At 73.4% G+C, this 115,343-nt stretch carries 94 protein-coding genes, 1 pseudogene and 1 riboswitch (2 of these 96 cut by a window edge); of the genes and pseudogenes, 58 read left to right on the forward strand and 37 right to left on the reverse strand.

Annotated elements, in window-relative coordinates; all coding sequences use genetic code 11:
• Positions 1-720, forward strand: partial view of an MDR family MFS transporter gene (locus DYI95_RS02390; protein ID WP_116900991.1) — the 3' end only. The gene continues 972 nt to the left of window position 1, outside the view; only the last 720 of its 1,692 coding nucleotides appear in the window; its start codon lies off the left edge, out of view; its stop codon occupies positions 718-720.
• Positions 721-814: 94 nt separating this feature from the next.
• On the opposite strand, the gene safA is transcribed toward DYI95_RS02390, so the two are convergent.
• Positions 815-1,849: a SafA/ExsA family spore coat assembly protein gene (gene safA, locus DYI95_RS02395; RefSeq protein WP_116900986.1), complete on the reverse strand. Its 1,035-nt coding sequence runs from the start codon at positions 1,847-1,849 to the stop codon at positions 815-817.
• 693 nt (positions 1,850-2,542) lie between these two features.
• Between safA and pdxS the strand changes: the two genes are divergently transcribed.
• A complete protein-coding gene (pdxS, locus tag DYI95_RS02400) occupies positions 2,543-3,526 on the forward strand; it encodes a pyridoxal 5'-phosphate synthase lyase subunit PdxS (RefSeq protein ID WP_116900985.1) in 984 nt (327 codons plus the stop codon).
• 36 nt (positions 3,527-3,562) lie between these two features.
• Complete coding sequence (gene pdxT / locus DYI95_RS02405) at positions 3,563-4,198, forward strand: pyridoxal 5'-phosphate synthase glutaminase subunit PdxT (protein ID WP_116900984.1); 636 nt, start codon at positions 3,563-3,565, stop codon at positions 4,196-4,198.
• Positions 4,199-4,328: 130 nt separating this feature from the next.
• Here the strand turns inward: pdxT and DYI95_RS02410 are convergent, their stop codons facing one another.
• Positions 4,329-5,144 carry a biotin transporter BioY gene (locus DYI95_RS02410; RefSeq protein ID WP_116900983.1) on the reverse strand — a complete coding sequence of 272 codons (816 nt, stop codon included), beginning with the start codon at positions 5,142-5,144 and terminating at the stop codon, positions 4,329-4,331.
• Positions 5,145-5,735: 591 nt separating this feature from the next.
• On the opposite strand from DYI95_RS02410, the gene argC reads away from it, so the two are divergent.
• The 9 genes from argC (at position 5,736) to DYI95_RS02455 (ending at position 17,108) form a co-directional block, all read left to right on the forward strand.
• A complete protein-coding gene (gene argC, locus DYI95_RS02415; protein ID WP_116900982.1) occupies positions 5,736-6,917 on the forward strand; it encodes an N-acetyl-gamma-glutamyl-phosphate reductase in 1,182 nt (393 codons plus the stop codon).
• A gap of 106 nt (positions 6,918-7,023) precedes the next feature.
• Positions 7,024-8,325, forward strand: coding sequence for a bifunctional glutamate N-acetyltransferase/amino-acid acetyltransferase ArgJ (argJ, locus tag DYI95_RS02420; protein ID WP_203530683.1), 1,302 nt, complete (start codon positions 7,024-7,026; stop codon positions 8,323-8,325).
• Positions 8,326-8,359: 34 nt separating this feature from the next.
• On the forward strand, positions 8,360-9,505 hold the full coding sequence (gene argB, locus DYI95_RS02425; protein WP_116900981.1) for an acetylglutamate kinase: 1,146 nt from the start codon (positions 8,360-8,362) through the stop codon (positions 9,503-9,505).
• Positions 9,502-10,905 carry an aspartate aminotransferase family protein gene (locus DYI95_RS02430; RefSeq protein WP_243149809.1) on the forward strand — a complete coding sequence of 468 codons (1,404 nt, stop codon included), beginning with the start codon at positions 9,502-9,504 and terminating at the stop codon, positions 10,903-10,905. Before argB ends, DYI95_RS02430 begins: the two co-directional genes overlap by 4 nt.
• A 48-nt stretch (positions 10,906-10,953) precedes the next feature.
• Positions 10,954-11,955: an ornithine carbamoyltransferase gene (argF, locus tag DYI95_RS02435; protein ID WP_243149810.1), complete on the forward strand. Its 1,002-nt coding sequence runs from the start codon at positions 10,954-10,956 to the stop codon at positions 11,953-11,955.
• Between the two features lie 25 nt (positions 11,956-11,980).
• On the forward strand, positions 11,981-13,285 hold the full coding sequence (locus DYI95_RS02440) for an argininosuccinate synthase (RefSeq protein ID WP_243149811.1): 1,305 nt from the start codon (positions 11,981-11,983) through the stop codon (positions 13,283-13,285).
• 28 nt (positions 13,286-13,313) lie between these two features.
• Positions 13,314-13,835, forward strand: a complete 522-nt coding sequence (locus tag DYI95_RS02445) for an MOSC domain-containing protein (RefSeq protein ID WP_116900980.1) — start codon at positions 13,314-13,316, stop codon at positions 13,833-13,835.
• 180 nt (positions 13,836-14,015) lie between these two features.
• A complete protein-coding gene (gene argH, locus DYI95_RS02450) occupies positions 14,016-15,560 on the forward strand; it encodes an argininosuccinate lyase (RefSeq protein ID WP_116900979.1) in 1,545 nt (514 codons plus the stop codon).
• Between the two features lie 189 nt (positions 15,561-15,749).
• The gene (locus DYI95_RS02455) at positions 15,750-17,108 is read left to right on the forward strand and encodes an MFS transporter (protein ID WP_147308127.1); all 1,359 of its coding nucleotides are present in this window, start codon (positions 15,750-15,752) and stop codon (positions 17,106-17,108) included.
• Here DYI95_RS02455 and DYI95_RS02460 read toward each other — a convergent pair.
• On the reverse strand, positions 17,105-18,259 hold the full coding sequence (locus DYI95_RS02460; RefSeq protein ID WP_116900977.1) for a P1 family peptidase: 1,155 nt from the start codon (positions 18,257-18,259) through the stop codon (positions 17,105-17,107). The two genes, DYI95_RS02455 and DYI95_RS02460, sit on opposite strands and share 4 nt — an antisense overlap.
• Positions 18,256-19,200, reverse strand: a complete 945-nt coding sequence (locus tag DYI95_RS02465; protein ID WP_203530685.1) for a uracil-DNA glycosylase — start codon at positions 19,198-19,200, stop codon at positions 18,256-18,258. Before DYI95_RS02465 ends, DYI95_RS02460 begins: the two co-directional genes overlap by 4 nt.
• Before the next feature lie 478 nt (positions 19,201-19,678).
• On the opposite strand from DYI95_RS02465, the gene DYI95_RS02470 reads away from it, so the two are divergent.
• From DYI95_RS02470 to DYI95_RS02480, 3 genes are read left to right on the forward strand one after another with little or no spacing between them, the layout of a single operon-like run.
• Positions 19,679-20,200 carry a (2Fe-2S)-binding protein gene (locus DYI95_RS02470; protein ID WP_116900976.1) on the forward strand — a complete coding sequence of 174 codons (522 nt, stop codon included), beginning with the start codon at positions 19,679-19,681 and terminating at the stop codon, positions 20,198-20,200.
• A 27-nt stretch (positions 20,201-20,227) separates the two neighbouring features.
• On the forward strand, positions 20,228-22,618 hold the full coding sequence (locus DYI95_RS02475) for a xanthine dehydrogenase family protein molybdopterin-binding subunit (RefSeq protein WP_116900975.1): 2,391 nt from the start codon (positions 20,228-20,230) through the stop codon (positions 22,616-22,618).
• Positions 22,615-23,526, forward strand: a complete 912-nt coding sequence (locus tag DYI95_RS02480; protein WP_116900974.1) for a xanthine dehydrogenase family protein subunit M — start codon at positions 22,615-22,617, stop codon at positions 23,524-23,526. Before DYI95_RS02475 ends, DYI95_RS02480 begins: the two co-directional genes overlap by 4 nt.
• A gap of 200 nt (positions 23,527-23,726) precedes the next feature.
• Here the strand turns inward: DYI95_RS02480 and DYI95_RS02485 are convergent, their stop codons facing one another.
• The 8 genes from DYI95_RS02485 to DYI95_RS02520 form a co-directional block, all read right to left on the reverse strand.
• Positions 23,727-24,281 carry a DUF6230 family protein gene (locus DYI95_RS02485; protein ID WP_116900965.1) on the reverse strand — a complete coding sequence of 185 codons (555 nt, stop codon included), beginning with the start codon at positions 24,279-24,281 and terminating at the stop codon, positions 23,727-23,729.
• A 104-nt stretch (positions 24,282-24,385) separates the two neighbouring features.
• Positions 24,386-26,023, reverse strand: coding sequence for a hypothetical protein (locus tag DYI95_RS02490; RefSeq protein ID WP_158556072.1), 1,638 nt, complete (start codon positions 26,021-26,023; stop codon positions 24,386-24,388).
• 523 nt (positions 26,024-26,546) lie between these two features.
• Positions 26,547-27,500 (reverse strand): FAD-dependent oxidoreductase, encoded by a 954-nt coding sequence (locus DYI95_RS02495; protein WP_243149812.1) that lies wholly within the window; start codon positions 27,498-27,500, stop codon positions 26,547-26,549.
• A 515-nt stretch (positions 27,501-28,015) separates the two neighbouring features.
• Entirely contained in the window at positions 28,016-29,449 is a 1,434-nt protein-coding gene (locus DYI95_RS02500) for a trehalose-6-phosphate synthase (protein ID WP_243149813.1), read from the reverse strand.
• Between the two features lie 40 nt (positions 29,450-29,489).
• Complete coding sequence (locus DYI95_RS02505) at positions 29,490-30,821, reverse strand: DUF4236 domain-containing protein (protein WP_116900963.1); 1,332 nt, start codon at positions 30,819-30,821, stop codon at positions 29,490-29,492.
• Positions 30,822-31,091: 270 nt separating this feature from the next.
• Complete coding sequence (locus DYI95_RS02510) at positions 31,092-31,949, reverse strand: proline/glycine betaine ABC transporter permease (protein ID WP_116900962.1); 858 nt, start codon at positions 31,947-31,949, stop codon at positions 31,092-31,094.
• Positions 31,939-33,189, reverse strand: coding sequence for a glycine betaine/L-proline ABC transporter ATP-binding protein (locus DYI95_RS02515; RefSeq protein WP_116900961.1), 1,251 nt, complete (start codon positions 33,187-33,189; stop codon positions 31,939-31,941). Before DYI95_RS02515 ends, DYI95_RS02510 begins: the two co-directional genes overlap by 11 nt.
• Position 33,190: 1 nt before the next feature.
• Positions 33,191-34,309, reverse strand: coding sequence for an ABC transporter substrate-binding protein (locus DYI95_RS02520; protein WP_116900960.1), 1,119 nt, complete (start codon positions 34,307-34,309; stop codon positions 33,191-33,193).
• 811 nt (positions 34,310-35,120) lie between these two features.
• Here DYI95_RS02520 and DYI95_RS02525 point away from each other — a divergent pair.
• On the forward strand, positions 35,121-35,834 hold the full coding sequence (locus tag DYI95_RS02525) for a hypothetical protein (RefSeq protein WP_158556071.1): 714 nt from the start codon (positions 35,121-35,123) through the stop codon (positions 35,832-35,834).
• Entirely contained in the window at positions 35,762-37,354 is a 1,593-nt protein-coding gene (locus tag DYI95_RS02530) for a S8 family serine peptidase (RefSeq protein ID WP_158556070.1), read from the forward strand. The genes DYI95_RS02525 and DYI95_RS02530 overlap by 73 nt, the downstream gene beginning before the upstream one ends.
• Positions 37,355-37,627: 273 nt before the next feature.
• Here the strand turns inward: DYI95_RS02530 and bshB2 are convergent, their stop codons facing one another.
• The 4 genes from bshB2 to DYI95_RS02545 form a co-directional block, all read right to left on the reverse strand.
• Complete coding sequence (gene bshB2 / locus DYI95_RS02535; RefSeq protein WP_116900958.1) at positions 37,628-38,872, reverse strand: bacillithiol biosynthesis deacetylase BshB2; 1,245 nt, start codon at positions 38,870-38,872, stop codon at positions 37,628-37,630.
• 112 nt (positions 38,873-38,984) lie between these two features.
• Positions 38,985-39,470: an EamA family transporter gene (locus tag DYI95_RS12170; protein ID WP_243149814.1), complete on the reverse strand. Its 486-nt coding sequence runs from the start codon at positions 39,468-39,470 to the stop codon at positions 38,985-38,987.
• Entirely contained in the window at positions 39,431-40,171 is a 741-nt protein-coding gene (locus DYI95_RS12175; RefSeq protein ID WP_243149815.1) for an EamA family transporter, read from the reverse strand. The genes DYI95_RS12170 and DYI95_RS12175 overlap by 40 nt, the downstream gene beginning before the upstream one ends.
• Before the next feature lie 150 nt (positions 40,172-40,321).
• Positions 40,322-41,629 (reverse strand): helix-turn-helix domain-containing protein, encoded by a 1,308-nt coding sequence (locus DYI95_RS02545; RefSeq protein WP_116900957.1) that lies wholly within the window; start codon positions 41,627-41,629, stop codon positions 40,322-40,324.
• Positions 41,630-41,779: 150 nt separating this feature from the next.
• Here DYI95_RS02545 and DYI95_RS02550 point away from each other — a divergent pair, with 150 nt between their 5' ends.
• Positions 41,780-42,034, forward strand: a complete 255-nt coding sequence (locus tag DYI95_RS02550; protein WP_116900956.1) for a hypothetical protein — start codon at positions 41,780-41,782, stop codon at positions 42,032-42,034.
• Positions 42,035-42,151: 117 nt separating this feature from the next.
• Positions 42,152-42,493, forward strand: coding sequence for a hypothetical protein (locus DYI95_RS02555; RefSeq protein ID WP_147308126.1), 342 nt, complete (start codon positions 42,152-42,154; stop codon positions 42,491-42,493).
• A gap of 249 nt (positions 42,494-42,742) precedes the next feature.
• On the opposite strand, the gene DYI95_RS02560 is transcribed toward DYI95_RS02555, so the two are convergent.
• Entirely contained in the window at positions 42,743-43,174 is a 432-nt protein-coding gene (locus DYI95_RS02560) for a Fur family transcriptional regulator (protein ID WP_006904281.1), read from the reverse strand.
• 572 nt (positions 43,175-43,746) lie between these two features.
• On the opposite strand from DYI95_RS02560, the gene DYI95_RS02565 reads away from it, so the two are divergent.
• From DYI95_RS02565 to DYI95_RS02580, 4 genes are all read left to right on the forward strand, one after another.
• Complete coding sequence (locus tag DYI95_RS02565) at positions 43,747-44,496, forward strand: metal ABC transporter ATP-binding protein (protein ID WP_243149816.1); 750 nt, start codon at positions 43,747-43,749, stop codon at positions 44,494-44,496.
• A 156-nt stretch (positions 44,497-44,652) separates the two neighbouring features.
• Positions 44,653-45,510 carry a metal ABC transporter permease gene (locus tag DYI95_RS02570; RefSeq protein ID WP_116900953.1) on the forward strand — a complete coding sequence of 286 codons (858 nt, stop codon included), beginning with the start codon at positions 44,653-44,655 and terminating at the stop codon, positions 45,508-45,510.
• 205 nt (positions 45,511-45,715) lie between these two features.
• Positions 45,716-46,879 (forward strand): metal ABC transporter solute-binding protein, Zn/Mn family, encoded by a 1,164-nt coding sequence (locus tag DYI95_RS02575; RefSeq protein ID WP_243149817.1) that lies wholly within the window; start codon positions 45,716-45,718, stop codon positions 46,877-46,879.
• A 206-nt stretch (positions 46,880-47,085) separates the two neighbouring features.
• Positions 47,086-48,384 carry an MFS transporter gene (locus DYI95_RS02580; RefSeq protein WP_116900951.1) on the forward strand — a complete coding sequence of 433 codons (1,299 nt, stop codon included), beginning with the start codon at positions 47,086-47,088 and terminating at the stop codon, positions 48,382-48,384.
• A 187-nt stretch (positions 48,385-48,571) separates the two neighbouring features.
• Here DYI95_RS02580 and DYI95_RS02585 read toward each other — a convergent pair whose 3' ends face one another.
• Positions 48,572-48,790 (reverse strand): hypothetical protein, encoded by a 219-nt coding sequence (locus DYI95_RS02585; RefSeq protein WP_116900950.1) that lies wholly within the window; start codon positions 48,788-48,790, stop codon positions 48,572-48,574.
• 271 nt (positions 48,791-49,061) lie between these two features.
• Between DYI95_RS02585 and DYI95_RS02590 the strand changes: the two genes are divergently transcribed.
• Together DYI95_RS02590 and DYI95_RS02595 are read left to right on the forward strand one after the other, a co-directional pair.
• Complete coding sequence (locus tag DYI95_RS02590; RefSeq protein WP_158556069.1) at positions 49,062-49,745, forward strand: SCO family protein; 684 nt, start codon at positions 49,062-49,064, stop codon at positions 49,743-49,745.
• An 83-nt stretch (positions 49,746-49,828) separates the two neighbouring features.
• Entirely contained in the window at positions 49,829-50,383 is a 555-nt protein-coding gene (locus DYI95_RS02595; protein ID WP_116900948.1) for a copper chaperone PCu(A)C, read from the forward strand.
• 320 nt (positions 50,384-50,703) lie between these two features.
• Here DYI95_RS02595 and DYI95_RS02600 read toward each other — a convergent pair whose 3' ends face one another.
• Both DYI95_RS02600 and DYI95_RS02605 read right to left on the reverse strand, forming a co-directional pair.
• Positions 50,704-51,165, reverse strand: a complete 462-nt coding sequence (locus DYI95_RS02600; RefSeq protein ID WP_243149915.1) for an Hsp20/alpha crystallin family protein — start codon at positions 51,163-51,165, stop codon at positions 50,704-50,706.
• 48 nt (positions 51,166-51,213) lie between these two features.
• The gene (locus tag DYI95_RS02605) at positions 51,214-52,983 is read right to left on the reverse strand and encodes an ABC-ATPase domain-containing protein (protein WP_116900946.1); all 1,770 of its coding nucleotides are present in this window, start codon (positions 52,981-52,983) and stop codon (positions 51,214-51,216) included.
• Between the two features lie 441 nt (positions 52,984-53,424).
• On the opposite strand from DYI95_RS02605, the gene fmdA reads away from it, so the two are divergent.
• The 4 genes from fmdA (at position 53,425) to DYI95_RS02625 (ending at position 59,476) form a co-directional block, all read left to right on the forward strand.
• Complete coding sequence (gene fmdA, locus DYI95_RS02610; protein WP_116900972.1) at positions 53,425-54,654, forward strand: formamidase; 1,230 nt, start codon at positions 53,425-53,427, stop codon at positions 54,652-54,654.
• Between the two features lie 263 nt (positions 54,655-54,917).
• Positions 54,918-57,539, forward strand: a complete 2,622-nt coding sequence (locus DYI95_RS02615) for a S9 family peptidase (RefSeq protein ID WP_116900945.1) — start codon at positions 54,918-54,920, stop codon at positions 57,537-57,539.
• A gap of 169 nt (positions 57,540-57,708) precedes the next feature.
• The gene (locus DYI95_RS02620) at positions 57,709-58,527 is read left to right on the forward strand and encodes a histidinol-phosphatase (protein WP_116900944.1); all 819 of its coding nucleotides are present in this window, start codon (positions 57,709-57,711) and stop codon (positions 58,525-58,527) included.
• Between the two features lie 16 nt (positions 58,528-58,543).
• Positions 58,544-59,476 carry a lytic transglycosylase domain-containing protein gene (locus DYI95_RS02625; protein ID WP_243149818.1) on the forward strand — a complete coding sequence of 311 codons (933 nt, stop codon included), beginning with the start codon at positions 58,544-58,546 and terminating at the stop codon, positions 59,474-59,476.
• A 326-nt stretch (positions 59,477-59,802) separates the two neighbouring features.
• On the opposite strand, the gene DYI95_RS02630 is transcribed toward DYI95_RS02625, so the two are convergent.
• The 4 genes from DYI95_RS02630 to asnB all read right to left on the reverse strand — a co-directional run bounded on the left by DYI95_RS02630 (position 59,803) and on the right by asnB (position 64,755).
• Complete coding sequence (locus DYI95_RS02630) at positions 59,803-60,729, reverse strand: MetQ/NlpA family ABC transporter substrate-binding protein (RefSeq protein ID WP_116900943.1); 927 nt, start codon at positions 60,727-60,729, stop codon at positions 59,803-59,805.
• Positions 60,730-61,078: 349 nt separating this feature from the next.
• Positions 61,079-61,753 (reverse strand): methionine ABC transporter permease, encoded by a 675-nt coding sequence (locus DYI95_RS02635; RefSeq protein WP_116900942.1) that lies wholly within the window; start codon positions 61,751-61,753, stop codon positions 61,079-61,081.
• 6 nt (positions 61,754-61,759) lie between these two features.
• A complete protein-coding gene (locus DYI95_RS02640; RefSeq protein ID WP_243149819.1) occupies positions 61,760-62,788 on the reverse strand; it encodes a methionine ABC transporter ATP-binding protein in 1,029 nt (342 codons plus the stop codon).
• Between the two features lie 90 nt (positions 62,789-62,878).
• A riboswitch (SAM riboswitch) is annotated at positions 62,879-63,067 on the reverse strand.
• A 122-nt stretch (positions 63,068-63,189) separates the two neighbouring features.
• The gene (gene asnB, locus DYI95_RS02645; protein WP_116900940.1) at positions 63,190-64,755 is read right to left on the reverse strand and encodes an asparagine synthase B; all 1,566 of its coding nucleotides are present in this window, start codon (positions 64,753-64,755) and stop codon (positions 63,190-63,192) included.
• Between the two features lie 512 nt (positions 64,756-65,267).
• On the opposite strand from asnB, the gene DYI95_RS02650 reads away from it, so the two are divergent.
• The 5 genes from DYI95_RS02650 to DYI95_RS02670 all read left to right on the forward strand — a co-directional run bounded on the left by DYI95_RS02650 (position 65,268) and on the right by DYI95_RS02670 (position 70,220).
• Positions 65,268-66,464, forward strand: a complete 1,197-nt coding sequence (locus tag DYI95_RS02650) for a branched-chain amino acid ABC transporter substrate-binding protein (protein WP_116900939.1) — start codon at positions 65,268-65,270, stop codon at positions 66,462-66,464.
• A 175-nt stretch (positions 66,465-66,639) separates the two neighbouring features.
• Positions 66,640-67,539, forward strand: coding sequence for a branched-chain amino acid ABC transporter permease (locus tag DYI95_RS02655; RefSeq protein WP_116900938.1), 900 nt, complete (start codon positions 66,640-66,642; stop codon positions 67,537-67,539).
• Positions 67,540-67,600: 61 nt separating this feature from the next.
• On the forward strand, positions 67,601-68,710 hold the full coding sequence (locus tag DYI95_RS02660) for a branched-chain amino acid ABC transporter permease (protein WP_116900937.1): 1,110 nt from the start codon (positions 67,601-67,603) through the stop codon (positions 68,708-68,710).
• A gap of 5 nt (positions 68,711-68,715) precedes the next feature.
• Positions 68,716-69,486, forward strand: a complete 771-nt coding sequence (locus DYI95_RS02665; RefSeq protein ID WP_116900936.1) for an ABC transporter ATP-binding protein — start codon at positions 68,716-68,718, stop codon at positions 69,484-69,486.
• A complete protein-coding gene (locus DYI95_RS02670) occupies positions 69,486-70,220 on the forward strand; it encodes an ABC transporter ATP-binding protein (RefSeq protein ID WP_116900935.1) in 735 nt (244 codons plus the stop codon). Before DYI95_RS02665 ends, DYI95_RS02670 begins: the two co-directional genes overlap by 1 nt.
• A gap of 241 nt (positions 70,221-70,461) precedes the next feature.
• Here the strand turns inward: DYI95_RS02670 and DYI95_RS02675 are convergent, their stop codons facing one another.
• Entirely contained in the window at positions 70,462-71,073 is a 612-nt protein-coding gene (locus tag DYI95_RS02675; RefSeq protein WP_116900934.1) for a hypothetical protein, read from the reverse strand.
• A gap of 387 nt (positions 71,074-71,460) precedes the next feature.
• Here DYI95_RS02675 and DYI95_RS02680 point away from each other — a divergent pair, with 387 nt between their 5' ends.
• From DYI95_RS02680 to DYI95_RS02730, 11 genes are all read left to right on the forward strand, one after another.
• A complete protein-coding gene (locus tag DYI95_RS02680) occupies positions 71,461-72,417 on the forward strand; it encodes a DMT family transporter (protein ID WP_116900933.1) in 957 nt (318 codons plus the stop codon).
• 364 nt (positions 72,418-72,781) lie between these two features.
• A complete protein-coding gene (locus DYI95_RS02685; protein WP_147308125.1) occupies positions 72,782-74,371 on the forward strand; it encodes a hypothetical protein in 1,590 nt (529 codons plus the stop codon).
• A 164-nt stretch (positions 74,372-74,535) separates the two neighbouring features.
• On the forward strand, positions 74,536-76,299 hold the full coding sequence (locus DYI95_RS02690) for a glycoside hydrolase family 3 protein (RefSeq protein WP_243149820.1): 1,764 nt from the start codon (positions 74,536-74,538) through the stop codon (positions 76,297-76,299).
• A gap of 15 nt (positions 76,300-76,314) precedes the next feature.
• Positions 76,315-77,634: an exo-beta-N-acetylmuramidase NamZ domain-containing protein gene (locus DYI95_RS02695; RefSeq protein ID WP_243149821.1), complete on the forward strand. Its 1,320-nt coding sequence runs from the start codon at positions 76,315-76,317 to the stop codon at positions 77,632-77,634.
• Between the two features lie 198 nt (positions 77,635-77,832).
• Entirely contained in the window at positions 77,833-79,245 is a 1,413-nt protein-coding gene (locus tag DYI95_RS02700) for a PTS transporter subunit EIIC (RefSeq protein WP_116900929.1), read from the forward strand.
• Positions 79,246-79,545: 300 nt separating this feature from the next.
• Positions 79,546-80,520 carry an N-acetylmuramic acid 6-phosphate etherase gene (murQ, locus tag DYI95_RS02705; protein ID WP_243149823.1) on the forward strand — a complete coding sequence of 325 codons (975 nt, stop codon included), beginning with the start codon at positions 79,546-79,548 and terminating at the stop codon, positions 80,518-80,520.
• Positions 80,521-80,540: 20 nt separating this feature from the next.
• Complete coding sequence (locus DYI95_RS02710) at positions 80,541-81,344, forward strand: GntR family transcriptional regulator (protein ID WP_116900968.1); 804 nt, start codon at positions 80,541-80,543, stop codon at positions 81,342-81,344.
• A gap of 38 nt (positions 81,345-81,382) precedes the next feature.
• The gene (gene nagA / locus DYI95_RS02715) at positions 81,383-82,816 is read left to right on the forward strand and encodes an N-acetylglucosamine-6-phosphate deacetylase (protein WP_116900928.1); all 1,434 of its coding nucleotides are present in this window, start codon (positions 81,383-81,385) and stop codon (positions 82,814-82,816) included.
• 129 nt (positions 82,817-82,945) lie between these two features.
• Positions 82,946-83,767 carry a glucosamine-6-phosphate deaminase gene (locus DYI95_RS02720; protein ID WP_116900927.1) on the forward strand — a complete coding sequence of 274 codons (822 nt, stop codon included), beginning with the start codon at positions 82,946-82,948 and terminating at the stop codon, positions 83,765-83,767.
• Positions 83,760-84,848 carry an HAD-IIB family hydrolase gene (locus DYI95_RS02725; RefSeq protein ID WP_116900926.1) on the forward strand — a complete coding sequence of 363 codons (1,089 nt, stop codon included), beginning with the start codon at positions 83,760-83,762 and terminating at the stop codon, positions 84,846-84,848. Before DYI95_RS02720 ends, DYI95_RS02725 begins: the two co-directional genes overlap by 8 nt.
• 176 nt (positions 84,849-85,024) lie before the next feature.
• Complete coding sequence (locus DYI95_RS02730; RefSeq protein WP_116900925.1) at positions 85,025-85,954, forward strand: proline dehydrogenase family protein; 930 nt, start codon at positions 85,025-85,027, stop codon at positions 85,952-85,954.
• A 273-nt stretch (positions 85,955-86,227) separates the two neighbouring features.
• Here DYI95_RS02730 and hisIE read toward each other — a convergent pair whose 3' ends face one another.
• The 8 genes from hisIE to DYI95_RS02770 all read right to left on the reverse strand — a co-directional run bounded on the left by hisIE (position 86,228) and on the right by DYI95_RS02770 (position 96,093).
• Positions 86,228-87,058: a bifunctional phosphoribosyl-AMP cyclohydrolase/phosphoribosyl-ATP diphosphatase HisIE gene (gene hisIE, locus DYI95_RS02735; RefSeq protein ID WP_243149824.1), complete on the reverse strand. Its 831-nt coding sequence runs from the start codon at positions 87,056-87,058 to the stop codon at positions 86,228-86,230.
• Between the two features lie 42 nt (positions 87,059-87,100).
• Positions 87,101-87,898 (reverse strand): imidazole glycerol phosphate synthase subunit HisF, encoded by a 798-nt coding sequence (hisF, locus tag DYI95_RS02740; RefSeq protein WP_116900923.1) that lies wholly within the window; start codon positions 87,896-87,898, stop codon positions 87,101-87,103.
• Positions 87,892-88,845, reverse strand: a complete 954-nt coding sequence (gene hisA, locus DYI95_RS02745; protein ID WP_116900922.1) for a 1-(5-phosphoribosyl)-5-[(5-phosphoribosylamino)methylideneamino]imidazole-4-carboxamide isomerase — start codon at positions 88,843-88,845, stop codon at positions 87,892-87,894. The genes hisF and hisA overlap by 7 nt, the downstream gene beginning before the upstream one ends.
• Positions 88,823-89,761 (reverse strand): imidazole glycerol phosphate synthase subunit HisH, encoded by a 939-nt coding sequence (locus tag DYI95_RS02750; RefSeq protein WP_116900921.1) that lies wholly within the window; start codon positions 89,759-89,761, stop codon positions 88,823-88,825. The genes hisA and DYI95_RS02750 overlap by 23 nt, the downstream gene beginning before the upstream one ends.
• A gap of 183 nt (positions 89,762-89,944) precedes the next feature.
• Positions 89,945-90,541, reverse strand: coding sequence for an imidazoleglycerol-phosphate dehydratase (locus DYI95_RS02755; RefSeq protein WP_116900967.1), 597 nt, complete (start codon positions 90,539-90,541; stop codon positions 89,945-89,947).
• Positions 90,542-90,867: 326 nt separating this feature from the next.
• Positions 90,868-93,870: a histidinol dehydrogenase gene (hisD, locus tag DYI95_RS02760; RefSeq protein WP_116900920.1), complete on the reverse strand. Its 3,003-nt coding sequence runs from the start codon at positions 93,868-93,870 to the stop codon at positions 90,868-90,870.
• On the reverse strand, positions 93,858-94,631 hold the full coding sequence (gene hisG / locus DYI95_RS02765; protein ID WP_116900919.1) for an ATP phosphoribosyltransferase: 774 nt from the start codon (positions 94,629-94,631) through the stop codon (positions 93,858-93,860). Before hisG ends, hisD begins: the two co-directional genes overlap by 13 nt.
• A 49-nt stretch (positions 94,632-94,680) precedes the next feature.
• Positions 94,681-96,093, reverse strand: coding sequence for an ATP phosphoribosyltransferase regulatory subunit (locus tag DYI95_RS02770; RefSeq protein WP_116900918.1), 1,413 nt, complete (start codon positions 96,091-96,093; stop codon positions 94,681-94,683).
• Positions 96,094-96,428: 335 nt separating this feature from the next.
• Between DYI95_RS02770 and solA the strand changes: the two genes are divergently transcribed.
• From solA to DYI95_RS02790, 4 genes are all read left to right on the forward strand, one after another.
• Positions 96,429-97,562: an N-methyl-L-tryptophan oxidase gene (gene solA / locus DYI95_RS02775; RefSeq protein ID WP_116900917.1), complete on the forward strand. Its 1,134-nt coding sequence runs from the start codon at positions 96,429-96,431 to the stop codon at positions 97,560-97,562.
• Between the two features lie 4 nt (positions 97,563-97,566).
• Positions 97,567-98,541, forward strand: a complete 975-nt coding sequence (locus DYI95_RS02780) for a DMT family transporter (protein WP_116900916.1) — start codon at positions 97,567-97,569, stop codon at positions 98,539-98,541.
• On the forward strand, positions 98,523-99,512 hold the full coding sequence (locus DYI95_RS02785) for an ornithine cyclodeaminase family protein (RefSeq protein WP_116900915.1): 990 nt from the start codon (positions 98,523-98,525) through the stop codon (positions 99,510-99,512). Before DYI95_RS02780 ends, DYI95_RS02785 begins: the two co-directional genes overlap by 19 nt.
• Positions 99,513-99,600: 88 nt before the next feature.
• Positions 99,601-100,590, forward strand: coding sequence for a DMT family transporter (locus DYI95_RS02790; RefSeq protein ID WP_256366255.1), 990 nt, complete (start codon positions 99,601-99,603; stop codon positions 100,588-100,590).
• A 211-nt stretch (positions 100,591-100,801) separates the two neighbouring features.
• On the opposite strand, the gene DYI95_RS02795 is transcribed toward DYI95_RS02790, so the two are convergent.
• From DYI95_RS02795 to DYI95_RS02810, 4 genes are all read right to left on the reverse strand, one after another.
• The gene (locus DYI95_RS02795) at positions 100,802-101,227 is read right to left on the reverse strand and encodes a YerC/YecD family TrpR-related protein (RefSeq protein WP_116900913.1); all 426 of its coding nucleotides are present in this window, start codon (positions 101,225-101,227) and stop codon (positions 100,802-100,804) included.
• Positions 101,228-101,262: 35 nt separating this feature from the next.
• Positions 101,263-101,808 (reverse strand): Fur family transcriptional regulator, encoded by a 546-nt coding sequence (locus DYI95_RS02800; RefSeq protein ID WP_116900912.1) that lies wholly within the window; start codon positions 101,806-101,808, stop codon positions 101,263-101,265.
• A 152-nt stretch (positions 101,809-101,960) separates the two neighbouring features.
• A complete protein-coding gene (locus DYI95_RS02805) occupies positions 101,961-104,168 on the reverse strand; it encodes a heavy metal translocating P-type ATPase (RefSeq protein WP_116900911.1) in 2,208 nt (735 codons plus the stop codon).
• A gap of 470 nt (positions 104,169-104,638) precedes the next feature.
• Positions 104,639-104,950, reverse strand: a complete 312-nt coding sequence (locus tag DYI95_RS02810) for a hypothetical protein (RefSeq protein ID WP_116900910.1) — start codon at positions 104,948-104,950, stop codon at positions 104,639-104,641.
• Positions 104,951-105,124: 174 nt separating this feature from the next.
• Here DYI95_RS02810 and DYI95_RS02815 point away from each other — a divergent pair, with 174 nt between their 5' ends.
• The 9 genes and pseudogenes from DYI95_RS02815 to DYI95_RS02850 all read left to right on the forward strand — a co-directional run.
• Positions 105,125-106,033: a DUF554 domain-containing protein gene (locus DYI95_RS02815; protein ID WP_116900909.1), complete on the forward strand. Its 909-nt coding sequence runs from the start codon at positions 105,125-105,127 to the stop codon at positions 106,031-106,033.
• 111 nt (positions 106,034-106,144) lie between these two features.
• Positions 106,145-106,987, forward strand: a complete 843-nt coding sequence (locus DYI95_RS12930; protein WP_116900908.1) for a LysM peptidoglycan-binding domain-containing protein — start codon at positions 106,145-106,147, stop codon at positions 106,985-106,987.
• A 243-nt stretch (positions 106,988-107,230) separates the two neighbouring features.
• Positions 107,231-108,835, forward strand: a complete 1,605-nt coding sequence (locus tag DYI95_RS02825; RefSeq protein WP_116900907.1) for a hypothetical protein — start codon at positions 107,231-107,233, stop codon at positions 108,833-108,835.
• Between the two features lie 229 nt (positions 108,836-109,064).
• Positions 109,065-109,982 carry a hypothetical protein gene (locus DYI95_RS02830; RefSeq protein WP_158556067.1) on the forward strand — a complete coding sequence of 306 codons (918 nt, stop codon included), beginning with the start codon at positions 109,065-109,067 and terminating at the stop codon, positions 109,980-109,982.
• Between the two features lie 69 nt (positions 109,983-110,051).
• Positions 110,052-110,312 (forward strand): annotated as a pseudogene (locus DYI95_RS13165) (response regulator); the annotation flags it as partial.
• Positions 110,313-110,788: 476 nt separating this feature from the next.
• Entirely contained in the window at positions 110,789-110,944 is a 156-nt protein-coding gene (locus DYI95_RS13170; RefSeq protein WP_243149826.1) for a helix-turn-helix domain-containing protein, read from the forward strand.
• A 283-nt stretch (positions 110,945-111,227) separates the two neighbouring features.
• Positions 111,228-113,297 carry a sensor histidine kinase gene (locus tag DYI95_RS02840; protein WP_116900906.1) on the forward strand — a complete coding sequence of 690 codons (2,070 nt, stop codon included), beginning with the start codon at positions 111,228-111,230 and terminating at the stop codon, positions 113,295-113,297.
• A gap of 342 nt (positions 113,298-113,639) precedes the next feature.
• A complete protein-coding gene (locus DYI95_RS02845) occupies positions 113,640-114,119 on the forward strand; it encodes a phosphoribosyltransferase (RefSeq protein WP_242823376.1) in 480 nt (159 codons plus the stop codon).
• A gap of 87 nt (positions 114,120-114,206) precedes the next feature.
• A protein-coding gene (locus tag DYI95_RS02850; RefSeq protein ID WP_116900905.1) for a GerMN domain-containing protein crosses the window boundary here: on the forward strand, positions 114,207-115,343 show its 5' portion. It continues 369 nt past the right edge of the window; 1,137 of the gene's 1,506 nt are visible here — the first part of the coding sequence; its start codon is at positions 114,207-114,209; its stop codon lies off the right edge, out of view.

Below are 115,343 nucleotides of genomic sequence, written 5' to 3' on the forward strand. Positions count from 1 at the left end.
GCGGGGAACCTGGGCGGGCTGGTGGGCGGGATCATCCTGGTGGGGCTTTCGTCCACCGTTCCCACCTTCGTGCAGGGGGTCCTGGGGCGCTCGCCCGTGGTGGCGGGCTTTGCCGTGGCCACCCTGTCCATCGGCTGGCCCCTGGCGAGCACCATGTCCGGCCGGCTGATGATGCGCTGGGGCTTCCGCGCCACCGCCGTGACGGGATCCCTGTTCGGCATCGCCGGTATGCTGGTGCTGTGGCTGACCGGCCCCGATGGGTCGCCACTGCAGGTGGCCGCCGGCTGTTTCCTGGTGGGCGTCAGCATGGGGCTGGCCATGACGACCTACATCGTTTCGATCCAGGAGTCGGTGCCCCGCCATGAGCGGGGCGTGGCCACGGGATCCCAGGCCTTCGCCCGCATGCTGGGCAGTGCCGTGGGCGCCGCCCTGCTGGGCGGGGTGATCAACACCCGGCTGGAAGGCGCCCTGCTGGCCGCAGGCCAACCCGGCCTGGCCCGGCTGGGGGCCGATGCCGGCAACTGGCTGCTGGATCCCCAGCGGCGGGCCGCCCTGGATCCCGCTGCCCTGGAGGCGCTGCGCCAGGCCCTGGCCGGCGCCTTCCGGGCGGCCATGACGGTGGTGCTGGGCCTGGCGGTGCTGGTCCTGCCCATCACCCGCACCCTGCCCCGGGGGGTCGAACCGGCCGCGGCCGGCCGCTCCCCGGCGGGCGACCGGTGACGGCGGTGGCCGCCGCTGAAGGGCCAGGGGGCCGGGACACCCGGGTGTCCCGGCCCCCTGGCCCTTGAAGGGGCGCCCTCTGGCGCGGAGGTCCTCAACCGCAGCATCCCGAGCCGCCCGAGCCGCCCTGGCCTCCGCCCCCGCCGGCGGCCGGCCCGGAGTTGCCTCCCAAGAGGAGCTGGGGCTGGCACTGGGCGAACAGGCCGATCAGCACGATCCGGTTGAGGCTGGGCTGCATCACGTCGGCGCTGAGCTCGGCGGTGACGATGAGGTCGTTGAAGGGCGCCAGCTGCTGGCCCGGCGGCACCGCCAGGGAGCCGGCCCAGACCCGCGGCGTCAGCAGCGGGTTCGTCCTCACCAGGGGGACCTTGACGGTGCGGCCGTTGGGCGCCACCCCCCGCAGCCAGGCCACGAAGGTGTTGCCGCCGAAGGTGGTCGGCGCCGGCAGGTCGATGGTGCCGATCAGCACGTTGGCGCCCGCCGCGGCCGACTGGAAGATGCGGGCCACCCCGCCGGCCTCCGGTCCCCGGGGCACGTTGGCCGTGCGGAAGAGCAGCATGCAGCACTCCACCGTGGGCACCTGGGGCGGGCCGCCCACCGGCACGCAGATCTGCTGGCCGGGGAAGATCAGGTTGGGGTTGGTGATCTGCGGGTTGGCCGCGATCAGCGCCTGCAGGCTCACCCCGAACCGCTGGGCGATGAGGAACAGGGTGTCGCCGGGCTGCACCGTGTAGATGAACCCGTTGGGACACGGCGGCGGCGGCGGGAACACCCCGGTGGGCACGCAGATCTGCTGGCCGGGGAAGATCAGGCTGGGGTCGGGGATCTGCGGGTTGGCCGCGATCAGCGCCTGCAGCGTCACCCCGAACCGCTGGGCGATGAAGAACAGGGTGTCCCCCGGCTGCACCGTGTAGATGAACCCGTTGGGGCACGCGGGCGGAGGCGGCAGCTGCGGGGCCATGGGGCCGCCGGCCGCCCCGGCGGCCACTTCCTCGCTGGCCGCCGCCTGCTCCGTCACGCCGGCCGGTTCACCGGGGCCGCCGGCGGCAATCTGCACCGGGCGGGTTTCTTCCGGGGTGTCCGGTTCGACCCCGGCACGGCCCGTGGGCCGAGCATCGTCATGGGCCATCGGTGTTCCACCTCCCACGGCGATGTATGCCGGCCGCGGGGGGCAGGTCCCGGGCGGGGACCGAGCTTGGGCCTTCGCACAGGCAATCGGGCGCGGAACCCATGGCGCGGGCGCGGCCGGGACCGGGTGCCGCCCTTCCGGCCCGGGGGGCCGTTGACAGATTGCGCCGGCGGCGTCATGGTAGGGATAACAAACGCTGCATCGTCGCGTGGTGTGCCTTTCCTTTGGGGCAGGGTGAGGTGCCGGCCCTGGTGCCGGCACCAATTCCCGACCGGCAGTGATGGGGCGGCCCGGGTGCGGGCCAGCCCACGAGCCTGCCAGCCTCGGCGGTTGATCCGGTGAGAATCCGGAGCCGACGGTATAGTCCGAACGGGCAGAGGTGGCGCACCCGGGCGTTGCGGGCGCGGGACGGCTGGTTCCCAGGTTGCCGCCCAGCGGCGAAAGACCGGCCAGCCGCCGGCGGCCCGCGGAGTCTCCGGCCGGCCGCGGCGGCCCGCCAGGTCCCCGGTCGCCGGCGGGCCGCTGGCCGGGATCCGCCCGCCGGCCCCCCGCCCGGCACCGCCCGTCCAGGCAAGGGTGCCCCCGCACCCTTGCGGGCAACCTCTGCCCGGCGCCCATCCTCCCGATGGCGCCGGGTTCTTTTTTCAGGACGGCCCCGCGGGCGATGCCGGCGGCATGTGGGAGGTGAAGCCGGTGGCCAGCGACAAGCTGGTGGGAGAGGCCCGGGAACCCGTCCCGGCCCGGGCGGGGCAGGAGCCGGTCCCGGCGGGGGAACCCGGCCGGGAAGCCGCCCGGCCCCTGCGGGGCACCTGGGCCCTCAAGACGGGCCTGGCCCGGATGCTCAAGGGCGGCGTGATCATGGACGTCACCACCCCCGAGCAGGCTCGCATCGCCGAGGAGGCCGGGGCGGTGGCGGTGATGGCCTTGGAGCGCGTGCCGGCCGACATCCGGGCGGCGGGCGGGGTGGCCCGCATGGCCGACCCGGACCGGATCCGGGCCATCATGGAGGCCGTGACCATTCCCGTCATGGCCAAGTGCCGCATCGGGCATTTCGTCGAGGCGCAGATCCTGGAGGCCCTGGGGGTCGACTTCATCGACGAGAGCGAGGTGCTGACCCCCGCCGACGACCGCTTCCATATCGACAAGCATGCCTTCACCGTGCCCTTCGTCTGCGGGGCCCGCGATCTGGGTGAGGCGCTGCGCCGTATCGCCGAGGGGGCGGCCATGATCCGCACCAAGGGCGAGCCCGGCACGGGCGACGTGGCCGAGGCCGTACGCCACATGCGGCGCATGAACGAGCAGATCCGCCAGGCCTGCGCCGCGGGGGAGGAGGAACTGGTCGCCCTGGCCCGGGATCTGGGGGCGCCGGTGGAGCTTTTGCAGGAAGTGCGGCGCCTTGGGCGCTTGCCGGTGGTGAACTTCGCGGCGGGCGGCATCGCCACCCCGGCCGACGCCGCCCTGATGATGCAGCTGGGCGCCGACGGGGTGTTCGTCGGGTCGGGGATCTTCAAGTCGGAGAACCCCGCCGCCCGGGCCCGGGCCATCGTGGAGGCGGTGGCCCATTACGACGATCCCGCCTGGCTGGCCCGGATCTCGGGCGGCCTGGGGGAGGCCATGGCCGGGGTGGCGGCTTCCAGCCTGGCGGCAGACCAGCGGATGCAGCAGCGCAGCGCCTGACGGCGGTGCGGGAGCGGCGGAAAGGAGAGGGGCGAGGTGACGTTCGGGACAAGCGGCGGTGGCGCCGGCGGCCGGGGGCACGGTGCCGGGGAGGACCGGCCCCGCGTCGGTGTCCTGGCCCTGCAGGGCGATGTCAGCGAGCACATGGACTACTTCCGGCGGGCCGACGCCGCGGTGCGGCCCGTGCGGGTGCCCAGGGACCTGGAGGGGCTCGAGGGGCTGGTTCTTCCGGGAGGGGAGAGCACGGCCATCGGCCGGCTGATGGAGCGGGCCGGGCTGCTGGCTGCCGTGGCGGAACGCAGCCGGCGCGGCGACCTGGCCCTGTTCGGCACCTGCGCAGGCCTGATCCTTCTGGCCCGGCAGGTGGAGGGGGGCCAGCCGCCCCGGCTCGGTCTGCTGGACCTGGCCGTGGTGCGCAACGCCTACGGCCGCCAGGTGGACAGCTTCGAGGCGGACCTGGAGGTGCCCGCCCTGGGCGATGCCCCCGTGCGGGCCCTGTTCATCCGGGCGCCGGTGGTGGAGTCCGCCGGCGCCGGGGTGGAGGTCCTGGCCCGCTTTCAGGGCCGGCCCGTGCTGGTGCGGCAGGGGCGCTGCATGGCCAGCACCTTCCACCCTGAGCTGAGCGGGGATCTGCGGGTGGCCCGGCTGTTCCTCTCGCTGCTGGCGGCATGAGCGGCGGCGGGACGAGGCCGGAGTTGACGAGCGAGCAAAAAGAGGTAGAAGCGGCCGGCGGGCCTGCCTGGGATCGGGCAGGCCCGCCGGGTTTCCCGCGGCGCCTGGCGGTAGCGGGGATGCCGCATTTTCAGATGCCCGGAGCGAGCCGGCCGCCCAGGGCCCGCAGCACCCGCGGCGCCAGCCAGGCGGCCACCAGCGCCTTGGCCAGGTCCCCCGGGACGAAGGGCAGCACGGCGGCGGTCGCCACCCCCGGCCAGGGGGTGCCCGTCACCACCGCCAGCCAGGGTGCACCGATGGCATACACCAGCAGGATGCCGCCCGCCACGCTGGCCAGGAAGGCCCGGCCCATGCCGGGGACCGGGGCGGGATAGGCGGCTCCGGCCGGTGGCCAGGCCCTTTCGCCGCCACGGGCGCCTTGGCCGCCACTGGCCGGCCCGGGGCGGCGGGCGGCGCCGGGCCGGGAGAGAAGGCCGGTCAGCCCGGCAGCCAGGGGATAGCTCATGAGGAACCCGCCGGTGGGGCCGAGCACTACGGCGAGCCCCGCCGCGCCCCCGGCGAAGACGGGTACGCCCGCGACGCCCAGCAAGAGGTACGCCAGCTGGGCGGCGAAGCCCCAGCGCGGGCCCAGGAGCAGTCCGGAAAGCATGACGCCCAGGGTCTGCCCCGTGATGGGCACGGGGGTGAAGGGGAGCGGGATCCGCAGGTAGCTGAGGACGGCGGTCAGGCCGGCCATCAGGCCGGCCAGGACCAGCGGGCGCAGGGTGGCCGCGGTACTGCCCGAAGCTGCTGCCAGATCGCCGGTGCGGCTCCCCCCCGCTGCCAGGCGGGTGGGGTGGGCCGGCCCGGCCAGGGGCGCAGGCCCCGCCGCCTCTCCGGCCGGCGATCCGGCCGGGGCGGCCCGGGCCCCCCGGTCCGGGGCATCCAGCGGGGGCTGGGATGGCATGGTCCGTCCCTCCTCGGCAGGCCGGCAAGGCCCGGCGGGTCAGGCCGGGGGGCCGGCCTGCTCCGGGCACCGGCTGGTAACGGTACCAGCCTATCCCGGGTCCGGCCAATTGTCAACCTTCAATGTTTTTAGGTTGACAATACAACCACGAGGAACGAACTAGAGGCCCACCTCCTGTGGCACCCATCCCTTGCAACCGTGAGGAAGCCTCCGCAACGGATTGCATTAATATACATACGGACGTATACTCATACACAAGTGCCGGACCGGTTCGCCCGGGGGACCCGGCTGGCGTCGCGACCGGGGCACCCGCGGGCACCCGCCTGGTCCCGGCAGGGGCCTGCCGGCCCGGGCGCCCCGGCGGAGGGGAGGCCGGTAGCGGACTGGCGGGCCGTAGGGGGACCCGCCGGCCCGGCCCCCCGGGCAGGGGCAGGCCGGTCAAGGGCCGCCGGGCCCGGACGGGTGCCGGCGCGGTAGTCGCCAGCCCGGACCGGCAGTGGCACGCGGGGCGAGCTGGCGGGCCCGTCGCGGGGATGGCCCCGCCCGGCGGGAGTGCCGGCGGCGGGGAACGCGGGGAAGGAGAGGCCAGCGGTGGCGGCAAGGGTTGCGGTGCTGGGGGCAAGCGGGTACGCGGGTGGGGAGCTGGTGCGGCTGCTGGCGCGCCACCCTCGGGTAGAGCTGGTGGCGGTGGCCGGTTCGTCCCGGGCGGGTGAGCCCATGGAGGCGGTGTTCCCCCACCTGCGGGGCGTGGTGTCCCTGGACCTGGCCGATGCCGCCCGCCCCGACCTCTGGGACCGGCTGGAGGCCGACTTTGTCTTCCTGGCCCTGCCCAGCGGGCAGGCGGCTGCGCTGCTGCCGCAGGTCTTCCCGGCCGCCCGGGAGCGGGGGGTGCGGGTGATCGACCTCAGCGGGGACCTGCGCCTGCCCCGCCAGCCCTACGAAGCCTGGTACGGGCGGCCCGCCGCCGATCCTGCCCTGCAGGCGGAGGCGGTGTACGGCCTGAGCGAGCTGTTTCCCGACCGGATCCGCACGGCCCGGCTGGTGGCCAACCCCGGCTGCTACCCCACGGCCGTCCTCCTGGCCCTGGCGCCCCTGGCGGTGGCGGGAGCGCTGGCCGGGGGCCAGGTGGTGGTGGACGCCAAGAGCGGCGTCTCCGGCGCCGGGCGGAGCGCCTCCCTGGCCACGGCCTTCGCCGAGGTGAACGAAAACTTCGCGCCCTACAAGGTGGGGCGGCACCAGCACACGCCCGAGGTGGAACAGGTGCTGGGCTGGCTGGCCGGCCGGGACGTGACGGTGCTGCTGACCACCCACCTCCTGCCGGTCACCCGCGGCATCCTGGCCACCTGCTACGTGCGGCCGCCTGCGGGCTGGCAGCCCCGGTCCGGCCCTGACCGGACCGGGGGCCAGGGGACCCGGCCGCCGGGGCAGGAACGGGGCTTCCCGGGCGGCGAGGCGGCGGCGGGCCAGGAACCGCTAGCGGGGGCGGCCGGCGACCCGGGCGAGGCCCTCTACGGCCTGTACCGGTCCTTCTACGCCGGCAAGCCCTTCGTGCGGGTTCTTTCGCCGGGGCAGGTGCCGGCCATCAAGCACGTGCAGGGTTCGAACCTGTGCGACATCGGCTTGCACTACGACCCGCGCACCGGCTGGATCACCGTGTTCGCCGCCATTGACAACCTGGTCAAGGGTGCGGCCGGCCAGGCGGTACAGAACCTCAACCTCATGGCCGGCTGGGATGAGACCACGGGCCTCGACCTGGTGCCCCTCTTCCCCTGAGGGCGCGGCGCCGGGCCGTGCCGGGCCCGCACGGGCCGCAGGGCGCAGGGCGTCCCCGGGGCGGGCTGGGCGGGTGCCGGGTGAAGGGCCGGGAAGGAGTTCGGGGATGAACCAGCAGGATGGGGTGGCCACATCCACGGCCATGCCGGCGGCCGGGCCGGGTCCGGTCCCCGCTCCGGCGGCGGGCGGGTATGCCCTGCACCCGGGCTGGGGTGTCACGGCGCCCGCCGGCTTTCGGGCCGGCGGCCTGCACTGCGGCATCAAGAAGCGCAAGTCCGACCTGGGCTGGATCGTGGCCGATGCGCCCTGCGCGGCGGCGGCCGTCTACACCCGGAACCGGGTCCACGCCCCCTGCCTGGACGTGACCCGGGATGCCCTGGCGGCGTCGGGCGGGCACCTGCAGGCGGTGGTGTGCAACAGCGGCAACGCCAACGTCTGCACGCCCCGGGCGGCCGCCGACGCGGTGGAGATCCAGGCGCTGGCGGCATCGGTGCTGGGCGTGGCGCCCGAGCTGGTGGCGGTGGCCCAGACGGGGGTCATCGGCGAGCCCATGCCCATGGCGGCCGTGCGCCAGGGGCTGGCGGCCCTGCCGGCGGTGACGGGGCCGGCGGGCGGCGATGCCTTTGCCGAGGCGATCCTCACCACCGACACCCGCACCAAGCAGTGGGGCGCCCTCTGCCACCTGCCGGGGCCCGGGGAGGGACGGTTCGCCCGCATCGGCGGGGCCGCCAAGGGGTCGGGGATGATCCACCCCCAGATGGCCACCATGCTGGCCTTCATCACCACCGACGCGGCGGTGGAGCCGGAAGCGCTGCAGGCCTGGCTTCGCCAGGCGGCCGAGCGCACCTTCAACTGCATCACCGTGGACGGCGACACCAGCACCAACGACATGGTGGTGGTGCTGGCCAGCGGCCGGGCCGGCGGGCCGCCCCTGGCGCCGGGCATTCCGGGGTGGGAGGCTTGGGCCGCGGCGGCCGAGGCCGTCTGCGACCGGCTGGCCCGGGAGATCGCCGCCGACGGCGAAGGGGCGACCCGCCTGATCACCGTGGAGGTGGAAGGCGCCCCCGACGACGCCGCGGCCCGGCAGGTGGCCCGCACGGTGGCCTCCTCACCGCTGGTCAAGTCGGCGGTGCACGGGGCCGATGCCAACTGGGGCCGGATTCTCGCCGCGGCCGGCCGCTCGGGGGTTGACCTCGACCCCTCCCGGGTGGACATCGACCTGGGTCCCGTGCCGGTTTGCCGCGGAGGCCTGGGGGTGCCCTTCGACGAGGCGGCCGCTGCGGACTACCTGCGGTCGGCCGAGGTGCTGATCCGGCTGCGGCTGGGTGCCGGGCCGGGCCGGGGCCGGGCCTACGGTTGCGACCTGAGTCCGGATTACGTGCACATCAACGCCAGCTACCGCACCTAGGCGGTCGAGCGGCGGGGGAGGGAGGAACCCAGCCGTGGCCCTGGAGGCCCTTCGGGAAGGGACGGTGGAGCAGGCGGGCGGCGGCGGCCAGGCCGGCCTGGCTGCCCCCGGCCTGCCGGCGGAGGTCAAGGCGGCCGTCCTGACCGACGTGCTGCCCTGGGTGCAGCGCTTTGCCGGCCGGATTGTCGTCGTCAAGCACGGGGGCTCCACCCTTGGTCTCGCCCCGGGCCGGGCGCCGGTCCCCGGGCGCGGTCCTGCCCCGGGGCCGGGAGCTGCCGGCCCGGCCCCGGCACCGGGGAGCCCTTCCTCCTGGGAGCAGGCCCCGGGCGGGCGGGGGTTCGGGGGGCCGGGTCGGGCGCCAGCGCCCGAGGGGGCCGCGGCCATCCCCGCCGCCCCCATCTGCGGAGGCGACGCCGTCCTCCAGGACATCGCCATGCTGCGGGCCCTGGGGGTCCGGCCGGTGGTGGTCCACGGCGGGGGCAAGGCCATCACCGCGTGGCTCGACCGGCTCGACCTGCCCGCCCGGTTCGTCGACGGCCTGCGCGTGACCGATACCGCCACCCTGGCGGTGGTGGAGATGGTCCTGGCCGGGCAGGTGAACAAGGCGCTGGTGACGGGGCTCAACCAGGCCGCCGGCCGGCCGCTGGCCGTCGGCCTGTCCGGCTGCGACGCCGGGCTCCTCCAGGCCCGTCCCAAGCGTCCCGGCGGCCGGGACATCGGCTTCGTCGGCGAGATCGTCGCGGTGAACACGGCCTTCCTGGAACAGCTGCTGGGGGCCGGGTTCGTCCCGGTGATCGCGCCCCTGGCGGTGGGGGAGGGAGGCGTGCGGTACAACGTCAACGCCGACGACGCCGCCGCGGCGGTGGCGGGAGCCCTGGGCGCGGAAAAGCTGGTCTTCCTGACCGACGTGCCGGGGGTGATGGCCGACCGGGACGGGGACGGCCGGCCGGAAACCCTCTCCAGCCTAGACGCCGCCACCGCCCGGGAGCTCATCGCCCGCGGGGAGATCCGCGGCGGCATGGTGCCCAAGGTGCAGGCAGGGCTGCGGGCCCTGGCGGCGGGTGCGGGCAGCGTGCACATCATCGACGGCCGGCGGCCCCACGCCCTGCTGGTGGAGCTCTTCACCAGCGAGGGGGTCGGGACCATGGTGGTGGCCCAGGGGGAGGAGCGGGGAGCATGACGGTGGAGGAAGCGGGCGCGGCGGGCGCGGAGCGGGCCGCGGGGGCGGCACCAGGGGCAGCCGCCGGAGCGGCAGCGACAGCTGCGGGGGCGGCACCGGGGGCGCTGCCGGCGACCCCGGCGGCGGTGCCACCGGAGGCGGTACCGGCGGGATCCGAGCCGGGGTCGCATCTCTTCCCCAACTACCGGCGGCTGCCCGTGGCCTTCGCCCGCGGCCAGGGAGCGTGGCTCTATGACCAGGAGGACCGGGCCTGGCTCGACTGCACCAGCGGCATCGGCGTCACCGTGCTGGGGCACGCCCACCCCGCGGTGACCGAGGCCATCCGGCACCAGGCCGGGCAGCTCTTGCACTGCTCCAACCTGTACCGGATTCCCCAGCAGGAAGAACTGGCCCGGCGCCTGGCCCGGCTCACGGGCCTGGATTGCGCCTTCTTCGCCAACAGCGGGGCCGAGGCCAACGAGGCGGCCATCAAGCTGGCCCGGAGGTACGGGTGGTTACGCCGGGGCGGCGGCCGGGGCGGTGCCCCCGCCGCGGCTTCGGGAGCGGGACCCGCCGCGGCGGGCGAGGGCGGCGAAGGCCCGGAGATCATCGCCTTCAGCGGCAGCTTCCACGGCCGTACCCTGGGCGCCCTGGCGGCCACCGGCCAGCCCCACTACCACGAGGGGTTCGGCCCCCTGCCCGGCGGCTTTCGCCACGTTCCCTTCAACGACCTGGAGGCGGTGGCGGCCGCCATCACGCCCCGAACCTGCGCCATCCTGGTGGAACCCATCCAGGGGGAGGGCGGCGTGGTGCCCCCGGCTCCCGGGTTTTTGGCGGGGCTGCGGGAGCTGTGCGACCGCCACGGGCTGCTCCTGATCGCCGACGAGGTCCAGACGGGCTGCGGCCGCACGGGCACCTTCCTGGCCATGCAGGGGGAGGGGGTCCGGCCCGACGTGGTCACCCTGGCCAAGGCGCTGGCCAACGGCGTGCCCATCGGGGCCATGCTGGCCAGCGGGCGGCTGGCCGAGCTTCTGGGACCGGGGACCCATGCGTCGACCTTCGGGGGTAACCCCCTGGCGGCCACCGCCGCCCTGGCCACCCTGGACGTGCTGGAGCGGGAGAACCTGCCGGCCCGGGCTGCAGGCCTGGGGGAGTACCTCCGCACCCGCCTGGCCCAGCTGGCGCGGCGCTACCCCGGCTGCCGCGAGGTCAGGGGCCGGGGCCTGATGCTGGGCCTGGTGCTGGACGGCCCGGCAGCCCCGGTGGTGGAGGCCTGCTTCGCCGAGGGCCTGCTGGTGACCGTGGCAGGCGGCCGGGTGGTCCGGTTCCTCCCGCCCCTGACCATCACGGTGGATGAGCTGGACCAGGCGGTGGAGCGACTGGAGCGGGCCCTGGCCCGGGTGACCCGGGCGACGGCCTGAGGAGGGGCCCCATGGGCCCAGGTCTGGACGGAGACGGGAGGGAGCGCGGTGAACCCGTGGACGAAGGCAGGAGGAGCCGGACCGCTGGCCATGCCGGCGCCGGGCACGCCCCAGCCTTTGCCCGCCCTGGCCGGGCGGGACTTCCTGACGCTGGGTGATTTCACCCCCGACGAGCTGGTGGGCCTCTTGGACCTGGCGGCCGCCCTCAAGCAGGACTGGCAGGCGGGCCGGGGCGGTGAACCCCTCTACGGCAAGACCCTGGCCATGATCTTCGAAAAGCCCTCCACCCGCACCCGGGTCTCCTTCGAGGTGGGAATGCAGCAGCTGGGCGGCCGCGTGCTCAACCTGAGCCCGCGGGAACTCCAGCTGAGCCGCGGCGAGACCCTGGCCGACACCGCCCGGGTGCTGTCCCGCTATGTCGATGCCCTGATGGTGCGGGCCTACTCCCACGCCACCGTGGAGGAACTGGCCGCGGCGGCCACCATCCCCGTGATCAACGGCCTGACGGACCTCTACCACCCCTGCCAGGTCATGGCCGACCTGCTCACCATCCGCGAGCACAAGGGCCGGCTGCGGGGGATCCGGGTGGCGTACGTCGGCGACAGCAACAACGTGGCCCACACCTGGCTGCTGGGCGCGGCCCTGCTGGGCCTGCACCTGCGGCTGGCCTGCCCGCCGGGGTACGAGCCCCACCCGGAGATCCTGGCCCTGGCCGCCAGCCTGGCCCGGGGCACGGGCGCCACGGTGGAGGTGGGCCACGACCCGGTGGCCGCCGTCCAGGGCGCCGACGTGGTGTACACCGACGTCTGGACCAGCATGGGGCAGGAAGGCGAGGAGGAGGATCGCCGCCGGGCGTTCGCCCCGTACCAGGTGAACGCCCAGCTGGTGGCCCACGCGGCCCCGGATTTCATCTTCATGCACTGCCTGCCGGCCCACCGGGGGGAGGAAGTGACTTCCGGCGTGCTGGACGGCCCCCATTCGGTGGTGTGGGACCAGGCGGAAAACCGGCTGCACGCGCAGAAGGCCATTCTGCTGGCTCTTCTGGCCTGACGGGACGGGATGGAGGGACGCCGCCGTGGCGGAGAAGATCGTGCTGGCCTACTCGGGGGGCCTGGACACCTCCGTGGCCATTCCCTGGCTCAAGGAAACCTACGGCTATGACGTGATCGCCCTCTCGGCCGACGTGGGCGAGGGCAAGGACCTGGACTTCATCCGGCAGAAGGCGCTGCAGGTGGGGGCCGTGGAGGCGGTGGTGGTCGACGCCCGGGAACGCTTCGCCCGGGACTTCGTGCTGCCGGCCCTCCAGGCCAATGCCCTCTACCAGGGGCGGTACCCCTTGTCGGCCGCCCTCTCGCGGCCCCTGATCGCCCAGCTGCTGGTGGAGACCGCCCGGCAGTACGGCGCCACCGCCGTGGCCCACGGCTGCACCGGCAAGGGCAACGACCAGGTGCGCTTCGACGTCTCCGTGGCGGCCCTGGCGCCCGACCTGAAGGTGGTGGCCCCGGTGCGGGAGTGGGCCTGGTCCCGGGACGAGGAGATCGCCTACGCCCGCCGGCACGGCATCCCCATCCCGGTGACCGAGGAGAACCCCTTCTCCATCGACGCCAACCTGTGGGGCCGCAGCTGCGAGGCGGGGGTCCTGGAAGACCCCTGGGCCGAGCCGCCCGAAGAGGCCTACGCCATGACCGTGGCGCCGGAGCAGGCGCCGGCCGAGCCCGAGTACGTCACCCTGACCTTCGAGGCCGGCGTCCCCGTGGCCCTGAACGGCGAGCCCCTGGGGCTGGTCCAGCTCATCGAGCGGCTGAACCAGGTGGCGGGCCGGCACGGCGTGGGCCGGATCGACATGATCGAGGACCGGCTGGTGGGCATCAAGTCCCGGGAGGTGTACGAGGCCCCGGCGGCGGTGGTGCTGGTGGAGGCCCACCGGGCCCTGGAGGCCATGTGCCTGCCCCGGGAGGTGCTCCACTTCAAGCCGGTGATAGAGCAGCAGGTGGCCCAGGTGATCTACAACGGCCTGTGGTTCTCGCCCTTCAAGCAGGCGCTCGACGCCTTCGTGGCCGAGACCCAGAAGCACGTGACGGGCGAGGTCCGGGTCAAGCTCTACCGCGGCACGGCGACGGTGGTGGGACGGCGGTCGCCGGTCTCCCTCTACCGCCACGAGCTGGCCACCTACTCGCCCGGCGACCGGTTCGACCACCAGGCGGCGGTGGGGTTCATCCAGCTCTGGGGGCTGCCCACCCGGGTGCATGCCGCGGTCCATGCCGGCGCCGGCCCGGCGGCGGGCGAACCGGTCGACGCGGCCGGGCCGACCGGAACCACCGGGGAGGCCGCACCGGCAGGCAGGGAGGCCTCTGCGGCGGTCGAATCCCGTGCCGGTTAAGGTGTCCCGGAAGGGAGTGGGAAGGCGGATGTGGCGGGGGAGCGTCGCCTACCTGTGCATCGCCCCCGCGGCGGGGGCGCCGGTGGTCACGGTGCCCGAGGTGCGGGCGGTGCCGGGGCGAGGCCTGGAGGGCGACCGGTACTACCTGGGGAGCGGGACCTTCTGGAAGCCGGGTCCCGACTACGAGCTCACCTTGATCGAGCTGGAGTCCATCGAGGCCCTGGAGCGGGAGGCGGGGATCCGGATCCACCCGGCCGCGGCCCGGCGCAACGTGGTGACCCGCGGCGTGCCCCTCAACCACCTGGTGGGAAAGGAGTTCTTGGTCGGTGAGGTGCGGGTGCAGGGCATCCGGTTGTGTGAGCCCTGCGGCTACCTGGAAAGGCTCACCCAGCCCGGGGTGCGGGAGGCCTTGGTGCACCGCGGCGGCCTGCGTGCCCGCATCCTCACCGGGGGCGTCATCCGTACCGGGGACGCGGTGGTGCCGGCAGCGGCAGGGGACGCGGGCGGCGCCGCCGGCGCGTCGCTGGCCACCGGCGCGCGTCCGTCCTGACCGGGTCGGCGCCCCGCCGGGCCCGTGAGGACTTCTGCTGCCCCGCCGCCAGCGTGAGCCGGGTCGCGGGAGTCGCCTCTCGTTGCCGGAGTTCCCTGTCGTTGGTCGACGGCGTGTTGGAGGTTCCTCACAGAATCCTGAGGCTGGACCAACGGCCTGTTCCGGAGGAGGAAGCGCAGGGTGCCGAGTCCGGACGAACCGGCGCGCAACCTTCATCCCAACGCCAAGCCCTGGGGCGGGCGGTTCACCGCTTCCACCCACCGGGCGGTGGAGGCCTTCACGGCCTCCATCGACGTGGACGCACGGCTCGTGGACGTGGACATCCGCGCCAGCCAGGCCCACGCCCGCATGCTCGGTGCGTGCGGCGTGCTGGCGCGCGACGAGGCCCGGACCCTGGTGGAGGGCCTGGAGGAGGTGCGCCGCCGCCTGGCCAGCGGGGAGTTCCGGCTGGACCCGGCCCTGGAGGACGTCCACATGAACGTGGAGCACCTGCTTGGGCGGGTGGTCGGCCCGCTGGCCGGCAAGCTCCACACGGGCCGCAGCCGCAACGACCAGGTGGCCACCGACATGCACCTGTACATGAAGGAGGCCATCGAGCGGCTGATCGCCGCGGTGCGGGAACTGCAGCAGGCGCTGGTGGAGAAGGCCGAGGCGCACCTGGACGTGATCATGCCCGGCTACACCCACCTGCAGCGGGCCCAGCCGGTGCTCTTCAGCCACCACCTCCTGGCCTATTTCTGGATGCTGGAGCGGGACGCGGGGCGGCTGGCCGATGCCCGCCGGCGGGCGGACTGGTGCCCCCTGGGGGCCGCCGCCCTGGCGGGCACGGGCTTCCCCCTGGACCGGGAGCAGGTGGCCCGGGAGCTGGGGTTCGGCCGGGTCTACCCCAACAGCATCGACGCCGTCAGCGACCGCGACTACCTGCTGGAGTTCCTGGCGGCGGCCAGCATCCTGATGATGCACCTCTCCCGGCTGTGCGAGGAGCTGGTGCTGTGGTCGTCGGAGGAGTTCGGCTTCATCGAGCTGGACGACGCCTACTGCACCGGCTCCAGCATCATGCCCCAGAAGAAGAACCCCGACGTGGCCGAGCTGATCCGCGGCAAGACCGGCCGGGTCTACGGCGCCCTGGTGGGCCTGCTGACGGTGCTCAAGGGCCTGCCCCTGAGCTACAACCGGGACCTGCAGGAAGACAAGGCCGGAGTCTTCGATGCCCTGGATACCCTGGAGGCCGCCCTGCCCCTCTGCGCCGGGATGATCCGCACCATGAGGGTGAGGGCAGACCGCATGGCAGCCGCCCTGGAGCGGGACTTCTCCGCCGCCACCGACCTGGCGGACCACCTGGTCGAACGCGGCGTCCCCTTCCGCGAGGCCCACCGCATCGTGGGCGAGCTGGTGCTGCACTGCATCCGGGCCGGCCGGCGGCTGCAGGAACTAACCCTGGACGACCTGCGGGCCCACAGCCCCCTGTTCGGCCCTGAGGCCCTGGGGCGGCTTTCACCGCGGGCGGTGGTGGAAGCCCGGAAGCTGTACGGCGGCACGGCCCGCCAGGCGGTGGAGCGGCAGCTGGCGGAAGCCCGGGCCATCCTGGCCGCTGCGGCAGAGCAGGCGGCACGGGACGGGTTCGCAGGACCGGGGAGCCCAGGACAGGGCCTGGCCGTTGGAGGCGGCGCGGGAGAAGGGGGCCCGGGCGCGGTTGCAGGCGGGGAGGTCTCCCCGGCCCCGTGACGTCGGCCCGATGCCCCTCTATGATGGGGGCACTGGCATTGCGGGGCGCCGGCGGGGCGGCGCGGGCCGCTCCTCCCTGGGGACCGGCCCGGAAGGTCCCACCCGGCGCCGGACCGGGGTGGGCCCATGGAATGGTGGCGGCGTGATCGCCGGCCTCCCCTCCCGTCCGTGGGGGGCGATCCGGCATCGGTGTACGTGGCGTATCGCTTCGGCATGGCCTTCCTTCTCACCACGGCCCACACCGTGGCCGCCCTCTATCGCATCCAGCAGGCCGGTCTGGGGCCCCTGGAACTGGCACTGGTGGGCACCGTCCTGGAGATCACCGTCACCCTCTGCGAGGTGCCCACGGGCGTGGTCGCCGACCTCTACGGGCGCCGAGCCTCGGTCCTCCTGGGCCTGGCCACCATCGGGGCCGGCCTGCTGGTGGAAGGGGCGGTGCCCGCCCTGCCGGCCATCATGCTGGGCCAGGTACTCTGGGGACTGGGCTACACCTTCACGAGCGGCGCCGACGCCGCCTGGATCGCCGACGAGGTGGGGGAGGAACGAGCCCGCTACCTGTACGTGCGCGGTGCCCAGGCCGCCCAGGCGGCCACGCTGCTGGGCATTGGTGCCAGCGTGGCACGGGGCAGCCTGCGGCTGAACCTGCCCCTGCGGGTGGCTGGGGCCGGCATGTGGGTGCTGGCCCTGGTGCTGGCTCTGGTGATGTTCGAACGGGGGTACCGGCCCCGGTGGCGACCGGGCGACTCCCTCTGGCAGGGGGTGGGGGGGACCTGGCGGCACGGGTGGCGGGCTGTGCAGGGCCGGCCCGGCCTGCGGCTGCTACTGGCCATCGGGATCTTCTACGGGCTGGCCAGCGAGGGATTCGACCGTCTCTGGCAACTGCACCTATTGACCCGCTTCCCCCAGCTGGGGGGCGCGGCGGGCGGGGCGGCGGGCCCGGCGGGCACCGGGGCGGTGGTTTGGATCGGCTTGCTGACCGCCGGGGCCATGCTGCTGAGCATGGCTGCTGCGGAGGTCGTCCGCCGGCGGGGGGTGGGCGACCCTGCCAGGGTGGGGCGGATGCTTCTGGCCATCAGCATGCTGCTGGTGCCCAGTGTGGCCGGCTTCGGCCTGGCCGGGTCCCTGGCCGCGGCCACCGGCTTTTACTGGCTCACCGCCCTGCTGCGCGAAACCTACGATCCCCTGCAGGTGGCCTGGGTCAACCAGGGCCTCGATCCCCGGGCCCGGGCCACCGTGCTGTCGATGGTGGAGCAGTTTCACTCCTTCGGCGAGATCATCGGCGGTCCCGTCCTGGGCGGCATCGCGGCAGCCATCGCCGTGGAAGCCGGCCTGGTGGCCAGCGCCGCCTTCCTGTTGCCGGTGGTGGGGATGTACGCGGTGCTGGTGCGGCGGATGGCCGGGGCGGGGGCCCGGCCGGGGGCGGCGGCGGCCCCAGCGGCCCCCCCGGACGGCACCACCGCGGCCGCTGGAGGGGCCGGAGAGAAGGCGACCGTGCCGCCGGGGGCGGCGGATTGGTCTGGAGGCGGGCCGGCGGTGGGATGCCCCTAGGCACCCTCCGGCTCGGGGCCGTAGTCCCAGGCGATGCCGCGTTCTTCCAGAAGGCGGCGCACCTGGTCGACGTGCAGGGCCGGTACCCGGTGGCCGTCGCGTCCCGTGACCGGCCGGGCCGCCACCAGGGCCCGGATCACCGCCTCCTCCGTGACGGCGGCGGCGGCCTCAAAGAAGGGGTTGAGGTAAGCGCCCTCGTCGGGCAGGTAGGGCGGGTAGCGGCGGGCCGTGCTGAAGGCCAGCACGAAATCGCCGCTGCCGTGCCAGTAGACGGTGCCCGTCCGGGCCAGGCCCGCGGCGGCCCGCCGGGCGATGCGGCCCAGCTGGCGCGAGCTCAAGGGCGCGTCGGTGGCCAGGATCACCACCACCGAGCCCCCCTCGCCGGCCTCAGGCCCAGGTCGCCCGGCGGGCTCCGGCCGGGCAGCCTGGCCGCCCGGCTGGGGCCGGGCAGCCGGTTCGTCTGGGCCGGCCAGCAGGCGGCCCACGGGGACCCCGGCGATGGTGAGATCGCGGCGGCGGCCGAAGTTGGCCAGCACCAGACCGCCGAGGGTGACCGTCACCTCACCGGCATCGGGCAGGGCGGCCTGCCACGTCCGGGAGGCGCTGCCGATTCCTCCCTTGAAGCCGTAACAGACCATGCCCGTCCCCGCGCCCACGCTGCCTTCCGCCACTGGGCCGCCGGCAGCCGCCGCCAGCGCCGCGGCCACCTCCGCCGGCCCCACATGGCGGCCGCGGATGTCGTTCAGCCAGCCGTCATTGCACTCGCCCGCCACCACGTTGACCGTGGGGGCCGTGATGCCGATGGCAGGGTGGGCCGCCAGGATGTGATCCAGCAGGGCGTCGGCAGCCCGCCAGATGGAAAGGGTGCCGGTCAGGAGAATGGGTGTCTCCAGCCGGCCCAGCTCGGTGACCTGGGCTAGGCCCAGGGCCTTGCCGAAGCCGTTGATCACGTGGGCGGCGGCCGTGAACTTGCCGTCGTAGATGGAGCGCAGGTCGCCGGGCGGCAGGATCACGGTGACGCCCGTGCGCACCGGCCCCTGGCCCGCCCGCAAGGGGCCCTCGCCGCGGATCACCGTGGCGTGGCCCACCCGGACGCCGGCCACGTCGGTGATGGCGTTGAACGGGCCGCGCTGCATGGTCCCGGGCGTCATGCGCCTTCCCTCCGGCTTTCGCCCGGCCCGGCCGGGGCGGGGGCGGCCGGGAGGGACCCGCCGTCCACCAGCTCCCGGGCCCGGCGGAAGATGGCATCGAACATGGCTTCCGTCAACCGGCCGGTCTGGGTGTTCTGGCGGCTGGGGTGGTAGCTGGCCAGGAGCACGGGCAGGGGGAGCGGGGAACGCTCCCCAGGGGTCGCTGGGTCCCCGGCAGCCGGGACCCGGGAAGGCGCCGGCCAGCGGTACTCGCCCCCGTGCCGGAAGCGGGGCCGCACCGGCCGGGGCCGGTTCGTCCCGGCCAGGGCACCGGCTCCGGGTGGAACCTCCACAGGCCAGTCCAGGCCGCGTTCCCGGACCTGCCGCAGCACGGCATCGAAGGCGATCTGTCCCAGGCACACGATGACCCGGACCCCGGGCCAGAGAACGTCCAGCTCCCTGCGGAGGAAGGCGCTGCAGGCGGCCAGCTCCTCCCGGGAAGGCTTGTTGTCCGGGGGAGCGCAGCGGCAGGCCGCGGTGATATAGGCGCCGTGGAGCCGCAGGCCGTCGTCCCGGTGGGTGGCAGTGGGCTGGCTGGCAAAGCCGGCCCGGTACAGGGCGCGGTAGAGCCAGTCGCCCGACGAATCGCCAGTGAACATGCGGCCGGTGCGGTTGGCGCCGTGGGCGGCCGGGGCCAGGCCCACCACCAGCAGCCGGGCCTGGGGGTCGCCGAAGCCGGGCACAGGCCGGCCCCAGTAGTCCCAGTCCCGGTAGGCCCGGCGCCGGGTCCGGGCCACCTGGGCCGTGTAGGCCACCAGACGGGGGCAGCGCCGGCAAGCGACGATGTCCTGGTTGATGCGGGCGATGGCGGCGGCCGCGTCCCCCGCCGCCGCGACGGGATCGCAGGGGGGTACGGCGGCTGCCGCGGACGCCGTCACGGGTTGCGGCTGGGAACCGTTCATACCGCCATTGTACCAGCCCGCCTGACGACCCCACCCTTTCCCGCGCGCAGGCGACGGCGACCCATGACCGCCCGCCCCCGTCACCGGCTGCCCGCGCTTCCGCAAGGGGGCTGACCCGGGGGGAGCGCCCCGGGGCCCCCTCGGGGTCCGGCAGGAGTTGGAACCTGTCCGCCGTATTCCATTGCCTAACGGGGGATGCATCGCGGTTCCAGCCACTCGCCAGCACCCATCGCGCCACTTTTCGCCCTTCCGCCGGTCTCCTGCCGCGGTGGCCGGCGGGGCCAGGCACGGCAGGGGGCCGGTTCGTCCCCGCACCGGCCCGCCCCCAAGCCGGGCGGCACGCACCGGCTACCCCGAGAGCCGCAGGTGCCGTGGTACGGCACCCATCCCCCAGCTTCGGTCCCGGTTCCCCGTGCCGGTGCCGGGAGCCGGAATGCCATAGCGGGCGCGGGCCCGTGAAAGGAGGTCGGGCGGCGTCATGGCAGCGACCGGCCAGGAAGCGGCCGGCCAGCGGGTGACGGTCACCGTGACGGTCAACGGCCGCACCTACACGCGGGAGGTGGAACCCCGCACCCTCCTGGTCCACTTCCTGCGGGAGGAACTGGGCCTGACCGGCACCCACGTCGGCTGCGACACGTCGAACTGCGGGGCCTGTACGGTCCACCTGAACGGCCAGGCGGTCAAGTCCTGCACCGTGCTGGCGGTGCAGGCCGACGGCGCCGAGGTGGTGACCATCGAAGGCCTGGCTCGGGACGGCCGGCTCCACCCCGTCCAGGAGGGGTTCTGGGAGCAGCACGGCTTGCAGTGCGGCTTCTGCACGCCCGGCATGATCATGGCCGCGGCGCACCTGTTGGAGGTGAACCCCAACCCTACGGAGGAGGAGATCCGTCGCGGGCTCGAGGGCGTCCTCTGCCGCTGCACGGGCTACCAGAACATCGTCCGGGCGGTGCAGTACGCCGCCCGCCGGTTGCAGGAACAGCGCAGCGCGGCCGCCGACTGATCCCGGCCGCCGGCGAGGGGGGTGAAGATGGTGCCGGTTGCAGGCATTGGCGCGCGGCTCAAGCGCAAGGAAGACCCCCGCTTGATCACGGGCTCGGGCACCTACACCGACGACATCAAGCTGCCCGGTATGGTCCACGTGGCCGTGGTGCGCAGCCCCCATGCCCATGCCCGGATCCGGGGGATCCACACCGCCGCGGCCCGCTCGGCACCGGGTGTGGTGGCGGTGCTGACGGGCGAGGAGCTGAAGCAGGGCTTGCAGGCGCCCCTGCCCTGCGCGTGGCTGTACGAGGGGCTGAAGAACCCGCCCCACTGGCCCCTGGCCGTCGACGTGGTGCGCCACGTGGGCGAGGGGGTGGCCGTGGTGGTGGCGGAGACCCGGGCGGCGGCCCGGGACGCCGCGGCCCTGGTGGAGGTCGACTATGAGCCGCTGCCGGCCGTGGTCGACCCCGAGAAGGCCATGGATCCGGGCGCCCCCCGGGTCCACGAGCAGTTCGACAGCAACGTGGCCTATACCTGGGAGGCGGCCGGCGGCGACGTGGAGGCCGCGTTCCGGGAGGCCGACGTGGTGATCCGCCAGCGGCACCTGCAGCAGCGGCTGGTGCCCATGGCCCTGGAGCCCCGGGCTGTGGTGGCCGACTGCCACCCGGCCACGGGAGAGCTCACCGTCTGGAGCACCACCCAGATCCCGCACCTGCTCAAGATCAACCTCTGCGGAATCCTGGGCGTCCCCGAGCATCAGATGCGGGTGATCGCCCCGGAGGTCGGGGGCGGCTTCGGGGCCAAGCTCAACGTCTACCCGGAGGAGGTCATCGTCCCCTTCCTGGCCCGCCGGCTGCGGCGCCCCGTGAAGTGGGTGGAGGACCGGCGGGAGAACTTCGTCACCACCATCCACGGCCGCGAGGGCATCATCGACGTGGAGGTGGCCGCCCGGCGCGACGGCGAGATCCTGGGCATGCGGATCCACTGGATCTGCGACCTGGGGGCCTACAACCAGCTGAACACGCCCTACATCCCCATCCTGGGGCTCATCGTCTCGCCCGGACCCTACCGCCACAAGCACCACGCCATCAAGATCACCGGGGTCTTCACCAACAAGACGCCCACCGACGCCTACCGGGGCGCCGGCCGGCCCGAGGCCACCCACTTCCTGGAGCGGACCATCGACCGCCTGGCGGACGAACTCGGCCTGGATCCGGCCGAGGTGCGGCGCAAGAACTTCGTGCGCAAGGACGAGTTCCCGTACACCAACCCGGTGGGCATCACCTACGACTCCGGCGACTATCACGCCGCCCTGGACAAGGCGCTGCAGGCCGTAGGGTACGAGGAGCTCAAGCGGGAGCAGGCCGAGCGGCGCCGGCGGGGCGACCGGCTGCAGCTGGGAATCGGGATCTCCAGCTACATCGAGGCCTGCGGCCTGGCGCCGTCGGCGGCCCTGGCGGGGACCTTCTACGGGGGCAACCTGTTCGAGTCGGCCCAGGTGCGGGTCCACCACACCGGCAAGGTGACGGTCTACACGGGCTCGTCGGCCCACGGCCAGGGGCACGAGACCGCCTGGTCCCAGATCGTCGCTAGCGAGCTGGGCATCCCGCCGGAAGACGTGGAGGTGCTCCACGGCGACACGGGCCGCGGCCCCATCGGCCTGGGGACCTACGGCAGCCGCTCGGCGGCGGTGGGCGGCATCGCCCTCTACCACGCCCTGCAGAAGGTGAAGAAGAAGGCCGCCCTGATCGCGGCGCACCAGCTGGAGTGCAGTCCCGAGGACCTGGAGTTCGTGGACGGCGAGTTCCGGGTCAAGGGGGCGCCCCAGCGGGCTCTGAAGTTCACGCAGATCGCCGCCGCCGCCAACCTGGCGTCCCACATCAACTTCCCGCCGGGCCTGGAGCCGGGGCTTGAGGAGACGGCCTTCTGGCAGCCGGAGAACTTCACCTTCCCCTTCGGCACTCACGTGTGCGTGGTGGAGGTGGACACCGAGGACGGCCGCACCCGGATCCTGCGGTACGTCTGCGTGGACGACTGCGGCAACGTGATCAACCCGCTGCTGGCCGAGGGCCAGGTCCACGGCGGCATTGCCCAGGGCATCGCCCAGGCGCTGTTCGAGGAGCTGGTCTACGACGAGAACGGCCAGCCCGTCAACGCCTCGCTGATGGAGTACGCCGTGCCGACGGCGGCGGAGCTCCCGTCCTTCGAGTCGCACTTCACCTGCACGCCGTCGCCGGTCAACCCGCTGGGCGTCAAGGGCATCGGGGAGGCGGGCACCATCGCCGCCACGCCGGCGGTGGTCAACGCCATCGTCGACGCCGTCTCGCACCTCGGCGTGCGGCACATCGACATGCCCTGCAAGCCCGAGCGGGTGTGGCGGGCCATTCAGCAGGCCCAGGAAGCGGCGGCCGCCGCGGAAGGGGGGGAGGGGCGGTGATCCCCAGCGCCTTCGCCTATCACCGGCCGGAAAGCCTGGATGAGGTGTTCCAGCTGCTGGCCCGGTACGGTGACGGGGCCAAGCTGCTGGCGGGCGGGCACAGCCTGCTGCCCGCCATGAAGCTGCGCCTGGCCCAGCCCCAGGTCCTGATCGACCTGGGCCGGGTCCGGGAACTGGCGGGGGTGGCGGTGGAACCCGATGGGACCCTGCGCCTGGGGGCCCTGACGACCCACCACCAGGTGATGACCGACGCCGCCATCCGCCGGCATGCACCCCTGCTGTCCGAGGTGGCCGGGGTGATCGGTGACATGCAGGTGCGCTACCGAGGCACCCTGGGCGGCAGCATCGCCCACGCCGACCCTGCGGCCGACTACCCGGCCGCCCTGCTGGCGCTGGAGGCCGAGATCGAGGTCGCCGGCCCCGGCGGCGCCCGCCGGACCGTGCTGGCCGGCGAGTTCTTCCTCGGTCCCTTCGTCACCGCCCTGCAGCCCGACGAGCTGGTGACGGCGGTCCGCATCCCTGCCGCCGCGGGCGGTGACCAGGGCTGGAGCTGGGGCTACCGCTACCTGAAGATGGCCCGCCGGGCTTCCGACTTTGCCCTGGTGGGAGTCGCGGCCGCCGTGGCCCGGGATCCCGAAGGGGCGGCGGCTGCGGTCCGGGTGGCCCTGAACGGGGTCACGGGAGCGGCTTACCGGGCCTCGGCGGTGGAGGAGCACCTCACAGGCCGGGTCCCCACGGCGGAGCTTCTGGCGGAGGCCGCCCAGCGGGCGGTGGAAGGCGTGGACGTGGACGGGGACGCCCTGACCTCCGCCGAGTACCGGGCGCATCTGGCCCGGGTCTACACCCGCCGGGCGCTGGCTGAGGCCTGGCAGCGGGCTGGCGGGGAGGGGGCCATGGCCGCCGACTGAAAATGGGCGGCCGGGCCTGGCACCGGCCCCTCGGGTGGGGGCAGGGGGCGGCGGGTGCCGGCGGACGGCGGCGCCCGCCGCTGTCCGGGGAGGGCGCAAGGGTGCGGGCCGGGGCATGGTGCCCCGGCCCGCACCCTTGCAGGGGGTTGAGGGGCGGCTCCACCGGTGGCCCGCCTGGATGGCCGATGGTGGCTCGCCGGTCAGTCGATCACCTTGACCTCCAGCTTCATCCCGGGCAGCTTGGCCTTGTTCTGGAACAGGTAGTGGGCGACGATCCTGGCGTCCTCGATCACCACACCGGGCGCCGTCATGGACAGCGGGCTGTTGCCGCGTTGCTCGTCGACCGTCTGCTGGTTGAAGGAGATGGAGCCGGCTTGCTGGTAGGTCATGTCCTGCACCAGCCCGCTGATCTCCACCGGCGAGGCGGTGATGGAGACCCGCACCGTCTTGCCGCCCACGTTGAGGTCCTTGTACAGGTGCAGGTTGGTGATCACCAGATGGTCGATCTTGGCCCGGGCCATGGGCACGCCCGCCGCCTTGTCGGTGTCGTTGGTGACGGGCAGCAGTTGAAAGCCCGTGCCTTCCAGCCGGTCAAACTCCAGCATGACCCCGCCGATTCCCGCCAGCGGGGCGGCCAGGGCGATGCCCTGGGACATCATGACAAACAGCATGGCACCCAGCACGGCCATGGAGATGCCGAAGGTGACCCAGAAACGGCGCCGGGAGAAGGTCCCGGTGGTCACGGCGTACGGCATGGGTCTTCCCCTCCCTGATGCCACGTATTGATCCGCTCGTCCTGCCGTCCAGGCTTCTTGTCGGGGCGGGGAGCCAGCAGGGATGGCTCCCCCCGCCTGGCGCCTCACGGTCCCTTACGCAGCAGTCCACCCAGCCCCGCCGAACCCAGAAGGCCTCCCAGCAGCGGCAGCAGGCCGCCCTGGCCGTCGCCGGCAGTGGTTCCTGAACCGGTACCGCTGGTATCGGCGGTCCCATCCTGCCCCGCTGCCTCCGGGCCGGGTGAGCCGGTTCCTCCCGGCAGGCTGGTGGCCAGGCGATCCAGGTCAGGCCAGTAGCGGCCGCAATCCCGGGCCAACTGCAGGGTGACCAAACTCAGCTCCTCCGGTTCCACCAGGTGGTGCTCGACCAGGCCGCCCAGCAGCTGCGCCGCCGCCAGGGACGGATCACCGGCCAGGGGCTGGAGGGCACCGGCCGAGAGGTCCAGGGACTGGGCCACACAGGCCAGGGCCGGCGTGAGGCCGGGAAGCTGGGGCTGCACCGGCAGCGGAAGGGCCGGCATGGAACCCTGCCGGGTCGTGCCCGAATCCGGCGCCTCCGGCGAGCCGGCCTCTGGGGCCGGGGCCGGTTCCTCCCCAAGGCAACCCACCACGGCCTGGGGATCCAGGCCGCGCAGGGGCTCGAGGGCAGCCTCCAGATCCCCCTGCTGCAGCGCCCCCAGGTCCAGGAGGGACAGCGGATCCCGGTCCAGCGCCTCTTCCAGGCACTGCACCAGATTCCGGGCCTCAGGCGGCAGCGGCACGCCGGGCACATCGGGGGTGGGAATCCGCGGCCTGGGCAGCGGCAGGTCCGGAAGGGGCGCCGGCGGGATCCCAGGGCCGGGCCGCTGGGGCAAGGGCAGGTCCGGCAAAGGCAGCGGCAGGGCGGGCCCCGCGCCGGCCTGTTGCCGCTGCCGATCGCGGCGCAGGTCGTACAGGTCCCGGTGCGTGCCGTGCAACGCCGCGGCCTGCCGCTCCACCCGCTGGATGCGGTCCCGCTGGGCCAGTTCGGCCGGGTCCGTGACGAAGCGCAGGACCGATCCCGGCAGCACGGCGGTGCCGGTGTGCATCCAGGTGGCCCGCATGCCCATGTCGCGCACGCGCAGGGTGACCTGCCCGCCGCTTTCCAAGAGGTCCAGCACGAACCGGACGGGGTCGGCGGACCGGGCAGCCCCGGGGATGGTGCCGATCAGGGACAGGAGGTCGGTGCGCATGGCGGTGCCGGTCACCCGGGCCACTCCCTGGCTGGTGATCTGCAGGTACAGGGGCGAGCCCTGGCTGAGATCCTGGGTCAGGGCCAGGTTGCGGATCTCCGCCGACTCGAACCGCACGATGACCTCAAAGGGCCCGGCGCCGGGTTCCGTCACGGGCATGACGCTGGCCCCCCGCCCGACCATCTCGTCGGCGGTCACGATGAAGTAGCGATCGGGAACGAGCAGGTCTTCCAGGCTGGCGGGCCCGGGGCTGGCGGCACCGGCAGGTCCCGCGGCCACCAGCGCAAGGATCACCAGCAGGAGCGCCAGGGCGGGGAGGGCCGGCTGCCACCGGCGGCGCCACCGGTACCGGGGAACCTGGCGGCCGGGCACCGTGCCGGGTGAAAGGCCGCCGGCGGTGCCGGCAGCCGGCGACCGGCCGGGAACGCAGGCGGCGCCGGTACCGCCCGGGGCGCCGGGGCTGGGCGGGACGGCGGGCCGGTGGCCGCGGCCGGCGATGCGGGCGTTGTCCACGCTGTCACCCTCCTTTCTCCCGCAGGATGGGCCGCTTCTGGGGGAAAGAACGGGCGGCGAGGGGGGCCGCGTCCCGGCCGTGCCCTTGCCCTCCCGCCGGTTTCGCCCCGAGGGATGTCCGCGGCGGCCCGGCCGGAGGGAGCGGCCGGTCGTTCGGGTGCGCCGGCCCCCGGCCCGGGAGGGGTGCAGCCACCCGGCCGGCCGGTTCGACCGACCGGCCGGTCGGGGCGGGTGCCCACCGTTGGGTGCGGAGGTGGTTGTGGTGGCGGTGGGTGGTTGACGCCGTTCCCCCAGAACGGTTCACTAAGCGGATTCGGCGGGGTGACCGGCCTTATGAGGGTCGGGCGGGCGGCGGTTGTGATGCCGGGCAGGCGGTGGCTGGGAGACCCAAGGGCAGGTGGGCGAGGGCGGGCGGGAGAGGGGGTGGGGTGCGGGGCCGGCGGTGGACGCCCGGGGGGCGATGGGTGCGGGTGCCTCCGGCCCAAATGGAGGGGAGACCGGGCTCTGACTGCCCCTGCTGCCCTTACCGCATGGGGGATGGGGCCAGGCCGGTGTAGGCGGCTACCGCGGCGGCGACCTGGCGGGCGGCGCCCAGGGCCAGGGACAGGCCCTCCAGCCCCAGCCCGGCAAGGACGAAGAGCCCCTCGGCCCCGCCCAGGGGGGCCACGGGGCCGGCAAAGGGCAGGCCGCCGGGACCCCGCAGGTCGATCAGGGTCCGGGTGCGGTCCAGTTCCGCCTCGCCGGGCAGGTCGAAGCGGGTCACCAGATCGTCCACCAGGGCCACCAGCTGGTCGAAGGAGGGGGGCGCCCAGTCGCCTTCCAGGCGGGCAGCGGCCAGGAGGGTGCGGGGCTCGGGACCCAGGGCGAACTGCCAGATGAGGGAGCGCCGGGTGTACACGGCGGGCTCGGCCCGGCTGCCCTCCGGCAGCCGGAAGGGGATCACCACGTCTTTCACCCGGACGAACCGGCTGGCGAACCCGCCAGGCAGGCCGTCCATGGCCAGGCTGTCCGGCCGCGGGCCGGGCGCCAGCACCAGGGCGGCGGCTGGGATGGCTTCCCAGGGGCCGCCGGGCCGTTGGATCCGCACCCCCACCACCCGGTCGCCCCGGAGGACCGGTTCCACCACCCGGGTGCGGGTGAGCAGCTGCAGGCCGCTGCGCCGGGCCAGCAGCAGCATGGCGTCGAGGAACAGGAGGTGGTCCAGGAAGGCGGCGCGATCCGGCCGCCCGTCCAGGGCGGCGAAGGTCAGGCGGATGGGGGAGCGGGGGTGGTGGTGCTGGGCCAGGGCGAAATCCCAGGTGGCGCGGGCCCACCCGTCCAGCAGGGGATGACCCGCCACTGCCTTCAGTACCCCCACGGCCGTGCGGGTTTCGCCCAGGCCCGGGAACTCGCCGTCGTCGACCAGCAGCACGGGCCCATGGGGCTGCAGGGCGAAGGCCACTGCCGTCCCGGCGATGCCGCCGCCGGCCACCACCACGGGTGCGCGCCCGCCCGCCGGCCGGCGGTTCGTGTCCGGCTCCTGGGGTGATGGGATCGTCGCTTCCTGGGCAGGGGCCGGTGGCGTCCCCGGCGGGATCCGAAGCGGCCCTGTGACCGGCCGTGGGACCGGCTCTGGAACCGGACCTGTAACCGGCCCAGCCACGGGCTCTGTAGTCGGTTCTGTCACCGGCTCTGTAGCCGGCTCTGTCACGGGCTCTAAGGCCGGCGCCGGGGCTGCCGGCCGGTGGAACGGGGCGTCCTGGTCCGGAGTCCTGGCCAAAGGAAACGGCTCCTTTCTAGAACGTCGCCTCCCGCCGTGAGAGGCGGTTCTGCAGCAAGGAGGGGCGCCCCCGCGGCGGGGCACGTTGGCTAACGGGGAGGGACGCCCCTGCGCGGGGGACGGCCGCCCTGGGCTGGGGGGCCGCCCTCCCTCAGGAGGGGCGAGCCCGTCATCCGGAGCCGCCCGGGGAGCCGCAGCCGCCCTGGGGGCCCTTGAGGGCCGCCGTCGCTGCCTCAGGGGCCGCCGCACTCAGCCGGGGGCGGGCCCGCGGGCACCGCCGGCGCCTGTTCCAGGGAGGCGAGGAACCGCGCCGCCCAGCCGTGCACGTCCAGGGCGGCCACCCGCTCCTTCAACGCGGCCCGCCGCGCCTCCCAGGCCCGCCGGCCACGCCCCTCCGCCAGCGACGCCAGGATGCCGTGCAGGGTCTCGGCCAGCCCGTCGACGTCATAGGGATTGACCCGAAGGGCCTCGGGCAATACCGCCGCCGCCCCGGCCAGGTTCGACAGCACCAGTACCCCATTCTCCGTCACCCAGGCGTACTCCTGGGCCACCAGGTTCATGCCGTCCCGCAGGGGCGTGACCAGGGCGGCGTCGGCGGCCAGGTAGAAGGCAGCCAGCTCCTGGGGCGGGAAGGCCCGGTAGAGGTAGCGGACGGGAAGCCACCCGTCCTGCATGAAGGCCCCGTTGATCCGGCCCACCTGCTCGTCGACCCGCCGCTTCAGCTGGCGGTAGGACTCCAGGCGCGTCCGACTAGGCACGGCGATCTGGTACAGGGTGGCCTGGCCTCGCCACTGGGGGTGCTGCTCCAGCAGCCGCTCCCAGGCCGCCAGGCGTTCCGGAATGCCCTTGGTGTAATCCAGCCGGTCGACCCCCAACAGGACGAACCGGCCGCCGGCGGCACGGCGCAGGCGGGCGGCCCGCTCGCGGATGCGGGGCTCGGCGGCCCACCGGCGGAACCGGGCGGTGTCGATGCCGATGGGGTGGGCTTCCACCCGTACGGCCCGCCCCTGCCAGAGCACCCGCTGGCCCCGCACCACGGCACCGGGCAGCAGGCGGCACGTGGCGAGGAAGTTGTCCACGTATTCCGCGGTGTGAAGGCCGACCAGGTCGGCGCCCAGCACGCCGGCCAGCAGCTCCTCCAGCCAGGGCAAGACCTGCCAGACCTCGGGCGGCGGCCAGGGGATGTGCCAGAAGAAGCCGATGCGGCCCTGGGGCCGGGCAGCCCGCAGCAGGGCGGGGACCAGCATCAGGTGGTAGTCCTGCACCCAGACGGGGACATGGGGATCGTCCCACAGGGAGAGCACGGCCTCGGCGAAACGGCGGTTGGTCGACCGGTAGGCGCTGAGGAAGTCGCGGCGGATCTCTACCCGGTCCAGCAGGTAGTGGGCCAGGGGCCACAGGGTGCGGTTGGCCATGCCGTGGTACGAGCCGGCCACGTCCCGCGGCGGCAGGAAGAGCCGGTGCACGGCGAAGCGGGGTGCCGCGGGAGGATAGTAGAGAAGGGGCAGGGAGCCGGCGTCCTTCTCACCCCAGGCGACCCAGGCCCCGCCCCGCCGCTCCAGGACGGGGAGGAGGGCCGTGGCCAGGCCCCCTACGGCCGGGACCCAGCTATTGCCCTCCCGCCGGAGGGGCTCGCGGTTCGCCACCACCACCAGGGACACCGCCACCACCTCCTCGGGATTCCGGGCCGGCTGCCCTCTGGCGGGTTCAGCTGCCCCGGGACGCGGGCTCGTCCTGGCCTGCGCCCGGTACTTGCCGGCCTGGGACCCGGGCCGGGGCGGGCCGCCCTCCCTGGCCGCCTCCTCCCGCCCTGGGATCCCGGCCGCCCCCGGCGGGCCCGCCCCATTGTTCGAGCAGCTGCCGGGCGTCCCGGTAGCCGATGTCTTCGGTGACGATTCGGGCCAGCTGTTCCCGCGCGCGGCGCAGATCGCCCAGGTCGCGGTAGGCCAGGGCCAGCTGGTAGCGGATCGCCTTCAGTGCCTCAGGGTCGCGCCGGAAGCGCGTCGCGGTCCGCAGGGTGGCCACCGCCAGGTCAGGGTGGCCGGCTTCCCGGAAGGCCTGGCCCATGATCGCCACCGCCCATAGATAGAGGGCATCGTCCCGGGGGATGTCCTGCAAGAGGGCCACGGCCTGGTGCAGGGTGTCGCTGGCCCCGGCGCCGGGGGACGAACCGGCCGAGCCGCTACCGGCGGCCCCGCGCCCCCGGTGCCCTTCCACCAGGATCAGGGCCTTGAGCAGCCGGGCGGCATGATACCCCGGGTTCAGGGCCAGGGCGCCCTCCAGCTGGGCCACGGCTTCCCCATGCCGGCCGGTGTGTGCCAGCAGGTACGCCTGCAACAGGTCGACGCCCGGTGCCGACGGCAGCTCCACCCGCAAGGGCCAGGGCCGGAACTCCACCTCCCAGGCGGTGCGGGTGCGCCCGGCCAGCCGGCCCAGGGTATCGGGGCAGGTATCGATCCGCAGCAGGGCGCCGGCGGCCTCGGCCTCCTGCCCGGCCTGCCAGAGGCTGAGCCCCCAGAGCAGCCACAGGTCGGCCTCCTCGGGATGCCGGGACAGCAGGGGTTCCAACAGCCGCCGGCCTTCTTCCCAGCGCCCGGCCTGGCAGGCTGCGGCGGCCTGCTGCCAGGTGCGCACCAGCTGCCTATCCCTCCAGGACAAGAACAGCGCAGCAGCCAGGGTGCCAAGGGCCAGCGGCCAGAGCCACGGCACGCCGGTGGCCACCAGGAGCAGCACCAGGCCAAGGCAGCCCAGGGCGCCGGCGGCCGGCCCGCCGTCCAGCCGGCCGTCGGGGAACGACCGCACGGCCGTGGCGGGAGCGGCCTGTTCCTCCTCCCGGTGGCGGCGGCCCCGGCGCCGGGCCGGGGGAACCAGGGTCTTGCGGTAATAGATCCCGCCGGTGCCGGCGTGGAGGTAAGCTCCTCGGGGGCCGACGCCGATGCGGGCGCCCCGGGTGCCCACCGACAGCCCCAGGCCGGAGCGGGACAGGTTGAGCCGCACTCCGGGGGCCAGGCGGAAGCTCTTGCGCAGGTACCAGCCCATGACCCAGGCCGCGCTCCTTCCTCACGGGAGCCTCACGGGAGGCTGCTCCCGTCACCCTCATCCCCTTCGCCCCGGGGTCCGAGGGCTCCTGGTTCTCCGGCCCGGGCCCCGGCGGTCCCCGGGCCGGGCGCCTGCGGGCCCGCCTTCCCGCCGCGCCTGCTGGGCCGCCGGTCTGCGCCGCCGGGTGAAGCCGGGCCCCGGCCGTCCGGTTGCCCGCCCGCCGCGTTGCGTGCCGGGGTTCCGGTGCCTGCCAGTCGCGCGTCGCCCGTTTCAGCCGGTGCGGGGCACCTGCCAGCGCCGGGCCAGTCCCTGGGACAGCCGGTCCATCACGATGGCCAGGGCCACGATGGTGAAGCCCGATTCGAACCCCGCGCCGGGGTCGACCCGCTGGATGGCCCGCATCACGGCCTCGCCCACGCCCCCTGCGCCGACCATGCTGGCGATCACCACCATGGCCAGGGCCATCATGGTGGTCTGGTTGATCCCGGCCATGATGCTGGGCAGGGCCAGGGGCAGCCGGACCTGGGCCAGCAGCTGCCAGCGGGTGGCGCCGAAGGCCCGGGCCGCTTCCTGCACGTCGGCGGGTACCTGCCGGATACCCAGGTCGACCAGCCGCGCCACGGGCGGCAGGGCGTAGACCACCGTGGCCAGCGTCCCGGGGACCGGTCCCAGGGCTTGAAACAGCATCATCACCGGGATCAGGTACACGAAGCTGGGCATGGTCTGCATGGCGTCCAGGACGGGAATCACCAGGGCGTGGACCCGGCGCGACTCGGCCATGGCGATGCCCAGGGGCAGGCCGATGGCCACCGCCAGCACCACGGCCACGATCACCATGGCCAGGGTCTCGATGGCCGCCTCCCAGTAGCCGAAGGCGCCGATGGCCAGCATCAGGGCCGCCAGGGTGAGGGCGGTCAGGGGCCGCCGGGTGATGGCCCAGCCGGCCAGCAGCACCCCGCCGATCCATACCCACCAGGGCACGGCCAGAAGGCCGGCTTCGATGGTGTTCAGCGAGCGGGTGATGGCCACGGAGATGCCGTGGAAGAACCCGCCACCGCGGTCCACCAGCCAGGCCAGGCCGTGCTGGATCCACGGCGCCACGTGGAATTCCAGCGCTTCAGGGAACAAGGTCCGATCCCCCCCGGCCCGGACCCCAGCCGGCCTTTCCTGCCTCCAGGGTGGGCGAGAGAAGGGTCTCCGTCAGGGGTTCCGCCAGCCCGCCCGCGGCCGGTTCGGCTGCCACGGCCCGGAAGGATTCCCCGGCGGCCCACCGCGGCTCGCCGGCGGTCGCGGGAAGGGTATCCGGCACGGCGGCCCGCAGGGGTCCCGCCGCCAGGGCGGCCGCCTCCCGCACGTCCCGGACGAACCGGCGGACGTAGTCGTCGGCAGGATCCTGGATGATCTCTCGCGGCCTCCCGACCTGGACGATGCGCCCCGCCCGCATGATGGCCAGCCGGTCGCCCAGGCGCAGGGCTTCCTGCAGGTCGTGGGTGATGAAGACGATGGTCTTGTGAAGCTCCTCCTGCAGGCGCAGCAGCTCGTCCTGCAGCTCCCGCCGGATCAGGGGGTCCAGGCCGCTGAACGGTTCGTCCATCAGAAGCAGGTCGGCGTCCCGGGCCAGGGCGCGGGCGATGCCCACCCGCTGGCGCATGCCGCCCGACAGGGCTGCCGGGTAGCGGCCGGCCCACTTCTCCAGGCCCACCCGGGCCAGGGCTTCCCGGGCCCGCTCCACCTGCACCGGCCGGGGCTCGCCCCGCAGGCGCAGGCCGAAGGCCACGTTCTCCAGCACCGTACGGTGGGGGAGCAGGCCGTAGTGCTGGAAGACCATGGCCACCCGGGTGCGGCGGAAGGCCGTAAGCTGGCGGGCGTCCATGGCGGTGACGTCCTCGCCGTCGAAGAGGATGCGGCCCGCCGTGGGCTCGACCAGGCGGAGCAGGCAGCGGACCAGGGTCGACTTCCCGCTGCCGGAGAGACCCATCACCACGAAGATCTCGCCGCGCCGGACGCGAAAGCTGGCTTCCCGCACGGCCACCACCGCGCCCCGCGCCTCCGCCCGGGCCACGGCCTCGGGATCATGGACATCGATGCCCTTGTCCCGGCGGGTGAAGATCTTCCAGAGGTCCTGGACGGCCAGCAGCACGGGGCCCGGGGTGGCGGCTTCATCCCGGCCCGGGCGGCCGCGGCCCCGGTGGCCGGTGCTGGCGTCGGGGCGGGCCGGTCCGGGCCCCCGGCCTCCCAGCGCGGCGTCGGAGCGGGAGGGCTCCGGTTCGCGGCTGCCGGACCCGCCGCCCGGGCGGGATGGGGCCGGCCCCCGGCCGCCGGGCCCGCCGCCCGCCCGGCCCGTTCCTCCGGTCGGAGATGCCGTCACGTCAGTTCACCTCCTCCAGGGCCTGCTTCACCCGCTGGCGCACCTCCGCGGGCACCCACTGTTCCCAGTCGTGATAGGTCTTGAGGAACCAGTGGGCCGCGCCGGCGGGGTCGCCGCCCTGTTCTTCCAAGTAGGCCAGGGCCGCCGCCGTCTGGTCCAGGGTGGTCTCGTACTTCTTGAGGAACTCGACGACGTCCGGCGCCATGTCCTGCAGGCGGCTGTTGGCCGCCACCAGGACCTGGCTGGGCGGGTAGGCACAGGCCTTGCCGGAGTCCCAGCACTCCTCGCTGTAGGCCGGTTCTTCCAGCCGGATCAGCTCGTACTTGCCGGTGATCCAGGTGGGCTCCCAGTAGTAGCCCACCCACGGCTTGCCCTGCCGGTAGGCGGTGGTGATGGACGTGTTGAGACCCGCTTCCGAACCGGGGTTGAAGGCGGTGAAGTGGTCGTCCAGGCCGTAGCCCTTGAGCTTCTGGGCGTTGATGTCCGAGCAGACCCAGCCCGTCGGGCAGTTGTAGAACCGGCCCTTGCCGGGCTCGGAGGGATCCTCGAAGAGCTGCCAGTAGCGCTCCAGCTCCTGCACCGAGCGCAGATCCGGGGCCATGGGCTCGATGCCGCGCTCGGGGTCGCCTTTGATGACATACGCGGGCACGTACCAGCCCTGGGGGGACTCGGGGTAGTTCTGGCCCAGGTCCAGCACCTTGCCCGAATCCAGGGCCTTCTGCCAGGCTTCCCGGATGTTGTCCGGCCACATCTCCATGGTGATGTGGACGCTGCCGTCCTGCAGGCCCTGGAGGATCGGGATGGTGTCGCCAAACTTGTAGTCCACGGGGTAGCCGTAGCCGTGCTCGATGATGAAGCCCGCGATGCGGTTGTGCACCTGCACGCTGTCCCAGCTGAAGTCGCCGAAGACCAGGGTGGGCTTGTCGCCGGCAGCGGCGCCCCCGCCGTTGCCGTCCCCGGCGGCCGGTGGGGCGTCACCGGTGTTGCCGCTGCCGCGGGCGCCGTTGCCGCACGCTGCAGTGAAGAGAAGCAGGACCAGGGTCAACAGGGACAGGGCCCACGTTCGGACCCGCGGGGCGCGCCGGCGGCCGTCCGCCGCCCGCCATGCCGCGGTTTTCACGCAACGACCTCCCTCCGCGGCAGGCCGCGGGGACGCGGGGGAAGGAACACGACGGGTGTTTCCGGGGTGGTGGAACCCCGCCGCAAGGGGGAAAGAGCAGGCAGGAAGTGGCGTGCATGCCAACGCCCGCGTGCCTACGGGGTTAGCTGGCGGGCTCGGGCCGGGCTGCCCTATCCCGGAGTCGCCGCGGTGGCCCGCGCGGTGGACCCTACCGCCCGCCGCCTGGCGCCGTTCAGCCGGCGCCGTGCAGCTTGGGCAGGGGTTCCAACGCTGGCCGGGCCGCGGCGGCCGGGAATTCGCCCCAAAGACGGTTCCCCCGCGCCCCCGGAGGGGGCTTCGGCCTGCCAGATTGGATTTGTATCCCCAATATTATAAGAATGCTGCGGTCTTGTGCAAGGTGAAAAATGGTATTCAAAGTGTCCGAGGCGTCGCCTCCACTGCGCCGCGGACCTGCGGCGGGCCCGCCTGGAGACGGGCGAGAGCAAGCTCGGCGGTGGCGGGGGCGGGGGCAGGCCCGCCGGAGGTGGGGCCTGGAGCAGGTTCGGCCGGGGCAGGGGCAGGCCGGCGGAAGCGGAGGCGGGACAGGCCCGGCGGAGGTGGGGGCGCAATCAGGCTCGGCAGCGGCGGGGGCGGGAGCAAGCTCGCCGGGGGCGGTCTGTTCCGCGCCGCCTGGCAGGAACTGGCTTGGTCGCCCCGAATTGTTCTTGCACCTCTTGTACGTCTTGAGGTGGACGACCCCCCGCATCGTCCCCCAGCCCAGCGAGGCCGGGCGGGCGGGTCGGGCCCCATACCGTCCCCGGGAGGGATGTGCATGGAGCGGTGGAGGCGTTACGTGCCCGCGTTGCTGGCAGGGCTCCTGATCCTGGCCCTGGCCGGCAACGTGGCGGCAGGGGTCGCGGCGGATCCCCGTCACGACTTCACGGAGGAGGGCGGGCAGCCGGCGGTTGGCGGCACGGGGTACGCCATCGTGGAGCTGGTCGACCCGCCGGCCGCTTCGTATACGGGCGGCATCGGCAAGCTGAAGGCCACCAAGCCTGCCCCGGGCAAGAAGCTGGACGCCAACAGCCGGGATGTGCAGGCGTATGTGCAATACCTGCGCGACCGGCACGAGCAGATCAAGGCGGCGATGCGGTCGGCCGCCCCCAAGGCCCGGGTGGTGCGGGAGTTCTTCCTGACGGGCAACGCCCTGGTGGTGGAGCTGAACGGCCACAATCCGGGCCAGCTGGCGGGGATCCGGGGCGTCAAGCGGGTGAGCGAGAGCTGGCTCTACCGGCCCGCCATGAACGTCAGCGCCGGGTTGATCGGGGCCGGTGCCCTCTGGACCAAGCTGGGCGACGGCCAGATGGACCAGGGCCGGGACCGCGCGGGCGAGGGCATCAAGGTGGGGGTCATCGACTCGGGGATCGACCGGACCCCTTCTTCCGGTGCAAGGACTACGACGGCGACGGGGACGTGGACGAGAAGGACATCCCGTCGAAGGTGTACGCCAGCGGCGTGGCGGGCGATCCCTCCCAGGTGCTGGTGAGCGACCACGGCACCCACGTGGCCGGGACCATCGCCGGCTGCGTGACGACCCTGCAGGAGGGACCTGTTCGGGACACCTTGAGCGGCATCGCACCGGCGGCCCGATTGTACGACTACAACGTGTTCCCCGGCTTCGGGGCCGGCTGGGTGGCCTACGGGGGCTCGGCCTTCAGCCACGACATCGCGGCCGCCCTGGAAGATGCGGTGCGGGACGGCATCGACGTGGTCAACATGAGCCTGGGCGGCGGCGTCCAGGGGCCCCACGACTACCTGGCCGAGGCGGTCAACGCGGCTGTGGACGCCGGCGTGGTGGTGGTGGTGGCGGCCGGCAACTCGGGGCCGGGCGACATGACGGTGGAATCGCCCGGCAGCGCCGCGCGGGCCATCACCGTGGGGGCGACCACCAACGCCCATTACATCGGCATCCCGGTCAGCGCCGGGGGGCGTGACTTCGGCGCCGCCACGGGCGACTTCGCCCCCTTCGGCAGGGTGACCTCGCCCTACGCACCGGCCCGGGACGGCTCGGCACGGCCCGAGGAAGCCTGCTACCCGCTGGTGAACGGGGCGGAGGTGCGGGGCAAGATCGCCCTCGTGAAGCGCGGCAGCTGCACCTTCACCACCAAGGTGCGCAATGCCGAAGCCGCCGGTGCCACGGGGGTGCTGATCATCAACAACGTGGCGGGTGATCCCGTCGCCCCGGGGAGCGACGGGACGGCGCCGGCGCCCACCATCCCTGCCGCTATGGTGTCGATGACCGACGGCCAGTTCCTGATCGACCTGCTGGCTGCCGATCCCCAGGCCACGGTGACCATCGACGGGACGGTGGAGACGGAGATCCGCACCGGCTCTGGCGACATCCTGGCCGGGTTCTCGTCCCGTGGTCCCACGCCCTACACCTATCTGATCAAGCCCGATGTCACTGCGCCCGGGGTCAACATCTACTCGTCGGTCTTCCACGGCCAGTGGGCCATGTTCCAGGGGACCAGCATGGCGACGCCCCATGTGGCGGGTGCGGCCGCTCTGCTGCTCCAGCTGCACCCCGGCTGGTCGCCGGCCGACGTCAAGTCGGCCCTGGTCAACACGGCCGCCCGCGTGGTCAAGGACCCGGTGAAGGGCACGTATGATCCCGGCGTGCTGGCCCGCGGGGGCGGGCGGATCGATCTGGCCCGGGCCGATGCCACGCCGCTCACCCTGGACCCGGTCAGCGTGAGCTTCGGCTACTTCAACGGCAACGCGCCGGTCAGCGGCCGCCAGGACATCACCCTGCACAACGTCAGCAGCTCCACCCAGACCTGCACGGTCACGGTGGTGCGGGATGCGGCCGACCCGGCCGTCACCGTGTCGGCGGAGCAGGTCACCCTGGCGGCGGGCGCCACCGCGACCCTGACGGTGACCATGGACGGTGGCCGCAGCGACCGGCTGCCCAGTGGCGACTATGACGGCGAGCTGGTCCTGGACTGCGGCGGCAAGGTGCTGCGGGCACCCTGGTGGCTGCGGGTGAACCGTGAGGCCAAGCCGTAAGGACCGTGACGGCCGCCAGGGCCGTGAAGGCGGCGGATAAGCGCTCGGGACGGGGGCGGCACCCGGGAGGGCACCCGGGTGGCCGCCGCGAAGGCCTGAGGCTGAGGAGCAAGGAGGCGCCCAATGGGCGCCTCCTTGCTTTCCTGGGTGGCCGGCACGGGCCGGCCGGTTCTTCCGTCGTGGGGGGCCGCCAGCACTGGGTTGTGGGGTCCCGGCCGGTTCCTGCCGGGAGAGGTGAGACCAGGGTCCGAGGCCGGGGCCAGGGACGGGCCTTCAGGAATCGCCCTGGGCGCTGGCCGACTCCCCGCCCTTCCGGCCGGCGGGGCCGGGCCAGTAGACCCAGAAGGTCTCTTCGGTGAAGAGCCGGGCGAAGCGCCGGGCCATCTCCGGGTCCTGTTCCATGCGCTCCTCCCAGCCGTAGGTCTGGGAGCAGTGGGCCCGGAAGGCCGCCTCCTTCTGGGGCCGGACCGCCTCCACCGGGACGGTGACCAGGGGTAGGCCGGGGTCGGCATCGCGCACCGGGCCGCGCACGCACAGCAGTCGCGGCCGTTGGGCCGGGGGGATGCCCATGACGGCCTCCACGGTGGCGGCGCCGGTGGCGTTGTGGTCGGGGTGCCCGCCCAGCTCGGGGTGGAAGGTGATGACGGTGGTCGCGCCCGTTTCCTCGAGAATCCCCCGAATCCGGGCGGCCAGCTGGCTGCGGTCCTGAAACTCCACGGTCTTGTCCCAGACCCCCAGGACCCGGACGTCGCCGACGCCCACGGCGGCCATGGCCTGCCGCAGCTCGCCGATGCGCAGGGGCCCCAGCCCTTCCCGCGTGGCCAGGGGCGGCTGGCCGACCCGGCGGCCCATCTGCCCGGCGGTGACCGAGACCATGGTCACGGGGATGCGCTGCCTCACGGCCAGGGCCATGGTGCCCGCGGCACCGAAGGACTCGTCGTCAGGATGGGCCAGGACCACCACCAGATGCCGGTCCCAGGGGGCCGGGACCGGTTCGGGCACCGGTTCGGCCGGCGGGCCGGCGGCGATGGTGGCACCGCCATCCCTTGCAGACGGTGCCTCCGGTGCGCTCCGGCCCGCAGGGACGGTGCGGCCCGCCGGCACCCCCTCCGGGGCGGTAGGGGAAGCCGGTTCCACCGCCCCTTCACCGGCGGGGACGGCACTGGCGGGGACGGCATCCCCGGGGGTGGCCAGGGGGAACGGGCTCCGGCTCAGTTCCAGGACCACCGTCAGCCGTCCCTCGTCGTCGTGCCCCTCCAGGATCAGCCGCCCCGGTTCTTCCTGCCAGTGGGTCAGCCCCTCGGCGTAGACCCACCCGCCGTCCACCCGCAGCCCGGCCCGGAAGGGGCCGGCGCCGCGCAGAGCGGCGTCCTCCAGCTTGACCTGCACGTTGCGGGCGAAGGCACCGAATCCGCCCCGGGTGTAGGCCCCGTGGGTCGTCTCCAGGTGCAGGTAGACCGGTGCTCCCACAAAAGCTTGCAAAGCCCGCTGGACGCGGGCCGGTTCGATGGCTTCCATCGCTGCGCCTCCTGGCGTGGTGTGCGCTGGTGTGCGGCCGGCGAGCGTGCACCACCGGCCGGCTTGCGAACCCGTTGCAAACCGCCAAGACATGAATGCAGTTTAATGCAGTTTAACCCTTCGCCAGAAGGCGCGCCTCTCCCTGCGCAGCGGGGCCGGGCACCAGGTCCACCGGGGCGCGGCGGCCCACGGCCACCACGGCCGCCACCGCGAGGGCCGCCAGCACCGTGATGCCGCCCACCGGCTCACCCAGGCCCACCCTGGCGGCCAGCAGGGTCAGGAAGGGCTGCAGCAGCTGGAGCTGGCTGGTGCGGGCCACGCCGGCCAGGGCCATGGCCCGGTACCACAGGACGAACCCGGCCAGCTGGGTCACCCCGGTGATGTACATCCACGCCAGCCAGGCCAGCACCACCTTGTCCAAGGGCACCGGTGCGGGGGAAGGGAGGGCCCCGCCGGCGGCGCCCGCAGCCGGACCTGCGGGCGCCACCGGTCCTGGCACCGGTCCTGCTGGCGGCCCGGCCACCGGCCCGGCAGCGCCGGCGGCGCCGGGGAGGGCAGTCATGGCGGCCGTGGCGGCCAGGGTGACGGGCAGGGCCACCCACAACCCCCAGGCGATGGGGAGGAACCACTATGGCGGCGGGCCAGGCGGCCGCCTGCGGCGTGGCCGGCGGCCGCCGCCACGATGGCCGCCAGCATCCAGAGGTCGGCCGGCCGGGGCTTGCCGGCGCCCATGTAGACCGCAAATCCGGTGACCACCCCACTGCCCGCCAGCGCGGCCATCCAGAAGCGGCCCGACGGGCGCTCCCCGGCCCGCCACGTGGCGAAGCCCGAGGTTAGCAGCGGGAGCAGGCCCAGGAGCACGGCGCCGTGGGCGGACGGAAGGCGGGTCAGGGCCAGGGTGGAAAACCACGGAAATACGGTGACGGTGCCGAAGGCCACCAGCAGCACCCCCGGCCAGTCGTCCCGGGGCGGCCACACCGGCCCGCAGGGTCTCCGGCCGCCGGGGCACCGCCGGGCCGCCCCGGGATTCGGGGTGTTCCGGGCCTTCCGCCGGTTGCGGGGACTCCGGCCCGTCAGGATCCCGGCCGCCAGGGCGGCCAGCACCGCGGCGCCCGCGGCCCGGCCGGGTCCCACCAGCCCCGGCGGCAGGACCTCGAGAGCCAGCCGGGTGGCGGGCAGCGTCAGGCTGAAGAGGGCGACGGCCAGAAGGCCGAGGGTTGCTCCCAGCAGGCCCTGGCGCGAGTCCGGCTGCCGGGGCGGATGGCCGGTCGTGGGGGCGGTAGTCGAGGCCGCGGGCACGGGATCTTCACCCTTCGCGCGGCCGGGGTGCCGGCCGCTACCGCACCATACGCCGGGGCGGCCCGGATGGTGCTGCCACGCCTGCCGTGGCGGCGGGGACGCCCGAAGCGGTGCGGCCTGCGTTCCCCGGTCCGGGCGGCATGGCGCCCCTTAGCCAAGCGCCCGCAGGTCCCGGACCACGCCGTCCAGGGTCCGGGCGGTGGCGGGGTCGAGCGCCGCCAGGGCCTGCGCCTCCACCTCCATGGCGCTGAGATAGAGCCGGGCCTGCAACGCCTTCCGAGCCTGGCTGCGGGCCGCGCGGGCCAGGGTCAGGGCCCGCCGGTACCGGCCGGTCGCCAGTTCCAGGGAGGCCAGGTCCGTCAGGGCGCTGGCGATCCCGTCGGTCCGCCCCGCCCGCCGGTAAGCCCGCAGGCAGTCGAGCAGCCGCCGGCGGCCTGCCCGGAAGGCCCCTTGCCGGATCTGCACCAGGGCCAGGTCGTGGTGGGCCAGGAGGAGCCGTTCGGGGTCCCGTCCCCGGTACAAGCGGATGGCCCGTTCCAGGTGGTAGGCGGCCAGATCCAGCCGGCCCAGGGCACAGCAGCAGCAGCCGAGACCGTGATGGCAAGCCGCCACCAGGCTGCGCGGCAGGCCCCGCACCGGTACCGGCACCGGAAGCGCCACCGGCGGCGGGGCGGTCCGTGCAGGAGGGCCGGCCGGGCCGGTCCAGTCCGGCGGGGCGGCGGGCTCCACGGCACACCCGGCGGAAGCCGCGGTTGCGCTCGCCGGCCCGGTTCCTCCGGCACCGGCCAGCCCCCCGGGCAGGCCCACGGCGTAGGCAGCGGCAGCCTCCTCGTACGCCCCCTGGCGGAACAGGGTGCTGCCAAGGGCCACGTGGGCACGGACCCGGTCGGCCGGGCGGGTGGCCGCCGCCGCGGCCAGCCGGAAGGCCTCCGCGGCCACGGCCAGTTCCTCCCGCTGGAAGGCCAGCTTGCCCCGGGTGTAGTGGAGACGGAAGGCCGTCCCGGGCGGGCAGCGGTCCAGGGGGACGCGGGGCAGCAGCTGGAGGGCGGCAAACAGGTGCTGGCTGGCGTCGTCCGGTCGATTCCCGGAGGCCAGGGCGTAGGCCAGCTCCACGTGCACCGCCAGAAGGAGTGGCGAGTCGTCCTCGTGCTGGAGCAGTTCGAGGGCCAGGCGATAGGACTCCACGGCCTCGGCGTACCGCCGGCGGCCGGCATACCGGCGGGCCCGCCGGACGTAGTCATGGATCACCCGGCTGCGGGTGAAGGCGTCTTCATCGCCCAGGAAGTAGGCCACGGGTTTGCCGAGACGGCCGGCCAGAAGCTGCAGGGTCGGCAGCGGCGGCACCACCTCGTTGGCCTCGATGCGGCTGATGTACGAGCGGTCAAAGAGTCCGGCGGCCAGCTGTTCCTGGGTCATGCCCAGCTCGCGGCGCCGGGCACGGATGCGGTCGCCGATCATGGGCGGCCCTCCCTTCGCGATGCGGCGGCGGCCCGGATCGCGCCGTGCAGCCCGTGGCGTTCACGCCCGTGAGGGGCCGGCACGCCGTGGACAGGCGGCCCTGCCTCATCCTGGACATCGATACTCCCACCGTGGCCGGAGGGTGAGGACATGATCAGGGTTCGGTGGCTGGCGGCGGCAACCCTGTTGACATGGCTGACATGGTGGGCGGTGGCCGGAGCCGGCTTGACGGGCCGGGCGGTCGCTGGGGGTGCCGGGTTGGGCGGCCCGGCGGGACCGGTGACCGGGCTCGGGCACGAGTCCCCCGGCGCGGAGCTGCGGGCCGACCTCATGGGGCCCGGCATCCCTGACATGTGGCGGCTGGCCGACCTGATGGGACCCGGGGTTCCGGACATGTGGAGCTAGGTCTGCCCACCCGAAGGCCCCCATGAGCGGCGGCGGTGCGCTGGCACCGCCGCCGCGGCTTTTAGGCCGGCTCCGGCGCGCATCCTAACGGCAGGCAGGAAAACGGAGGGATGCACCATGGCCGGTAAAAGGTTGAACGGGCATAGCCGCCCGGGCGGTGCCGGTCGGGCGGGAGCCGAACCCGGCCGCGCGGCGGCCGGCACCCGCGGCACCGGCAAGGCCGAGGGGGAGGAGGAGCCCGCCGGGGTCCCGGACGGCGGTGAGCGCGAAGCGGTGGCAGCGGGGGGAGGCGGTGCCGGCGGCGCCGTGTGGAATGCGGTGCAGGCGCCGCTGCACGAGATCGTCGACCTGGCCCGGGACCTGGAACGGCATCTGGAAGGCGCCCACGGGGCGCGGGCCCACCGGTTGCGCCAGCTGGCGGAGGAAGTGGTGGCAAGGCTCCGTCCCGGCGAGGAGTGAGATCCGGCAGGGAGAACAGCGGGCGGGAACCGCCGGCCGGAAAAGGCCCAGAGCCGCGCGGGATCCGGCGTTGAACACAGGGGCTTCGGGGCGGCGGGCCTGCCCGGCGGGACCAGGCCGGTTCGGGGCCGGCGCGGGGCCGGAGCCGGGCGGGGCAGGGGCGGTTCAGGGCCGGGGCGGCTCGGGACTGGTGCGGGCGCCGTTCGGGACCGGGGCCGGGGCGGTTCCCCGCCGGCCCTTTGCCTCAGGTCATCCTGCCTTCTGGCAGCGGCTGCAGTAGCCGTACACCTCGAAGGCGTGCCCGAGCACGCGGAAACCGGGGTCCTGGGACGGCACGGCCTGCAGGGTGGCCGTCGGGCACCACTCCACGCAGAAGGAGCGGCCGCAGGCCACGCAGACGAAATGGTGGTGGTGGCGGTCGTCCCCCTGGTACTCGAAGCGGGTGCCGTCCCGTCCCTGCAGGTTGACGGGGCTGATCAAGCCGCAGCGGGTCAGCACGGTCAGGTTGCGGTAGACGGTGTCCACGCTCACCCGGGGGTGGCGGGCGCGAACGGCATCGGTCACCTCCCGGGCCGTGACGGGACGCCCCGCCCGCATCACCGCTTTGAGGATCTCCATCCGCTGGGGCGTCACCTTCAGCCCCCGCTCCCTGAGCCGCTGTACCGCGCGCTGCAGGTTCACTCCGGTTCCCTGCCTTTGCTACCTAAAATGACATGATGGTCAGGCGGCGATCGGTGCCCCTCCGCCGGGTTCACGGGGCAACACCGGCGGGCATGCCGCCGGGGCTGGACTCTGGCCCGGGGAAGGTGGCCATGGCCGCGTGCTGTCCGGAATATTCAGAATAAGCTGATCCTTTCTCCAATCTAACCTGCCACCTTCGTTGTGTCAAAACCGAGGGACAACGGCCTGAGAACATAGGCGGTAGACGCGGGTGGGCCACCGCCGGCCGCCACGGCCGGCGGTCTCGTCCGGTCGCGGCGCACCGTGCCGTGCCCGGCAGCAGGACCAACCCTTGACAGGCTGCCTGGTGCCCATCTATTACTGGATAGGAATATTCCGATTGAGCTGCGGGAAGCACCCGTAGCGGAAGGCAGGTCCAGGACATGCCGGATATGGAGCGGTCCGCGACACCATGCAAAGGCCTCGGCGGGACGAACCCGGGGGCGGGGCCCGGGCGGGGTGCCTCCGCTCGCGGTGCTGCCGCCCGGACCGGTTCGTCCGGACCGGCGCCCGCCGGCGAGGCGGCCCCGGTGGTGGTGGAACTCGAGGCGATCCATTTCGCCTACGGTACGGAACCTGTGCTGGAGAACGTGTCGCTGGTGGTGCGGCGGGGCGAGTTTCTCGGCCTGGTGGGACCCAACGGTTCGGGGAAGACCACCCTCTTGCGCATCCTGCTGGGCCTCCAGGCGCCCACTCGGGGGCGGGTGCGCCTCTTCGGCGAGGACATCGCCGCCTTTCGCCAGTGGTGGCGGGTGGGCTACGTCCCCCAGCGCCCGGCGGCCCTGGCCGGCGGCTTCCCCGCCACGGTGGAGGAAGTGGTGGCCACCGGGCTGGCGGCGGGTGGCCGTGGCCGGGCCGGCTCCGGCAGTAGCCCCGCCGGACCGCCACCGCCCCGCTCCCCCCGGGAGGCCCTGGCCCTGGTGGGGATGGAGCACCTAGCCCACCGGCCCATCGGCCGGCTTTCCGGCGGGCAGCAGCAGCGGGTCTTCCTGGCCCGGGCCCTGGTCAGCCGCCCGGAGCTTCTGGTGCTGGACGAACCCCTGGAGGGGGTGGATGCGGCCACCCAGGAGCGGTTCTACGGTCTGGTGCGGCGGCTGCGGGAGCAGGAGGGGCTGACGGTCATCATGGTGTCCCATGACATCGGCGTCGTCAGTACCGAGGTCAGCACCCTGGCCTGCCTCAACCGGCGCCTGTTCTTCCACGGGGCGCCGGAAAGGCTGGAGCCCGGTGCCATGGCGGAGCTGTACGGCTTCCCGGTGACCACCGTCGACCACCGCCATTAGGCGGGGTGGCTCGAGGCGGCGGCCCGGCCGGCGCTGGAGGCCGGAGGTCCGCTGGAGATCGGCGGCGGGCGGGGCTTCCGGCGGCCCGGCCCGGGTCCGACGCCCCGGGGCGGCGGGTCGGGCGGAAGGGCAGGGGAGTGCCGAACCCAGGAGGAGGTGGCCGGGCTGACCGGCCTGGTGGGGATGGTTCAGAGTCTGGCGGGGATGTTTCAGTACGACTTCATGGTCCGCGCCCTGGTGGCCGGGACCCTGGTGGGCCTGCTGGCGCCGGTGGTCGGGCTCTTCCTTGTGCTGCGGCGCCTCTCGCTGATGGGCGATGCTCTGGCCCACGTGGCCCTGGCGGGGCTGGCCGGGGGACTCTGGCTGGGGGTGTACCCCACCGGCGCGGCCCTGGGCCTGGCGGCCGCGGCCGGCGCGGCCATGGAGGCCTTGCGCGCCCGGTACCGGCGGCACGGCGAGCTGGCAGTGGCCATCACCCTGTCGACGGCGGTCGCCCTGGCGGCCGTGTTCTTCAGCCTGGGAGGGACGGCGGGCCTGGATCTCTTCGCCTACCTGTTCGGCAGCGTGCTGACCGTCGCCCCGGCGGACGTGACGCTGATCGGCGCCCTGACCGTGGTGGTGCTGGCGGTGGTGGCCGCGCTCTACCGGGACCTGCTGGCCGTCACCCTGGACGAGCAACTGGCGCAGGTGGCGGGCCTGCCTGTGGGCGCGCTCAACGCCCTCTTCACCATGATGGCGGCGGCCGGAGTGGCGGCCAGCATGCGGGTGGTGGGCGTGCTGCTGGTCTCGTCCCTGATGGTCCTGCCCGTGGCGGCCAGCCTGCAGGTGGCCCGGAGCTTTCGCGGCGCACTGGGGCTCGCCGTGGTCTTCGCCCAGGCCGCCGTCTGGGTGGGGCTCAGCACGGCCTACTGGATGAACCTGCCCCCCGGCGCCACGGTGGTGCTGGCGGCGGTGGTGGTGCTGCTGGGCACCCTAGTGGCCAGGCGGGTCTGGCCCGAGCTGGGGCCGGCGTGAAGCGGCAGGTTGCGGTGGAAGGGAGCTGGCCGAAGGGATGAGGGAATGGTTCGACCGGCGAAGGATGGCCAGACAAGGCCCGGCCCGCTGGCCCCGTCTTCCGGAATGGGAGGAGCCTGCCCGGAGGCGGCGGCCCGCCGGCTCCGGCGGGATCCCGCCTTCCGATCCGGACCGGCCCTCCGGGGCGGCCCGGCGGCCGGGGGAGGTGCCCGCAGCGAGAGGTGCCCGGCGGGGCCGGGGGCAGCGCCTCCTGCTGGTGGCACTTCTCCTGATCCTGGTGGTGGCGGCGGGCTGTGGAAGGCCGCAGGGGCCGGCTGGGTCCCAGCGCGACGGCGGAGAGGCCGGTGCGGCGGGGGACCGGCTGCCGGTGGCGGTGACGTTCTACCCCCTGGAGTTCATGACCCGGTTCATCGGTGGCGACCGGGTGGCGGTCACGCCCCTGATCCCGGCGGGGGCCGACGCCCACCACTGGGAACCGCGGCCGGCCGACGTCCGGGCCGTGGCGGCGGCGCGGGTCTTCATTTACAACGGGGCGGGGCTTGAGCCCTGGGTGCCCCGCCTGCTGGCGGCCGCCGGCCGGTCCGACCTGGTCCGGGTCGAGGCGACGGCGGGGCTTCCCCTGGTGCCTGCCGGAACGGCCACCGCGGTGCTGGACGGCGGCGTTGCCGAACCCGGTGCGGGCGGGGCCGGTGAGGGCGGCCGCGGCGGGGATGCGGGCGGCGAAACCGGCGGCCATGGCGACCATGGTACCCACGAGGAGGGCCGTGCCGCCCCGGGCGACGACCACGGCGACGCCCATGGCCGGCCGGGGGCTGGGGGCGAGCCGTTGCCCGGCGGCGCACCCGACCCCCACGTCTGGCTGGATCCGGCCCTGGCCGCCCAGCAGGCGCAGGCCATCGCCCGGGGCCTGGCCCAGGCCGATCCGCAGCACCGGGCGGAGTACCTGCGGCGGGGCGAGGAACTGGCCGGCCGGCTGAACGATCTGGCCGCCGGTTACCGCCGGCTGGGGACCTGCCCGCGGCGGGAACTGGTGATCACCCACGCCTTCCTGACCTACCCCGCCCATCGCTACGGCCTGGTGCAGGTGCCCCTCTACGGGCTGTCGGCGGAGAGCGAGCCGGGCCCGCGGCAGCTGGCGGCGGTGGCTGCGTTCATCCGGCAGCGGCGGGTGCCCTACATCCTGGTCGAACCCGGCCGCACCGGCGGGGCCGCGGCGACCCTGGCCAGGGAAACCGGGGCCCAGCTGCTGGAGATCCATCCCCTGGAGGCGCTGACGAGCGCCGACCGCCAGGCGGGCCGCGACTTTCTCGACCTGCTGCAGCAAAACCTGGTGAGCCTGCGGCAGGCGCTGGGGTGTGACGGCAGCTAGCACCGCGCCGTCCGCCGGCGCGTGCCTAACGCCAGCGCCGTACCGGCTGCCACCGCTGCACCGAGCCAGCGCGGCGACGGCGCCGGCAGGGAATATCCTTCGGGTCGCGAAGTACGGTCCAGCTCGCGGCGCCATGCCGGTCCCGGCCGTGGCGGGCAGCAGCCCGGCGGCGGGCCCGGAGGTGCCGCAGGGGAGGCGAAGGCACGTTGAAGGGTGCGCTGGGGTATCTGGTGCTCCTGAGCCTTGCCCACCTGGTGACCGACCTGAACCAGGGCGGCATGCCCGCCCTGCTGCCCCAGGTGAAGGAGAGCTACGGCCTCACCTACGCTCAGCTCGGCGTCGTCATGCTGGTGCTCAACATCACCTCCTCGCTCATCCAGCCGGTCTTCGGATACTGGAGCGACAAGCGGCCCCAGGGGTGGCTGGTGGTGGCGGGACCCCTGCTGGCGGCGCTGGGGTTGGGGCTGGTGGGATACGCCCGCAGCTATGAGGGCGTGCTGCTGGCGGCCATCCTGTGCGGTATCGGCATCGCCCTCTTCCACCCCGAGGGGGCGCGGGCGGCCCGGGGCGTGTCGGGAGGCCAGCGCGCCACGGCCATGTCGATCTTTTCCGTGGGCGGCAACCTGGGGTTTGCCCTGGGGCCTGTGGCGGCGTCGATGGTCGTTGGCCTGTGGGGGCCCGAGGGGCTGGGATGGCTGGTTCTACCGGCCGTGGTGCTGGCTGCGGCCATGGTGGCCGCCCTGCCCGGGATGAAGCGGCTGGAGCAGGAGGCAGCCCTGCACGAGGCGGCCCGGCGGGCGGCAGCCGCGGCGGGACCCGCCGGCAACCGCCATGGGGCGCCCGCCGGAGATCGGCAGGGCCGGCCCCAGCCGCCTCAGGGCGGGTCATCCGGAGCCGGGGAGACCAACTGGCTGGCCGAACTGCTGCTCATCGGGGTGGTCGGCACGCGCTCGTGGCTGCAGTTCGGCGTCCTCACCCTGATGCCGTTCCTGTACCTGGAAAAGGCGGGGCCGGATGGGGTGTCCACGGGCGTTCTGCTTTTCGTCTTTCTCGTCGCGGGGGCGGTGGGGACCCTGGTGGGTGGGCCCCTGGCGGACCGCATCGGTACGCGGAGGGTACTGCTCGGTTCCATGGCCGTGCTGATCCCGCTGCACTGGGGCCTGGTGCACGGGCCGGCGTGGGCCACGCTGCCGCTGCTGGCGGCCACCGGATTTGCCCTGGTGGCCACCTTCAGCATCACCCTGGTGATGAGCCAGGACTTCATGCCGCGCTACGTGGCGGTGGCCTCGGGGCTCAACACCGGCTTCTCCATCGGCCTCGGGGGCATCGGCGCCGCGGCCCTGGGCGCCCTGGCGGACCGGTGGGGGCTGGAGACGACCCTGTCCGTCATGGTGCTGCTGCCGGTCACCGGACTCTTGCTGACCCTCCTGGTGCCGGTGCCCGAGCGGGACCGCCGGCAGCGGCAGCTGGAGGCTGCGGGCCGGCCGCGGCCGGCGGAGACGTAGGGGCCGGCCGGCATCCGGGGCGCGCGAACCGCCGGGAGCCGGCGGAAGCGGCCGGGAGCGGTGTGGCCACGAGCGGCCCGGTCGGGACGGTCCGGCGCGGGGCGTCCGGACCGCCTTGCGCCCCTTCCCGGACGGGATCAGACATGATGGTGACGCCTCGCCGTGGCCGGTGCTGCCGGCCACGGCGTCACTCCTCCCACCGCGTGCGCCACACAAGGATGATGGACACGACGAGGGCCAAAATCGCTTCGATCGTGCCAAGGGAAGCGTGCTGCGTCTTTCCGATCGTTCCAAATGGAAACGTGTAAGTGAGGGGTCCGGGTTCGAGCCCTACAGCTCCCAAAGCCACGTAGAGCAAATGGAAGACAAGGACGAGAATGATCGTCAACGACCACTTGGGCGGCATGATCGCACCCCCTGGCATCCATCGGAGGACCCCGAGGCCGTGTCCCTCCGGGGTGAGGCCCCTTAGGATCGCCGCCCCCCAGGGATCTCGTCTTCTTGAAACCCAGTCTATGGCAACTCGTTCCATCGGGCCAGAACCGGATGCGCTCCGGGAGCGACCGGGCTTACACTGGAGTCGGCGGCAGATTCCCCGGTGGCGATACCCGTGGTGACCCGGGTGCCCCATGGGGAGCACCCGGGCGCCCAGCTACCGGTGGCGAGGGGGCGATGCGATGCGCAGGCGATGGTGGCTTGCACTCGCTGGCCTGGCGGTGGTCGCCGTCGTGGCCCTGGTGGTGCTGCAAACGGGAGCCGGCTGGGATCCGCGCCCCAATGGCCCCGCGACTCCGGCCCCCGAGCCGGCGGCCGGCCCGGGCGACAGCAAGGGCGAGGGCGGCTTTCGCGGCATGACCCTGCTCGATCCGCAGCCGGCCCCCGATTTCACGCTGCCGGCGGCCGATGGTTCGACCTTCCGCCTGGCCGATCAGCGCGGCAAGATCGTTCTGCTCTTCTTCGGCTACACCTACTGTCCTGACGTCTGTCCGGCCACCCTGGCCGTATGGCGGGAGCTGGCGGACCGCTTGCGGGACGATGCTGACAGCGTCCGTATGGTGTTCGTCACCGTCGACCCCGAGCGGGATACGCCCGAGCGGCTGCGGGAGCACCTGCCCCAGTTCGGCCGGCACATCGTCGGCCTGACGGGGACGCGGGAGCAACTGCGGCCCGTGTGGGATGCTTACGGCGTGAAGCCCGAGCGCATCGAGCTGCCTGAGAGCTCCATGAAGTACGCGGTGGCCCACCCGGCCCAGGTGTACCTGATCGACCAGGAAGGGCGCCAGCGCCTCCTCTATCCCCTGGGCTTCACCGCCGAGGACATCGAGGCGGACATCCGGTTGCTGCTGGCGCAGGGGAATTGAACCCGGCCTATAGCCTGTTACGGTCGATCCTGGCCCGGCGACTGCCCGGCCATGGGTCGCCTTGACCTGAGAGGAGGGCCGTAATGGTGCGATCGTTGCGGAACGTCATGCGCTTTCGCTTTCTGGTGCTCGCCGGCGCCGTGGCCATCGTCCTCGGCGCCCTGGCAGGCTGCGGCGGCCAGGCCGGGTCGACCCGGCAACCTGCGCCCGGTGGCGGTGCCGAGCAGGCCGGCGGGCCCGGGGTGACGATCACCGATGCCTGGGTACGGGCGGCCGCTGAGGGTGACATGTCGGCGGCTTATTTCACCGTGACGAACCAGGGCAAATCCGCGGTCCGCCTCACCGGCGTGAGCACCGGCGTCGCGGGCGAGGCGGAGGTTCACGAGAGCGTGCAGGAAGGGAACACGGTGCGCATGCAGCCCGTCGCTGCCGTGGAGATCCCGGCCGGCGGCCGCGTCACCTTCGCCCCCGGCGGATACCACGTGATGCTCATGGACCTGAAGCAGGCCCTGCATCCCGGGGACCGGGTCGACCTGACCCTGGTCTTCGAGGGCGGCCTGGAGGTGCCGGTGACCGCGGAGGTCCGGGACGCGGCCGGCACGGGCGCCGGTGGAGGGGAGCATTCGGGAGGGCACTGACGCGCCGGCCGATGGCCATCGCGCCGCCCCGCCCTGGGGCCTGAACCAGCGGGGGCCGGGGCGCCCCCACTAGAGAGACGCCTCGGCCGCACCGCTTGGGCTTGGCCGGTTGCGCGGATTCGTGCCCGAACCCGCTGGTAAGGCCGGGGCTTTTGCGCGCGATGGAGGTTCGCGATGGATGCCTCAGCGCGGCCTCCGACCCCGCCCGATCGGGCCGCCGTCGCCGTGGTCGGCCGGGCCGCTGCGGACCTTCGCGCCTCACCTCGCGCCGGGGGAGGGTATCCCTGGGGCTGGCGCTTGGGGATGCGCTGCGTTCCTCCCTACGCCCCGGTCACCGGCACGCGCCGCCCGCGCCCCTGATCCTGTAACTTGGGGATCTCGACCCGCAGCACGCCGTTCCGGCAGCGGGCCTGCGCCCCCTCGGGGTTGACCCGCTCCGGCAGCGGCACCACCCGGTGGAACCGGCCGAAGCGCCGCTCCATCAGATAGTAGCCGTCGCCCTCGTTGCGGGTCTCGCGCCGGGTCTCGGAGCGGATCACCACCCGGTCTTCGTAGACGTCCAGCTGGATATCCTCCGGCTCGACCCCTGGCATCTCCGCTTCAACGACCACCTTGTCCCCGGCGTCGGTGACGTCCACGGAAGGGCGCTGGCCGAAGGCCCAGTCCGCCTCGCCATCAAATGCGCGCCAGAAATCCCACGGGCGCCAGAACATCTCACGCCAGCTGCTCAGGCCGCGGCCGGCAGGCGCGGGCCACGACCAGCGGTCCAGGTCGGTGCGCATGCCCACGCGGACCACCTCCTGTCCATCGGTGCAGGCGGGCCGTTCCCGCTAGGAAGTATGTCCGCGGGAGTCCTCGCCAACCGCCGGCCCGCGCACCTCCACCCGCAGGGAACGCAGGCGGTTGATGGCCGCTCCCACTTCGAACAGCCGCGGCAGGGCCAGGTCGCCCGCCGGGGTGGGGAAGGGGGAGACGCGGTCCAGGCCGTGTTCGTCCAGCTCGGCGTACAGGGCCTCCAGAGCCTCCCGCAGGGTGCGCCGGCCGTCCAGGTAGCGGCCTGTCATGTACCGGATCATGGCGCCCACCGCCCGGGTCTGGGAGGGGTCCACCAGCTGCTCGACGGCGCTCAGATCGATCTCCTCGAAGCCGAAGGTGATCTCGTCGGTGCCGTGGGCGCGGATCTTGACCTTGTTGCCCCGGCGCGGATCGAGGCTCGAGGGCAGGGGGACCCGCTCGGGGACGGGCGGGAAGGGGCCGGGGTCTTCCGCGATGCGGCCCGTGGGGAAGCGGGCCGCCACCTCGCGGGCTTCGGCCGTGGCGTCCTGGGCCCGGTAGGCATCCATCCGGATCACCGTGTCGGCCACGTCCAGGTAGTCGCCGGCGCCACCCACCACCAGGATGCTGGAGACGCCCCGGTCGCGGTAGAGCGCCCGCACCCGGTCGATGAAGGGCGTGATGGGCTCGCGGTCCTTGCTGACCAGGGCCTGCATGCGCCGGTCGCGGATCATGAAGTTCGTCGCGCTGGTGTCCTCGTCGATGAGCAGGACCCGGGCGCCCAGCTCCAGGGCCTCCATGATGTTGGCCGCCTGGCTGGTGCTGCCCGAGGCTTCGTCGGTGGAGAAGCGCCGGGTGTCGGCGTCGAAGGGCAGGTTGCGGATGAACGGGCTGATGTCGACCTGCTCGATGCGGCGGCCGTCCTCGGCGCGGATCTTGATCGCGGTCGGGTCCGTCACCACCAGTTCCCGGCCGTCGCCGGGGATGTGGTCGTAGACGCCCCGGGCCAGGGCGCGCAGCAGGGTGGACTTGCCGTGGTAGCCGCCGCCCACGATCAGCGTCACGCCCCGGGGGATGCCCAGGCCGCGCACCTTGCCCCGGTGGGGGGTGTCCAGCTCGACGGCCAGGGAATCGGGCGCGGTGAAGGGGATCACCCGCGGCCCGCGCAAGGGCCGGTCGCTGACCCCGCTTTCCCGGGGCAGGATGGAGCCGTCGCCGACGAAGGCCACCAGCCGGCGTTCGGCCAGGGCGGACCGCAGGGCCGCCTGGTCCTCGGCCACGGCGATGTGGCGCTCCAGGTCCCGCTGGTCGGCGGCTTTGAGCACCAGGGACCCTTCCACCAGCCGGGGGATGTCCACGCAGAGCATCTCCATGGCCTGCCGGCCCAGAATGCGCCGTCCGGCGGCCGGCAGCCCCGCGAAGAAGCGGACCTCCACCCGCCCGGGGAAGACCACGCAGGCGGTGCGGGGCAGGATCTCCTGGCCCGGGCGGTCGACGGTAATGAGGCCGCTCTTGCCGCTGCCGCGGCGGGCAGCGGCCATGCCCGTGGCGCGGTGGAACCGGCGCAGCAGCCAGTCCGCGGTGGCGGTGCGGCGAAGGGCCGTGGTGGCGGCCCAGTCCGGCAGCTGTATGCGCGCCGGCGCCATGATGACGCGAAGCCGCGAGGGGGCGGCGAAAGGGTCGCCCTGGACGTGGTCGATGGCCAGGGTGAAGGCACCGAAGTCGTAGGTTCCGGCGATGTCCTTGTAGGCCGGATAGGGCCGGCCGTCGATGCGGGCCAGCAGCTGGCGCAGATCGTCACGGGAGCGGGTTGGGTTCGGGTGCACCGGTGTCAACCTCCGGTCGACGTCGTCGTTCCGTCGGCACGATCATCTCGAGGGTGGGGTTGCCCTCGCCCTGATGATGTTACCCGTTCCAGTGGCCGGGCGGCCAGCCGCATGGCCTGCACCGGGTGCGCCCGCGGCGGGGTGGGTGGGGGGCACCTTCGGCCCCTCTGAACGGGCGAGCCGGGCGGGGGAGCGGGCGGAGCAACCGGCGCCATTTTTGAAAGGAACTCGCGCGGAAAAAGACATATTTATGAGCACCAATTCGAATTTATTCGTCATAAGGTCGGCCGAAAGGATTCGCAAAAGCACAAGAGATGAACACGGCTCCCCAGGGGCATTCCCATCGGGTGGCTGAAGCCATCTTTCGGCTTTGACTTGTCCTTCCCCGTGCCCTGTACGCTGGACATACCGACCGATTTCTTCGAGGGGGGTGCGGTGGCGATGGGACGGCCCCTGATCGAGGTGGATCCGACCCGCCCGGTGGAAGAACAGAGGGAGGTCTTGCAGAACCGCTGGCATCCGGACATTCCGGCCATCGCAGAGGTTCGTCCGGGCGAGACGTTCGTGGTCGAGTGCTTGGATTGGACCGGCGGGCAAGTCCGCAATGACGACGATGCCTCGGACATTCGGGACATGGATCTCACGCCGAATCACCACTTGACGGGACCCATCGCTGTCCGCGGCGCCGAACCCGGCGACCTGCTTGTCGTCGACATTCTGGATCTCGGGCCCCACCGCAAGATGCCATGGGGTTACACCGGGATCTTTGCCCGCAACAACGGGGGAGGGTTCTTGACGGACCATTTCCCGGAGGCGCACAAAGCCATCTGGGATTTCCAAGGCGTCTACGCCGTCTCCCGTCATGTGCCGGGCGTCAAGATCCCTGCCATTCCCCACCCGGGGATCTTGGGTACCGCACCTTCTCACGCGTTGCTGCAGCAATGGAACGAGCGGGAGAGGAAGTTGATCGCGAAAAATCCCCATCGTGTACCCCCCTTGGCGCTGCCACCGGAACCGCGCAATGCGATCCTCGGTGCCCTCAAGCCGGGCACGCCCGAGTATGAACGGATTGCCCGGGAAGGTGCACGCACCATTCCTCCGCGGGAGAACGGAGGGAATCGGGATATCAAGAACCTGACCCGGGGCGCCCGTGCCTATCTGCCGGTGTATGTTCCCGGGGCCAAACTGACGGTGGGCGATCTCCACTTTACCCAGGGCGACGGCGAGATCACGTTCTGCGGCGCCATCGAGATGGCGGGCTGGATCGAGCTCCACGTGGACCTGATTAAGGACGGGATGAACAAATACGGCATACGGCACCCGCTGTTCGAGCCAAGCCCCATCGAGCCCCGGTTCACGCGCTACCTCGTCTTCGAGGGGTATTCGGTGGACGAAGAGGGGGAGCAGTACTATCTCGATCCCCACGTTGCCTATCGCCGAGCGTGCCTGGAAGCGGTCCAGTACTTGAAGGGGTTCGGGTATACCGGCGAAGAGGCCTACACCATCCTGGGTGCCGCGCCGGTTGAAGGACGCATCAGCGCCATCGTCGACATCCCGAACGCTTGCTGCACCTTGTGGCTGCCCACCGACATCTTCGAGTTCGACATCCGGCCCAACGCCCAGGGGCCGGTCCCCCGGGTCCAAGGCGGGCGGCTGGCCCGGGCCCACTGAAGGCGCGGGCCAGCTCAAAAAGGTGGTTCAAAGCCCAATCACGCAGGGGTACCGAGGCGGGAACCCGGGCCATCGTCCCCATGGCCCGGGTTCCCGCCTGGCCCTTTTGCCGCCGGTGGTCAAAGGGTTCCGGGATGGGGACGCGAAACCTCCCCGATGGGGCCGTCCCGCGACAGGACGCCCCGTGACGTGGGATGCCCCCGGCCTGTGGCGCTCGACGGCCCTGGCACCCCACGGCAACGCCTGACCGCCGAGGTGACACCATGACAAACGGCACCGATACGGCCAACGGCTTCAGGGCGGACCACCCCCGCGCCCAGGGGGTGGCGAGCGACCGGCAGGAGAGGGAGGCCGGGCGCCGGCCCGTCACCTCCCGGGACCTGCTGGACCTCCGCTTCGCCGGCGACCCGCGCCTGGCGCCCGGCGGGGACCGGGTGGTGTGGGTCGAGCGCTGGATCGACGCCGATCGCAACCAGTACCGGTCGAACCTGTACGCGGCCCCGGCCTCCGGTGACGGCGTGCCGGCACCGCTGACCACCGGTCCGGGCAGCGACCGGGCGCCGCGCTGGTCGCCCGACGGCCGCTGGCTGGCCTTCCTGTCCGACCGGCCCCTGCCGCCCGACGCCCGCCCCCGCCGCCGGGACGAACCGGCCGCGAGCGGCGGGGGGCCGGGCGCGGCGACCCCGGCTGCCCGGCCCGGCCGGGGCGGCGAGGACAAGCCCCGGCCCCAGCTCTACGTGCTGCCGTCCGGTGGCGGCGAAGCCCGCCTGCTCACCCTCTTCAAGCAAGGCAGCGGGCCGGCCGTCTGGTCGCCCGACGGCCGGTGCGTGGCCACCATCGTGCAGGTTCATCCCGAGCGGGGGCTGGAGGCGACCGGCGATCCTGAGCCCGGTGAAGGCGACCCCTACCGGCGGTTCAACCGCGACGTGAAGGTGGTGCGGCGCCTCCGCTACAAGCTGGACGGGGTGGGTTACTTCACCGAGCACCGCCACCATGTGGTGGTCCTGGACCTGGGACCGGATGGCGCCCACCTGGCGGCGCCCAGCAGCTCGGAGCCGCCGGGCGATGGCGGGAACGGAGCCGCCCGCGATGCCGGCACCGGTGGCCCGGGCGGCAAGGGTGCCGCCGCCGCAGCCGCGGTCCCCGGCGCGGAGGCCCACGCTGCCGCCCTGGTCCCCCTGGCCCGCGTCACCGCCGGTGAGTACGACGTGCGGGCCGTGGCCTGGATGCCCTCGGGGCGGGAGCTGGTGGTGGTGACGAACCCGCACCCCGACGCCGACCGCCAGCCCTGGACCGACGTCTACCTGGTGTCCCTGCCGGCGGCCGGCCAGGAGGGCGAGGCCGGCGCCGGCACCCGTGCCGGGGCCGCAGCCGAGGCCTCCGGGCGGCTGCCCCTCGACCTCTCCCGCGACCCGCTGCCGCCGGGCGTCCGCAAGCTGACCAGCTCGGACCTCGACGTCTACGAAGCGCTGCCGTCCCCCGACGGCCGCTGGATCGCCGTGCGCGGCCAGGACGCCCGCCGCTACCGCGCCTACAGCAACACCCACCTGTACCTGATTGCCGCCGACGGCAGCCAGCGGCGGTGCCTGACCGCCGAGGCCGACCTGACGGTGGGTGACGAGAGCGTCAACGACGTGGTGGGCGAGGCGGGGGCGACCCTGGCCTGGGCTCCCGACGGGTCGGGGCTCTACGCCCTGGTGAGCCGCCGCGGGGAGGTGCAGCTCTACTGGTTCGGCGTCGACGGCACCATCCGGCCCCTGACGGGCGGCCCCCAGGTGCTGCGGGGCATCAGCCTGGACCGGGAGGGGCGGCGCTGCGCCTACCTGCGGCTGACGGCCACCGACCCCGGGGAGGTCTGGGTGGCCGACCTCCCTTCCCTGGACGAACCGGCGGCGGCCCCGCCCGCCGCGGCAGCCCGGGACGCGACCCCCGCCGGCCCGGGCGCCTCCGCCGCGGGAGCGGCGGCATGGCAGGGCGCGGCCCGCAACGGGCACCCCGTTTTGACCGGCCGGCGCCTCTCCCGGGCCAACGACGGCTGGCTGGCCCGGATTCAGGTGGTGGAACCCGAGCACTTCACCTTCGAATCCGACGGCAACGTGCTGGACGGTTGGCTGATCCGGCCCGTGGGCTTCGAGCCGGGGAAGAAGTACCCGGCCATCCTCCAGATCCACGGCGGCCCCATGGCGATGTACGGATACGCCTTCTTCCACGAGTTCCAGTTGCTGGCGGCCCGGGGCTACGCCGTGTTCTACACCAACCCGCGGGGCAGCCAGGGTTACGGCCAGGCCTTCTGCGCGGCCATCCGCGGCGACTGGGGCAACCGGGACTACCGGGACCTGATGACCTTCGTCGACGCGGTGCTGGAGCGGTACGACTTCATCGACCGCGAGCGGCTGGGGGTGGCGGGCGGAAGCTACGGGGGCTACATGACCAACTGGATCGTCACCCACACCGACCGCTTCCGGGCGGGGGTCACCATGCGCTGCGTGGCCAACGAGCACAGCTTCTTCGGCACCAGCGACATCGGCTTCTATGACCTCTTCGACCTGGACCTGCCGCCGTGGGAGGACCCGCTGCGGTACCTGGAGATGTCGCCCATCCACCACATCGCCCGGTGCAAGACGCCGCTGCTGGTGATGCATGCGGAGGTGGACCTGCGCTGCCCCATCGAGCAGGCGGAGCAGATCTACACGGCCCTCAAGGTCCTGGGGGTGCCCACGGAGTTCGTCCGCTTCCCCGACGAGAGCCACGGCCTGAGCCGGGGCGGCCAGCCGTGGCACCGGGTCTACCGCCTGGACCGGATCGTGGACTGGTTCGACCGCTACCTCAAGCCCGAACCGGCCCCCGCGGCAGGCCGGGCGGAGGAACGGGCCGCCCCCAGTTGAGGCGCGGGGCGGCCGGGGAGCGGGGCGGCCGGGGGCCGGGGCGGCGGCCCGCCTGCCCTGGCCGGGGCGGCGGCCCGCTTGCCCTAGCCGGGAGGCCGGGCTGCCGCTCCGGCCAGAAGGCCGGGACGCGGCCAGTGGCAAGGCAGCGGGGAGGAGGCGGGTGGGAGGCATGCTGATCGACTACCACATGCACCTGGAGCGGGGCGGGCTGACCCGCGAGTACCTGCTGCGGTTCGTGGAGACCGCCCGGGCCCGAGGGATCGGCGAGATCGGGATCACGGAACATGCCTACAACTTCGTGGAGGGGGCGCCCCTGCTGGGCCGTCCCTGGTACGTGGAGCGCTACAGCAGCGGCTTCCGCATGGCCGACTACGTGGCCCTGCTCCAGGCCGCCCGGGCCGAGGGCCTGCCCGTCAAGGCGGGCATCGAGATGGACTACATCCCCGGCCGGGAGGAGGAGATCCGGGCCTTCCTGGCGTCCTACCCGCTGGACTTCGTCATCGGTTCGGTCCACTGGATCGACGACTGGGGCTTCGATCTGGACCCCGCCACCTGGCCGGGCCGGGACGTGCGCGAGGCCTACCGGCGGTACTTCGACCTGGCCGAACAGGCCGTCCGCAGCGGGCTCTTCGACGTCTTCGGGCACCCCGATGTGATCAAGGTGTTCGGCTACAAGCTTCCGCCCGCATACCGGGACGAACTGGCGGAGTACCACCGGCGCCTGGCGCGGGCGGCGGCAGAGACGGGCGTCTGCCTGGAGATCTCCAGCGCTGGGGTGCGCAAGCCGGTGGGCGAGTTCTACCCCGACCCCGGCCTGCTGGAGGAGGCCCGCCGGCTGGGCGTCCGGGTGACCCTGGCCTCCGATGCCCACGAGCCCGAGCACGTGGGCTGGGCCTACCCGGAACTGGTGCTCTACGCCCGGCGGCATGGTTTTGACACGGTGACGGTCTTCACCGGGCGGGTCGGCCGGCAGGAGCCCCTGGGTTAGGCGGGAGGTGGCGGCGGTGTCCATCCACGGGACCTGGGGCCCGGGGGGCGCCGGGGGGAGCTGGCGGGAGATCGAGCTGCTCCTCTGGGCGGCGGCCCTGCGGGCGGGGCGGCAGCCGGGGGCAGGGGCCCTGCCGGGGTCTTCGCCCTCGCTGGCGGGCCCCGGCGGGGGCCCGGGCGGCGACGGTGGCGGCGGCCGGCTCGACTTTGCCGCGCTCATGGCGGGCCTGCTGGCCGGTTCCACCCCGGACGGGATGCCGGCAGGCACCGGAGCCTTGACCCCAATCCCGCCACTGTTCACGGCGCTGGCGTCCGCGCTGTCGGCAGCCACGACGGTGCCGTCCACGCCGGCGGCGCCCGCGCCGGGTGCGTCCGCGCCCGCGGCATCCACCGGCCCGGGTCAGGCGGCCGCCACGGCGGCCCCCACGGACGCGGCCTCCCGCGCGGCAGCGCCCGCGCCCGGCACTGCGGCCTCCGGCCTCCCTCCGTCCGGGACCGCCCCTCCGGGGTCCCTCTCCTGGGCAGGCGCTGCGGCCGGCCTGTCCTGGCCCCGGCAGGTGCTGGAGGCGCTGGCGGGGGCGGTGGCCCGCCGCCACGGCCTCGACCCCGCCCTGCTGCGGGCGGTGATCCAAGCCGAGTCGGGGTGGAACCCGGCCGCCCGCTCGCCGGCGGGCGCCGTGGGCCTGATGCAGCTCATGCCCGCCACGGCCCGGGAGCTGGGCGTGACCGACCCCCTCGACCCGGTGCAGAACCTGGAGGCCGGTGCCCGGTACCTGCGCCGCCAGTTCGACCGCTTCGGCGACTGGCGGCTGGCCCTGGCGGCTTACAACGCGGGGCCCGAGGCGGTGGAAGCCCACGGCGGCGTGCCGCCCTTCGCCGAGACCCGGGCTTACGTGGAGAAGGTGCTGCGGCTGTGGGCCACCCAGGCCGCGCGGCGGGAGGAGGCGTGAGGCTGGTAGGGGCGGCGGCGGCCGGGTCAAACAAGGCGGCACGGGTCGAACAAGGCGGGCAGGAGAAGTAGGGCAGCGGGGGTCGCCGCCGGCGACCCCCGCTGACTTTGCGTCACCTTGGTTTGCCCCTGCCTTCGCCCCCGCCGCCCGCCCGGCCCCGGCGGCGTTGGGGCCGCGGGCGCCGGGCGCCCCCGCTGGTCCTCCGCCCGCGGCCCGGGCGGGTTCGACCGGTGACCCCGGCCGGCCCGTACCGGGAGGCCCCCTACCGGCCGGGTGGTGGTGCGGCTCCCGGTGGCGGTGCGGCTCCGCCCCCGGGGTGGCCGGGCTTACTGGATCAGCGCCTGGGCGGGCACCACGGCGCCCTGGTAATGCTCTTCAATGTACTGCTTGACCTCGGGCCCCACCAGGATCTCCGCCAGCGCCTGGATCTCGGGCCGGTTCACGTCCTCCGGCCGCACCGCCAGCACGTTGGCGAAGGGCGAGTCGGCGTCCTCGACGAACAGGGGATCGGGGTTCTTCAGCGCCCCCGCTTCCTTGGCCTCCAGGACGTAGTTCGTGTTGATGGCCGCCAGGTCCACGTCGGCCAGGGTGCGCGGGATCAGCTCCGCGGCCACCTCGCGGATCTGCAGGTTCTTCGGGTTCTCCACGATGTCCCGCACCGTGGCGGTGTAATCCGCGCCGTCCTTGAGCTTGACCAGGCCCGCCGCCTGGAGCAGGAGCAGCGCCCGGCCGCCGTTGGTGGGGTCGTTGGGAATGGCCACCGTGGCGCCGTCCTGCAGCTGGTCGAGGCTGGTGATCTTGTCCGAATAGAGCCCCATGGGCTCGATGTGGACCTTGGCCACCGGCGTGATGTTCGTGCCGTGGTCCTTGTTGAACTGGTCCAGGTAGGGGATGTGCTGGAAGTAGTTGGCGTCCAGTTCCCCGTCGACCAGGGCCGGGTTGAGCTTGGTGTAGTCGCTGAACTCCATCACTTCCAGCTTGATGCCCTGCTCCTCCAGGGCAGGGGCCGCCACGTCGCGCAGGATCTCGGCGTGGGGCACCGCCGTGGCCCCCACCTTCAGGGTGACGGTACCGCTCGTGCCGCCCGATCCGGACCCGTTGCCACCGGCCGGGTTGTCGCCCTGCTCACCGGACGAACCGGCCCCGCCGGCACCGCACCCGGCGACCAGGACGGCGATCAGCAGGGTCGCCACCAGCACCGCCGCCCGGCGGGTCCACCGGCGGCCGGAGAAGACCAGGGAGAGGACACCCATGGCATTCGACCTCCTTCATCATCCACCGCATCCGTCCCCTCCCGGGCGAACCGGCCCGCCCCCCGCGAGCCATCCCCCAAAACCGCGTTCCAGCAGCGCCGGCCGGCCTGCTCGGGTGCTCGCCCGGCCGGGCGAAGCAAGGGCACAACCCTGCCCGGGATGCTCCCGCACGAGCCCGGACTCTGGGGCCCCCCGAGCCGGGCTCTCGGGATCCCGCCTGCGGCCGTTCGGTCCTTCGGGCCGACGGGCTGGTTCAGCGGTCCCGCGGCCGGGCCCTGCAGCGCCGCGCCTCTTGCCCGGACGGATCGCCAGCCCCTGCGGCCCCGGCTCGCTCGCCGGGTGCCGGCCGCTAGCGGTGGTTCAGCCGCCGGGCCAGGGTCTCCCCGGCCCACTGGACCCCCTGCACCAGGGCGACCAGCAGGACCACGCAGGCCAAGAGGACCCCCGCCTCCCAGCGCTGGTAGCCCATGCGGAAGGCCAGGTCGCCCAGCCCGCCGCCGCCCACGGCCCCCGCCACCGCCGAGAACTCGATGAGCCCGACGGTGGCGATGGTGATCCCCAGGACCACGGCGGGCAGGGCCTCGGGCAGCAGCACCTTGCGCACCACCTGCCACGGGCTGGCGCCCATGGCCACGGCGGCATCCACGGTGCCGCGGTCGACCTCCCGCAGGGCCGTCTCCACCACCCGCGCCACCAGCGGCGTGGCGGCGACCGCCATGGGCGGCACGGCCGCCGCCGTCCCCAGGGAGGTGCCGACCAGCAGGCGGGTGAAGGGGGCCAGGGCGATCAGCAGGATGATGAAGGGCACCGACCGCCCGGTGTTGACGACGAACGCCAGCACCGCCCGCAGGGGCGGAAAAGCGGCGATGTGCCCCCGGTCCATCACCACCAGCAGGGTGCCGATGGGAACCCCGGCCAGGGTGGCGAAGAGGATCGCCAGTCCCACCATGTACAGGGTCTGACCCGTGGCCGTCACGATGTCAGGTCCGAACTCGCGCAGGGCGCTGAAAAGCTCCGCCGCCATCCGCCGTCACCTCCCTCCGGCCAGGGAGCGAGCCGCCTGCGGGGCAAGGGGGCCGGACCCGGTGGCCGGCGCTGCGCCGGCACCGCTCCGCCCGGGTGCGCCGGGCGAGGCGGAGGCCAGGGGTGCCCAGCGGGCGGCTGCAGCCCCCGCGGCCGCCGCCGGGGCTGCCTGCCGGTCTGCCAGGGCCGGATCGGCAACGGCCTGTGGGGCCGCCCCGGGGCCGGGTTCGTCCCCGGTACCGGGTGCCGGGGCCGCCCGGTCTCCGGCCGGACCGCCGGCAGCGGCGGCGGCCAGCAGCCGCCGGGTGGCCGCCGCCCGCGGGTTCCGGAAGACCTGTTCCACGGGCCCGGCTTCCACCACTCGCCCGGCGTCCATCACGGCCACCCGCTGGCAGGCGGCCTCCACCAGCTCCAGCTGGTGGGTGATCAGCAGCACGGTGATTCCCAATTCGCGGTGAACCCGCCGCAGCAGCTCCAGCACCGCGCGGCTGGTGGCCGCATCCAGCGCGGAGGTGGGTTCGTCGCACAAGAGGAGTTCCGGTTGCGTCGCCAGGGCCCGGGCGATGGCCACCCGCTGCTTCTGGCCCCCGCTCAGCTGGGAGGGGTAGGCCCCCGCCTTGTCGGCCAGCCCCACCCAGTCCAGCAGCTCCGCCACCCGGCGCCGGATCTGCTCCCGCGGAACCCCGGCGATCTCCAGGGGCAGCGCCACGTTGCCGGCGGCGGTGCGGGACCACAGCAGGTGGAAGTGCTGGAAGACCAGGCCGATCCGCCGCCGTTGCTGCCGCAGGGCCCGGCCGCGCAGCCCGGTCAGCTCGACGCCGCCCAGGCGGATGGAGCCCGCCGTGGGCCGCTCCAGCAGGGTGATGCACTTGACCAGGGTGCTCTTGCCGGCCCCCGAGGCGCCGACGACGCCGAAGAACTCGCCCCGGCCCACCTCCAGGCTGGCGCCGTCCAGGGCCGTGGTCATTCCGCGGCGGCCGCGGTAGACCTTGACCAGGTTGCGGACCTCCAGCATCGCTTCCGTCACTGCGCTCACCCCCGTGGCCCCACCCCGCACCGGGTGAAGGGCAACAAAAAACCATCCTTCCTGAGAGACGCAGAAAGGATGGCCCAAGGGTGCCATCCCTTCTTATCTCTCAGAACGGCGTCCCGGCACCAGGACGCGGTTCTGCGGGAGTTGGCACCACCCGCCGGCGTTGAACCCCGGGGGAACCCGCCCGGCCGCCGTGCCGGGCCGGAGCGGGCGGGGCCGCGCCGCCGCGCGGAGGTTGCCGTGGCTTCATCGGGCCCGTCCCTCCGCCACTCTGGATAAGAAGAGATGTTGCGGATTCGGTTGTTGAAGGTCCCGCGCTGAACGTCCTGCGGGTACTGCGGTACAGCGGCCGGCTCAGCCGTACGACGCCGATTATGCGACCCCTGCCCCGGCCTGTCAACAGGTCAGGCCATCTCCGTCCCCGTCCCGGGTTGGGCGCGCCAGGCGGGGGCGTAGAGCTGGTGGGGGTTCAGGCTGCGGCTCCGTCCCACCAGCCGGGCCGCCTGCCGGGCCCGGTGGCCGAAGGTCTGGCAGAACCAGCGGAAGTACAGCAGCTCTTCCTTGCTGCCCAGCTCCAGCCCCGGCCACGGCTCCCGGCCCGCCGCCAGCTCGCGGTCGCTGACGGCGGCGTCGGCGAAGCGCTCCAGGGTGGGGCCCACGCCCGTGCCCATGGCGAACTTGGCCTTCTCCCGCTGGACCACCGCCGCGGGGAGGAACCGGCGGGCCGCCTGCCGCAGGATCCACTTCTCGGTGCCGCTGCGGTCGTGGATCTTCCACCGCGGCGGGATGCGCCACGCCAGGTCGACCAGGGTCACCGAGAGGAAGGGTACCCTCCCTTCCAGGCCGTGGGCCATGGTCATGCGGTCGACCCGCTGCAGGTTGGTGTTGTGCAGCGCCAGGGTGATCTCCCGCAGCTCGTCCTGCAGCCGCGCCCGGATCTCCGGCCGCTTGAGGTACTGGTAGCCGCCGAAGAGCTCGTCCGCTCCCTCGCCGGAGAGCACCACCTTGACATACCGGCGCGCCAGCCGCGACACCAGATAGGTGGGCACCGCGCTGCGCACCAGGGCGGGGTCGAAGGACTCCAGGCGCTGGATCACGGTGGGCAGCAGGGCCAGCAGTTCCTCGCGGGTGAAGACGTACTCGTGGTGGACCGTCCCCAGGTTGGCCGCCACCAGCCGGGCCCGCTCCAGGTCCTCGCTGCCCTCCATGCCCACGGCGAAGGAATGGACCGGCTCTCCGGTTTCCGCCCGCGCTTCCGCTACCAGGGCGGCGATCAGACTGCTGTCCAGGCCGCCGCTGAGGAACACCCCCACGGGGACGTCGGCCACTAGGCGCCGCCGCACCGCCCGCCGCAGCCGGGCGATGAGTTCCTCCACCGCCGCTTCGGGGCTCTCCAGGTCGTACCGCACCGGGGGCAGCTCATAGTACCGGACGAACCCGTCCCGTTCCGTCCAGTAGTGCCCGGCGGGAAACTCGTCGATGGTCTCCACGTGGGGCAGCAGGGCCCCCATCTCCGAGGCAAAGAGGAGCGCCCCATCCCGGTCCCTGCCCACATAGAGGGGTTTGATCCCCAGGGGGTCGCGGGCCAGGAAGAGCCCGTCGGGGGTGGAGAGGGCGAAGGCGAACATGCCGTAGAGCCGCCGCACCATGGCCGGTCCCTCGTCTTCGTAGAGGTGCAACAGCACCTCGGTGTCGCTGCGGGTACGGAAGCGGTGGCCGCGGCTCTGGAGTTCGGCCTGCAGCTCGCGGTAGTTGTAGATCTCGCCGTTGAAGACCACCCGGATCGCGCCGTCTTCGCTGGCCAGGGGCTGGTGCCCGCCCGCCAGGTCGATGATGGACAGCCGGCGGTGGCCCAAGGTGTGCTGCCCTACCCAAAGACCCTGGTCGTCGGGGCCCCTGTGGGCCATGGCCTCCAGCATGCGGGCCACCGCTTCACCGCGGGGAGCGGTGGCTCCGGCGATGCCGCACATGAAGTCCCGCCTCCTTTCGGGCCAGGCTGCGGCGCCCCAGGCACGGGAGCGCTCCGCAGCCCGGTTGAAAAAAGACCGGGTGCGTTGGCCCGCGGGCAACGTCCACCCGGTTTTGGTTCCACCAGCTCTGCATGTTGACGCTTTTCATCACACCAGAAGCCGGCCGGTGTGTCAACGTTCGGACAGGGCCCTGGCCGCTGCGGGCAGGCCCAGAGAAGGGCGGCAGCACCCTGGCGGCCGCCCCCTGCCTGCTGGTAAGGCCGGTACCATCGTTGGGGCAAGGCCGGCACCATGCCGCGGGGAGGATTCCATCAATGGCAGGAGTTTGATAACCCCGTTTGCAGGATCGGGGGCGAAATTGCCGAATTTTGACCACTGTTTCAGACAATCCGCAACACATCCTGCCCGGCCGGTGACACGTTCCGCCGCATCGGCCGTATCGACGGATGGGGTGGCCGGTTCGCGGCTGCCGGGAACGGGCCGGCCCGGGCAGCAGTGAATGGGGGGGCATTATGTTCGGGGGTACCTGGTTGCGCGGTGCGCGCCGCGGGATGGTGGCCCTGCTGGCGGGCGCCCTGATGGTGGGGACCGCGGCCTGCGGCGGGGCAGGCGGTGGCGCGGGCAGCGGGAACAGCGGGAGCAGCGACAAGATCGTCATCGGCGTGCAGGGGCCCTTTACCGGCGACTATGCCGCCGAAGGCAAGGGCTTCCGCCAGGCCATCGAGCTGGTCAAGGAACAGGTGAACGCCCAGGGCGGGGTCCTCGGCAAGCAGATCGAAGTGATCTACGAAGACGACAAGGGCCAGCCCAACGAGTCGACCCTGGCGGCCCAGAAGCTGGCCTCCCAGGGCGTGGTGGCCGTGATCGGCTCCTACAACTCGACGGCGACCGAGGCGGCCCAGCAGGTGTACGCCGACGCCGGCATCCTGCACATCACGCCGTCGTCCACGGCCACCCACCTGACAGAAAAGGGCCTGAAGAACTTCTTCCGCATGGCCTTCCTGGACAGCGCCCAGGGCCAGTTTGCCGCCGCGCTGCTGGTCGACAAGCTGGGTGCCCGGAAGGTCGCGCTGGTGCACGACAGCTCGACCTACGCGGAGGGCCTGGCCAAGTGGACCCGGAAGTTCCTGGAGGAAAAGGGCGCCCAGGTGGTGTTCTACGACGCCATCAACCCCCAGGAGAGCGACTACTCCGCCCTGCTGAGCAACCTCAAGAGCACCAATCCCGACGCGATCTACTTCACGGGCTACTTCAGCCAGGCGGGGCTTCTGGTCAAGCAGGCGCGCGACCTCGGCATCACCGTGCCCATCGCCGCCGGCAACGCCTCGAACAACGATGAGGTGATCAAGACGGCCGGCGCGGCCGCGGAGGGCTTCATCACCACCACCGAGCCTGCGCCCGCCGACCTGCCTTACGAAGAGGCGCGCCAGTTCGTCCAGGACTACAAGGCCAAGTACAACGAGGATCCGGTGAGCATCTGGACGGCCATGGCGGCCGACAGCTTCCGGGTCATCGTCGAGGCCATCAAGCAGACCCAGTCGACCGATCCTGCCAAGCTGGCCGACTACCTGCGCAACGACCTGCAGGCCTTCCCTGGCATCTCCGGCCCCATCACCTTCGACGACAAGGGTGACCGGGAAGGCACCGTGTACGCGGCGTACCAGGTGAAGGACGGCAAGTTCACCCTGTTCGTGCCGCCGCAGCAGTAGGCGGCCGCCGGCCGGAGCCGCCGTGCCGCCCGGGCCGCGGCCCGGGCGGCACGGGAAGGCCGAGCCAACGGGCGACCGGCACCAGGGACAGCGGGGAGGGACCGGGCGCGGGATGCCGCCCGCGCGGCGCGCGCCCGGATCCTTCCCCGCTAGCGTGCCGGGGGAGGGATGCCAGATGCTGGTCCAGCAGGTAGTCAACGGGCTCACCGTGGGCTCGATCTACGCCCTGGTTGCACTTGGCTACACCATGGTCTTTGGCGTGCTGAAGATGATCAACTTCGCCCACGGCGACCTGTTTGCCCTGGGGGCATATCTGGGCCTGACCTTCTTGATCTGGGGGGCCCTCGGCCAGGGCACGGGCGGGCTGGTGGGGGTCCTGCTGGCCGGGCTGCTGGCGGCGCTGAGCGTGGGCCTGGCCGGCGTGCTGGTGGAGCGGGTGGCCTACCGGCCCCTGCGCGGTGCCGGCCGCTTGCCCGCCGTGGTGTCGGCCCTGGGCATGTCCGTGTTCATCCAGAACGGGATCATGCTGATCTGGGGCGCCTTTCCGGTGGCCTTTCCCCACGACATGCTGCCGGAGGCCAGCTGGTCCGTGGGCGGCGTGACCGTCAGCCTGATGCGCCTGGTGATCCTGGGCGGCTCGCTGCTTCTGATGCTGGCGCTTTACCTGTTCGTCCAGTACACCAGGCTCGGCGCGGCCATGCGCGCCATCGCCGTGGACCACGAGACGGCGCGGCTGATGGGGATCGACGTCAACCGGCTGATCCAGCTGGTGTTCTTGCTGGGCGCGGCCCTGGGCGGGCTGGCCGGGGTCATGGTGGGGCTCTACTACGGCCAGCTCAACTTCACCATGGGCTGGCTCTATGGCCTCAAGGCGTTCACCGCCGCCATCCTGGGCGGTATCGGGAACATCCCGGGCGCCATGGTGGGCGGCCTAGTGCTGGGCCTTGCCGAAACCCTGGCCGCCGGCTACGTGGCGGGCGAGTGGAAGGACGCCGTGGCCTTCTTCATCCTGATCCTGATCCTGCTGGTGCGGCCCACGGGCCTGCTGGGCGAGCGGGTGGCCGAGAAGATCTAGGTGCCGGCATCCCGGCATCGGGCGGCCTCCGGCAGGCCCGCCGGGGGAAGGGGGGACCTCGATGGCAACGCAGGCGGCCACGGCTGGCGGGCGTGGCCTGACCCGGTCCCGGGTGGCGGCCGGTCTGGCCCTGCTGCTGGCTCTGGCCTTCCCCGCCCTGGTGGGGTACAACGGCTACTACTTGGAGATCGGCTTCAACTTCTTCCTCTGGGCGGTGCTCGGCCTGTCCTTGAACTTCATCCTGGGTGGAACGGGCCAATACAACCTCGGCCACGCGGCCTTCTTCGCCGCGGGCGCCTACACCACGGCCATCCTCAACACGCGCCTCGACATCCCGGTGCTGGTCCTGGCGCCGGTGGCGGCGCTGGTGGCGGGCCTGCTGGCGGTGGCCGTGGCCCGGCCCATCATTCACCTGCGGGGCGACTACCTGCTGATCGTCACCGTGGGGTTCGCCGAGATCGTCCGCATCACCCTGCGCAACAACGTGTTCGGCCTCACGGGCGGCAGCAACGGCATCCTGGGTATCGACCGGCCGGTGATCCTGGGCTTCCGCCTGGCCCAGATGAGCCACCTCTACTACCTGAGCCTGGTCCTCCTGCTTTTGACCCTGTTCATCGCCGTGCGGCTCGAAAACAGCCGCATCGGCCGCGCCTGGAGCTACATCCGGGAGGACGAGGTGGCGGCGGCGGCCATGGGCATCGACACGGGGCGCTACAAGGTGCTGGCCTTCGCCGTGGGCGGCGCCCTGGCCGGCCTGGCGGGGAACGTGTACGCCGCCAAGATGACGGTCATCGCCCCGGAGAGCTTCTCCTTCTGGGAGTCGGTGGTGATGTTCGCCATCGTCATCCTGGGCGGTACCGGCTCCATCCCCGGCGTGTTTCTCGGCACCTTCGGCATGGTGGTCTTGCCCCAGCTGTTCCGCGGCCTGGCCGACTACCGCATGCTGGTGTTCGGCGCGGCCATGGTGCTGCTGATGATCTTCCGGCCCGAGGGGCTCTGGCCCAACCGGCGCTGGCGGCTGGCGGTGCGCGGGGGCGACGAACCGGCCGTGGTGGCCGCCGGAGCGGGCCGGCCGGCAGGCGGGCCGGAGGCCGGTACCGGGGCGGCGGCCGGGGGCGGCCCCGGGAGCGGCACGGGCGCGGCGGCGGGCGGCGCCCCGGGCGGGAGGTGACGGCCATGACCCTGCTGGCGGTGGAAAACCTGACCAAGCGCTTCGGCGGCCTGCTGGCGGTCGATCAGGTCACCTTCGAGGTGCGCCAGGGGGAGATCCTCGCCCTGATCGGTCCCAACGGGGCCGGCAAGACCACGGTGTTCAACCTGATCACCGGCATCTACCGCCCTGATGCCGGCGAGGTGCTGCTGGCCGGCACCCGGGTGACGGGCCGGCCTCCCCACCAGATGGCCGCCATGGGGGTTGCCCGAACCTTCCAGAACCTGCGCCTTTTCCGCAACCTGACGGTCCTGGAGAACGTGATGTCCGGGCCCCACTGCCACGCCCGGGCCGGATTCTGGGCTTCGGTGCTGCGCACGCCGGGCCAGCGGCGGGAGGAAGCCCAGATCCGGGCGAAAGCGGAGGCGGCCCTGCGCCGCGTGGGGCTGTGGGATCTGCGGGACGAGCTGGCGCGCAACCTGCCCTATGGCCAGCAAAAGCGGCTGGAGATCGCCCGTGCCCTGGCCACCCGCCCGCGGCTGCTGATCCTGGACGAACCGGCCGGCGGCCTCAACGAGCAGGAACGGGCGGAACTGGTGGAGCTGGTGCGACAGGTGCGGGCGGACGGCATCACGGTGCTCCTGATCGAACACGACATGAAGCTGGTCATGGGCCTGTCGGACCGCGTGGTGGTGCTGGACAACGGCGTGAAGATCGCCGAGGGAACGCCGGCGGAAGTGCAGGCCAACCCCCAGGTCATCGAGGCCTACCTGGGCCGGGAAGAGGATGAGTTCTGATGGCGATGCTGGAACTGGCGGGAGTCCACGTCTACTACGGGCACGTCCACGCCTTAAAGGGCATCGACCTGGAGGTGGAGGAGGGCGAGATCGTCGCCCTGCTGGGCGCCAACGGCGCCGGCAAGTCGACCACCCTGCGGGCCATCTCCGGGCTGGTGCGGCCGCGGGAAGGCAGCATCCGCTTCCAGGGCCAGGACCTGCTGCGGCTGCCCGCCCACCAGCTGCCGGCCCTGGGAATCGCCCATGCCCCTGAGGGGCGCCGGGTCTTCGGCCCCCTCACGGTGGACGAGAACTTGACCCTGGGGGCTTACCGCCAGGCCGACCGGGCGGTGGTGGAGGAGACGCGGCGGTGGGTTTTCGACCTGTTCCCGCGGCTCAAGGAGCGCCGGCGCCAGCTGGCGGGGACCATGTCGGGCGGCGAGCAGCAGATGCTGGCCATCGGCCGCGCCCTGATGTCCCGGCCCCGGCTGCTCTTGCTCGACGAACCCAGCCTGGGCCTGGCGCCCCTGGTGGTGCGCCAGATCTTCCACACCATCCGGGAGATCAACCGCCAGGGCGTGACGGTGCTGCTGGTCGAGCAGAATGCCCGGGCCGCGCTGAAGCTGGCCCACCGGGCCTACGTCCTGGAAACGGGCACCGTGGCCGTGGCCGGACCTGCCGGCGAGCTGCTGCGGGATCCCCGGATGCAGGAGGCCTACCTGGGCGGGCGGGCCGGTTCGGCCGGCGCCCGGTAGGCTGGAGCCGGCGGCGGGGGATCCGGCGGTGCAGGATCCGGACGGGGCGGAGGGGCCGTGCTGCCCCCGCAAAGACGGGCCCCGGGGCGGTGGTTGGCCGCTCCGGGGCCTGTGCTGTTCCAGGTCGGCGCCAGGTCCCCACCGGGCTGGGGCAGGAAGAAAGCGGCAGGCCGGGGAAGATTCCTGGGGCAGACTCCTGCCGGTGCAACCCGCCGCTCCCCGGCACGGAGCGCGTCCTTGGCTACCGGCTGTCCGGTTCCCAGCCGCCTGGCGGCGGGGTCCCGTTGCCGGGAGAAGGGTACGGCCGGTGGCCGGGTTTGCCGTTCTCCGGGTCGCTGCCGCCGGCGGCTCCGGTGGGGCCGGCCGACGGGCCGGGTTCGTCCGCCCGGGCCGGGCCGGCGGGCGGGGACGATGCCGGCGGGACCGGGGACGGCGGCGGGGCCGCAGCCGCGGCTGCGCCTGCGCCTTCCCCCGCAGCGGCGGCCTGGTCGAGGCGGCGGGCGATCCGTTCGAGTTCCCCGGCGATGCGCCGCAGGTCATCGGCCAGCTGGGCCAGGAGCAGGGCACCGCCGGGTCGTGGCCGGCCGGGGGCAGGGCGGGCGCGCCGCACCATCACGCCGGGGTCGCGGGCGGGGTCACCGCCGAAGGCCTGGAGAACCTCCCACCGCATGGCCATCTGCTCGGGGGAGGGTGCGACACGGGGACCCGATGCCTGCAGCGCCTGGGCAAACCGGTGGCACCCGTCCAGCACGGTGCCGCCCTCGTCCAGGGCCTGCTGGACGAAGGCGATCAGCAACCGGTCGGCCTCCGGCTCCCAGAAGCGCAGGTGATCGGGGATGCGCAAGGTGCTCATGCCCTTCACCTCGTTTCGCCCGAAGGCAGGTGGTGCGGCCGGGGGCGGGTGCCACGGGCCGCCCGGAAGAAGGGTCAGGGGCGGATTGCCCGGCGCCAGGACCCATCATGGCGGCCCCGGGTACCGCAAGGGCTCCGGATGCGCCAGCTGTGCTGGAACCGTCCCTGCAGCCCGGTAAAGTGCCAGGAACCATGGATGGAACCTGGAAAAGTGCCGGAAAACGTTAGATAGTTCTGACAATGTTTCGTCGCCGCAAGGTCCCGTTCCTTCCGCCCGGGTGCGAGTCCGGCCGGGAAAAACCTGGCTGGAGATCACACCTCGTTCCACGCCGCCCATTATTCCATACGCAGGGGCGGGACGACCTCTGGCGCAAGGTGGTGGCGATCGGTGGCCTACCTTCTGCTGGCCCTCACCCCCCTGCTCTGGGCGGGCAACTGGACCATCGCCAAGGAACTGGTGCGCCGCGTGAACCCGGCGGATCTGGTGATGGCCCGGTGGTTTCTGGCATCCCTGGTTTTGGCGCCCATTGTCTACCTGCGGGAAGGCCGGTTGCCACGCCCGCAGGGAGTAGACTGGCTGTGGATCGCCCTGTGCGGCCTGACGGGGATGGCGGGCTACAACACCTTGCAGTACGTGGCCCAGCAGCAGACCACCAACATCAACGGCACGTTGATTTACACCGCCTCGCCCGCCCTGACCTTCCTGCTGGCGGTGCCCCTGCTGGGGGAGCGGGTGACGCCCCGGCGGGCGGCGGGCGTGGTGCTCAGCCTGGCGGGGACCGCATGGATCCTGGCCGGCGGTTCCCTGGAGGTGCTGCGCTCCTGGCGGTTCAACCCCGGCGACGTGCTGATGGTGGTGGCTTCGGCGGGCTGGGCGGTGTACACCGTGGTGACCCGCTTCGGTACCCGCCGCCTCTCGCCCCTGTCCCTGACCCTGTACGCATCGGCTGCCGGAGCCCTGATGATGGCCGCCACCCGGGGAGCCGCCCTGGCCACCGGGAGGGGGGCGTGGAGCCTGTCGGCGGGTGACACCTGGGCGGTGCTTTACATCGGGGTGGTGTCGTCGGCCGTCGCGTACCTGTTCTGGAACGAGGGGGTGCGGCGAATCGGCGCCGGGGCCGCGTCGATCTTTGCCAACCTGCTGCCGGTGTACACGGCGGTGCTGTCCACCACGCTGCTGGACGAGCGGCTGACCCTGGCCCACCTGACGGGGGGCCTGGCGGTTCTGGCGGGCGTGTACCTGGTGGCGGCGCCGGCGGGCGGGACGCGGATGGCGTCGAGCCGCGCCCGGCCACGGGTGGCGCTGCCGGCGGAGCGGCCTTCCGGCCGGCACCTGGAGCGTTGAGATGCGGGCACGGGCCGCCCGAGCTCGTAAGGCCCGCCGGCGGCACACGGCTCGCCGGCGGCCTCACGGCCCCCTCAGGCCCCGCGGCGCCAGGCGCCGTACAGCGCCTGAAGCGGCACGGCGGCGGAGGCCGCCAGGCAGCGGAGGCCGCAAGGCCGGAGCGGTGGGAAATCGGCGAAATCTGTGATGAAGGGTCGAGTCAGGCGCGGCCATGGGGCCGCGCCTTTCGTTGACTTTTCGTTGCTTCCTGTCAGGGCGGCGGGGACGAGCTTCCACCGCCCGACAGAACCTGGCACCCTTCACGGAAGGAAGGCCTGGCCGGGGCGGCGAACGGTGGCCGGGCACACGGCGGGAGGTGGCAACGTTGCCGGGCCGGCGATCCCGAACCAACCCCTGGATTACCGTGGCCATCCTGGTGGCGCTGCTGGCAGGTGCCGGCTACGGCTGGTGGCGCTCGGAGGGGGACGGTACGGGACCCTCGGGACCGGGTTCGGCGGTCCCCGGCGGTGGGAACCCTGCTCCAGGAGCCGGCCCGGACCCGGCGGACGAACCGGCCGTGCCGGATCCGGCCCCCGGGCCCGGCCGGGAAGGGGCGGCCGCTGCCAACCCGCTCTGGCCTTTCATCCAGCCCGTCGACCTCACGGCCGGCGCCGGGCTCTTGCCGCGGCCCGTGGCCATGGAGTCCGAAGGGATGGCAGGCATCCTGGCCGTAGACGGCGACGCCCTGTGGTTCGCCGGGGCCGCGGGTGACCCGGCGAGGGTCTTCCAGCTGCCGCCGGGCCACCGCTGGGCCAGCCCCGTGGCGCCGTCGCCTGCCGGCGATGCCGTGGCCTTCCTGACCCGGGCCGAGGCGGGCACACCGTACCTGTGGGTCGTGCGCAGCGATCTGAGCTCCACGCCCTATCCGGTGCCCCGCGGGCTGGACCGCCCCGGCAGCCTTGCCTGGGCCGGCCCGGATACGGTGGTGGCGGGAGACCCGCCCTTCCAGCTGGAGATCGACTCGGGCCGCTGGTCCCGCCTGCCGGGGTCCGGCCTGATCTGGGCGGGGCCACCGTCGCCCGCCGGGCGCTGGTGGGTGTACGGTGCCGCGGCCGAGGAGGGCGGTGCGGGCCCCGATCTTTATCTGGTCGACCACCGCCAGGGCGGAGTCCGTCCCCTGGATCTGGCCGGGGGCGAGCAGTCGGCGCTTCCGGGCCCCTGGCTGGCCGAGGACCGTTTCCTTGCGGCGCTGGGAGAACCGGTGCAGCCGGGTGAGCCAAGGGAGCGGGCCGGCCCGGCAGGGGCTGGTCCGGGGGCAGGCGGGGGAGCCGGGGCCGGTTCGCCTGCCGGGTCCGCCGCGGGCTCCGGGACGGCACCGGCACCGGGTTCCACTGGTTCGGCAGGGGAACCTGCCGCCGGTCCTGCGGGCGGTCCGGTGGCGGCGCCGGTGGTTCAGCAGCTTGTCGTGGTCGACGCCGGGACGGGCGAGAAGAGCACCTTGTTTGACGCGCCCCCCGGCGAGCGCTGGCAGGTGGTGGCCGCCAGCCCGGGCGGCCGCTGGGTGGTGCTGGCCCCGGTGGCCGGCGAAGGGGGATGGCGCCTGCTGGACACCGTGTCGGGGCGTACCCAGGATCTCCCCTCGGGAGTGGCGGCAGCGGGTGCGGTGTGGGGCGGCGGCACGTGGCTCTTCTACCTGGCTCCGGACCCGGCGGCCGGGGCCGGCGCCCTGCGCCTGGTCGCTCACCAGCTGCCCGGGGCGGAAGATGAGCCGGGCACCGCTGAGGGGGGCGCCAACCCCCAGGGGTCCTGGCCGGCCCTTCGCCCGCAACCCGCCGCCGTGCGCCGGCTGCTGGCGGTCGACGCGGCGGCCGGCGTGGCCTGGGTGGAACTGGTTCCCGCCGGCTCGGCCGCACCTGCGGCGGCCCGGTGGGTGATGTTGGAAGGGCGGCTTGAGCCGGTAAGGGGGCGTCATTAGACCGTGACCACTCCTTGCACACCCCAGGCCTCCTAGACAGGCAAAAGGAAGGACATGCCGCCGAACTTGTATAGATATCCAGTGTAGAGTCCCAAAGGGGGTGCCGTGCGGTGCGGCGTGTTAGTCTGTACGGGCGGTGGCTGGCAGGGTGGATCGCCCTCGCCATGATGCTCGCCCTGGCCGGGGTTCCCACTCGGGCGGCAGGTTTCACGGATGCCGGCTGGGCCGGTGTACCCAAGAGGGGGTGGCAAGATGACGAGGTGCGCCGCGGGTGGATCCAGCGTTTTATCGCCCACATGACGCTGGAGGAAAAGGTGGGCCAGATGTTCATGATCGACGTCTACGGCCGGACTCCCACCGATCCCGCATATGAAGATGAAAACCTTGCGTCCGGGCGTGGCGTCCGCAACTTTGCCGAAGCGATCGAACGTTATCACGTGGGCGGGTTCATCTACTTCAACTGGAACGGGAACATCGGCGTCCCTCTTGATCCCCAGCAGGTGCAGGACCTGTCCAACGGGCTGCAGGAGCTTGCACGGAAACAGCGGATACCCATTCCTCTTCTCATCGCAACCGACCAGGAAGGGGGCATCGTTGCCCGGGTGCGGCAACCAGCAACCGAGTTCCCCGGCAACATGGCCCTGGGCGCAACGCGCTCCCCGCAACTGGCTCATCAGGCCGCTCGAATGACCGCTCGGGAACTGCGGGCGCTGGGAATCAATATGAACCTGGCGCCGGTGCTTGACGTCAACGTGAATCCGTCGAACCCGGTCATTGGGGTACGCTCTTTTGGCGAGGATCCCGAACTCGTGGCGGACCTGGGGGTGGCGCAGGTCCTCGGCTACCAGGACGAGGGCGTGATCGCCACGGTGAAGCATTTCCCGGGACACGGGGACACCAATGTCGATTCCCACTATGGCTTGCCGATCATCCACCATGACCGCGCAACCCTCGACCGGGTTGACCTGGCCCCGTTCAAAGCTGCCATCGCTGCAGGTGTCGATGCGGTGATGACAGCGCACATTGTGGTTCCGGCGCTGGATGACTCGGGATTACCGGCAACCTTGTCGCGTCCGATCCTAACGGACCTGCTCCGGGAGGAGCTGGGCTTTGACGGTGTCATTATCACTGACGCATTAGGGATGCAGGGTGCTCAGGTGTTGCCGCCCGAGCGAATTCCTGTGGAGGCAATCAAGGCGGGAGCCGACATCTTGCTCATGCCTCCCGACGTGGCCCTGGCCTATGAGGCCGTTCTGGACGCTGTCCGCCGCGGCGAAATCTCCGAACGGCGGATCGATCAGTCGGTTGCCCGCATCCTCGAACTGAAGATGCGGCGGGGGTTATTCGAATGGGAGTTGCCCGGCAGGGATGACCTGGCCGTCCTGGGACATGCCGACCATCGGGCTGTCTCCCAGCGGATCGCCGACGGAAGCATCACCCTGCTGCGGAACACGGGCAATGTCCTGCCCCTGCTGGCCGGTTCCCGCGTTTTCGTGGTGGGGCCCCAAACGGCTGGTTCCATGATCCTGGAGCGTGAGTTGCAGGCCAGAGGGCTGAGGGTAACAGCACTGGTTACAGGACTCAATCCCACGGTCGCCGAGAGGGATGAAGCGGTACGCCGGGCGGGCGATGCCGACGTGGTGGTGGTCACCACCTATAACGCCGCCTCCTATCCCGGTCAACGCCAGCTGGTGGAGCGGCTGGCGGGAACGAACCAGCCGGTTGTGGTGGCCGCTACCCGGAATCCTTATGACGCCGCCGTGTTGCCTCCCACAGCCGGTTATGTGGTGACCTACGGTTACCAGCCCGTTTCCCTGGTGGCACTGGCTCGCGTACTGGTGGGCGAGGTGAACCCCTCCGGCCTGCTACCGGTGACCATTCCCGGCCTGTTCCCCTATGGGGCAGGACTCAGGTATCCGGCACCTTGAAAAGGGGTGTTGATTGTGGCGATCGGTGCGCAACGCTGGCGGTGGCGGGCCGTTACGGCCATACTGGCGGGAGTGACAATCCTGGCCTTGCTCGCCCAGTTGTTCACCGTTCTCGTCCTTGAGCAGCGGCATGTCGCTGCCCGGCGCCGGGTGCGTACGGGCCTTGAAGTCCTACTTACAGACCGCCTAGACCTGATCCGTGGGAAACGCGTCGGGATCATAACAAATCCCACTGGTGTTCTGCCCGACCTGCGGCATGGGGTGGACGCCCTGGCCACCGCCGAGGGCGTCCATGTGGTGGCCATATTCGGACCCGAGCATGGTTTTCGTGGTTCGGCCCAGGCCGGCGGATCAGAAGGGAGTTACGTTGACGAGCGCACGGGGGTGCCAGTGTACGACCTCTACGGAAAGAACCGCGATGCCATAGCCCAGTTGTTCCAGAACACCGGCGTAGAGGTGGTCCTGTTCGATATACAGGATGTCGGCACCCGCTACTACACGTACATCTGGACCATGGCCGACGCCCTTGAAGCTGCCGCGCTTGCCGGAACAGAGTTCATCGTTCTAGACCGACCCAACCCCACAGGTGGAATCCAGGCGGAAGGACCCGTGCTTCACCCCGAATACAGCAGTTTCGTCGGTCGCTACCCCATAGCCCAGCGGCACGGGATGACCGTGGGGGAACTGGCCCTTCTATTCAACGACCGCTTTGTTCCTGATCGCACCGGGGGCCGGCGAGCCCAGCTAACGGTGATTCCCATGCAGGGCTGGTTCCGCGACATGTACTATGAGGAAACCGGCCTGCCCTGGGTGATGCCGTCGCCTAATATGCCGACTGTCGACACCGCCATGGCCTACATCGGAATGGGGCTTATGGAGGGTACTAACCTGTCGGAGGGAAGGGGGACGACCCGCCCATTTGAGCTAATCGGTGCGCCGTACATCGACTGGCAACTCAGTCACCGTCTCGCTCATGCCAAGCTGCCCGGCGTGCGCTTTCGTGAGGCGTATTTCGCGCCCACGTTCAGCAAATATGCCGGCCGAACCATCGGCGGAATCCAGCTGTATGTGACGGACCGGGACGAGTTTGACCCAATTCGCACGGCCATCACCATCATCGTTGAAACGAAGCGTCTGTACGGTGACAGGTTTCAGTGGCGATCTGACTTCTGGATCGACCGTTTGACGGGCTCCACCCAGGTCAGGACGGCGGTAGATGCCGGGCAAAGCCCTGAGGCCATCGTCGCGGGATGGCAAGACGAGCTGGCAGAGTTCCGCGCCCTTAGGGAGCAGTATTTGCTATATGGTCTGCGTGGTAACGGCCGGTACCGGTAGAGTCCGGCGATACGGGGGGGGGGGGCGGGCAGGGAGCCCGCCCCCCGCCTTGTCAGGGAGCTCCAACTGCCGGGAAAACGGGCTACAGCCCGCCGCAGGTATGTGGGATGGCGGGTGATCTAGCACGGGGAGCAGGAAACAAGACGGCCCAAGTGGTATATACATTATGCCCAGTCCTGGCCGGTGGCAACGGCCGGGATGGAGCGAGACATCCCGCGAAGGGGGTGCGTCCGCGTGGCCCAGGAGGAATCCATCGCGCGGAGCATACTGGACGTGGTGGGCCGGGCTAACGTCCGGTCAGCGGAACACTGCATGACGCGCCTGCGCCTGGAATTGGTCGATGCCGGCTCCGTCGACCAGAACCAGCTCAAGAAGATCAGCGGCGTCAAGGGCGTTGTGCGGACCGGCAGCCAGTTGCAGATCATCTTTGGTCCTGGGCTGGCCGAGCGGGTCACCGCAGCGGTTGCCAGCGAGCTGAAGTCCGGGCAGGGCGGCCCGGCGCAGGCTCCGGCGCGAACCCAGAGCACCATCGAGCAGAAGGCAGCATCCCCCGGTGTACGTGGTTTCCTCAAGAAGATCGCCAACATCTTTCTTCCTCTACTGCCTGCCATCATCGGTAGCGGTCTCATCATCGGCCTCACCAACTTCTTCGTTCGCATCGGGTGGATCACGGACCAGACCACCGTCGCCGGAGTGCCCCTTCTGGCCGTGCTGCAGGTCCTTGGCGGTACGTTTCTTGGCTTCATGCACATTCTGGTCGGGATGAACGCGGCGCGGGAGTACGGAGGCCCCGGGGCCATCGGCGCACTGGCCGGCATGCTTCTGATCGCTCCCAGCTTGCAGAACATTCCCAACATGGCCCCCGGCCGTGGCGGCATCATCGGGGCTCTGATCGCAGGTGCCTTTCTCGGATGGCTGTACAAGACGGTGAACCGCCGCATGCCGGACACCATCAGCGTCATGGCGACGCCGTTCATCACGGTGCTGGTTGGTGGTGCCGTGATCCTGTTCGTCGTCCAGCCGATCGGCTTCTACGCGTCCAACTGGATTGCTACTGGCGTCAAGGCGCTGCTGGACGTGGGCGGCCCCCTGGTGGGCGCGGTGCTGGCGGGAACCTTCCTACCTATGGTGATGCTGGGCATCCATCAGGGTACCGTCCCCATTCACGTGGAACTGATCAACTCCCTGGGCAATACGCCGCTGCTGCCGATCCTGGCCATGGCCGGCGCAGGCCAGGTGGGCGCCTCGCTGGCCGTCTATGTGAAAACGCGGGATCGGGAGTTGCGGCAGATCATCCTCAGCGCGCTACCGGTGGGAATCCTGGGCATCGGCGAGCCGCTGATCTATGGTGTAACGCTACCGCTGGGCCGGCCGTTCATCGCCGCCTGTCTGGGGGGCGCAGTGGGCGGTGCCTTCATCGCCGTCACCAAGATCGGTGCCCTGGCCCTGGGCGTATCGGGTGTGCTGCTGGCGTTCCTGGTGACCAGCCCGGTCCTTTACCTGCTGGGCATCCTGATCTCGTACGCCGCCGGCTTTGCCATCGCGTACGTCATGGGCTTCGACGAGAGCCTGGCCCAGAACAGCCGGACCTTCGCCTTCACCGCGGACTGACCGTGTCAACCGGTGTGCCGGTGGCGATGGGGCGGGCACCGGCCCTACCGACCTCCCGCAAACCGCCTTCCCGAACTGGCACGAGGCCGGCCGCAGCGGGCGGCCGGCCTCGATGTTCGATCCTGGGGAACGGGCGCTGGTGCAAGAACGGACGCTACGGAGCCCAGCGCTCCGGCCGTCCAGGTGGTCCAGCGGGCTGCCCAGAGCGGTGCGGGAGGGGGCGCCAGCAGATCCAATGGCTGCGGAAGATTAGGCCGTGAGCAAGGACTATTGGGGAAGGGCTACAAAGGGGGCAACAAGATGGAGGGGCAGCACCAGCAGAGCGGCGCCCGGAAGCCGGACGTGCCGTCCCCAGCAGGCCGAGTCGACCTGTCCCGGCTGGTTACGGAACAGCCCAACCCGGCCACGGCCAGGCTGGATATCCTGGATGCACGGGAGATCTGCCGGTTGATCAATGAAGAGGATCACAAGGTTGCGCCCGCTGTGGCCCAACACCTGGACGTGATTGCGGAGGCGGTGGAACGCATCGCGGCGGCGCTGCGCCGCGGGAATCGCCTGTTCTACGTCGGCGCGGGAACCAGTGGCCGCCTGGGCGTGCTCGATGCTGCCGAATGCCCGCCCACCTTCGGCACCGACCCCGAGATGGTTCAGGGCATCATTGCCGGAGGACCCCAGGCCCTGACGCGAGCGGTGGAAGGGGCTGAAGACGACAGCGAAGCCGGCCGGCAAGACATCAGGGCGCGGGGCGTTCGGGCTGGCGACGTGGTCGTGGCCCTGTCGGCCAGCGGGCGTACGCCCTACTGCCTGGGCGCCTTGCAGGCCGCCCGGGAGGCCGGTGCCTTCACCGTGGCCGTCACCTGCAACCCTGGTTCCGCCATGGGAGGCGTGGCCGATCTGGCCATCGAGGTGGTGGTGGGACCGGAGGTGCTGGCCGGTTCGACCCGAATGAAGGCCGGTACCGCTCAGAAAATGGTGCTCAACATGCTCAGCACGGCGGCCATGGTGCGGCTCGGCAAATGCTATGGCAACCTCATGGTGGACCTGCGGCCGACCAATGAGAAGCTGGTAGAACGCGCGCGCCGGATCATCATGCGCGTGCTGGGATGCGATGCCTCGACGGCGGCCGACCTCCTGGCCCGGTCGGGAAACCAGGTCAAGGTGGCCATCGTGATGGGCGCCACGGGTCTGGACGCCGAGGGTGCGCGCCGCTGCCTGGACGAACACGGCGGGTTCGTCCGCAGGGTATTGGACGAAGCAGCGTCTGGGTCGAGCTGAAGGGGGAGGGATCTCCCGTGATGCGGGGACCCCGTGGGCGGGCCACCCTCTACATCGAGATCATGGAGTTCCTGCGGCGGCGGATCCGGGAGGGGCACCTCCGCCCCGGCGACCGGATTCCCTCCGAGCGCGAGCTGGCCGAGCAGTTTGGCGCGAGCCGTATGACGGTGCGTCACGCCTTGGACCAGCTGGCGTGGGAAGGGGTGATTCGCCGGGAGCAGGGGCGGGGAAGTTTCGTTGCCGAACCCAAGATTCCCCTGGGGCTGCAGTTCCTGACCAGCTTCTCGGAAGACATGCGCCGGCGGGGGCTTGAACCTTCGTCCCGCCTGCTGTCCGTGGCGGTGGTCGAGGCCGACGATGCCGTGGCCGCCCAGCTGGCGCTGGCGGTGGACCGGCGGGTCACCTCCCTGCGCCGCGTGCGCTATGCCAACGGCGAACCTCTTTCCATCGAGCATGTGCAGGTTCCCTACCGGCTCCTGCCCGACCTGGCCGAGCATGTCCGCGAGCGGTTCCGGGGGCAGCGAGCGACCGCCTTTTCCCTGTACGAGCGTTTCGACCGCGTGGGCATTGTCCTGCAACGGGCCCGGCAGACCATCGAAGCCGCCGTGGCCACGGCCGAACAGGCCCGCTGGCTCCAGGTGCGGGAAGGGAGCGCCCTGCTGCTGCTCACGCGGGTGAGTTTTGACACCACGGGTCGTCCGGTCGAACTGGTCCGTTCCTGGTACCGGGGGGATCGCTACCGCTATGAAACGGAGTTGATTCGGCCTCCCACCGCGGCCGAGGTCCTCCCCGCAGCGGCTGGGGGTGAACCGGAACAACCTTGACCAGGACCAGCCTGGGTCCAGGTGCAGGAAAGGAAGCGATGGCCAGCATGGACATGACGCATCCTCTCCGGGAAGCAGCGGAAGGGTTTACCCTTCGGAGCCGTCGCATCGTGGTGCCCGGGGGCATCCTCGACGGTTACGTGCGGGTTGCCGGGGGGCGCATTGTAGAGGTGGGCGCGGGTGAGCCACCGGCCGCGGCCGGCGGTATGGTGACCCGCCTGGGGGATGCCTGGCTGCTGCCCGGAATGATCGACCTCCACATCCACGGCCTGGGCGGCTGGGACACCTACGATCTGCGGCCTGAAGCGGCCCGCCACCTGGGGCTCCTGCTGGCGGCGACCGGAACCACGGCGTACTGGCCCACCCTGGCCACGGCGGAATGGGACGCGATGGAGGCGGCCTGTGCCTTCTGGGGCGGGTTCGTCCGGGAGGAATGGGCCGGAGGCGGCGATGGGCGCGGTGCGGGCGGTGCGCCGGGTGGTGCAAGCGGTGCGGGCGGTGCGGGTCGCGCCGGTGGTGCGGGGCTTGCGGGCAGTACGGGCCGGACGGGTGGTGCGAGCGGTGCGGGCGACCCGGCCGGCTCGGCCGGTCCGGCGGGCCCGGCCGGCCACCCGGCCTGGGGGGCGGGAGCGCGGCCCCTGGGCCTTCACCTGGAGGGTCCCTTCCTCAACCCCCGCAAGCCCGGTGCCATGCGCCCCGAGTGGATGGTCCCGCCCGATGCCGGCCGGTTGCAGCTCCTTCTGGACCGTGCCCGGGGAACGGTGCGGCGGGTCACCCTGGCCCCCGAGCTGCCGCGGGCGCTGGACCTGGTCCGGCACCTGCGCCGGCTGGGCGTCGTGGTGGCCGCCGGCCACAGCGAGGCCAGCTATGGTGAGGCGGTGGCGGCCTTTCACGCCGGGGTCACCCTGGGCAACCATATCTTCAACGCCATGCCGCCCCTCCATCACCGGGAGCCGGGCCTGCTGGGGGCGGTGATGGACCTGCCCTTCGACGGCGAGCTCATCGCCGACGGGGTCCACGTGCACCCGGCCGCCATGCGGCTGCTGTGGCGGCTGAAGGGGACCAGCCGGCTGGCGGTCATCAGCGATGCGGTGGCAGCCGCCCTGCTGCCGCCCGGGCGTTACGATCTGCGCGCCTTCGTGGCGGAAGTGCGCCCCGATGGAACCAGCCGGCTGGCCGACGGGACCCTGGCGGGCAGCACGGCCACCATGCTCACCTGCCTGCGGGTGCTGGTCGAACAGGTGGGGGTGCCCTGGCCCGAAGCCGCCCGGATGACGGCCGCGGTGCCGGCGCGCATCGCGGGAGTGGGGGAGCGGAAGGGTGCCATCGTGCCGGGACTGGACGCCGACCTCTTCGCCCTGGACGAGCAATGGCGAGTCGTGGCAACCTGGGTGGAAGGGGTACCCGTCCACACGCCGGAGCGGCCCCTGGTGGTCGCAGACCTCATCAACCGCGCCCTGGCGGTACAGTGAACGGGCTGCCGGGCCGGACGGCACCCGTCCGGTGACCGCCCGGTGCCGGGGGAGCGGTTCGAGCCCCCTGGCCGGCACCGGCAGCCCTGGCGGGCCGGTCCGGGTGGGACGCCTTCTGGAGGGTTGACCATGCCACCCCGCATCCGCATCGCCGAGTCCTACGAAGCCATGAGCGCGGCCGCGGCGGAGGCCGTCGCCCGCAGGCTGGCCGCCCGGCCCAGCCTGCGCATGCTCCTGCCTACAGGGCATACTCCCCTGGGCATGTACCGCCGCCTGGTCGAGATCACCCGCCACGAAGGGCTGCGCTGGGACCGGGCGCAGGTCTTCCTCCTTGACGAGTATCTGGGACTGGGCCCTGAGGATCCCGGCTCCTTCCGCCGTTACATGGCGGAACACCTGCTGCGGCACCTGAACCCGGCCCCGGCAGTGGACAGCCTGAACGGCCGGGCCGCCGATCCCGGGGCGGAGTGCGCCCGGTACGAGCAGGCCCTGGCAGCGGCAGGCCTGGACCTTGTGGTCCTGGGGATCGGGCGCAACGGCCACATCGGCTTCAACGAGCCCGGCTCGCCTTTCACCTCCCGCACCCGGGTGGTGACCCTGACCGCCGATACCCGGCGGGCCAACGCCCCCGATTTCGGGGGTGACCCCGAGGCGGTTCCTCCCCAGGCCCTCACCGTGGGCATCGGCACCATCCTCGAAGGCAAGGAGATCTTCGTCCTGGCCGCCGGGGCTGCCAAGGCCCCGGCGGTGGAACGGGCCATCCAGGGGCCCCTGGATCCCGCCGTACCGGCTTCGGCCCTGCAGCGCCATCCCCGGGTCACCTGGTTCCTCGACCGGGAAGCCGCCGCCGGGCTGGATCCCGAGCTGGTACCTGCCGGGGTGGGGGGCGGCGGGTCCGGGGCATGGCCCGGCGGCGAGGGGCGGAACCGCGGGGGCGCGGGCCGTGACTAGCCCGCCCGGCGGCCCCGGGCGGCGGTACCGGCTGCTGGCCCTTGACCTGGACGGCACGGTCCTGGATCCCCGGGGGCTCATCACGCCGCGCGTCCGCCAGGCGGTGGCCCGCGCCCGGGCGGCGGGCATCCGGGTGGTGCTGGCCACGGGCCGGGTTCTTCCCTCGGCGTGGGTTTATGCGCGGCAGCTGGGGCTCGAGGGGCCGCTGGTGGTAAGCGACGGGGCCGTCCTGGCGGCCCTGGGCGATCCCGGGGACGGCGGCACCGCCGCCGTGGATGCCGGCGTGGCGCCCCGGCGGGCCCCAGGCCCGGTGGCCGGGCGGGCCGCGGGCACGACCGCCGGGGTGGCGGGAGGAACGATCCCCGGCAGCACCGCCGGCAGCACCTCCGGCACCGCGTCGGCAGAGGCCGGGGCCGCGGCGGCCGGTTCCGGGCTGCCGCGCCGGGGCCCGTGGACGGTCCTGGATGTCCAGCCGTTTCCCCGCGATCTGGCCGAGGCGGTGACCGCCGAGCTGGTGGCGGCCGGCTGCCCGGTGGTGGTCCAGTTCCCCCAGTTTCTGGCCAGCAGCCGGCGCCCGCCGGTGGGAACGCTGATCCGGTCCCTGGCCGTACCCTACCTGCGGCACTACTGGGTGCTGCGCCGGTACGTGGTCGTCCATCCCGGGGCCGAGCTGGCCCGGTTCGTAGCCCGGGCCCCTGAGCCGCCCGTCAAGATCTCGGCCTTGGGGCAGGGGGCGGTCCTGCGTCCTCTGGAGGAGCGGATCCTCCAGCGCTACGGTCGAGCCCTGCGGCTGACCCACTCGGGACCCGGCAGCTTCGACCTCTTGCCGCCGGGCACCCACAAGGCCGCCGGGCTGCAGCGGCTGGCGGCCCGCCTGGGCATCGGCCGGGAGCAGGTGGTGGCCGTGGGGGACAACGACAACGATTGCGAGATGCTGCGCTGGGCCGGGCTGGGGGTTGCCATGGGCAACGCGGATCCCGCGGTTCGGGAATGTGCAGGCCGGGTCACCGCGTCCAACGCCGAGGATGGGGTGGCGCGGCTGATCGAAGAGGTGCTGCTGGGGGGTGGCCCGGGGGCCTAGCGGCCGGGCCGCCCGCGGTCCGGCTGAATGGGAACCGTTAATCGCCGGCGCAAAAAGCCGTACAATCGCCTTGGTGAGCCCCGGACAGGCCCCCGGCCCCGGGCGGCCGCCGCCGGGCCGGAGAAGGCGGCGGGGGCCATCCACCACCCATCCCACGAAGCCGGAGGCGTATCGCTGTGGCCGAACCCCACTGGAGCCGCCAGCTGATCTTCTCCGTGGCGGGGAACCCCGCCGTGACCCGTTTCGTCACCCGCTACGGCATGCGCCTGGGCGCGTCCCGGTTCGTCGCGGGGGAAGACCTGGATTCCGCCCTGACCGTGGCCCGCCAGCTGAACCAGGAAGGGTTTCCGCTGGCCATCCAGTTCCTCGGCGAGCACGTGGCCCGGGCGGAAGCCGCCGCCGAGGCGGTGGAGGAGTACCTGAGGCTGCTGGCCGCGTTGGAAGAACGCGGCATCGACGCCTACATCTCCATCAAGCCCAGCCAGATGGGCCTCGAGGTGGACGAGGAGCTTGCCTATGCCAACTGCCGCCGCATCCTGGAGCGGACGGCGGCGGCGGGCCGGTTCGTGCGCATCGAGATGGAGGACTCGCCCTACACCGAGAAGACCCTCCGGCTGTACCGCCGGCTCCGGGAGCACTTCGGTACCCAGGACGTGGGGATCGTCCTGCAGGCCTACCTCTACCGATCGGCCAGGGACCTGGAGGACCTGGCCGATCTGCACCCCAACATCCGCTTCGTCAAAGGGGCGTACAACGAGCCGGCGTCGGTGGCCTATCCCGACAAGGCCGACGTAGACCGCAACTACCGGCAGCTGGTGCAGCGCCACCTGGAGCGGGGCGACTACGCCGCCATCGCCACCCACGACGACGCGCTGATCGAGGACCTGTTGCGGTTTACCGAAGAACGCGGCATCCCCCGCGACCGCTTCGAGTTCCAGATGCTTTATGGCATACGGCCCCAGCTGCAGCGACAGATGCGGGACCGAGGCTACCGGATGCGGGTCTACATCCCCTACGGGCGGGACTGGTACGGGTACTTCGTCCGCCGCCTGGCCGAGCGGCCGGCCAACGTGGGGTTCGTGCTGCGGAACCTGATCCGCGGGTAGGCGACTCGCTGCGCCTGCTCTGCGCCAGGCTGCTGCGCCGGCCGTGGCCCGGCCGCCGATCCCGGGAATGCGGGCTCTGGGATGGCTGTGCTCCGACCGCCGATCCTGCGATGACCGGGCCTGCGACGGCCCATTCCGCAACCGCCGGGCCTGCAACCTGCCAAGGCCCGCGACGGCGGCCCGCGGAAGGCGACCCCGGCCCGGCTCGGGCTCGACCGCCGTGGGCCCTGGCCCCTGGTCCGCCGTCGCCAGTCTGCAGCCCTCGTCCTGGGCTCACCTGGCCGCGGCCCGGCGGCCCAGCTCCGCGGCCACGGCATCCCAGCCCGCGTTCCGCACCACCAGGAGGACCGTCAGGTGGTAGAGGAGATCGGCCGCCTCTTCCACCAGCCGGTGGCCGTCCTGGTGCCCGCCGGCTACCACCGTCTCCACGGCCTCCTCGCCGACCTTCTGCAGGATACGGGGCAGGCCGGCTTCCAGCAGTTGGGTGGTGTAGGATCCCGCCGGCCGCTCCCGGACCCGCTCCCGGATCACGGCTTCAAGGCGCGAGAGCTCGCGGGCGATGGGCCCCTCCGGCGCTCCGGTGCGGGCCTCGGTTCGAGCCGCGACGGCCTGGGTCCCCGTGGGAGACGGGGTTGCCGGAGACCCGGTGCGAGCCGGGGTCGCAGGGCTGCCGGCCGGGATGGTGGCCGTGCGGTAGAAGCAGCTGCGCTCGCCGGTGTGGCAGGCGGGACCGGCCGGTTCGACCCGGTAGAGGACGGCGTCGCCGTCGCAATCGATGCGGGCTTCCCGCACCCGGAGGGTGTGGCCCGACGTCTCGCCCTTGAGCCAGAGGCGCTGCCTGGACCGGCTGAAGAACCACGCCCGGCCCTCGGCCAGGGTGCGGGCCAGGGCCTCGCGGTTGGCGTAGGCCAGCATCAGCACGTCGCCCCGCTCCGCATCCTGGACCACCACAGGCACGAGCCCCCGCTCGTCAAAGCACACGGATTCAAGAAGGGGGTGCCCGGGGTCAAGAAGGGGCTCCCAGCCCTCTACAAGGCGCTCGCCATCTTCCGGAAGGTGCTCGCTGTCCGCCACGCTGCCCACCTGCCGTTTCTCGAGACGCACGTTGCCAACCACGTACGTTGCTAAAGGCGCAGTTTGTCGATGCTAGAGGCGCACCGGGACGCCCCGGGCCGCCAGCAAAGCCTTGACCTCCGCGATGCTCACCTGCTGCCAGTGGAAGATGGACGCCGCCAGGGCAGCATCGGCCCCGCCCCGGACCAGCACCTCCACAAAGTGTTCGGGTCGCCCGGCACCGCCCGACGCGATCACCGGCACGGGCACGGCATCCGCCACCGCCCGGGTCAGTTCCAGGTCGAACCCGTCCCGGGTGCCGTCGGCGTCGATGCTGGTCAGCAGGATCTCGCCGGCTCCCAGCTGGGCGGCGTGGCGCGCCCACTCCACCGCGTCCAGGTTCGTGGGGCGGCGGCCGCCGTGGGTGTAGACCAGCCAGCGGGGTGCGGGCGGGGTTCCGGCACCCGCGTCCGGGCTGGGGGCGGCGGGGTTTCTCCCCGCGTCGATGGCTACCACGATGCACTGGCGGCCAAAGCGTTCCGCCGCCTCGGCCACCAGCTCGGGCCGGGCCACCGCGGCGCTGTTGATGGCCACCTTGTCGGCGCCTGCCGCCAGCAGGCGGGCGATCTGCTCGCTATCCCGCACCCCGCCGCCCACCGTTAAGGGGATGAACACCTCCGCCGCCACCCGGCGGACCACTTCCAGCAACGTCTCGCGGCCCTGGACGGTGGCGCTGATGTCCAGGAAGACTAGCTCGTCCGCACCCTCCCGGTCGTAGCGGCGTGCCAGTTCCACCGGGTCCCCCGCATCCCGGAGGCCCTGGAAGTGGATTCCCTTGACCACCCGCCCGCCGTCCACGTCCAGGCAGGGGATGATGCGCCGGGTCAGCATGGAGTGCCACCTCCCGGGCCCGGTGGCTCGGGGGATGCCTCCCCTGGGTTGCGGCCGAGCCCCTGGTGTGGGGTGTCGCCTGGGCCCCGGCCCGCGGCCTGCCGCGGGGTGTCTCCTGGGCCATGGCCCGGGGCCGGGCGGGTGCTCCGCCCTTCGTCCCGGCCCGGGGCCGGGCCGGGTTCCTGGCCTGCCTCATGAACCGGGGTCCCGCCGGGAAGAAGGCCGGGGGCCTTGCCCGCTTCCCGCACGGCCGCTAGGGCCGCCGCCAGATCCAGGGTGCCCTCGTACAGGGCACGCCCGGCGATGACCCCCGCCAGACCGGCGTGCTGCAGCCGGACCACGTCGTGCACATCCCGCACGCCGCCCGCGGCGATCACGCGAAAGCCGGCACGCAGGAACGGCGCGAACACCGCCGGGTCGACCCCGGCCAGGGTGCCGTCGCGGCCGGTGTCGGTGACGATGACCTCCGTCACCCCGGCGGCCCTGAGGCGCTCCAGCAGCGCCGCCGGGGGCTCGCCCGCCGCGGTCCAGCCGTCCACCGCCGCCCGCCCCTCCTTGAGGTCCAGGCTGGCCAGCACCCGGCCCGGGTAGCGGGCGGCCACCCGGGCCACCACCTCGGGCTGCCGGACCGCCACGGTGCCGAAGATCACCGCGGCGGCGCCGTCTTCCAGATAGGCCGCGGCGGTGGCCGCGTCGCGAATGCCGCCGCCCACCTGCACCGGCACGGGCACCGCCCGCACCAGCTGCCGGATCAGCGCCTGGTGGACAGGCCGCCCCTGCCGCGCCCCGTCCAGGTCGACCACGTGGAGCCGCGGCGCCCCCGCGGCGGCGAAAGCCCGGGCGGCGGCCACCGGGTCGTCGCCGTAGACCGTCTCCCGCTGGTAGTCGCCCTGCCACAGGCGGACCAGGCGGCCACCCCGCAGGTCAAGGGCTGGGATCACAAGCACCGCACATCGCTCCAAAGTTCCGCAGGATGCGCAGGCCGGCGGGCCCGCTCTTCTCCGGGTGGAACTGGGTGCCCAGTACCGGGCCGGCCTCAACCGCCGCCACGAAGGGGCCGCCGTAGTCCGCCCGGGCCAGCAGCAGGGCGGCGGAAGCCGGTGCCGGCGCGGCGGAAGACCCTGCTGCCAGGCGCCGGCCTGCCGCCGGGGAGAGCGGGGAGAGACCGGCCGATCCCGACGGCCCGGATGCCACCGCCGGGGGTGGGGGAGAGGAGGCCGGCACGGGCGAGCCCGCCGGCGGCCATGGCACCCGGTACGAGTGGACGAAGTAGGCGTAGAAGGTGTCGCCCAGGCCCGCCAGCAGGCGGCTGCCCGGCGGGACGGCGACCCGGTTCCAGCCCATGTGGGGCACCTTGAGGGGGGATTTGAATGCCAGGCGGTCACCCGGCGCTCCCCTCACCGCTTCCGGGCCGCTGGCCTCCGCTCCGCCCCCGGCTGCCGCGCCGTCCCCAGGCGCCGCCTGGTCCCTGGCGGCCGCCGCTTCCCCCGGCGCCGCTGCAACCCCGGCCACCGCCCGGCGGTCCGAAAAGGGTTCGACCCAGCCGGGCAGCAGGCCGAGGCCGGGCCAGCAGCCGTCCTCCCGACTGCCCTCAAAGAGAAGCTGCATGCCCAGGCAGATGCCGAGCAGCGGCCGCCCCGCCGCCACCCGCTCCTGCAGCACGGGGATGAGTCCCAGGGCCTCCAGCCGCCGCCGGGCGGGGCCGAAGGCCCCAACCCCCGGCAGGACCACCCCGGCCGCCCGGGCCAGTTCGTCCGGGTCCGCGGTGAGGCGGGTCCGGCAGCCGGCCCGCTCCAGGGCCTTGCCCAGGCTGTGGACGTTGCCCGTTCCGTAGTCGACCATGGCCACGTACGGCTGCGCCATGCTGCTGCCTCCTTGCCGGCCTGTGCCGGTTCCCCGGCATCCCCCCGGCCGGCCCACCCGCCCGGTCCGCCCATCTGCCCGGCCGGTCCACCCGCCCGGTCCGCCCATCCCCCCGGCCGGTCCACCCGCCGGGCCGTCCTGCCCGTCCGGTCCATGGTGCCGCCGGGCGCCCGGCGGCCGCCTCTACTCCAGCACGCCTTTGGTGGAGAGGGGGCCCCCCGGCCGCGGGGCGAGGGCCTGGGCCAGGGCCCGGCCGGCGGCCTTCCAGATCGCCTCCAGCCCGTGGTGGGCGTTGCGGACCCGCAGCAGGTCGACGTGCAGGGTCAGGCGCGCCTCCACGGCCACCGCCCGCCAGAACTCCTCGGCCAGCTCGGTGTGGAAGGCGCCGAAGCTGCGGGGCGGCACCTCCACCACCCAGACCAGATAGGGGCGGCCGCTGGCGTCGACCACCACCCGGGCCAGGGCCTCGTCCATGGGCACGTAGGCCGTACCGAAGCGGGCCACGGTGCCGTAACCGGCGGCCGCCTCGCGGAGGGCCCGGCCCAGGCAGATGCCCGTGTCTTCCACCGTGTGGTGGCCTTCCACCTCCAGGTCGCCCCGGGCCAGCAGATCCAGGCCGAAGCCCCCGTGCACGGACCAGGCCGTGAGCAGGTGGTCGAAAAAGGGGATCCCCGTTTCGATCCGGGCGGCCGGGCGCGGGTCCGTCCCGTCCAGGTCGATCCGGCAGCGAATGGCGGTCTCCCGCGTGGACCGCTCCACCAGGGCCCGCCGCCCGCCCAGAGCCTGCCGCCCGCCTAGGGCCTGCCCCCCGCCCAGTGACGCCGGCAGGGAGGGAGCCGCTCCCGGCGCCGGCGGCCGGTCGCCGGGTCGAACCGGCTCGCCGGGCGGGGCGCCGCGGGGCATCCCCTGCGCCAGGGCAGGGGCGCCCCCTGCCGTCGCCGGGCCTCCGGAGGCTGCGGTGAGCCCCTGGTCCGGGCTCGCCGGGGCCAGCGCCCCGCCCGGACCTGCCGGGCTTGCCTCAGCGGCCGCCTCCGCGGCCCCGCCCGGGCCGTCCCCCTCGGGGCCGTCGGGGAAGTGACGTCCTGGTCCCGGATGCTTCGTCACGGTCATGACGGGCTCCCTCCCGGTTCCGAGCGGCCGGACCCGGCCAGCCCGGCCAGGGGCTGTTGCCCAAGGCCGGCGAGAGCGGCCGCCAGGGCATCCAGCAGGGCCGCGTTCTCTTCCTCCGTCCCCACCGTGACCCGCAGGTAACCGGCCAGGGACGGCTCCCAGGGGAAGGACCGCACGGCGATGCCCCGGGCGGCCAGGGCATCCTGCAGGGCGGCGGCCCGAACGGGGTCGGGGGTCGGGGGGCCGCCGGGGCGGCCCGGGCTGGTGCGGGAGCCGGCCTCCGCACCGGTCCCTGCACCGTTGCCGGCGCCGGCCCGCGCACCGTGACCGGCGGCGGCTTGGCCACCGGCACCGGTGCCGGCCTGCCCGCCGGCGCCGCGCCCGGAACCGGTCTCGCCTACGGTTCCGGCCGGTTCTTCCACCCGCACGAGCACGAAGTTTCCCTGGGAGGGCAGCGGCACAAGACCGGGCAGCCGGGACAGCTGCTCCCTCAATCGCTCCCGCCGGCGGCGGGTCGCCGCAGCCCGCTCGAGGAAGACGGCCCGGTGCTGGAGCGCCACCCGGGCGGCCACCAGGGACAAGGTGTTGAGATTGTAGGGCTGCAGCCAGCGCCCCAGTTCGGCGGCCACCGGCGGGGCGGCCACGGCGTAGCCCACCCGGGCGCCGGCCAGGGCGAAGGCCTTGGAAAGGGTGCGCAGGACCACCAGGCGCCCCGTCGCCCATCCTCCGGGGTGCCCGCTGAAGGCGACGCTGGCGGCACCGCTGAAGACGCCACTTGAGGCGCCGCCGAAGGCGCCACTGGAGGCGCCACTTAAGGCGGCCAGCGCCGTCAGGTCGAGGCTGTCCAGGATGCTCTCGTCCGCGAACTCGGCGTACGCCTCATCGACCACCAGCCACAGGTCGGACCGGCGCAGCAGGCCCTCGACCACCGCCGGCGAGCAGGACAGACCCGTGGGGTTGTTGGGCCGGCAGAGGAAGACCAGCTTCTGGCCCGGCAGGGCGTCGAGCACAGGGGCCAGATCGTCCAGCTCCACGGCCCGCTCGGGAGGAACGGGCACCGCCCGGTAGGGCACGCCGGCGGCCGCCGCGGCCGCGGCGTAGTAGCCGAAGGTGGGCGAGGGCGCCACGGCGGCGGTGCAGCGCCGGCCGATGGTGCCCAGCACGGCCTGCACCAGCTCGTCGGAGCCGTTGCCCAGCACCACCGCCTCCTCGGGCACCCCGGCGTAGTCCGCCACCAGGGACCGGACCGCCTGCCGCAGCGGCCGGGGCGGGTACCGGTGGGGAGCGCCGTCCTCCAGGGCCCGTGCCAGCTCCCTCACCAGCTCCTGGCGAAGCTCTTCCGGCCACGGCTCCGCTTCATTGGCGTCCAGCTTGATGGGTGCCGGCCTGTCCGCCACGGTGTACCCGGCGGGGACCGCCGGAACGGGCGCGGGGAGGCTTGCCCCCGCCAGCCCGGAGCCGGCCGCGGCCGGGGCACCGTCCGGGGCCGGGCCGCCGTCCGGGGCCGGGCCCCTGCGGAGATCTCCGACCTGATCCGCTACCGGGGAGCCCGTCGCGCTGCGGGGGCCGGGGCCTGCGACGGCCGGGCGGCTATCGCCCGCCGCTCCAGACTCGCTGAGGCCAGGGGCAGGACCGCCGGCCGCCTCAGGCCCGCCGGTGCTGGCCAGGGCGGAACTGCCGGCGCTGCCGGCCGATCGGCTTCCCGCCGGCCCGGGTTCGCCGCCGCCGGCCGGTTCTTCCCGCAGAGCGACACTGTCCGCATGGGCGGGCAGCCCCTCGGCCTCGGCCAGGGTCCGCGCCGCCGGCGCCCACGCCCGCACCCCTTCCCGGGAGCCGGCGAAGAAGGGGATGGTACGGACGAAGGCTTCCGGGCCCAGGGCCGCCTGGAACCGGGCGGCACCGCCCGTGGGGAGGATGTGGTTCGTCCCGGCGGCGTAATCGCCGGCCGCCACGGGGGCGTACGGGCCCAGGAACACGGCCCCGGCTGCCCGCACCTGCCCGAGCCAACGCCCCGGATCCCGCACCTGCAGGCTCAGGTGTTCGGGGGCCAGCCGTCCGGCCAGTTCCACCGCGTCCGCCAGGCTAGCGGTCTGCACCAGGAAGCCCCGCTCCAGGGCGGCAGCGGCGATGGCCGCCCGGGGGGTCCGGGCCAGCTGCCGGTCAAGCTCCGCCGCCACGGCCTCCAGCAGCGCCCCGTCGGGGCTCAGGCAGCCCACCACCGCCAGGGGATCGTGCTCGGCCTGGGCCAGCAGGTCGGCAGCCACCCAGGCGGGGTCCGCCCCGTCGCCGGCCACCACGACGATCTCGCTGGGACCCGCCAGGGAGTCGATCCCCACCCGGTGGGCCACTGCCGCCTTGGCGGCCGTCACGTAGGCGTTGCCCGGCCCGGCGATCTTGTCGACCGCCGGCACCGTCTCCGTCCCGTAGGCCAGCGCGGCGACGGCCTGGGCGCCGCCGGCCCGGATCACCCGGTCGACCCCCGCCAGGGCGGCGGCCGCCAGCACCACCGGCGGGACCGTTCCGTCGGGGCGGGGAGGCGTGGCCAGCAGGATCTCCCGGACCCCGGCCAGCCGCGCCGGAAGGGCCGCCATGAGGACGGTGGAGGGGTACGCCGCCCGCCCGCCGGGGACGTAGAGGCCCACCCGGTCCAGAGGCCGCACCACCCGGCCCAGCCGGTTGCCGGCCTCGTCGGTCCAGGCCACGCTCTCCGGGACGAACCGGCGGTGGTAGGCGGCGATGCGGGCCGCGGCCTGTTCCAGGGCCGCCCGCAAGGCGCCGGGAAGGCCGGCCAGCGCCCGGGCCGGCGCCTCGGGCGGGAGCAGCAGCTCCTCGCGGGTGAGGGAGGGGGCGTCCCAGCGGCGGGTGTACTCGAGCAGGGCCTCGTCCCCGCGGCGGCGCACGTCGTCCACGATGGCCTCGGCTGCTTCGCGGACCTCGGGCGCGAAGGGCTGGCGCCGGTCCAGTTCGGCCAGAAGCTGGGCCGGGGTCAACCGGCGCATGGGCTTTCCCTCCCCTCGGCGGCCGGCTGCCGGGCGGGCGCCTCTCGGGCGGCCGCCTCCAGCCCCTCGGCCAGGGGGAGGAGGCGCTCTTCCCGCAGCCGCAGGCTGGCCTCATTGGCGATCAGCCGCGCGGTGCTGGAGAAGAGCACCTCGTACTCCACCAGCCCATGGGCCCGCAGGGTGCGGCCCGTGGCCACCAGATCGACGATCACGTCGGCCAGGCCCACCAGGGGCGCCAGTTCCACCGACCCGGCCAGGGGGATGACCTCCACCTCCGCCGGGCCGCCACCCAGGGCCCGCCGGGCGCAGGCGGGGTACTTGGTCGCCACCCGCAGCCGGCCCGCCTGCAGCCGGCGCCAGGGCCAGAGCCCGGCCCCCGCCGGCGGGCCGGCCACCACCATGCGGCAGGCCCCGGCACCCAGGTCGGCCAGTTCCACCGCCCCGGGCGGGTCGAGCCAGCCGCCGCGGGCGTCGCCGGCCTTCTCCTCCAGCACGTCCTTGCCGGTGATGCCCAGGTCCGCGGCCCCGAAGGCCACGTAACTCCACACGTCCCCCGGGCGGACGAGCAGGAGCCGCACGCCGCTGGGCTCATCGTCCAGCACCAGGGCTTCCGGGTCGTCGCCCGCGGCCAGGGAAGCCGCGGCGGCAATGCCCGCCCGGGCGCAGAGGGCGGCCACCTCCGCCAGCATCCGCCCCTTGGGCAGGGCCAGGGTGAGGGGCCGCTCCCCCCCGGCCCAGGGATCTCCAGGTACATAACTCATGCAGGCATCGCTCCTGTATACGCACCGTTGCCCGTCACGAGGGCGACCGTCACCGGGCGGCGGGCCGGGCCATGCGCAGGACCCGGCGGCGCCCGTCCAGCCAGAGCAGGCGCAGGCACCCCAGCCGGCGGGCAGCGGCCAGCGCCTCTTCTTCCGAGGGGGCACCGCAAAGGACCACCGCCGACGCCCCCTGCTCCCGCAGGCGGCGCGCCTCCGCCCACAGGCGGCCGGCCTCGTCCCCCGGCCGGCCCGCCTCCTGACCGGCGCCGCCGGGGCCGGCCGCGGCACCCGCCGGCCCCGCCACCAGATAGTCGATGGCCCCCGCCACGGGTCCCTCTGCCGCCGGGCCGCTTCCCGGGGGCTGCTCCGGCGGGAGCGCCCCGGGCACCCGGCCCGCCGGGAGGCCGCCGGCGTCGGGGCCCGGGCCCTCGGGTGGACCGGCCGCTTCGGCCACCGCCTCCAGATCGAAGGCCACCCCCACCGCCGGCCCCCGTCCACCCAGGCGGGCCAGCAGGCCGTCGTACCGCCCCCCGGCGGCGATGCGCCGCCAGCCCGCGAACACCTCGATCACCAGTCCGGTGTAGTACTGCAGGTCCCGCACCAGCCCGGGCTCGAACCGCAGGCGCTGTGCGGCGGCCGGGAAATAGCGGCCGGCCGCCTGGAGAACGGTGGCCAGCTCGGCCGCCGGCGCCGTCCCCAGCCGTTCCAGCGGCTGCAGAGCACCGGGGAGGGGAAAGCTGCCGGTCAGGAAGCGATAGGTTTCCGCAGCCCTGCCTGCCCCCAGCGCCGCCTCCAGGTGCCGGCGCAGGGCGACCCGGTCTCGGCGCGCCAGGGCCGCGAGGGCGGCAGCGGCGGCGGGTTCGTCCAGGCCGGTGGCCGCCAGGTAGTCCTGCAGCACGCCGGTGTGGCCCACGGCGACCCGGGCGGGGAAGGGGATGCCCTCCGGCCCCGCTGCCTCCAGCGCCCCGGCCGCCCCCACCGTCGCTTCCATGGTGGCGGCCGTTCCCGGCGCCGCCAGAGCATCCAGGGCCTCCAGCAGAAGGCCCAGGATCTCCACGTCCCCCTCCGGCGCCGACGAGCCCAGCAGCTCCACACCGGCCTGGGTCACCGCGGTGAAGCGCCCGTCCCGCGGATCCCGCCGGAAGACGGGGTCCAGGTAGTAGAGCCGCCAGGGATCGGCCCCGTCCAAGCGCGACGCGGCCCAGCGGGCCACGGCCAGGGTGTGGTCCGGGCGCAAGGCCAGCACCCTGCCCGCGGGATCGACGAACCGGCACAGGGCAGTCTCGGGGAACACCGCCAGCAGCTCGTCCCGGGCCTCCTCCCAGAGGGGGGTGCGGATGCGCCGGTAACCCCAGGCGGCAAAGCGCCCGGCCAGGCGGCGGCGGGTTTCCTCGGCCGGGTCGGCGGCCAGGGCTGCCGGTGCCCCGGCGGCCGCGGGCAGGGTGAGGGGGACGGGTGGCATACCGGGCGACCTCCTTGCTGCGCCTTGCAGCGAGCATCCCGCTTGCTTCAGTTCTTTAGCACTTTAACACGATAAAGAGACGGAGGCAACCCCAGCCGGTCACGTTTCGCAACCGTCATGGTGCCGGGGTGGCGCGGACGAGACGGGTGACGAGAGCGGCGGCGAGTCGCCGGCCCGGGGAGCGGCGGGCGCCAGCCTGGCACGGGCTGGCGGATCCTGGATCATGCTTCCGGCTGCACGGGAAAGGGTTCGGGCCCGCGGTGGGGAATTGCCACTGCAACCGGTCCCGCGGTGCTTGAGCGGGCCCGCGGCCGGCAAGCAGGGAGGCATGCTCCGTGTACGACGTGATCGTAGTGGGCCTGGGCGGCATGGGCGGCGCCATCGCGTACCACCTGGCCCGCCGTGGCCGCCGGGTGCTGGGGCTCGACCGCCTGGCCCCGCCCCATGATGCGGGTTCGTCCCACGGCATGAGCCGGATCATCCGGCAGGCTTACTTTGAAGACCCGGCCTACGTGCCGCTGCTGCTGCGGGCGTACGAGCTGTGGGAGGCGCTGGCGCGGGATGCCGGCGAGACCTTACTGGTCAAGACCGGCGGCCTCATGATCGGGACCCCCGACTCGGCCATCGTGGCGGGCAGCACCGAGAGCGCCCGGCGCCACGGGCTTTCCTACCGCATGCTCAGCCCGGAGGACGTGGGCCGCTGGTTCCCCGCCTTCCGGCTGGAACCCCATGAGGTGGCGGTGTACGAAGAGGCCGCGGGCGTGCTGTTCCCCGAAAAGGCCGTGGCGGCCCATCTCCGCCTGGCCCGGGCGGCGGGCGCGGAGCTGCGCCTGAACGAGCCGGTGGAATCCTGGGTGGCCGGGCCGTCGTCGGTGTCGGTGCGCACCACCGCCGGGCGTTACCAGGCGGAGCGCCTGGTGCTGGCGGCCGGCGCCTGGAACCCGAAGCTGCTGGGCGGGTTCTTCCCCATGGAGGTGGAGCGCCAGGTCAGCCTGTGGTTCCGGCCGGCGGAGCGGCCCGACTGGTTCGAGGAGAACTTCCCCGTCTTCATCTGGGACCGGGGGGACGAGCCGGCCCTCTACGGCCTGCCCGGCCTGAACGGCGAGGGCATCAAGGTCGGCCTGCATCACGGCGGCCAGCTGGGGGATCCCGACCGCCTCCCCCGGGAGATCACGCCGGACGACATCGAGCCGGTGCAGCGGCTGCTGGCCCGGCGGCTGCCCCTGCTGGACCCGGAGCCCCGGCGGGCGGCGGTATGCCTCTATACCAACACCCCGGACCTGCACTTTCTGGTGGGCCCCCATCCCGATCATCCCGCGGTCCTGCTGGCGGCAGGGTTCTCGGGACACGGGTTCAAGTTCTGTCCGGTGATCGGGGAGGCGGTGGCCGACCTGGTGGAAGGCAAGGAGCGGCGCGACCTGGCCCTCTTCAACCCCGGCCGGTTCCGGGCCGGGCAGGGGAGGTCATAGCACCGTGGGTGTGCGGGGGATGGCCTACGTCCTGGCGGCGGCCGCCCTGTGGGGGACCCTGGGTGTGGTGGCCCGGCTGGCGTATGCCGGGGGCGCCCAGCCCGGCGAAGTGGTGTTCTTTCGGGCCGCCATCGCTTTCGTGCTGGCCCTGGCGGTGGCCCGGCGGCAGGGGGTGGCCCTGGCCGTACCGCGCCGCCGCTGGCTGCTTCTGGGCGCCTACGGGACCATCAGCGTCGGCCTGTTCTACCTGAGCTACTTCTGGGCGGTGCGGATGCTGCCCGTGGCCGTGGCGGCGGTGCTGCTTTACACCGCGCCGGTCTTCGTCGCCCTGCTGGCCCGGCTGTTTTTAGGGGAGACCCTGGGGCTCCGGCGGCTGCTGGCCCTGGCCGTGGCCCTGGCGGGCGTGATGCTGGTCAGCGCTCCGGACCCGTCGGCCGGGATCCGCTGGGGAGGGGTGGCGGTGGGCCTGCTGTCGGGTCTGACCTATGCCCTCTACAGCATCTTCGGCAAGGTGGCCCTGCGGGACCTGGACCCGGCGGCGGTGGTGGTCTACACCCTCGGCATCGGCGCCCTGGTGCTCCTGGCGGCCTTGCCGCCCGGGCGCCTGCTGGATCTGGCCTGGTCACCGGCGGTCTGGCTGTGGGTGTTCCTGCTGGGCGTGGGACCCACCTTCCTGGCCTATCGCCTGTACACCGCCGGCCTGCAGTGGGTGCCGGCCTCCACGGCCTCCATCGTGGCTACGGTGGAGCCGGTGGTGGCGGCCCTGTTAGGCTGGCTGGTGCTGGGGGAGAGCCTTTCGGCCGGCCAGGGGGCCGGGGCGGTGCTGGTCCTGCTGGCGGGGTGGCTGGCCCAGGAAGGGCTGAGCCTGCGGGCCGCCGCCCGCGCCACCGGCGGGCCGGAGGGTCATGGTCCCCGGGGCCGGCACCGGGGGTGCCCTGATGGGAAGGAGGCGGAGCACCCGTGCCCGTCCGCTGGCTGAACGCCGCCGACGTCGAGCGCTGCCTGCCCATGGCGGAGGCCGTGGACGCCATGGCGGCCGCCTTCGCCGCCGTCAGCGCCGGCCGGGTGGCCATGCCCCTGCGGCTGGCCGTCGAAGCGCCCGCCGCCGGGGGCACCACCCTGTTCATGCCGGCCCACGATCCGGAGCTGAACTACACCGTGCTGAAGACCGTCTCCGTCTACCCCGGCAACCCCGCCCGGGGGCTGCCGGCCATCGGCGGCCTGGTGATCCTGCTGGACGGGGCCACGGGGCAGCCCGTGGCGGTGATGGAGGGGGCCACCCTGACGGCCCTGCGCACCGGCGCCGCCAGCGGCGCTGCCACCCGGGCGCTGGCCCGGGAAGACGCGACGGTGCTGGCCGTGCTGGGCGCGGGGGCCCAGGCGCCGTTCCAGGTCCTGGCGGTGTGCGCCGTACGCCCCATCCGCCAGGTGCGCATCTACAATCGCACCCGGGAGCGGGCGGAGGCCCTGGCCCGCTGGCTGGAGGGCCGCCTGGGCCCGGGGGTCGAACCGGTGGTGGCGGCCACCCCTGCGGAGGCCGCCCGGGGTGCCCACGTGATCTGCACCGTCACCAGCAGCGCCGTCCCCTTGCTGGACGCGGCGGACGTGGCGCCGGGGACCCACATCAACGCCGTGGGCAGCTTCCGCCCGGCCATGCGGGAGCTGGGCCGCGACCTGGTGGCCCGGTGCCGGCCGGTCTTCGTCGACCAGCGCCAGGCCGCCCGGGAGGAGGCGGGGGAGCTGATCGACGCCCTCCAGGCCGGCGTCCTCCAGCCCGGTGATCTGGTGGAACTCGGCCAGGTGCTGGCCGGCGCCCACCCCGGCCGGGTTCATCCGGACCAGGTGACCCTGTTCAAGAGCTGCGGCCTGGCGGCCCAGGACCTGTACGCGGCGGCCCGGGTGTGGCAGCGGGCCCGGGAGCTGGGGGTGGGGCAGGATGTGGAGCTTTAAGGCGGGGCTCGAGGCCGGTCCCAGGTCCGGCCGCCAGGCCGCCCCGCGCCAGGGGAGGCCGCCCGGCCCCGGCGGGGGCGCAGGGCCGGTGCACCCGCTGGCACCCCTGCTGGCCCTGGCCGGAGCCGTGCTGGCCATCTCCTTTTCGTCGGTGCTGATTCGCTACTCCCAGGCACCCAGCGCCGTCATCGCCTTCTACCGCATGGCCCTGACCACGCTGCTGCTCTTGCCCTGGGCCCGGCGGGATGCCGGCCGCGTCCGGCGGCTGCCGCCGCGCCTGCTCTGGGCCAGCGTCTTGAGCGGCGTGCTGCTGGCGGGCCACTTCCTCACCTGGATCGCCTCGCTGCGCTACACGTCGGTGACGGCGTCGGTCCTGCTGGTCACCTCCCACCCGCTCTACGTGATGGCGGCCGATGCCTGGCTCCTGCGGGAGCGGGTGCCCGCCCGGCGGCTGTTGGGCGCGCTGCTGGCCCTGACCGGCGTGGCCGTGGTGACCTTCGCCGGCGCGGGGGCGGGTGACCTGGCCGCGGGCGGGACCGCCCTCTACGGAAACTTCCTGGCCGTGGCGGGGTCGTGGTTCTTCGCCGGGTACATCCTCATCGGCCGGCGGGTGCGGCAGGTGCTCCCCGTCATGCCCTACACCACCCTGGTGTACGGCGTGGCCTCGCTGGTGATTGCCGCGGGACTGGCGCTGACGGGCACCCCCTTCGGCCCGTACCCCTGGCGGGAGATGCTGCTCTTCGTCGCCCTGGCCGTGGTGCCCACCCTGGGAGGGCACACCGTGCTCAACTGGGCGCTGGAGTGGGTGCCGGCCAGCGTGGTGTCGGTGTCGATCCTGGGCGAGCCGGTGGGGGCGTCCCTGCTGGCCTGGCTCCTCCTGGGGGAGGCGCCTTCGGGGGTCGAACTGGCCGGCGGCGCGCTGACCCTGGCGGGCCTGTTTGTCGCCACCCAGACGGCGGGACGGGAAACGGAGCGGCTGAGGGGCGCGGCCGGGGCGGCGGGAACGGCGGGATCGGCGGGCGCGGGCGCTGCGGCGGGCGCGGCGGCGGTGGAACCCGGCCCCGGCAAGCGGCTCTGAAACGCCCCCCGCCACGGTAACCAGGCCAGGGCTTGCACCAGTCCCTTGCGCCGGTCCGGGGAGTTCCGGTCCGGAGAGCCGGCCCAGGCTCCGCCGGTCTGCACGGTGGCCGGTGGCGGTGCGCCTGGTGCAATAGCGTGGGCGCGGTGCAACAACGTGGGACCGGAGCAGCAACATAGGGCCGCGGGGGGTCAGCAGGAAGTGCACGCCCTCACGGGGCGCCGCTTCCCGCCCCGCCGCCGGCGTCCGGCGGGGACGAGGCGCCGCGGTCGGGGGCCGTGGCACCAGGGGGAGGCGCGCTTTCCACCCGCGGGTCGCCGGCGGGCTCTGCACCCCCGCGCTGCCGCTGGGCCAGCCGCTCCAGCACCAGGCGGTAGCCGTCGGCACCGTAATGCAGGAAGCGGTTGATGCGGCTGATGGTGGCTGAACTCATCCCCGTCTCCCGCTGGATCTGCTCGTAGGTCTGGCCGCGGGCCAGGCGCTGCGCCACCTCGAAGCGCAGGGCGAGCGATTGGATCTCCCCGACGGTACAGAGATCCTCAAAGAAGCGGTAGCATTCCTCCAGATTCTCCAGGGACAGGATGGCCTCGAAGAGTCGGTCGACCCGGGGGTGCTGTAGGCGGGACTGGTAGGCCACTGGGGCTCCTCCTGTCCGGTCCGGCCGGCTGCCGGTCAGGCTTCTTTGGGCAGCACCGCATCGGGCTTGCCGGACTGCTGGGGGCCGGCCGTCTCCCCACCGCCCGCGGTGGCCGCATCCCCCGTCGCGGGCAGGCCGTCGCGAGCCCGCCGCTCCTGGCACCGGGGGCAGATCCCGTAGAACTCGAAGCGCTGTCCCAGGATGACGAACTCGGAGCGCTCCGCCACCCGCTGGCCGATGCCCTCCAGGGCGCCGGCATCGACGTCGAAGATGGCCTTGCAGTCGATGCACTGCACGTTGGCGTGGGCGTGGGGGTTGCCGTCGTAGCGCTGCACATCCCCCGGGAAGCCCAGCTGGCTGGCAAGGCCGAGTTCGACCAGAAGTTCCAGGGTGTTGTACACCGTGGCCGGGCTGATCATGGGGAAGCGCTTCCGGGCCTGCTGGTACAGCTCTTCGGCGCTGGGGTGGTGGGAACGGCGCGCGTTCTCCTGCAGCAGCTCGTAGATGGCCAGGCGCTGGGCCGTCACCCGGTACCCGCGATCCGCCAGAAGTCGCCGGAATTCCTCCATGGCCAGGGCCATCGCGCTCACAACCTTTCGCCGGCCGCTGCGGCCCCGCGGGCCGCTGGATCCGGTCCTGGCATCGAAGGCCGCGAAATTCTGCGATTCCCGATAAAATAGTTGCAACTCTAAATAGATCCTATTTTGATCTTAGGTTGGCGTTCGGAAGGGGGTCAAGAGCCCGTCCTCCCGCTGTCTTCCGCCGGCCCCGCTGCGCCGTGCGTCGCCGGCCGCACGGCCAGCATCCGCAGCCCGTTCAGCATGGCCAGCACGGTGCTGCCCTCGTGCCCCAGCACGCCCAGGGCCAGTTCCAGGCGCCCCACCAGGGTCAGGCTCACCAGGACCACGATCACGCTCAAGGCAAAGACCAGGTTCTGCCAGATGGTCCGCGTCGCTCGCCGGGCCAGGTCGAACACGAAGGGCAGCTTCTCGATCTCGTCGCTGACCAGCACCACATCGGCCGTTTCCAGGGCCACGTCGGTGCCCGCGGCGCCCATGGCGATGCCCACCCGGGCCCGCGCCAGGGCCGGGGCGTCGTTGACGCCGTCGCCCACCATGGCCACGGGTCCCAGGGTGCGGGACAGTTCTTCCACCGCCTGGAGCTTGCCTTCCGGCAGCAGTCCCGCCCGGACCTCGGTGATGCCCAGCTGGGCGGCGATGACCCGGGCCACCTCCGGGCGATCGCCGGTCAGCATGACGGGGATGAGCCCGGCCCGGCGCAGGGCGGCCACGGCCTCGCGGGCTCCCGGGCGGGGCGTGTCCTGGACGGCGATGCAGCCCAGCAGGTTCGGGCCCACGCCGGTCAGCAGGACCGTCTTGCCTTCCCGGGCCAGGCGCTCCATGACGGGCTCGGCCGCCGAGGGGTCGGCGCCGTGGCGGCGGGCAAACTCCGGGCTCCCGGCCCAGGCCAGGCCAAGCCCGGAGCGGGCCGCCACCCCGAAGCCCGGCTCCGCCTGGGCGTCCGCCGCCTCGGCGGGGGTGATTCCCTCGGCGGCGGCCGCAGCCAGGACCGCCCGGGCCAGGGGGTGCTCGGACAGGCGCTCGGCCGTGGCGGCTGCCTGCAGCACGGCTTCCCGGGTGGCGCCGCCCAGGGGCACCACGTCGGTCACCCGCGGCTCGCCCCGCGTCAGGGTGCCCGTCTTGTCAAAGGCGACGACCCGGACGGAGGCCAGTTCCTCCACGTAACGGCCGCCCTTGAGCAGGATCCCGCGGCGGGCGGCGTTGGCCACGGCCGACAGGACGGGCGCCGGCGCGCTGATGGCCACGGCGCAGGGCGAGGCCACCACCATCAGGACCAGGGCGCGGTAGATGGTCTGGGCAGGATCGGCGCCCCAGAGCAGGGGCAGCCCCGCCGCCAGGGCGGCGACGGCCACCACCGCCGTGGCGTAGACCTGCTCGATGCGGTCGATCAGGCGCTGGGTGCGGGACCGGTCCTCCTGGGCCGCCTGCACCAGGGCGACGATGCGCGCCAGCATGGTGTCGGTAGCGGGCCGGGTCACCTCCACCTCCAGGCCGCCCAGCTGGTTCATGGTGCCGGCGAACACCTCGTCGCCGGGACCCTTGGCCACCGGCACCGACTCGCCGGTGATGGCCGCCTGGTCCACGGTGGAACGGCCGGCCCGCACCCGGCCGTCGATGGGAATCCGCTCGCCCGGCCGGACGGCGATGACATCGCCCACCCGCAGGTCCTCCACCGGCACCTCCTCTTCCGTGCCGCCGGGACGCAGCCGGCGGGCCGTTTCCGGCGCCAGGTCCATGAGGGCGCGGATGGCGCGGCGCGTGCGGTCCATGGCGTAAGACTGCAGGGCATTGCTCAGGGAGAAGAGGAAGAGCAGGGTGGCGCCCTCTTCCCAGGCGCCCAGCCCCGCGGCCCCCAGGGCCGCCAGGACCATCAAGAGGTCGACGTCGATCACCCGCTGGCGCAGGGCCGCAAGGCCCGAAAGGGCGGCCGGGGTGCCGCCGGCCAGGTAGCTTGCCACGTAGAAGAACAGGCTGGCCGCCGGGGGCGCCCCCAGCCGTTCGGCCGCCACGCCGGCCAGCAGGCAGGCCAGGGTGGCCGCCGTCAGCACCGCCAGGTGGTGCCGCGCCCAGAAGCCGGGTTCTTCCGGCCGGGAGCGGGGCCGCGGAGCCACAGCGGGGCCGGACGCCTTCCCGGATCCGGCCGATCCGCCGGGTGCCCCGGCCCGCTCCCGGCCGGCAGGCACCGCCGCCCGAACCGGCCCTGGGAGAGCGGCCGGTGCTTCGGCCCCGGCGGCCGGGGATGCACCGGTCCCGGTGGTGCCGCCCCGCCCCGCTGCAGCAGCGCGCCGCCGGGTTGCCTGTTCGTCGTGAACCGCCTCGGGGATTGCCGGGGAACGGGCCACGTCGAAAGCCTCCTTCACGCCAGCCTCCTGGCTTCCTGCCACACCCGGATAGGTGGTGCCGCGGCCGATCGTCCCGCCGGCTGCGGGCTGGCGCAGGATTCTTGAAACTGAATTCCAGTCGCATTTGTTGATACTGCGTCCAACTTTGTAATCAGTATAAAATTTGGATCTGCCGCCGGTCAACGGGTGGGTGTGCTGGCGGTCTGGCCCGGCGAAGGAAGGGGCAACCCTTGCCGCCCGCGCCGGCACCCGTTCCGCGAAGGTGCCACCCGGGAACCCGGGCAGAGGCCGGGGACGGCCGGGACCGGCCGGGACCGGGGAGAGGGGCGAGCGCCCGTCCGAGCGGAAGAGGAAGCCAAGCTACCGGTGGAGGGCCAGGAAAGAAGCCGGGGCCGGCCCAGGGGCCGGCCCCGCTGAAGGGCATCATCCGGTGTTCCTGCCGTGCAGAGCTGGTGGCGCCGGCTCGACGATGGATCGGCGGAATCCTTTCACGATGCCGCCCGGGCATCCGCGCCGCCGGCCGGGTTCGACCGGCCCTGGCGGTGCTGCCGGTACCGCAGCTCGTAGGCGACGGCCCCCAGCGCCAGCCCGGCCGCGCTCATCAACCCGCCGGTGACCAGGACCAGGGGTGCCCGCAGCCACGGGTTGGGAACGTGCTCCAGGACCAGCATCATCAGAACCAGGAAGAGTGCCGCCGCCGCGGTCAGCCCGGCGGCCAGCAGCCGGAGGCGGGCCGGGCTCAACCCTTCGACCCGAAGGAAGAACCGGTGAGCCCTGGTAGGCGTCTTCCCTGCCGTCACGGTGTCACCGCCTTTGTTGCCCACCCTGCGGGGAATGCATCGTCTTTGAAGATACCATTAGGTCCATGCGGGCCGCCAGGTGCCGGTCAGGACAACAGGCCGGCTCTCTAGAAGCCGGTTCGGCCGCGTGCTACGTTGTTGTCATTCCACGATCTTGCAGGGAGAGGGGCGCCGATGAAGGGGCTGGGGACCCTGATCAACGTGGTGACGGTGCTGGCCGGCTCGGGGCTGGGGTTGTGGCTGGGCTCGCGGCTGCCCGCCCGGAACCGGGAGGTGTTGACGGGAGGCCTGGGGGTCGTCACGTTGCTGATCGGCCTGGACATGGCGCGGGCGACGGGGAACATCCTGATCGTTCTGGGATCGGTGCTGGCCGGCGGGCTGGTGGGGACGGCGCTGGACCTGGACGGGCGGCTGGAGGCCATGGGCCGGGCGGTGGAACGCGCCTTGCTGCGGGCATCCCGGGGCACGAGGCCGGCGGTGGCGGCCGAACGGGCCGAGCGCCCCGAACCGGCAGAAGTTCCGCGAGCGGGGGCCGCAGCGGGAACGCCGGCGGGGACCGGCACGGGGGCCGGAACCGGAGCCGGGGCCGGGCCGGTCCCGGCGGTCGTCCCCGCCGGATCCGGCCCGGAGGACGGCCGCCCGGAGGCCGAACCAGGCCAGGCGCAGGCGGGGGGCGAGGGCGCCATCGCCCGGGGCTTCATCGCCGCCAGCCTGCTCTTCTGCGTTGGGCCCATGACCGTCCTGGGTTCGATCCAGGACGGGCTGGCGGGCGACTACCAGCTGCTCGCGGTCAAGGCCACCCTGGACGGCTTTGCTTCCCTGGCCATGGCCCCTGCCCTGGGGCCGGGCGTGGCCCTTTCCGCCCTCACCGTGCTGGGGGTGCAGGGGAGCCTGACCCTGCTGGCCGGGCTCATCAGCCCGTGGATCAGCGAGCCCATGCTCAACGAGCTGACCGCGGCGGGCGGGGCGCTGGTGGTCATGATCGGTCTGGGCCTGCTGGACATCCGGCGGCTGCCCGTGGCCAATTTCCTGCCCGCCCTGGTCTTCGCCCCGCTGCTGGCCCGGCTGGCCGGCCAGGGATGACCGGGCGGGGCCTGGCACCGCCTGCGGGGACACAAAACGGGTTGCTGCGGCGTAGGGTGAAAGGAGCACTCCCCCGGCAAGCCTTTCCAGCGTGGAGGAGGGATCGACCCGATGCCTGACGGCAACCCCAATCAAGGCGGCCTGGCCGGCGGTGTCCCCACCCGGGGAGGGAATCCTCCGGCGCCGGAGCTGTCTGGTGAAGGCGGCCTGGCCGGTGGCGCGCCGGCCCGCGGCGGCAACCCCCCGGCGCCTGAAGGGGGCCTGGCGGGAGGCGCCCCGACCCGCGGCGGGAACCCACCCGCCCCCGCGGCCCTGGCGGAAGGGGGCACGCCCCAGGAGCCCGTGCCCCAGCTTGGCCCGGCGCCGGCCGCTCCCGCCGGTGAGACGGCGCCTCCGGCCGGGCCGGGCCTGGAGAAGGCCGCAGCCCAGAGCGGCGCCCCCGAAGGCGTGCCGCCGTGCCCCGGCGGCCAGCCGGTCCAGGTCCAGCCGGGGGACACCCTGTTCCTGCTGGCCCAGCGCTACGGCGTTCCGCTGGCCGCCGTGATCCTGGCCAACCCCCAGATCGTCGACCCCGACCGCATCGTGCCCGGGCAGTGGATCTGCATTCCTTCGGCGCCCCCCGGCTGCCCCGGCGGCCGGCTGGTGGTGGTGCAGCCCGGCGACTCCCTGTTCACCATCGGCCAGCGCAACGGGGTGCCCGTGGAGGCCATGATTGCCGCCAACCCCCAGCTGGCCGACCCCAACCAGATCCAGCCCGGCCAGGTGGTCTGCGTCCCCCGGGCGCCTGTAGGCTGCACAGGCATCCTGTACGTGGTCCAGCCCGGGGACACCCTGTTCCAGGTCGCCCAGCGCTTTGGCGTGGAGCTCCAGGACCTCGTCGCCGCCAACCCGCAGATCACCAACCCGGACCGCATCTGGCCCGGCGAGGTGGTGTGCGTCCCGGCAGGGGGATGAACCGGCGGGCGGGACCGCCCTTCGGCCGTGCCCGCGCCGTGACCCCGGCATGCGCAGCCTCCAGCGAGCCCGGCCGGGCGGAACCGGCCGGGCTCGCTGCCTTTCTTCCGTGCCGGCGGCGCCCCCCGGGAGCCACCGGGGCATACTCCCTCCAGGAAAGGGGACGGTTCGTCCCGTCCCCCGAACAATCCCCTCCGGCGCGGCCCCGGGCCGCCGTCGCCGGGGGGCGGAGGAGCGGAGAGCATGGCGAACCGAGCGGGCGGCAACGGTCAGGACCGGTCCCCCCGCCGCGCCGCGGCCCCGCGACCTGCCGGGGGTGGGCGGGCGGCTGCCCAACCGCGGCGGGCGGGGGAGCCGGCGGCCAGCGGGATGAGCGGCGGTGATGCGGGTGCCGCGGGCGGGGCGACCGCCGGCGAGGCGGCGGGGCGCGCCGGCGCCGGGGATCGGCAGGAGTCCCCGGAGCGCGGCGGGCGTCGCCGCATGGTGCCCCAGCCCCTGCGAGCCCGGCCCATCGGCCTGCGGGCCGCCCGGGCGGGCGGCCGGCCCACCGGGCCCATTCCCCTGCCGGCCTACCAGCTTGAGGGTGCAGGCGCCGGTGGGATACCGGGACCGGGACGGGCGGGTGCCAACCGCACGGGATCCATGGGAGCCTCGGGGCCGGGCGCCGGTGGCGGGACGGGCGGCGGCGTGGCGGGCGAGACCGGCACCGTGACGGGACCGGGTCCCAACCAGAAGGACGACATCCGCCAGTCCTTGTGGGTGCGGCGGCCGGACCTCTTCTACGGCAAGCCCAACCGTGGCAGCCACCGCGCCGCCTATGCGGAACCCCTGGCGCCGGAGCGCGAGCAGCTGCAGGCGCCGTCGGACCCGGCCGCCCTGCGCCGGGAGGGGGTCGAACGCGTGCCCGCGGCCCGCGAGCTTCTGCCCCTGGGCGAGCAGGGGGCCCCTGCGGCGGCGGGCTACCTGCCCGCCCGGCCGGCGGCGGGCCGGGTCGACCGCCAGGTGGCCCGGCAGCTGGCACAACGGCCGTCCCCCAGCTCCCAGGGAAAGCCCGTCGCCCGGACCCGTCCGGCGGGGGTGACCGCGGGCACCGTGCGCTGGGAAGCGGCGGGTGAACCCGGGGAAGGGATGACCGGTCCCGTCCCGGCGCCGGCCGGGCCTGGAGCGCCGGCAGCCGGGCGCGGGGACCCGGCCGCGGACGTCACGGCCCCTTCCAGGGCGCCGGCAGCCGCCGGCCCCGGTGACGGGGCCAAGCAGGAACCCGCTCCGGTGGACGGGCCTGCGGGCCCCGGCGAGCCTGCCGGCTCCGGCGAGACGGGCCCCGCTGCGCTGGTCCAGGAGGTGGGCGGCGCCCCCGTGCCGCTGACGCCCGAGGCGGCCCTGGCTGCGGCCACCGGCCCCAACGCCGGCGACAGCGTGCGCGAGAACCTGGGGGCCACGTTGCAGGCCTGGGCCGGGCACGAGGTGGCTCCCCGCAGCCAGGTGGCCGCGGAGCAGGCCGCGGGAAACCCCGAGTCGCGCCCTGCGGCCACAGGTCCCGGCGCCGGCGGGCAGGAGCAAGGTGGAGGCGGGCAGGATCGGGCGGAGGAGGCGCCCCTTGGGGATGCCGCCGGCGGCCACCGGCTGGAGGCGGCGGCGGAACTGCGGCCCCGCCCGCGGTTGACGGCGACCCTGCGGCCCCGCTCCTTTCCCCAGGGCAAAGCCGCGGCCGGCATCTACGGGCGGCCGCCGGGGGACCGGTCCACCGATGCCACGGCCCTGACCCGCGGTGCCATCCGGGCGGCGCGGGAGCGCTGGGAGTCCCGGGACGGCGGCGGTGAGGGCGGGCAGGAAGGCCGGACCCCGTAACGAAGAGGGCAACGATCTGGACTCGCTGGACTCGGGGGGGCCGGATTCGGGGGAGGGTCGGGGCGGCCCGGATGCAGGGTCGGGACCGGCACCGGTCGCGGGGAGGGCGGGCAACGCCCTTCCCCCGGCGGGCAAGGGCATCCCGCCGGAAGCGGGCCGCTGGTGCCGCCGGACGGGCTGCACGGATCGCAAGGACGCGCCCGCGCCATGGGTGAGGTGAGCAAGGGCGTTGACGTCATCGCCTGTGGACGAACCAGCCGGCCGGCGGATCGCCGCGGCCCTGTGGGGCCTGGCTTGTGGAGAGGCCGTGGGGCGGGCCTGGGGTTCCTCCCGGGCCGCGTCCGGGTTGTGCACGACGCCCCCGGCCGGCCCTGCCGGTCTCCGCGTAGGCCCGGCGACCCGCCTGGTGATCGCACTGGCCCGGGCCGTCGCCGCCGGGGAGGGCCGGGTCGACCCCAGCCCGCCTGTTGAGGTCGCCGCCGCCCTGGCGGGTTCTGCGCCCGGTCCCCTGGATCCGGCGCTATGGGCGGTCGTGGCCGGCCTGATCAACCGGCCTGACGATCTGCAGTGGCTGGTGGAGGATGGGGTTGCCCTGGTCCAGGCGGTGGCCGGTGCCGCGCCGGTCCCGCCGCCGGCTCCCGCGGCCCTGGCGGCAGCCGCCGCCGTCGCCGCAGCCGTGTCGGCGGCGGTGGCGGGGGAGGGGCCGGAGGCGGTGCTGGACCGGGCTACCGAAGCCGCGGCGGCGGCCGTGGGGGTGGCAGGTTCGGCCGCCGGGGGTGAAGAGCCGGCCGCGGCCGTGGCCCATGCCCTGGACACCCTGCGCCTCACCCTGGCCGGGCGCGGGGCGGGCGAGCCGCCGGGCCATCTGGCCGCCATCCTGCGCAGTCGCTGGGAACCCGGCCTGGAGCCTGGCCGGGCCGTCCCCTTTGCCCTGGTCCTGGCGGCAGCCTGCGCTGACGCCGGGCGGGCCGTTCAGGAGGCAGCCGGCGCCGCTCTGCCCGGCGCGGCGCCGGTGGTGACGGCCCTGGCGGGCTGTGTGGCCGGTGCTTTGGCCCCCGCCAGCGTGCCCGCCGCCTGGACCGGTGCCCTCGACGAGCTTGCCCAGGACATGGAGCGCCTGGTCCCGGAACTGGCCCGCTTGCGGTAGCGTCTTGTTCGGGGAGACCCCCGCGCCGGATGGGAAGGAGGCGGTGCCGTGTCCGAGCGGATCCTGCTGGTGGATGACGAGGCCGCCCTGGTCAAGGGCCTGCGCCGGAGCCTGGAGCAGGCGGGCTTCGAGGTGGAGGTGGCCACCGACGGGCGCCAGGCCCTGGAGAGGTTCGCGGCGGGCGGCATCGACCTCATCATCCTCGACCTGATGCTGCCCGAGGTCGACGGCCTGACGGTCTGCCGGGAAGTGCGCAAGACGTCCCAGGTCCCCATCATCATGCTGACCGCGCGGGACGAGGACGTGGACCGCATCGTCGGGCTCGAGCTGGGGGCCGACGACTACGTGGTGAAACCTTTCAACCCGCGCGAGCTGATCGCCCGCATCCGGGCGGTCCTGCGGAGGGTGAAGCCGGCCGGCGGAGTGGCCGCTGGCGTGGCCGTGGGGACGCCCGTGGCGCCCGGCCGCGCCGGCGCCCCGGCCGGTGGGCCGGGCAGGACCGCCGGCGGTACGGGGGCGGCGGGGGCAGCCGGCGGGGCAGGGCCGGCCACGGGGCAGGCGACGGCCGGGGCGGCTCCAGGGGCCGCAGCCCCGGGGGAGGGCGAGGGGGAGGTCCTGGTACGGGGACCTTTGCGCATCGACCGGGCCCGCTACCGGGTGACGCTCCAGGGGCGCGCCGTGGAGCTGACCCCCCGGGAATTCGACCTCCTGCTGGTGCTGGCCCAGCGGCCGGGTCGCGTCTACACCCGGTGGAACAGGTGTGGGGGTACGATTACGCGGGCGACACCCGCACCGTGGACGTGGCGGTGCGCCGGCTGCGGGAGCGCCTGGAACCCGATCCCGCCCATCCCGTCTTCGTCCGCACCAAGTGGGGTGTGGGCTACTATTTTGCTGAGCCGGAGGAGATCGCCCGCCGCCTGGGAGGTGGCGAGGCGGCGCCCGAGACCGGCGTAGGCCGCTAGCGACGGGTGGGGAGCACCACAGGCACCGCCACAGGCCGGCGGGGGCCGTCAAGCGGTGGCCGGGAACGGGTGCCCCGGCCGGGGCCGGTGCGGGCGCCGGCGCCATGTCGCCGAAGGGGCGCTGCCCGGTGCGTCCGGGACGCGGCCCGGCGGTACCAAGAGGCCACCGGCTGGCCGGCCGCATCGCCGGCCCCCCGGGCGGGAGCCGCCGCGGGAGCCCCGGCCGCTCCGGCGGGCGCCCGCCGCCCCTCCGTACCACCCTTGCCATCGGGAGACGGGTACCTTGTCCCTGCGCTGGAAGATCATCCTGGCCTTGCTGGCCGTAACGCTGACCAGCCTGGCCGTGACGGTCCAGGTGGCCAGCGACACCACCCGGGGCGTGCTGCTGCGCGACCGGCAGTCCCGGGCTCTGGCCACCGCAGCCTTCTTCGCCGGCAGCCTGGGCGATGCCATCGCCGAGGGCGACCGGGAGCGGCTGGCCAATCAGGTGGCGGCCCTGCGCCTGCAGGACCTGGGCCGGTTGCTGGCCGTGGACGACGCCGGGTTCGTCCTGGCCGACACGGCGGCGGGCACCGATGCCAGCCTGGTGGGCCACCGCCTGGAACACATCGAGATCGTCAGCGCCCTGCAGGGGGTGAGCCGTGCCGGCGTCCGCCGGCTGCCCGACGGCCGGTACGCCATGTACGCCGCGGCGCCGGTGCGCGGGGCGGGCGACCGGGTGGCGGGGGCCGTGGTCCTGTCCACCGACGTGACCGACGTCTTTGCCGCCGTGGACCAGATCCGCCGGCGCATGCTGCAGCTGGGGGCCCTCATCGCCCTGGGGGCCGGAGCGGTGGCCTACCTGTTCGGTGCCTACCTGGCGGCGCCCCTGCGGGAGCTGGCCCGGGCGGCGGGGCGCATCGCCCGCGGCCGGTTCGACGAGCGGGTGCCGGCCCGGGGCGGGGACGAGCTGGCCCAGCTGGCCCGGGCCTTCAACGACATGGCGGCTCACCTGGCCCGCATCGACGAATCCCGGCGCGACTTCATCGCCAGCGCGTCCCACGAGCTGCGCACGCCCGTGGCCGCCCTGAAGACCCTGACCGATGCCCTGATCCATGACCCCGACGCCACCCTTGAGGACTACCGCGAGTTCCTCCACGACATCGACGACCAGGTGGAGCGCCTGGCGCGGCTGACCTCCAGCCTGCTCACCCTGGCCCGGCTGGACCGGGAGAAGGAGACCGTCGACCTGCGGCCCGTGCCGCTGGCGGAGCTGGTGACGGTGGTGGCGGGGTGGCTGGAGCCGGAGGCCCGCCGGCTGGGTTGCCGGATCCGCCTGGAAGGCCGGGGCAATCCCCAGGTGCTGGTCGACCGGACCAAGATGGAGCGGGCCATCACCAACCTCCTGGAGAACGCCATGAAATACGGCGGGCCCGGCCTGGTGCGGGTGGTCTTCGGCGAGCAGGCGGGCTTCGCTGCCGCGGCGGCCGGCGCCGCCCTGGCGGCCGAGCTGGCCCGGCCGGACGAACCGGCCGCCCCGGAGGCGCCCGCCGGCGCAGGGGCAGCGGGCGGAGCCGGCGCCGGGACGGCGCCGGGCCCAGGCACGGGTGCCCCAGGCCATGGGGGCGAAGCAGCCGCGGCGGCACCCGCTGGTGGGGACGGTGTGGCGAGGGCTGCGGGGGGTGGGGCCGTACCCGAGGCTCGAGCGGGGAGTCCCTGGGGCCCGGGGGCCGGTCCGGGCCCGGCGGGTGGAGCGGCTCCCGGGCCGGAACCTGCCCGGCAGCCGGGCGCGGAGCGGGATGGCGATCCTGGTCCGCTGCCGGAGCCCGCGCAGCCGCCCGCGCCGGGGGCTCCGGGGGAGGGGCCGGCCGTTGCGCCGGCCGGGTCGGGTGGTCCGCCTCCCCAGGCAGCGGCCGCCCGCCCGCCGGATGGGGCCGGCCCGCCCGCGGGCGCGGTTCAGGGCGTCCAGGAAGAGCCCGCCTACCGCGTGGTGGGCGACGACGACCCCCTCCGGCGGAGCCCGCGGGTCGCCTGGGTGTGGGTGATCGACCGCGGCCCCGGCATTCCCGCCGAGGAGCTTCCCCACCTGTTCGAGCGTTTCTACCGCGTGGACCGGGCGCGGGCCCGGGGCGGCGATGCGGGTGGGGCCGGCCTGGGCCTGAGCATCGTGCGGGAGATCCTGCGCCTCCATGACGGCGTGGTGGCCGTGGCCAGCCAGCCCGGGCGGGGCAGCGCCTTCGCCCTGTACTGGCCTGTGGTGGAGTGGCCGCCGGGCGGGACGGCTGCGGGCGCCGGTACTGCGGCGGCCGGCGGGGCCGGGGCGTCGGCTGCGACGGCGCGGGGTGCGGCGCCAGGGGCCAGGGCCGCAGGCTGATCCGGCGCCTGCCGCCGGCCCGGCGCCCGCCATCCCCGGCCGGCGCGGAGCCGGCACGTGGCCGGTCCGCGGGTGCAACCGGCCGGCATCCGGCCGATGCCTGGCCAGCCCCGCACTCCCCGCGCCCGAGGACCGTCCCGCACCGGAGGCGCAACGGAGGCACGGGCCGGCCAGAGCCGGTACCGTGGCCCCGCGCGGATTCGGTACAATGTAAGCAATTTCGCAGCCGAAGGCCGATGCGGCCGGCACGTTTCGAGGCGCGGCCGCGAGGCGCGCCATTTCCGGACGACCAGGCGGCGGACCGGGCGAGGGCCCGTTCCTCCGCCGGCTCCGGCCCTGGGGGTGACCGCCATCAGCCAGCCGGTGAAGAAATACCTGACCTGGCAGGACATCGAGCAGCTGGTCGACCGACTGCTGCAGCAGATCCGCATCGACGAGTACGATGCCATGCTGGTGATTACCCGTGGCGGCATGGTGCCAGCCTGCCTGATCAGCGAAAAGACGGGCATGCGCAACATCCTGGTCGCGGCCGTGATGTTCTACACCGGGGTGGGGGAGACCCTCGACCGCCCCACCTTCCTGCAGTTCCCGCCCGACCCCTACCTGAAGGGGAAGCGCGTGCTGATCGTGGACGACGTCTGGGACAGCGGCCGCACCGTGGCCGCGGTGCGCCACCGGGTGGAAGAGGCGGGCGGCCATCCCGCCGTGGCCGTCATGCACTTCAAGCCCCAGCGCTCGGTGGTGCCGGGGCGGCCGGACTACTACGCCGAAGAAACCGACGAGTGGATTGTCTATCCGTGGGATCCCGAATCGGAGCGGTAACGACGGGTTTTGCAACTTCTCCGACACCTTGCTGATAAACGTGCGTAACGGCGTTGCGGTACGATGGCTGGTGGAGGGGAGGCCATCGTGTCCATCGAAGACGTCTTTTCCCTCAAGCGGCTGCTCTTGTCGTACCGCCCTGCTGCCCGGGGGCCCCACCCGTTACGGCGGCAGGCGGCCGCGGGGCCCGTCCATTCCGCCCAGTCGGACCGGCATCGGGCTGCCGCGGTCGCCGTGGCGCTGCTGCTGGTGGCGTCCCTGGGCCTGGCCGCATGCGGCCAGGCGGCCGTCGGCGGCCCCAACGAGCTGGTGATCGCTCCCGACGCAGCCGGGGCGGAAGACGGCCTCCCACCGGCGTCCACCGATCTGGAGGGGACGCCGGCCATCGTTCCCAACCCCGGTGACGAGCGCGTCACCATCACCCTCTTCTACGGGTCCCGCTCGGGCGTGCTGGATCCCTGGCCCTGGCGGCGGACCGTCGACCGGCCCCAGCGTACCGCCGACCTGGCGCGCATCGCCGTCGAGAACCTGCTGGAGCCCCCGGAAAACTCGCCCTTCGTTTCGGTGCTGCCTCGGGGGACCCGGGTGCTGTCGGTGTCCGTCGATGACAGCCAGCAGACGGCCTACGTCAACTTCTCCGAGGAACTGGTCAAGAACCACCCGGGCGGCAGCTACGGCGAGGGCGTGACCATCCACGCCATCGTCCAGACGCTGACGGGCATCCCGGGCATCCGCCGGGTGCAGATCCTGGTGGAGGGCAAGCCGGTGGAGACCCTGGCGGGGCACATCGCCATCGACAAGCCTTTGGAGCGGCTGATGATCGTGCCCGGTGGCCCCGTGCCGGAAGGGGCGGTGCCGGGTCCTGCCGGGGACGAACCGGCCGGCGGGGAGGCTGCAAGCCAAGCGGCCGGAGCGGCAGCCTCCGCCGGGGGCCAGGGGGCCGGTTCGTCCGGTGCCGCTGGCGGCGGGTGGACGCCCTGGCAGATGGAGATCGACGACGCGGTGATGAACTTCTTCCAGGGCGAGGTCGTCCAGGGGCGGATGCAGTGGCTCACGGACCCCGTGGAGGCGGCCCGGTACCTGGCCACCACCTTCGGGTTCTACGGCTGGGACGAGTATGTGCTGCTCCACCGGACCGACCGGGGTGAAGGTTCCGGCCTGGGCGAGGCGCTGGTCCGGGTGCGCCACGGCAACAGCTACTACACCCTGCACATGATCCAGCCA

It is taken from the genome of Thermaerobacter sp. PB12/4term (genome assembly GCF_003403315.2).
Taxonomy (GTDB): domain Bacteria; phylum Bacillota; class Sulfobacillia; order Thermaerobacterales; family Thermaerobacteraceae; genus Thermaerobacter.

What these genes read in the sequence shown, in the direction of transcription:
- safA (WP_116900986.1), bottom strand. Translation starts at nt 1,849, where the DNA reads ATGGCCCATGACGATGCTCGGCCCACGGGCCGTGCCGGGGTCGAACCG.
- DYI95_RS02410 (WP_116900983.1), bottom strand. Translation starts at nt 5,144, where the DNA reads ATGCCATCCCAGCCCCCGCTGGATGCCCCGGACCGGGGGGCCCGGGCC.
- argJ (WP_203530683.1), top strand. Translation starts at nt 7,024, where the DNA reads ATGAACCAGCAGGATGGGGTGGCCACATCCACGGCCATGCCGGCGGCC.
- DYI95_RS02430 (WP_243149809.1), top strand. Translation starts at nt 9,502, where the DNA reads ATGACGGTGGAGGAAGCGGGCGCGGCGGGCGCGGAGCGGGCCGCGGGG.
- DYI95_RS02445 (WP_116900980.1), top strand. Translation starts at nt 13,314, where the DNA reads ATGTGGCGGGGGAGCGTCGCCTACCTGTGCATCGCCCCCGCGGCGGGG.
- DYI95_RS02460 (WP_116900977.1), bottom strand. Translation starts at nt 18,259, where the DNA reads ATGACGCCCGGGACCATGCAGCGCGGCCCGTTCAACGCCATCACCGAC.
- DYI95_RS02465 (WP_203530685.1), bottom strand. Translation starts at nt 19,200, where the DNA reads ATGAACGGTTCCCAGCCGCAACCCGTGACGGCGTCCGCGGCAGCCGCC.
- DYI95_RS02470 (WP_116900976.1), top strand. Translation starts at nt 19,679, where the DNA reads ATGGCAGCGACCGGCCAGGAAGCGGCCGGCCAGCGGGTGACGGTCACC.
- DYI95_RS02475 (WP_116900975.1), top strand. Translation starts at nt 20,228, where the DNA reads ATGGTGCCGGTTGCAGGCATTGGCGCGCGGCTCAAGCGCAAGGAAGAC.
- DYI95_RS02485 (WP_116900965.1), bottom strand. Translation starts at nt 24,281, where the DNA reads ATGCCGTACGCCGTGACCACCGGGACCTTCTCCCGGCGCCGTTTCTGG.
- DYI95_RS02505 (WP_116900963.1), bottom strand. Translation starts at nt 30,821, where the DNA reads ATGGGCTGGTACCTGCGCAAGAGCTTCCGCCTGGCCCCCGGAGTGCGG.
- DYI95_RS02525 (WP_158556071.1), top strand. Translation starts at nt 35,121, where the DNA reads ATGGAGCGGTGGAGGCGTTACGTGCCCGCGTTGCTGGCAGGGCTCCTG.
- bshB2 (WP_116900958.1), bottom strand. Translation starts at nt 38,872, where the DNA reads ATGGAAGCCATCGAACCGGCCCGCGTCCAGCGGGCTTTGCAAGCTTTT.
- DYI95_RS02545 (WP_116900957.1), bottom strand. Translation starts at nt 41,629, where the DNA reads ATGATCGGCGACCGCATCCGTGCCCGGCGCCGCGAGCTGGGCATGACC.
- DYI95_RS02550 (WP_116900956.1), top strand. Translation starts at nt 41,780, where the DNA reads ATGATCAGGGTTCGGTGGCTGGCGGCGGCAACCCTGTTGACATGGCTG.
- DYI95_RS02555 (WP_147308126.1), top strand. Translation starts at nt 42,152, where the DNA reads ATGGCCGGTAAAAGGTTGAACGGGCATAGCCGCCCGGGCGGTGCCGGT.
- DYI95_RS02585 (WP_116900950.1), bottom strand. Translation starts at nt 48,790, where the DNA reads ATGCCGCCCAAGTGGTCGTTGACGATCATTCTCGTCCTTGTCTTCCAT.
- DYI95_RS02590 (WP_158556069.1), top strand. Translation starts at nt 49,062, where the DNA reads ATGCGCAGGCGATGGTGGCTTGCACTCGCTGGCCTGGCGGTGGTCGCC.
- DYI95_RS02595 (WP_116900948.1), top strand. Translation starts at nt 49,829, where the DNA reads ATGGTGCGATCGTTGCGGAACGTCATGCGCTTTCGCTTTCTGGTGCTC.
- DYI95_RS02600 (WP_243149915.1), bottom strand. Translation starts at nt 51,165, where the DNA reads ATGCGCACCGACCTGGACCGCTGGTCGTGGCCCGCGCCTGCCGGCCGC.
- fmdA (WP_116900972.1), top strand. Translation starts at nt 53,425, where the DNA reads ATGGGACGGCCCCTGATCGAGGTGGATCCGACCCGCCCGGTGGAAGAA.
- DYI95_RS02615 (WP_116900945.1), top strand. Translation starts at nt 54,918, where the DNA reads ATGACAAACGGCACCGATACGGCCAACGGCTTCAGGGCGGACCACCCC.
- DYI95_RS02620 (WP_116900944.1), top strand. Translation starts at nt 57,709, where the DNA reads ATGCTGATCGACTACCACATGCACCTGGAGCGGGGCGGGCTGACCCGC.
- DYI95_RS02630 (WP_116900943.1), bottom strand. Translation starts at nt 60,729, where the DNA reads ATGGGTGTCCTCTCCCTGGTCTTCTCCGGCCGCCGGTGGACCCGCCGG.
- DYI95_RS02635 (WP_116900942.1), bottom strand. Translation starts at nt 61,753, where the DNA reads ATGGCGGCGGAGCTTTTCAGCGCCCTGCGCGAGTTCGGACCTGACATC.
- asnB (WP_116900940.1), bottom strand. Translation starts at nt 64,755, where the DNA reads ATGTGCGGCATCGCCGGAGCCACCGCTCCCCGCGGTGAAGCGGTGGCC.
- DYI95_RS02650 (WP_116900939.1), top strand. Translation starts at nt 65,268, where the DNA reads ATGTTCGGGGGTACCTGGTTGCGCGGTGCGCGCCGCGGGATGGTGGCC.
- DYI95_RS02655 (WP_116900938.1), top strand. Translation starts at nt 66,640, where the DNA reads ATGCTGGTCCAGCAGGTAGTCAACGGGCTCACCGTGGGCTCGATCTAC.
- DYI95_RS02660 (WP_116900937.1), top strand. Translation starts at nt 67,601, where the DNA reads ATGGCAACGCAGGCGGCCACGGCTGGCGGGCGTGGCCTGACCCGGTCC.
- DYI95_RS02665 (WP_116900936.1), top strand. Translation starts at nt 68,716, where the DNA reads ATGACCCTGCTGGCGGTGGAAAACCTGACCAAGCGCTTCGGCGGCCTG.
- DYI95_RS02670 (WP_116900935.1), top strand. Translation starts at nt 69,486, where the DNA reads ATGGCGATGCTGGAACTGGCGGGAGTCCACGTCTACTACGGGCACGTC.
- DYI95_RS02675 (WP_116900934.1), bottom strand. Translation starts at nt 71,073, where the DNA reads ATGAGCACCTTGCGCATCCCCGATCACCTGCGCTTCTGGGAGCCGGAG.
- DYI95_RS02690 (WP_243149820.1), top strand. Translation starts at nt 74,536, where the DNA reads ATGATGCTCGCCCTGGCCGGGGTTCCCACTCGGGCGGCAGGTTTCACG.
- DYI95_RS02700 (WP_116900929.1), top strand. Translation starts at nt 77,833, where the DNA reads ATGGAGCGAGACATCCCGCGAAGGGGGTGCGTCCGCGTGGCCCAGGAG.
- murQ (WP_243149823.1), top strand. Translation starts at nt 79,546, where the DNA reads ATGGAGGGGCAGCACCAGCAGAGCGGCGCCCGGAAGCCGGACGTGCCG.
- DYI95_RS02710 (WP_116900968.1), top strand. Translation starts at nt 80,541, where the DNA reads ATGCGGGGACCCCGTGGGCGGGCCACCCTCTACATCGAGATCATGGAG.
- nagA (WP_116900928.1), top strand. Translation starts at nt 81,383, where the DNA reads ATGGCCAGCATGGACATGACGCATCCTCTCCGGGAAGCAGCGGAAGGG.
- DYI95_RS02720 (WP_116900927.1), top strand. Translation starts at nt 82,946, where the DNA reads ATGCCACCCCGCATCCGCATCGCCGAGTCCTACGAAGCCATGAGCGCG.
- hisF (WP_116900923.1), bottom strand. Translation starts at nt 87,898, where the DNA reads ATGCTGACCCGGCGCATCATCCCCTGCCTGGACGTGGACGGCGGGCGG.
- DYI95_RS02750 (WP_116900921.1), bottom strand. Translation starts at nt 89,761, where the DNA reads ATGGCGCAGCCGTACGTGGCCATGGTCGACTACGGAACGGGCAACGTC.
- hisD (WP_116900920.1), bottom strand. Translation starts at nt 93,870, where the DNA reads ATGCGCCGGTTGACCCCGGCCCAGCTTCTGGCCGAACTGGACCGGCGC.
- hisG (WP_116900919.1), bottom strand. Translation starts at nt 94,631, where the DNA reads ATGAGTTATGTACCTGGAGATCCCTGGGCCGGGGGGGAGCGGCCCCTC.
- DYI95_RS02770 (WP_116900918.1), bottom strand. Translation starts at nt 96,093, where the DNA reads ATGCCACCCGTCCCCCTCACCCTGCCCGCGGCCGCCGGGGCACCGGCA.
- DYI95_RS02800 (WP_116900912.1), bottom strand. Translation starts at nt 101,808, where the DNA reads ATGGCCCTGGCCATGGAGGAATTCCGGCGACTTCTGGCGGATCGCGGG.
- DYI95_RS02815 (WP_116900909.1), top strand. Translation starts at nt 105,125, where the DNA reads ATGAAGGGGCTGGGGACCCTGATCAACGTGGTGACGGTGCTGGCCGGC.
- DYI95_RS12930 (WP_116900908.1), top strand. Translation starts at nt 106,145, where the DNA reads ATGCCTGACGGCAACCCCAATCAAGGCGGCCTGGCCGGCGGTGTCCCC.
- DYI95_RS02825 (WP_116900907.1), top strand. Translation starts at nt 107,231, where the DNA reads ATGGCGAACCGAGCGGGCGGCAACGGTCAGGACCGGTCCCCCCGCCGC.